The organism is Nitrospinota bacterium, from assembly GCA_016208975.1.
Taxonomy (GTDB): Bacteria; Nitrospinota_A; UBA7883; order UBA7883; family JACRLM01; genus JACQXA01.
Map to the genome: position 1 here is coordinate 57,672 of JACQXA010000001.1, position 115,343 is coordinate 173,014.

Sequence of the window (115,343 nt, forward strand, 5' to 3'; positions counted from 1 at the left end):
TTTCAGTGGATGGCGCCGCAAAAAGGTTAGAGTCTGGAAAGATGGCGCTGGAAGCCGCGCAAGCCGGTTATGAGGCCATCCGGAAACGGCGCGAAGCGGGGCTGGACGATGCCATGGCGGAGATAAACGCCAGCGGTATGATGATTGTCCAGCGGTTAGAGTTGGCCACGGCCCGGCGTGAAAACCTTACAGCCAGGGTTTTGCTGATAAAATCACTGGGCGGAGGATATATGAGTGATGAGTTGCTTGCGGGAAACACCAAATGAACGGCCCCGATACTAAAACAGAAGCGCCCCGGCAGGAAGCAAGCCCGAACCATAAAAGAAAGCGGATTATCTCGATTCTGCTGGCCGGGTTCGCGTTGGCGGGTGTGGCTTTCGGCGCTTATTGGCTGATTATAGGCCGTCATTACGCATATACCGACAATGCTTATGTGGCCGGGAATATCGTGCAGGTGGAGCCTCAGGCGGCGGGCACGGTGGTGGCAATATACGCCGATGAAACCGACATGGTGGAGAAGGGCCAACTGCTGATAAAGATTGGTGACGCCGACGCCTCTGTCGCATTGGACCAGGCCAAGGCCGAGCTGGCCCAGACTGTGCGAAAAACCCGTAAGCTTTTCGAGCAGGTGGAAGAATTAAAATCCGCTTTGGCGCTACGCAAGCTGGAGACAGAACGGCTGGCGGCGGAATACCAGCGCAGAAAAGAGCTGGTGGCGGACAGGGCTGTTTCGGAAGAAGATTACGGCCGGTCGAAGGCGGCTTGGGAAGAGGCAGTAAAAGCCGAAAAGGTGGCGGAAAAACAACTGGCCGGGGCGGTGGCGCTGGCGGGCGCCGGAAAACTGGAAATCCATCCGGATGTGCAGGGGGCCAAAGCCCGGGTTATGGCCGCTTATCTTAATCTTGCACGGTCGGAGATAAGGTCTCCGGTTACGGGGCATGTGGCCAAACGTAACGCCCAGCTGGGGGGCAGGATAGCGCCGGGGAAGCCTGTAATATCGGTGGTTCCGCTGGACCAGTTATGGGTGGACGCCAATTTCAAAGAGACCCAACTGCACGACATCCGTGTTGGACAACAGGTGGAGATAACCTCCGACCTGCACGGGGATGGGGTGAAATACCATGGCAAGGTGATCAGCCTTGGCGCGGGCACGGGTAGCGTGTTTTCGATACTTCCCCCGCAAAACGCCACGGGCAACTGGATAAAAATAGTCCAGCGCGCCCCGGTGAGGATAAGCCTGGAGCCGGAAAGATTGAAGGAACATCCCCTAATATTGGGCCTTTCGTTGCAAGTTACCGTGGACACCCATGATCTGAGCGGAGCCCAGCTTGCGGGCCGCGCCAAGGAAGCGGGGAAATACGCCACCGATATCTATCAGCGCCAGTCCGATGGGGCGGCGGATATGATCAACGGTATAATCAGGGAAAACCTGGCCCCGTAAAAAACGGACACGCCTGAATTCATGGAAAACGATTCGGCCAATCAACCCCTGACGGGCTCAAAGCTGGCCATCAGCACTGTGTCGCTGGCGCTGGCGGTGTTCATGAACGTTTTGGACACCACCATCACAAACGTTTCCATCCCCACCATCGCCGGGAACCTTTCGGTTAGCCCCAGCCAGGGTACGTGGACCATCACCTCTTACTCCGTGGCCATGGCCATCGTGGTGCCTCTTACAGGGTGGCTGGCAAGGTATTTTGGCGAGGTGCGCCTTTTCGTGGCCTGTACGGCGCTATTCAGCATGGCCTCGCTTGCTTGCGGGCTGGCGCCGGATTTTACGAGCCTGATAATATTGCGCTCCATCCAGGGGCTGGTGGCTGGCCCCATGATACCCCTGTCGCAAAGCCTGCTTTTGCGTTGTTACCCGCCGGAGAAGAAAGGCATGGCGCTGGCGTTCTGGGCCATGACCACGGTGGTGGCCCCCATATTGGGCCCCATATTGGGAGGGTATATAACCGATAATATCGGCTGGCCCTGGATCTTCTACATCAACATACCCATTGGGCTCACGTCATCGTTTGTCACCTGGCAGATGCTTAAAAAGCGGGAATCCAAAACCTCGCGCAACCCCATAGACGTTACGGGCCTTATATTGCTCGTGGTGGGGGTGGGGTGTCTTCAGATTTTCCTGGACCGGGGGCATGAACTGGACTGGTTCAACTCCACCGAGGTGACGTTGCTGGCCATAGTCGCCGTGATTAGCTTATCGCTATTTTTAGCCTGGGAGTTGTTCGAGAAACACCCGGTGGTGGACCTGTCGTTGTTCCTGCTCCGAAACTATACGGTGGGAACGCTTGCGGTGGCTCTTGGTTACATGACGTTTTTCTCCGGGGTGGTGATATTCCCCCTGTGGTTGCAAACGCAGATGGGCTACACGGCCACCTGGGCGGGCCTTGCGGCGGCGCCCATCGGGATGCTAACGCTGATGCTTACCCCCATTGTGGGCGCGTCGCTCCACAAGGTGGACGTACGGGTGTTGAGCAGTTTCTCGTTTTTCGTGTTCGCCTTCACCTGTTTCTGGCAGGCCGGGTTCAATACCGACGCCACATTCTACGATGTGGCCCTGCCAAGGCTTGCGCAAGGGATAGCCATGTCCTGCTTTTTCGTGCCGGTAACGTCCATATCGCTTTCCGGCCTTACGCCGGACAGGATAGCGGCGGCGGCTGGGCTTACAAACTTCATGCGTATATTGGGCGGCAGTTTCGGCACTTCCATAAGCGTTACCTTTTGGGACGACCGGGCTATTTATCACCGGAGCGTGCTGGTGGAAAGCATCTCGCAGTCCAACCCATACGCCATGGCCCCGCTTGAAGTGGCGCAATCGAACGGCATGAGTTATGAGGGGGCGCTGGCGGTGTTTGAACGGATAATAGGCAAACAGGCGGCGACCCTGGCCACAAACGACATTTTTCTGCTTTCAGGCGTAATATTCTCGTGCCTCATATTGTTTATATGGCTCTCCCGGGGGCCGTTCATGGTTGCGAGGAATTAGGATTTTACATGCCTGGATGAAATCTTGTTTGGGCGCTGGACGGAATTTGAGTTAAAATCTACTGCCTTTACCGCCCGGATCCGGGCGCAAGAAAACATAGCTGGCTTAAGAGGCTTTATTCTTGAACAAACTGCCTGTTTTTGAGTGGTTCTTCAGCATGGGCGACGTGCTGGTTAGCGTGAACACCGCCTTTGAAGGGGTGGTGGTGCCGCCGCACCTAAAGGGCAAGGAAAACGTGGATTTCATCATGGGTTCCGTTCCCACGCCAAACCTGGCGCCGGACGCCGAGGGTGTGACCGCCTCCATGAGGTTCGGCCCTTCGTTGCATACATGCCGTTTCCCCTGGGGCTCTGTCACACGCATGGCGTCCCCCGAGGCTGTCATCCAGTTCGCCAAGCCCCAACCACTTAAAGAAGTGGAGAGCGGGCCGGAGCCAACAGAAGACACCGCCAAACCGGCCGGGAAAAAAGAGAAGAAGAGTAAAGGGCATTTGAGAGTGGTGAAGTAACCGGCGGATGGAATTAACCAACGGTTCAATTCATCAGTTTTATCGCTTCACCGGGGTGATCCGGTTTCCCGCCATCCTGTATCTGCTTAACTAACCGTTCCACGGCCATTTCCACTTCGCGGGTAATGGGGGCGCCAAGGCCCAAGTTCACCGCTTCCACGGCGTAAACACAAAGTTCCGGCGGCAATTTACCCAAAGTCCTCGCCAATTCAATGGTATCGGCAAGGCCGAAGGCGTGGGTGGAGACGAATGATATTTCGCGCGGCAAAGGCCCGGATTTGGCGTTAATGGAACGCACGGTACCGGCGGGTTTTTCGCTGATGGCGGCGTCGCAAATCAATACGGTGTCATAACCGGCCCAGGTCTCTATCATGGATGAAAGGTCGCCGCTGAAAAACGCCACATCAGTCCCGGCCAAACCCAGCCCGGCTATCCGCTGGGCTATTAGAAGGCCCGCGTAATCATCCCCGTTCATTTGGGAACCCACGCCTATTACCAGTGTCTTCATGAAGTTGGGTTGATTTTACGGCTTTGGTACCGCGGAGCCATTTGTAAGATAACCCTCCAGGCCATATATTTATTGGTAGAAAGGTATCACATTCGCAGGCAATGGGCGCGTTGACAAAGGAAGTGGTTAAAAATCAATCCTCAACAATTCCCCACTTTGCGGCTTTGCCCTTTGGCGGGCGGGTTGATACCAGTTAAAAGGAGATCAATCATGTTGATGGCAGGTGTGACTAAAGCGGTTAGATATGAGCCGAAGACTTTCCCAGGGCTCAATAACCTTATCGGCATCACCCCAGTGGAGATTGAGGAACACCTAAAGCTGTATAACGGCTATGTGGCCAATACCAATCTGCTACGGGAGAAAATCGGCTCCATGGTGGTGTCCGGCTCGGCTGGAACCCCGGAATTCGCGGAACTGGTTAGACGGCTTGGGTTTGAGTACAACGGTATGCGGCTCCACGAGTTGTATTTCGAAAATCTTTCTGGCGGTGGCAAAAGGCCAAGCCAGATGGTGGTAAACGCACTGGAAGACGCGTTCAACGGCTTCGGATCTTGGGAAACCCTTTTCCGCAAGGTAGCGGCCATGCGGGGAGTGGGCTGGGTTATCCTTTACCAGGATCCGCTTAACGAAAACCTGAGCGTCCACTGGATAAACCAGCATGAAGACGGGCACCCTGTGGGGTTCAACCCGATACTGGTTTTGGACTGCTGGGAGCATGCGTGGACGGCGTACCTCCGCCCAACGGAGAGAGCCAAGTACATAGAGGACTTCTTCACCAATATAGACTGGGACGTGGTGGAAAGGCGGTTTAGATAACCGCCAACAGCGCTGGGTGGCGGGAGTATAAGGCGCCGCGCGGCGTGGATGATTGAGAGGGGAATAGTTAAGGTGGCAGGTAAAATTGCGCGCTTAGCCACTTTGAAAGGGGGAGGGGAAGGAGCGCGTTTCACCATTTTCACAGGAACGGCGGGAAATCATGATTAGCGCCCGGCTCCGCTGATCCTGTAAACCTGCATTTCCTCCGCAAGACCCTTTATCGTGGCTTTGCCGGGTTCAACTTTCATGGCCGTGAGCAGTGCCCCCACGCCGGGGTATTCATACACATCCGACGTTATGTAAACCTCATCGCCTCCGGCCAGTTCCTGAACCCTGGAGGCTATGTTCACCGTTTGGCCGAAATAGTCCAGCCGTTCGTTCAGGTTCACCACGATGGAGGCTCCTTTGTGGATACCGATCTTCAGGATGATGTCAGTCTTATTCCCAGACTGGTTCATTTTGGCCACTTCTTCCCGCATCTCCAGCGCCGCTTTCATGGCGTCCACCGGATTCATGAAACTGCCCATCACCGCGTCCCCGATGGTTTTCACGATGGCTCCGTGATTGCCTGCCACCACCTTTCCGAGGATGTCGAAATGCTGGCGAACAAGGGAAAAAGCGTTAAGGTCGCCAATCCTGTCATAAAGGGAGGTGGAGCCCTTCAGGTCGGTGAATACGATGGAGATGTCTTTCACACCCAGGCCTTCAGTGCCTTTCACCACATCGTAATGGAACAGGTCGTGGAACGATTGCGTGGTCAGAAGCCGCTTGCCGGAAAGGTATGGCGTGAAGCTGATGGTGAAATCCTCGGCGTACCGAGTGGGGAAATTTAGCAGGGTTATCAGCCCTTTCCTGCCAGACTGGTTGTAAAAATCGAATTCAGTCTCCCCGGAGCTCAAGGTTCCGGCGCTTAAGGTGATCGCCGAGCCGTTGAGTTTTACGCCAAGAGAGCCGCTTCCGCCCCCTGGCTGGCCGCTCACGGGTATGCCAGCGCCGGTATGGTTCAGGAAATCGCTTATCACAAGGTAGCCTTCCGTAAGCTCCCTGGTTATCTTTTTCTCCTCGCCATTCTGGATGTAAGCGTGGAACTTCATGAAAGGGATTGCGCCATCTATCCATCTTCTTCCGTCCCGTATCACGCCTTCCCTGCTGAAACGATAGAGGGTCAGGTAATCCAGCGGGGACAAGGAATCCGGATGGTGGCAGGTTATCTCCCGGACTTGGGGCGACACGGTGAAGCTTATCATTATGTAGTCGTCCAGGGATGCCTCGGAGTCCACATTGCACACTTCGCAATGGCTGTGGGAGTCTAAAGCCTTTAGGGAGCTGAAGCTTTCCAGCACGCTGGTGCAACCGGGGCACAACACATGCCAGTTCATTTGAAACAGACCCTCCACGGCGCCGTGCAGGAAAAAGTCTATTGATTCGTTTTCCTCGATTCCTTTTTCCTTTGCGAACAGGATGGGATTGATCCGGAAAAGCGCCTCATCGGTGGCGTTGCGGATCATGTTTTCCATTTTGGAGACAACCCGGGGGCTCCATTGCCTGGCCTTTTCAATGGATGCCAGCTTGCCGTCCAGAAGGGGCTCGTTTAACTTAACGCCGGTATCAAACATAGGGTTTAACTCCTGATGTATCGACCCAGTCATCGGCGGTTGTTTGCCAGTAACATCATGGCGGAACGCTTCGCCTTATCAGTTAATATATTGCCGATGGATAAGCCTTGTCCATGTTAATGATGTCCACTGCCTTTCAGGAGCAAAGCCTAATTTATGTTGATGCGTATTTTCTTTCGCGGGATTCTCCAGTTTCAAAACATGGCGGATAAAAAAAATGGAGAGAAATGTTTAGCAGGAAATACATGCACCGGGGTGAAAAGCATTTGACTAAAAATAGTGAAAGTCTTATATATTAAACAAGTATAGACCAAGTCTAATTTCTTCCTGGAAGGAGGATGTTTATGAAACTGGAAGGCTCCAAGACCCATCAAAACCTGAAAGACGCGTTCGCCGGGGAATCGCAGGCGAATCGCCGCTATTTATATTTCGCCGGTAAAGCGGACGTGGAAGGGTTCAACGACATATCGGCGGTTTTCCGTTCCACCGCCGAGGGTGAGACCGGCCATGCCCACGGGCATCTTAATTTTCTTAAAGAAGTGGGCGACCCTGTAACAGGGCTTCCCATAGGGGCCACGGCGGACAATCTAAAATCAGCCATCGCCGGGGAAACATATGAGTACACCGACATGTATCCTGGTATGGCAAAAACCGCCAGGGACGAGGGTTTTAAAGAAGTGTCCGACTGGCTGGAAACCCTGGCCAAGGCCGAGCGGTCGCACGCCAACCGGTTCCAGAAAGCTCTCGACAGCATGGGCAAATAGATACGCGTGATAGGCGTGGATTAGATCCGCCCCGGCAATAGCCTGCAAAAGGGCGGGAAAAGGAGGGATTCGTTTTTTGAAAAAGGCGCATATGAGAAAGATCAACCGGGAGGATCTTTTTAGTCTCGAAAAATACGAGGAGATCCGCCCCTCGTTTCGTGAGAGGGTGATGGAGCATAAAGCCAGCCGCCGGGTGCCTGTGGGGCCCAGCGCCACGCTTTATTTCGAGGACAGGCTCACCATCCACTATCAAATCCAGGAAATGCTTCGGGCCGAACGCATATTCGACCAGGCTGGGATTGAGGGGGAATTGTCGGCCTATAACCCGCTGATACCAGATGGGGCCAACTGGAAAGCCACCTTCATGATTGAGTATGACGACCCGGCCCAGCGCCGCGCGGAGCTTGCCCGGCTGGTGGGGATAGAGCGGAGGGTATGGGTTATGGTGGAGGGGTTTAATAAAGTATTCGCCATCGCCGATGAGGATCTGGAACGCTCCACCCCCGAGAAAACCGCGGCGGTGCATTTCCTGCGGTTCGAGCTTTCCGGGGAAATGGTGGACGCGATAAAACAAGGCGCCAGCGTTACCTGCGGCATAGACCACCCGCTTTACCGTTACGAGGCCCAGGCGCCGGAGCATAGCTGTAAATCGTTGGCGCTGGATTTGGACTGACCGGAAAGGTTTGCGGTATCAATCCGCTGCGGGCAGTGTGAAAATGAATTTGCTCCCTCTGCCTGGCTCCGATTCGGCCCAAATTTCACCACCGTGACGGTCTATTATCTTTTTGCAGATGGCAAGGCCTATGCCGGTGCCATCGTATTTTGTCATCCCATGAAGCCGTTTGAAGGGTGAAAATATCTGGTCGAGATACTTCGGCTCTATTCCCATGCCATTGTCCTCTATCGTTACCTGGTAAGAATCTCCCAAGCGGTCTGCGGTTATGTTGATAACCGGAACCGCCTGGCCGCGGAACTTGATGGCATTTCCGATAAGGTTCGTGACGAGTATCCTTACGCTGTTGGAGTCGGCCATCACGAATGGCAGGCCTTTCCATTCTATTTTTGCCCCCGTTTCCCTCACCAGCCCTTCAAGGTCTCCAACGGCCTCCCTGATGATCTCGTTTAAGTCCACGCGGGTTATCTGCCGCTCCAGCCGTCCGGTTCTCGAAAGCTGGCGAAGGTCTTCGATCTGTTTTTTCATCCGGTCCGACGATAGAAGGATGAAGTTGAGGTCCTCCCTGGCTCTTTTGGATATGTCCTCTCCCAAATCCCCCTTCAGAAGCTGGCAGTAATTGGATACCGTCCGTAACGGTTCCAGCAGGTCGTGGCTTGCGATGTAAGTGAATTCCTCCAGCTCCTTGTTCATCCTCTCCAGCTTGCGCGCGTGGCTTCTAACCGTCTCTTCGGCGCGTTTCCGCTCCGTGATGTCCCTGGCTATGGCGATGATAATCAGCTTCCCGTCATCCTGGGTCAGCGAGCTGAGCCGCAATTCCACGTCGAACCGGCTACCATCCTTTCGATGATGTACAGTTGTTATCTCGCTGGCCGCCCCATGGCCTTCGATAACCTTGTAAAAAATAGACTGCAACTGCTCTTCAGAATACTCGGGCATCACGTCCTGAGGGCCCATTAGCAACAGTTCCTCCGCGTAATAGCCCAGCACATTAACGGCGCTCTTGTTGAAATCCACAAAACGCATGATGGCGGGGTTTATCAGGAAAACACAGTCGGGGGAAGTGTCCATGGCGGCTCTGAACCTTTTCAAGTCCAGAACCGCGTGATTGCGGTCGTCCAGGATCCTGCTTGTGTAGGTTTCATTGACCCTGGCCAGATCCAGCGCCTTGCCGAAGTTGTTGAGTATCGGCTGGAACACCTGGGTTATCGGCAGGTCGGTCACCGGTTTTTCGGGGGAGAACAACAGGAACAGGCTATTCTCCGGCACTGGCAGACGCAGGGCCACTGTGAATCGTTTATGGATTGGTAATTTGATATCCCACAGAGCGTTATCCTCAATAAGCGCCGCCGGGCCGGCAACAAGGGATTGGGGCAGGGTGAACACTTGCCCTTTCAGAACCGCCAGTTCCGGAGAGCAGATTACGGCTTCCAGTAAATATTTCCGGCCGGGATCGGAATTGTTGCTGGCCCTTTCAATCCTTTCAGGTATGGCAGATAAAAACATGCCGCAGGGAAAAGAGGTGTGGTACATAAGCCGCTGGAGTGTTTTCTCAATTAGCGGTTGGGCATGGGTGGCTCCGCCGGTGAGGAGGGCCATTTCATAAAGGATTGTCAGTATATGCTCTCTGTTCATAAATTGTCCCAGGAGGCGCACACTATCGTTCCGTTATGGAAAAGGGGATAACCTCCCTGGATAGAGCTTCCTATTTCACCAAGAGATAACGCTCCGGCGATGCGCGCCGGGGACAGGCGCTCCGACAGAGCCCCTAACTCGTTCTCCGCGGCCGCCCCAAGATGGAGCCGCCGTCCCGCGCAGTAGAAAGTAAGCACGAAATTCCGGTATTTGTTTTTCAGCCGGTCAGTCAAGGCGTCCACAGTGGCCGTTGATCCGCTTTCCGGGGCGGCAAGCAGGGTCAGAATGGCGTTTTCCGGTATCTCTCCCACGCAAAATAAAGACCCATCCTCTTCCAGCGCCACGGGAATGCGAACTAAAACCTCGTCGTCGGCCCGGATGATGCCGAAGGGGAAATGAACACCCATCTGGTAGAAATTCTCTTTCGTCACCTCCACGCCATACCGGGATTGCGCCATCCGGGCGTACACCTCGAAGGCTGGTTTCCAGTCTATATTGATAATGCGGTTGCCGCTGGTGGATGTGGCGGTGATCATCTCTTCCGGCATTATGTATCCGTGCTCCAGGCTGGCCCCTTCGTGGTCCGGCAGGATTAGCGCAAGTAGAGCGTCACCGGTGAATTCTTTCTCCGTAAATACGCAAGGCATGGGCTGGAAAGTTTCGCTCCCGGCGTTAACGCCCATATAGCTGACCATGTCCGCCAGTTTGAAATAAAGTGAATCCAGGATGGTGGCGATGGTGGGTATCATGGCGTCAATGATTAGAAAAAGGGTGTCTTTTCGCCCTTTTTGACCGCTGGCCGTCACGAACCCGGCAAGTTCTTCAATGGAAGAGTCCAGCGCATTACCGTGTTTGGACAACCCTTTCAAGACAATGTGCGCGGGCATCCGTTTGAGGAGCGAAATAAGAATGCCCCGTTTCTTGAATGCGCCGTCCACAACAAGTTCCGGGAATACAGCCCCGGCTAGTGGTATGCCTAGATCGCTAAAGATTTTCTGGAGGCCAGGAACGGCGTCCTTTTCCGCCTCACAAGCCAGCGCCAAAACGCCCATTTGAGGATTGTCACGCCGCCATGAGATGAGAATTTCGTTAAGGTCGGCGTAATCCACGGATTCGAGATAGACGAACTTATCCACTTCCATATGGTGTCCCCCTCACCGAAATTCAGGCCGGAGCTACCCTGCCGCAAAGCCCTATGTTTATGATTCATTTTACCTTTGAATTACTGGCGCTTAACCATAATTTTTCCTGCCTCTTCTAAATAAGCCAGGAATCGTTTAAAATCCCTGATAGGGATGTATTGAAGATAACTTTATTCCGGATTGGCCATGTCATCAGAAAAATGGACGGAAAATGGCGGGGCGCTCTCCCGGATTTTCAAATTTGGCGCATATCTGGATGGGGTGGAGTTCGCCAGAAAAGTGGCGGTGATAGCCGATAAACAGGACCACCATCCCGATATCACGATCGGATACCGGAAAGTCACCGTAACCGCCACCACCCACGATAAAGGCAACACGGTGACGGAAAAAGACTGGAGCCTGGCCCAGGCCATAGATGAAATTGGCGCCGATTGACATTGGTTTTTTCGGTAGTGACTCAGTTTGAAAGTACAGGGGAGATTCTTCACTTACGCTCAGAATGACAATATAAAAGCCGTTGATAACATTGTCATCCTGAGCGAAGCGCAAGCGGAGTGAAGGATCTGTCTATTATTTGAGATTCAAACTGAGACACCACCCGAAATTGGCGCCGATTGACATTGGTTTTTACCTGCCTCTTCTAAATAAGCCCGGAATCATTTAAAATTCCCTATTCAGCTTAATTGGAGATCAATTTGTTCCGGATTGGCCATGGGTTTGACGCGCACAGGCTGGTTGAAGGCCGCAGGCTTGTGATTGGCGGGGTGGAACTGGACTTTCCCCTGGGTCTTCTGGGCCATTCGGACGCCGATGCGCTGGTCCACGCCGTTTGCGACGCTTTGCTTGGCGCCTCGGCGCTGGGGGATATAGGAAAGCTGTTTCCAGACAGTGACGCTAAATACAAAGGGATCTCAAGCATCGCCCTTCTTGAAGAAGTGTCTGGCAGATTGCGCAAAGCCGGATTTTCGATAATGAATGTGGACACCACCATCGCCGCCGAGGCCCCCAAAATGGCGCCTCATTCAGACAAGATGCGCGAAAACCTCGCCAAGGCCATGGGTATCGAGCCGGGCCAGGTGTCCATTAAAGCCACCACCACCGAAAAACTCGGGTTCACCGGCCGGGGTGAAGGCATCGCCGCGTGGGCCGTGGCCCTGATCACTTCGACCAAGTGAACGCGACAAGAGTAAGGTTCGCCCCAAGCCCCACCGGCTCCTTGCACATGGGGAACCTGCGCACGGCGTTGTTCAACTGGCTTTTCGCCAGGAAAACGGGGGGCAAGTTCATCCTTCGAATAGAGGATACAGACGTTTCCCGCTCTTCCGCCGAAGCGGAGGTGGAGTTGATGGAGACGCTGAAAACCCTGGGGCTGGATTGGGACGAGGGCCCGGACATCGGCGGCCCCTTTGCCCCCTACCGGCAAAGTGAAAGGGTTGGGCTGTATCAGAAAGCCGTGGAGCGGTTACTGGCCGTTGGGAAAGCCTATCCATGCTTTTGCCAGGTTGACGAGCTGGAAGCGGAGCGGGCTGGGCAGATTGCCTCTAAAAAACCGCCACGGTATTCGGGAAAATGCGCCAACCTTACCCCGGCCGAACAGACCGCCCTTGCCAAAACCATAAAACCTGTTTACAGGTTCCGGGTGGACAAGGATGTATTGGGGTTTGAAGACGGTGTGCGCGGCAAAATAATGTTCAACACCGCCGATTTCGGCGATTTCATATTGCTCCGCTCCAACGGAACGCCTTCATACCATCTGGCCTCGGCGCTGGACGATGTGGAGATGGGGATTACCGATGTTATCCGGGGGGAGGACCATCTTTCCAACACGGCGAAACATCTTCTTATCATGCGGGCGCTGGGCGCCCAGCCGCCACGGTATTACCACTTGTCCATAATTCTGGATAGCGCGGGCAAAAAGCTTTCCAAACGGGCCGGTGGAACCAACGTGAAATCTCTGCTGGATCAGGGTTATCTGCCATCGGCGATAAACACCTCTGTCGCCATGTTGGGCTGGTCCGGCGTTTCTGGCGCCGAGGCGGAGCCGCTTTTGAAACTGGCGGAGATGTTCGATATTGGCGCCGTATCCCGGGCCCCGGCGCATTTTGATTTAAAACGGCTGGACCATATAAACTCCCGCGCCATGAAAAAACTTTCCCCCGGGGAAAAAGTGGCGGCCCTAAAACCGGCGCTGGCCTGGGCGGGGTTTCCGTTCGATAAGTTTTCAAGTGACGTTTTGGAGAAAATAATAGTGGCCGTGGCCGACACAATAAACGCCCCTGGCGAGGCTCCGGAAATTGCCATGCAGTTCATCAAAAGGCTGGAGCCGGACGATTCGGCCATGCAGGCCCTTCAAATGCCCTCCGCGGGGGATGTGATATCGGCGTTGAGGGAGGCCGTCTCCGCTGTAACCGACCCGCAGGAAATGATAGACTCCGCCATGGGCAAAAGCGGGGCCAAGGGTAAGAATTTTTTCTGGCCCGCACGCGCCGCGCTCACCGGCAGGGTGGCGGGCCCCAACTTGAAAGAGCTGTTGGCGGCCATGGGGCCGGCCGAAATAAAAGACCGTCTGGAAAAGATATCAACACCACGGAGCTGACATGGCCCTGCGCGTTTACAACACATTGACCCGGAAAAAAGAGCTGTTCGAGCCCATCACGGCCCCGAAAGTGGGGATGTACGTTTGCGGCGTAACGGTTTACGACTTGTGCCACATAGGCCACGCCCGCGCCGGAATAGTGTTTGACGTGGTTTACCGCTACCTGAAGTTCCGTGGGTATGACGTTTATTATGTGCGCAACATCACCGACATAGACGACAAGATTATAAACCGGGCCAACGAGCGCGGCTTGAACTGGGCCGACGTGGCGGAAAAATACACCGTGGAGTTCCATGCCGATATGGACGCGCTGGGCCTGCTTCGCCCCAACGAAGAGCCTAAGGCCACGGGCCATCTGGCGGAGATGTTCGAGATTATAGCGACGCTGGTTGAGAAGGGGCATGCCTACCCCTCTGAAGGATCTGTGTATTTCGCCGTCCGCAGTTTTAATGGTTACGGAAAACTTTCTGGAAAAGACCTGGAGGATTTATTAGCGGGCGCCCGGGTGGATGTGGACGAAACCAAACGCGATCCGCTGGACTTCGCCCTGTGGAAAGCCGCCAAACCCGGCGAGCCGTCTTGGGATTCCCCCTGGGGGCCGGGCAGGCCGGGGTGGCATATAGAATGCTCCGCCATGGGCCGCAAATACCTGGGCGACTCTTTCGACATCCATGGCGGCGGCAAAGACCTGGTGTTCCCGCATCACGAGAATGAGATAGCCCAGTCCGAGGCTTCTTCCGGCCAGCAACCGGCGCAATATTGGATACATAACGGGTTCGTCACCGTGAACTCAGAAAAAATGTCCAAATCGCTGGGCAACTTCTTCACCATTAAAGACCTGCTTGGCCTTTATAACCCCGAGGCGGTGCGGCTGTTCCTGCTTTCCAGCCATTACCGGAGCCCCATAGATTTCGCCGACGTGTTCGTGGCCGAGGCGTACAAGAACCTGGCCCGGTTCTACGAGCTGTTGGCCTTCGCCGGGGAACTGGGTGAAGTGGCGGAGCAATCCCCCGCGCCGCAAGGTGTAAGAGAGCAGTTCATTGAAGTGATGGATGACGATTTCAACACCGCCCAGGCGCTGGCCGTTATGAACAACGAGTTAAGAAGGGTCAACCAGCTTCGCGCGGAAATGGGCAAGCTGAAAAAGAAATCCCCGGAGTTTAAAAAAGCCGCCGGTGAGGTTGTGGCCGGGGCCATGGCAATAAAAGAGCTGGGCGGGGCGTTGGGGCTGTTCCAGCAAGAACCGGAAAAGTTCCTGAGCCTTGCTAAAACTGAAAAACTGAAAGAGGCGGGCCTTACCGGAGAGATGGTGACGCAAATGATCAAGTCCCGGACTGACGCGCGTCAAAATAAGGACTATAAAGAGTCCGACAGGATTCGCGACGAGCTGGCCTCTAAAGGTGTGCTGTTGCACGATACACCCGAGGGCACCGGCTGGTCGGTGAAATTCGAATAGCAAAATGAAACGCCATCATCACCGCCCGGGCAGGGATAAGGAGATAATCTTCGGCGTCAACCCTGTTATGGAGGCCCTTCGCGCGGGCAAGCGTAAATTCCACCGGCTGTATGTAAAAGGTGGTTTTAAACCCGGCGGCCCGGCGGACATTTTGATAGAAATGGCCAGGGAGAAGGGAGTCCCCACCGTCACCAACACCGGCGAGGAGCTTAACAGGCTAACCGATTCTGACGGCCATCAGGGAGTGGCGGCGCTGGTGTCCCCCTATGAATATGAAAAGCTGGACGACGCCATCGAACGGTTACGCTCCAAACCATTCCCCACGCTTATAGCGTTGGACAGTGTGCAGGACCCGCGAAATTTCGGCGCCATTATCCGTTCCGCCGAAGCCTTCGGCGTGGATGGGATTATTTTCCCGCAAGACAGGGCCTCCACTTACACACCCACCGCCGCAAAAGCTTCCGCCGGGGCCGGGGAGCGGATGAACCTTATTAAGGTGGTGAACCTGGCGGAGACCATCCGGAAAATTTCGGACGAAGGCTACCATTGCGTGGCGCTGGAGGAAGACGCGGAAGAAAATTTCGATAAAGCCCCGGAAGGGCCGTTTGTAATGGTGTTCGGCGGCGAAGGGGTGGGGGTGCGGCCATTGGTAAAAACCCGGTGCGGGCATGTGGCGAAGATACCCATGAAAGGGGAGATAGGCTCGCTGAACGTATCCGTTGCGGCGGCCATCGCCCTTTACATCGCTTCGTTACGCTAGGGGTAGGCAGTGTCCTGATTTGATTTTAAGGAACGCGCCTTCTATACCCTTTCACCTGATGGGGAGGGGTTTTGGGAGAGTGTTATATTCCTGATTCTTACCCATAGCCACCTACTCACCGCTTCCCCGGGGTTGCCCGACCCCGGTTCCTAATTCTTCACCACTCTTCGATGGAAAGGGTCTGGGGGATTTCCGCATTTGCCAAGTATCCCCTCCAGCGGTTAAAATTAACATTTATGGACACTTCGGCGGTTAAATGAAACAGTCTAATAAACCATCCATACGCCGGTGGCTAATGGCCGGGCTTGCCATAACCCTTATGGGGGCGTTTTTCGCGTTCGGCCCGCAGGCCTGCTCCACATCCTCCACAGCGCAAGAGCCGGGGGACACCACGCCCACGGAGGAGTTTTGCGGCTGGTCCACCGAAGGGTATTGCGAGAGCGATATGGATTGCGTGGTTAGCGGATGTTCTTCCGAGGTGTGCCAGTCCACCAGGGAAAGCGAATATAACACCATTTGCCAATGGCGGGATTGTTACGATCCGGAGCCGTACCAATTGCATTGCGGATGCGTAAACAGCGCCTGCCAATGGGGTAATGGCAGTACGTAAATGGAAACCACGGCGATAGACATAAAGAAATTGCAGGGGGAAATCCGCCGCCTTCTGAATCAGCGAAAAGCCGTTCTGCTGGCCCATAACTACCAGCGGGACGAGATTCAGGAGATAGCCGACCTTGGCGGTGACTCGCTGGAGCTTTCCCGCAAAGCCGCCACCACGGACGCCGAGGTGATAGTTTTCTGCGGGGTGCATTTCATGGCGGAAACCGCCGCCATTTTATCGCCGCGCAAAACCGTGCTTCTGCCGCGTATGGAGGCCGGTTGCCCCATGGCGGACATGATAACCGCCGATAAGCTCAGGAAGAAAAAAGAGGAGCTCGGGCCAAACGTGCCTGTGGTTACCTATGTTAACTCCACCGCCGACGTAAAGGCGGAGTCGGACATTTGCTGTACATCCGCCAACGCCGTGAGGGTGGTGAACTCGTTGCCGCAGGAGCGGGTGTTGATGACGCCGGACATGAACCTGGCCAAATACGTCCAAAGGAACACCACGAAAAAAATAGAGTGGTGGAAGGGCTTCTGCCCAACCCATCACCTGCTGAAACCGGAAACGGTGATAGCGCTAAAAGTGAAATACCCCAACGCCAAAGTGGCGGCCCATCCCGAATGCGCCCCGGAAATACTGGATCTGGCCGATCACGTCTGCTCCACCTCCGGCATGTACGCTTACGCTCAAAAGGAGAGTGCCCGGCAGTTCATAATCTGCACCGAAAGCGGCATCCTGTACCGGCTAAGGAAAGAAAACCCGGAGAAAGAATTTATTCTGGCATCCGAAGACCTAATGTGCCCCAACATGAAAGTCACAACCCTCGAGGACGTTTACGAGGCGCTGGTGGAGATGAAACACGTTATAACCGTGCCGGAAGATATCAGCGCCAAGGCCAAACAGGCGCTGGATAAAATGCTGGCGGTTTAAGGACCTTACGGTGTCATCCCCGGCCAAGCGACAGCGTGAGCCTGGATAAGGGCATATAATGGAAGGCCCGGATGCCGGGTCAAGCCCGGCATGACCATGTCCGGCCTCTTGTCATGGTGAGCCAGTCGAACCGTGACTAATGAACTCCTTGATCCTTCGGCAGACTTGGGGTGACCCGTCACCGGGAAGGTTCGAAGGTTATTTCCGGCCCATTTTGCAAGTGTTGATCCCCAACAACTGGTAAGGAGGGCACCAGCCCAACGCGCCGGTGACAATCGGTATTATCCCAAGCCAGCCCCAGGCGGTTTGAGGGCCCACGAAAACCAGCGAAATAAGCGCAAGACCCACAACAACCCTTACGCCCCGCTCGATAGGGTGAATGTTCGTTAACATGACTAATTCTCCATGACGGTTTGATTAATTCCTGAAATAAGGAAATTACTACCCTCTCTCATTAGATACCGGACCGGGCCGGGAGATTCAACCGGAATTGGTTAACGTTCGGTGGCGATGGTGGCTATTTGCGGGTTTTTGCTGGTCAATGTGGGCATGTACCGGGCCGGATCCACCGGTTTGCGGTCTATCCTCAGCTCGAAATGGCAATGGTAACCCGTGGCCCTGCCGGTGCGGCCAACGCCAGCCACCGTTTCGCCCTGTTTTACCTCTTGCCCTTCGGCCACCATGTTTTCGTCGTTATGGGCGTAAACCGATATGGTGCGCCGGTCATGCTTTAAAATGACGATCTTCCCGTAACCTGCCGGGCCCCATCCGGCGTATATCACTTTACCGTCGGCAATGGCCATTATTGGCTCACCTTTGGGCGCCCGCAGGTCTATCCCGTCATGTTTGGATTCATGCCGGATGCCGAAATGCGAACCTATGGAGACTGACCGCAAGGGCCATATGAATTTCCCTTCCATAACGGGGTAATAAACTTCTTCAACACCCTCGTCTTTCATGGCCAGCGTGGGCCTGTTTTCTACCGCTCGTTTATTGCCGGGGGTTATGACAAGCCTTGCGCCGACATCAAGTGACCGCGCATCGGATATCCCGTTTTGGCCCTTCAACGTCTGCACGGAAATGCCATAACGCTTGGCGATGCTGTAAAGGGTGTCGCCCCGTTTCACCACATGGTATTTGGCGGTTCTATTCGAGGTGAAAAGGCCGCCGGTTTCGCTGTCTCCCCGGTTGTACACATTTTTGGAAATATCCGCCCGTTCGGCGCAAGAGGCCATGAACAGGCCCGATATGACCAGCGCAAGGGTGATAAGGCGTTTAGTCATCACCTCAACGAAGCCCAAGACGGTTAAACACGTTTTCCACAGCCTCCCCAGGGGTTGCGCAGGGCATAACGCCCTTAACGCCGCTCCATGCGCCCAGCGCCGCCACCGGTTTTCCCAGTTTCAGCGCCACGGCTATCTCAGACAAAGTCCCATACTCCCCATCCACTGCCACAAGACCCATGGCGGTGTGGGCGATTATCACGTTTCGCCCGTGCCCCATGTTGGTGATTACGGGAACACGCACATATTGGTTCATCCCCCGCGTATCCGCGCCGGGCAGAACGCCTATCACCAGTCCGCCTGCTTCCGATGCGCCTTTGGAGGCGGCTTCCATCACGCCACCCAGGCCGCCGCAAACCAGCGCGGCGCCCCGTTGCGCCAGCAATTTACCAATCTCGTAAGCTTTTTCCGCTGTATCCGGGCCGCAAAAAGAGGCCCCGATAACACCGATGATAAGCGAAGGCTCCGGCGGGCCGTTCACAGGTCTTTCATAACCTTAAGGCCCAACCTTTTTTTAATCTGGTAGTACCGTTCTTTTAAAACATGCTCATGGGCTTCCTCATCCTGCGCCAGCCGTTGGAACATTTTCTTTGCTTCCTCGTCCACAGCCAGTTCGTATCCGCGAAGATACCGGGCGCGGGAGCTTTTTTCCTCTTCAATGGCTTCTTCGAGGATATCCAGCAATAATTCCTCTACCGGCCTTTTGCTCTTGTCGCCCATGGTTTGTCAGGATATTAACAAATGGCTATATATTAACATTAATTATCCGAGAATTATCATACTTTCGACATGGGGTCGAATAGTTTCTGATATTCCTCCATGGCATGTTTATCGGTCATCCCGGCTATATAGTCGCAGATCAAACGGTTTTTGTCTTCGCTGTCCAGGTGGCGGCTTACCTGGGGAGGCAAAATTTCCGGCCTCCGGTGATATTTCTCGAATAGTCCGGTTACGATGTTGTACGCCTTCTCCTCCATACGGATCACCCGGTAATGGCTGTACATGCGCTCCTTCAGGAACTTTTTCAGCTCCATGTGGGCGCTTCGCATCCCTGGCGTAAAATCCACCGTAATGGCGGGGGCTTTCCGGGTATCATCCGGGGAGGATATTTTCATCCGCTCCACGTTATTTAGCGTGGCGGCAAGAACATCTGTCACCTGCGCGTTGATGATACTTCTTATAACGTAATGCCGGGCCAACCGGGGGGACATGTTCGGCACACGCTGGGCCGCCTCGTGAAACCTGCGCCATAAAGGAACCTCGTCCAGCGACTCCTGGATCAGAAGACCGGAAGCTATACCGTCGTCCAGGTCGTGGCTGTTATAGGCTATGGAATCGGCCAGGTCCACAAGCTGGGCCTCCATAGCGGGGAACTTGAAACCGTTGAACTCCTCAAACTCCGGATTGGCCGGGCGTTTGGAATGTTTGGCGATGGCCTCGCGGCTTTCCCATGTAAGGTTTATCCCGCGAAAATGGGGATACCGGTTCTCGATATGGTCCACTATGCGCAGGGCATGGGCGTTATGCTCAAACCCGCCGTTGTGTTTCATCAGCGTGTCCAGCGCCCGCTCGCCGGAATGGCCGAAGGGCGGGTGCCCCAGATCGTGGGAGAGGGCGATTGCCTCGCAAAGGTCTTCGTTCAGTTTTAGCGCCCGAGCCATGCTCCGGGCTATCTGCGCCACCTCGATGGTGTGGGTCAGGCGGGTGCGGTAATAATCCCCCTCGTGATAAACGAAAACCTGGGTTTTATACTCCAGCCTGCGGAAGGCGGAGCTGTGGATCACCCTGTCGCGGTCGCGCATGTAGCGGGTGCGGAACGGGTGTTCTTCCTCGGCGTGGCGCCGGCCACGGCTTTCCGCGCTTTTAGAGGCGTAAACCGCCAGCCCCGGTTCAACAGACTCTTGCCCGCTCATGCGCTCTGTTTATACCTCAGTTGAAACGGTTATCCGAAAATCTCCGGGGGCAGAATCAGCCTTTCCACCGGCTTGCCCTGGATGAAATGGTTCTCGAAAATCTCGGCCACGTCCGCTTCGGTCACATTGCCGTACCACACGTTTTCAGGGTAAACCACCACCAGCGGGCCGTTTTGGCACGGGCCCATGCAAGAGCGGGCGCCGGTAACCATCACCTTGTCGTACATGTTTTTCTGGTTGAGAAGGTCGGCGAATTTCTGCCACACGCCCATGGCGTTTTTCTGGGCGCAACTTCCCCTGGGGTGCCCCTCGGGCCGCTGGTTTACACAAATGAAAACGTGATACTTCGGTTTCGGCATATCTCTCCAACTCCATACCGTTGATTATTTCTTTAAATGACATACCGCCAAGCCTTCATGGCGGTTTATATAAAGTCCAGAAAGTATAAAACATGGGGGCGTGAAAGTATAGGCATCATAGCAGGGGGTGGTGTCTCAGTTTGGATCTCAAATAATAGACAGATCCTTCACTTCGCTTGCGCTTCGCTCAGGATGACAATGCGATCAACGGCTTTTATATTGTCATTATGAGCGTAAGTGAAGAATCTCCCCCTGTACTTTCAAACTGAGACACTGCCTGGCAGGGGCGCCCCTGTTGTCGCCCTTCTTTTGTTTACCGCTTCACCGTGGTCGCCGACCACGGTTCCTTCATTTTAACCAGTCATTGATGTGATGGTCTGGGGAGGGAGAAGAATTGAAATTATCAACATTGAGCCGTCTACGGGAAAGCGAGCAAATGTCAATTACGAGAATCGTGGCGCTGATTACAAATAACCCCACTTCCTCATGAGGGTTTCCAGCTCCGAGTCCAGCTTGGCTCCCTCGGCTTGATCGGCCCGCCACTTGCGGAACGGTATGTTCACTATGTAAACGCCGTCTTTTTTCATCCGCTCGTCGGCCAGCCGTTCCGGGTCGCCCAGGAAGAAATGCTCTTTCCCGGCGGTCACGGTTACAGGGCCGGCAGGGGCGGGGAGCGCCATGGAACCCAGGTTTACGCTACCTTCCGCCAGCGGATTGCCATCGCCGTCCATGGTTTTTATAGTTACAGGGGCGTTGAACGGCTCCACCTCGAAGAATATACGCACATGGCTACCGATTCCTTTGAGATTTACAACGCGCCTGTTGGTTGCGCTTTCATCCACTGCGGTTTTCAAATTAGGGTTGCCTTCCGCCGGGGCTGTTTCCAGAAACACAAACCTGCCGGTGGTGGATATGTCCAGCCGGATACTCTTTAGCTTGTCCACCCCCCGGGCTGTAATCTTGTGGATGTTTATATGCTCGGGATATTCACTGTCGAACCGCTCACGCAACTTAACGGTCAATTCGGTATTGGTTTGGGATAGGTCTTGGGTTTCAGCGGGATCGGCGTTGATGTCGTAAACTTCCTCACGCACGGAACGGGGTTTTTTTAAAGCCCCATCCAAAGTTCGCGGCATTTCCAGCCCGCGCCGGAGATATTTAAAACCGTCCGGCGTTACCATGCTCCACACTTGCTCACCTTCGGCGGTAAGGATCCGGGTTTTCAAACCCTCCGGGGCGTCGCCGCCTTTCATGATGGGGGCCAGGCTTTGGCCGTCCCACTTTACTTTAGTGTTCAGGCCAGCCAAATCCGCAAGCGTTGGAGCCAAATCAAAAAGCCCGGCCTGGGCGTTGCTGGTCAAACCGCGCTTTGCGTCAGTGGCGCCATTAATGATCAACGGAACCCTGATCTCTTCTTCGTAAAGGGTATGGGTGTGGGTGGCTGTGATAAGTTCATAATCCCCCTTGGGATGCGCCTTGAACGCGCCGTTACGATAAATCACAATGCCATGGTCGGCCGTTACCACAATTATGGAGTTTTTCGACAACCCCAGCTTGTCCAGCGCCGTAAGGAATTTGCCAAGATAATCGTCGGCATAGGCCGCCACGCCCCGGAACATCATGGCCTGGGGATTGAGTAGATATCGGGACTGCGTAGTTAGCCCGCGCAGGAAATATTTCACCGGCGGGCGGAAAGGGCTGTGGGCGGTGTTAAGCGTGAACATCATGAAGAACCGCTCGTCCCGGTGGACTTTAAGCCATCTTATGCCTTCGGTGGTGACAAACTCCGTGTCGAAAGGCTGGCGCTGTATGTCTATGGCCTCATCGAATCCCAAATGAAGCCCTACGGGCCCGCCATCGTAAACGAAGGGGTTGTTCCCAACAGAGATGGTGGTGTAACCGTTTTTCCGGAACTCCTCCGCCAGCGAAGGGATGGAACGCCGGTTATAAACGGCTTTTTCCTCTTTCAGATAACTCCACCGGTCGGCGTATCCGAACTTGGGAACCACCGTTCCGGTGAAAATGGAAGCGAACGACCCGCGTGACCAGTTTCCGTGGGACCGGACGTTGTTAAAATTCACCCCATCCGCCGCCAGCCTGTCCATGTTAGGCGTAAGGCCAGCCACTTCCGGATTGTTGGCGCCTACAAAATCCGCCCGCAAAGTGTCCAATACCACCACAATTACGTTCGGCTTGCCGTTATGCGCTGGAGTGTAAATCCGCGGCAGGCCGATAAAACCGTGGGACAGGGAGTTATCCGCGGATTTGGCTGTGAAAGTGAGGGTAACCTTTTTACCGGCGAAATGGGCCAGGCTAACCTCGTGTTCGTGCCATTTACCGTTCCACCAGCCGGAATCTATCTTGATAAATTTAATAAAAGAGCGGTAAAGCTCATCGTTTTCGCTCCAGGGGAATTTTGGCTCCGGCCCGCGCCGGTCATTGAACAACGTTTGTTTATTTCCCGCCGCATCCTGGGCAGTCAAAGTAAAAGTCACAGGCGCCAGCTCTTTTTCGTTGAGTCTGCTTAGTATTGAGCTTGAGAAACGAAGCGTGGCGCCTTCGGGAATTTCGAGGGTGTATGAAACTTCCGCCGGGGTAGGCATGTATAGGGCGTTCATCTGCCGCAGGAACATGGCGTGTTTGCCCTGGGTCATGCTGACGGCGGTTTTAGCGTTATTCGCAAGTTTGGCGAAGGGGTATTCGGCGAAAAAATCCACTCCGCCCAACGCTCCCAATCCCACGGGAAGGCTGGGAGCCCACACCTTGGCGTTGTCCAGTTCGAAGAGGAGGTCCTTATAAACTGTCAATGGCTGTTTTGGCGAAGTGTCCGCGTCTTTCAAAACCTCCAGCGGATCGTCCACCCTGGCGGGGTTCGGCAAGGCGAATATCATGTAGAAAGCGAACCACCCCGTGAATACCACCAGAAATGTAATCGCCAGCGCCTTGGCCAGGCGGCGGGCGAGGCGGGGAATGGTCACCATGAATAATCCCGCCGGTCGAACAGATAGCCCTGGTATTCCTTGGTGGAATTTTCCGGCCGGGCCACCTCATTCAGCTTGCCCATCATTTTGCGCAGGGCCTCGGGATTCTCTTTGGAAATGTCATGTTGCTCCTCCGGGTCATTCCCCAAGTCATAAAGCTCCGTCACCACCCCGTTTTCGGTGGGCATCACTATCAACTTGTGGGCGCCGTCGGAAACGGCCCGGTGTTTGGCCATCACCACCAGCGGCTGATAACGCTTCTTTAACGCAACTTCGTTCCGCCAGTCCGGATCCACCTCGCAAAGCTGTGTGATGCCGGGATAATGTATCCGCGAATTCTGGAAGAAGAATGGTCCCTCGTCCACATACCACAGGCCGGACTCGGTGTAAGTTAGCCGGTGGCCGGTCTCGGCGCCGCTGATAAAGGGCAGGACCGATTTCCCTTCCGCGTGGAACTTGTCGTACCCGGCAAGCTCGGCCATGGTGGGGGCCAGGTCAATCATCCTGGTCTGGTAATCCACCTTCACTCCTTTGTTTTTTAGCCAGGGGGCGTGGATTACCACCGGCACGGTAATGGCGTGGGGCCCTCGCAAATGGTTGCCGTGGCCTATCTCGGCCCGGTATTCGAAGAAGTTCTCCCCATGGTCGCCGGTGACGATTATAGCGGTGTCTTCGCCGTAACCCATGGCGGCCAATGTTTCTCTCAGTCTGCCTATCTGCTCGTCGGTGGCGCGCAGGCCGCCGTCGAACAGGTCTATCACCTGCTGGACGTCGGCGGGGGTGTCGTTATCGTTTTTCATCAACAGGTTCTTTTTCTGGAACCTGTAATTGCCGCGATATGCCGGGTCGGCATACTGCCGGTAATATGGCCCCGGCGCGGCATATGGCATGTGCGTGGCGGAATAGAATATCGCCAGGAAAAACGGTTTCTCCCCCCGGAACGAGCGCAGGGTTTTAATGGCCTTGTCCGTAAGCGCCGCAGGGTCGCAATTATAAGAAAGTTCCCGGATGGAAGGGAAAAGCGTGTGCCCCAGCGGATTGTTGAAAAATGCCAGCGCCGCCGGATGTATCTCCAGGTTGCGCATTTTCACCACTTCGTCGAAGGTCAGGTCCGGCGTGTCCACCGTTTGGAACCCGAAATCTATCCGGGGGAAAATGTCCCCGGCGAAATCGGATACCACCGCTGTTTGCCACCCGTCCTGGGCCAGGATTTTAGGCAGGGGAGGGTGGACGAGCCTTCTTTGTTCCGCCGTTGGGAACATGTGGCGCACACCATGACTCATGGGGTAAACCCCCGTCATCATGGAGACCCAACTGGGGAACGTGCGGGGCAGGTCCACAATGTTTTTCGTGAACAGGGCCCCTTCCCGCGCCAAATCGTCTATTTCCGGCGTGGTGTCCCTTTTGTATCCATTGCTGGTAAGGTGATCGGCCCGCAAAGAATCCAGAACGATCAATACTACGTTCCGCTTTTGGGAATGAGGCGTCTGGGCCGGGATGGCCCCGGCGATTTCCCATAACAGGAACACCGCCACCGCCGAAACCGTGGCCGCCGCCCGTTTCTTTGAAAACGTCACCCATTGCGTGATGGATACGGCTGGAGCTAGCGCAAGACCTGCGATCAATGTGTATAAAGCCCAATCGGCCCAGGCAGGCTCAATATATGCCGTTGGGGAGAACACAATTTCCCTCAGCCACGGTTTGCCATCCAGGAACGGCCCGTCGTAAAACTGGGGCTGGTGTAGCAGTGTCTTGAACTGCGCCGAGACGAAAATAAGAATGGGCGCGCCGAGGGTTGCTATCCAGCCGCCGCCGAACTTGCGGGCATAAAGGCCCCCAAGCAGGCCGCTAATGCCGCCAATAGCTACGAAAACAGCCAAAATGTATATCTGGTAACCGATGTTGAACCAGAAATAGTTGGACTCCACAAAATCCTGCAGAGTCTTGTCCGTCTCGCCCATAACCTCAAAACCGGAATAGGCGCCGATTTCCAGCAGGAACCACGCGGCGAATATAAGCCCGCCCGCCAGGATGGCGCGTTTGAGGGATGGGCTTTTTCCCGGTTTAAAAGGAATGTTCACGGTTTAATCAGTCGGCGAAAATTTCTTCCAGCGCGGGCATCTTGTGGATGGTTATCTTCTTTCCGTCCACCGAGATCACCCCGTCTTCCCGCAATTTTTTCAGGCTCCGTTCCACCACTTCGAAAGAGGTGCCAATAATCTCGGCCATGTCTTTTCTTGTCATGTTCAGCGTTAAAGCCACTCCGCCGGGAGTGGTTACGCCCATATCGGCTGAAAGTTTGGACAACAACCGGGCCAGGCGTTTTTCCACGGGTTGCACGGCGATGGAGCCCAGGTTGGCGGTAAGCTCCCTAAGTTTTGCGCCAAGCCCCACTATCATCATTACAGGCACTTCCGGCGCTTTCCTGAAAAGCTCCAGGAACGTTTCGGAAGGAATGGCGGCCGCCGTCACCTCATCCATGGCCACGCAGGAGGCTGGGTATGGCTTGCTGTCCACCGCCGCCACTTCCGCCACCATCTGCCCCGGGCCGAATATGCCCATGATTGCGTTTTTTCCGCTGGCGAATTCTTTAACTATCTTTACGCTACCTTTCACTACCAGGTAAACCTTGTGGGCGTCCTCACCCTCATGGAACAGGTAGTCTCCCTTGGTGTAATTCCTGATTGCCATCCGGGACGCCAGCCACGAAGCGGTTTCATCGGAAAGTTTTGAAAACAGCCGTATCTTCTTAAGTTGTTCGTTCATTATTCAAAGGTTCGTTTAGAATAACTTTTAAGTTTATCAGCTTTATGATTTTCATCATAGGGGATGATTACCGGATGATTTATGTTCAAATTGTACTGGTTTATTCGATGTTGAAAGGTTTGGAATGGACAAGAACGCGAAACTGTTTATAAAGGCCTCCATAATTTACCTTGGGCTGGGCGTTTTCATGGGGTTTCATCTGGCGGTTTTCGAACACGCCAGGGCGGAGCTACGGTTCGTCCACGTCCACATGATGTTGCTGGGGTTCTTGTCCATGATGATATACGGCGTGGCCTATCACATCCTTCCCCGGTTCAACGCCAGGCCTGTGCCTTACCCCGCGCTTATCCCCGTCCATTTCTGGCTGGCCAACATCGGGCTTTGGACAATGTCCGCGTTTTACATCATGGGCGGGTACTGGACGGGAGGCATGCCAAGAGCATTGTTCGGCGCGGCCGGGGCGCTGGAGGGTATCGCCATTTTCATATTCATCGTGAACATCTGGGGGGTTCTGAAGGAAGAAGACGCGCCCGCCGAGGCGGAAAAGTTCCCGGTGACCCCCACGCCAAGTCCCACTACCCCGACAGCCCCATCAGGCGGGGAGCCGGTAAAAGTGGGCCCTTCCATGAAAATAGGGGACATTCTGGATAAATGGCCCCATCTGGAAGAGATATTTAACCAGCACGGGCTGGACAGCGTGGCCAATCCATCGGCCCGCGCCACCGTTGGCAAGATGATTACCCTGGAAATGGCCGCAAAGAAGGCTGGCGTGGGATTATTCAATCTCATCGCCGCGTTGGAGGGGAAAAAACTTGTAACAGGTTCAGATGAGGATGCGCAGGCTCCGGCGCATCCGCAGGGTTATCTCAAGCTGGGCGCCCAGATTGAACGGGGAAGCCTGGCCCACGCCAAAACGCAGATAGGCAACCTGCTGGAGGTCTATCCGGAAGTGAAGCCCGTGTTCGAGAGCAATTACGGCTCCGCATGTTTCACCTGCCCAGGCCAGAAGACGGAAACGGTGGAGCAGACAGCCATGATGCACAACATGCCTGTTGAGAAAATCCTTGACGAAATAAATGGCATTATCCAGAATGTAATATAGCGGCTGAAATTATAGCCGGTTCTCATCAAACAAAGGATGGACAACATGAAACGCGGAAATAACGCCGATTGCGCCGCTGTAAATAGCGGGTCAGCGGGTTTTTTGCGTTTTACCCAACCCCAATTCCGCAAAAAGCCCCAACAAGGCGCAAAGGCGCGCGCCCAACAAGCGGCGCGGGCCTAACCGGCGGCTTCGAAAGCCATACCGGTTTTTTCTAACACAATCAGTTAGTTTTAGGTTTGCGCCTGACCATGGAATTGTTAAAATTCACGTTTACGGTTTTTTTGGATATGGATAGTTTTTCACCCTATTGCGCCCCTGCCGGGGGTGAAGAGGCGAAAGAAGGAAGATGAGCGGATATGTAGTTCCCCTCTGGGAAAACAAAACGGCCCCTTGCGGCGGCCTTAACGGTTGCCCGGCCAATACCGATATAGCGGCGGCCCTTCACGCGCTGTCCCGCAACGAGCCCGGAAAGGCCTGGCGCATCATGATGGACAGCCACCCGTTAAGGGGGGTGCTGGGCCGTGTTTGTTACGGTTTTTGCGAAACGCCCTGCAACAGGGGCAAGTTCGACCAGGCGATTTCCATACAGATGCTAGAGTCGGTGATCGGCGACCACGGGTTCGATCCTTCCTACCGCCCGGCAATGGCGGCTCGCAACGGCAAAAAGGTGTTGATAGTGGGCGCTGGCCCCGCCGGTCTTGCGGCTGGCTGGTTCCTCAACCTCGCCGGGTACAAGGTGGATATCCACGAGGCGGATGAAAAGGCCGGTGGCGTATTAAGATACGGCATCCCCCAGTACAGGCTTCCCAGGGAAGCGCTGGACAGGGAGATAGGCCTTATAGAAGCATGTGGCGTGGAAATAAAAACCGGCAAGAAAACAACCCCCGCTGACGTGAAAAAACTCTTGGTCAACGGGTATCATGCGGCCATCGTGGCCACCGGCGCCGGGAATGGCAGGAAAGCCGGAATAACCGGCGAAGACAAAACTTTAAACGGTATCGAGTTCCTTCGCGCCGTCAACACCGGCAAAACCGGCCCAAACCATTTCACCGGGAAGAAAGTGGTGGTAATAGGCGGTGGTAACGTGGCCATGGACGCATGCCGGTGCGCCACCCGGCTTGGGGCCGTATCGGTGAACACACTCTACCGCCGGACAGAAAACGAAATGCCAGCCCACGCAAATGAAGTGAAGCAGGCGCGGGAAGAAGGGGTGGTGTTCGAGTTCCTGGTGGCGCCGGAATCTTACGACGGCAAGGTTTTGAAGAGCCGGAAAATGCGCCTTTCCGGCGACGACGAGTCGGGCCGGGGCAAGCCTGTTCCCACCGGCGAAGTGATAACCACCCCGGCGGACGTGGTGATAATGGCCATCGGCCAGGAGCCGGAGAAATGGGAGATGACCGGCGTCTCCAACGTTTTCTTCGCCGGTGACGTTTTGCCGGACTCCAGGGGGACCGTCATACACTCCATCGCCGCGGGCAAAAAAACGGCTGAGGGCGTTCACAAGCTTCTTTCCGGAGCCTCCATGTTCGCCCCGTCGGGTGAAGAGGTCACCTACGACAAGATGAACGTGAAACGCTATTTCGTTGAATCAGCGCGGATACGCAACCGCACGGCCCCCGCTAAAAAGCGGATTGCCGGTTTTGAAGTGATTGAGCAGGTTGTAACCCTGGAAGAGGGCATTCTGGAATCAAACAGGTGTTTCCGGTGCGGCATGTGCATCGGAGGGTTGAACTCCGATTGCGACTGGTGTTTCCGCGCATGTGGAGATAAAAAGGGAATAGAGAAGGCCATGGTGGAATGGACCCCTGAGGGGAAGCTGTTCAGCCGGGGCGATGATTGCGATTACTGCGGCCGGTGCTGGGAGGATTGCCCCCGTTACGTGGTGCGGCCTGTGGAAGTGGAGGAGGTGGAATGAGCGGCGCGGACCTTTTGACAAAAGACTGGCCAGACTTGTCCGGCCTGCCCGATAACGGCCCCATTACCAGGGCGGATTGCGCTTCCAACGGCGTTTCCCCCGGAGCCTGCGGGCTGTACGCCGCCATTGGAGAGGTGAATCTGCGCGCTTCGCTGGAATCCGCAAAGACCATGCAGGCCCGGGGCACTTACGGCGCGGGCGTATTGCTTCGGGGCATCTATCCCAAACGGGCGGATTTTTACGCCTTCCACGTCCTTTACAGGGACCGGGAAGTGGCTAAGAACCTGGAGCCGCTTATCACCGAACACAAACTGGGTATGCGCCATTACGGCGAAATGGAACCGCTGGTTACGCCGGAAGCTTATCGCAAATATTCCCTGCCGGAAATGCGGCGTTATTTCCTCAGCACCCCCACGGAAGACGAGATGATGCGCAAGACCCACACCAGCGACGAAGACCTGCACGTGCGCCGGGTTGTGGAGAGGTTCAACAATTCCTATATGGGCGAGGCCAGGATTTTCTCCTCTGGCAAGAACCTTGGGGTGTTCATTACCGCCATGGAGCTGAAAGACACCATAGACGCTTTCGAGCTTTACCAGTACGCCGAAAAACCGCTTTCGGCCATTATGATACACATGCGCTGGCCCACAAGCATTGTGTCTTCCGGCATCTGGTGGGGCGCGCATCCCATAAGTTTCCTTAATTCGGCTATTATCCACAATGGCGACTTGTCTTCCGCCCCGTCCAACGCCATCGGCCTTCAGGCCGGCGACGTGAAAAGGTGCGTTGGCACCGACTCGGAGGCCATCCTGCTGGAGGTGGATGACCTGGTGGGCAAGAACCTGGATTACCAGAAAATAGAATGGGTGATGTGCCAGAAGTTCCCCCAGGAGCTTTCCACCCTAACGGCGGATGAGCGGGCGGAATACATGAAACTGGTGTCCGACCCCATCCTGGCCCGATACAAAATGAGCGGCCCCTCTTCTTTTGTGGCCCTCGTTGGCGACAAGGTTATCGCCGGGCGGGACCGGGACGGTTTACGCCAGCTTTGGATGGGCCGTTCATCCGACGGGAAAACGGCCATCTGGGGTTCCGAGGAGAAGGTGATTTATCACAGCGCCTGGATCGCGCAGAAGGATTTCAAATCGGTCAACTGCGAGCCGGGACGGCTGGTGGCATACGAGATAAAGAACGACGGTTCCATTGATGGAGTGTTCGGTGAAACTCTCTGAAAGAAAAATAGTATATGAACGGCCGCTGAAAGTCGGCATCGGCCGGATGGGCGGGCCGTACAAGGTTACGGTGGATCCGGACAAGTGCGTGTGGTGTTACACCTGTATGGGCGAGTGCACCCACAACCTCACAGACAAGAACCGCAAGACAGGTGTGTTCGAAGGGGTAAACGTATATCTTGACGCCAAAGGCAGAAGACTGCCCGAAAGCGCCTCGGCGCAGGCGGCAAGCGTCGTACAGCATTTGCGCGTGCAGGATGAGGACTGTTGCAACTGCAAACGGTGCGTTGCCATGTGTCCCACCGACGCCATAACCGTGGACAACAACCCGAACTTCCAGGTGATAGGCACACCGGCCCACGGAGCGCAGGTCATCTTCCAGAACCTGTACAGGTCTTTCGGCCAGCGTATGACCAGCTCCATGATGGACTACAACCAGCCGCCGGACTACGAGGATTTCCACATAGACGCCTCCATAATCCTCAACCCCCAGCGTGACAACGTAAACGAGTTCGCGGGCCAGCTGTCGCATTGCTATCTGGGAAAGAACCCGGAGCGGCGCCTGCGGGTGAACACGCCCGTTCTGGACTCGCACATGAGCTACGGCTCCAACAGCCACGAGGCCATGTTGTCGCGTATTCTGGCCTCGGTGGAGTTGGGCCGGCCGTTTTTCGCCGGCGAGGGGTATCTTCATCCGGATTTCGCCCCGGCCTTCAAACATTGCATCCTGCAGTTCGGCACCGGCGGGTTTGGCCCCTGGGTGGATTTAAGCCAGTTCCGGGGCATATCCATGAAGTACGGGCAGGACGCCAAAAAAGGCAAAGGCGGAAAACTTCCCGCCCCGAAGAACGACTGGGAGATAGCGTTAATTCGCTGTATAGAGCCATACAAAGATGTGAATTCGCCGAACCCACAGCATCTCCAGTATTCCATCGAGGAGCTTAGGATGCGCATCGCCAGCCTGCGGGCGGCGCTGGGGCCCAACAAGCTGGTTGGCGCTGACATTTACGGCACCATCTGGAACGTGAACCACATCGTGGTGGCCCTTGCCCGGGCCGGATTCGATTATATAACCCTCCGGGGTGGCGGTGGCGGCACTGGCGCGGCGTCTATAACCGATTTGCAGAACCGTGGCATGAACACCCTTTATATCGGCAAGATCGCCCATGACGCGCTGGTGGCCGAAGGGTTGCGCGAGAAAGTCTCCCTCATAGGCGAGGGGGGCATTATGAACCCGAAAATGGCCATGCTGGCGCTGATGGTGGGCTACGATTTCGTGGGCACTGGAACCCGGCATCTTATCCCGCTGGGTTGCACCATGTGCAGACGGTGCCATACGGGCCAGTGCGCCTGGGGCATCACAGCCAGGGCTTACGGGCACAGGATAGACCCGGAAGACGGCGCCCGGCGGATAGTGAACATGATGAGCTCTTGGAAACGGGGCATGGAAGGGCTGGCGGCGGGTCTTGGTTTCACCACCCATGAAGACGTGGTGGGTTCCAGGAAATTCCGGTATCACGGCTCCAACCCCTTGCTGTTTGAGACTTTCGGCAAACAGCCGTTCTGACGGGTTTTACATAGCATCAACTGCTCGAACAGGAGAAGAAGGCCTTGGAGGAACTGGTTTTAAACAACGGCGTGGATGAAAACAGCGTGGCCGCCATGGTGGCCGGGCGGAACGCCGTCATCATAGACTGCGGCGTGATGGACATGAACGGCGAGAAGCTCAACGGCCTGATGAAAGCCGCCAGGGCCGCCGGTGTGACAGACTTCACGCTGAACAACGTTTGCGGCCAGACGCTCATAGGCACTGGAGTGTCCGGCCCGGCCAAAATTTCCGTTTACGGAATAATGGGCAACCATTCCGCGGCGTTCATAGACAAAATCCAGCTGAACACTTACCCAACCAAGTTCCCGAACAATGTCTGGTGTCCGGGGGACGCCCAGGTGGCCATCGGCAACACCTCCAATCCCACGGAGCTTAACATCGGCGGCTCTGTGGACGACCTTTTCGCCTCTTATTGCCCGTCTGGCCTGTTCCGGGTGGCGGGGCAGGGGGGCAACCGGTGCGGTTTGCGAGCCGGGGCCGGCATCCCCCACGTGTGGCGCGAGATTGACTATTCAAGCTACGAGGGGCTTTCCAAGGAGGAAACCAAAGAGACTCTACTGCTAACCTATCAGAGCCGCAAAGCCAGGATCATGGCCCACGGGTGGGAGTCGTTCCAGCAGGAATACAAGCAGATCGTGGAGAACCGCAACCCACCGGTGATAGTCATAGGCAGAAGGGTGCGGGACTATTTCATGGAATACGCGCAGGGTACCATTGGCGTTATCCTGAACGTATATGACATACCAAAACCGGCCGGTTATTACATCTGCTCGGGGATGACGGCGGGACACGCCTATATCCGAGGCGGCATAGAGAAAGAGCAGTTGGGGGCCAGAGTTAAATTCGGAAAGCCTGGCGATCCGGATTACGAGTTTCTAACCGGGCAGATAAACAGTTTCTTCGAAACGTTCAAGGACAGGATGAGTGACACCTATATGGAAAAACTCAATGGGTTTATTGACAGGTTCCGGAAGGATCCTTCAACCATCCTTGGCGAGTTCAAGAAGATAATTCCGGAGACCGGCGCTGGCCATTAAAAATGGCTGAAATCGCCGTCGTCAAAGTGTGGCGCGGCGGCGCCTTCGCTGGCCTGTACGGTACCCTGACCTGGTTTTGAGAAGCTGGTTCCGCCTCCCTTGGCTATCAGCTGTTTAAGGATATGCTCGCCGTATTTCCGGTCGTCTTTCTGGATGTGGTTGTTCAGCCAGTTCCGCACGAAACCTAACAGCTTCAACACCGAAGGATTGCGGCCTTCTATGAAATCCTTATACAGCTTGCTCACGTTGTTGAGCAGTTCAGTATGGATTTTCTTGTGGGCGGGGAAATCCGGGTAACCATATTTTGTCATTAGCTCCTCTTCCTGGGAGAGGTGCGTTTTGGCGTAATCCAGCAGGCCGTCCAAAGTTTTTCCGATAACGTCCCGGTCATGTCCCGCCTGTTCGGAATCGTAAAGGGTGTTAAGGATTACGATCAGCTTTTTATGTTGTTCATCCATCTCCGGCACACCGGTGCCGAACACAGCCGGATCCCACTTTATCCTTTGGCCGTGATAATCGCCATGGTCGGCCGCATGGGCGGCGGCCGGGGTAAATACAGCCGATGACGGCCTGGGCGCTGATTTGCCGGTTTGTTTCAGGATGTATTCGCCGTATTTTTTGTCTTCTTTCTGGATGTGGTTGTTCAGCCAGTTGCGGACGAATCCAAGCAGTTTCAATACCGATGGATTGTGCCCTTCCACGAAATCCGTGTAAAGCTTGGTCACGTTGTGCAGAAGGTCGGTATGGATTTTCTTGTGGTTGGGGAAATCCGGGAAGTTGAATTTCTTCATCAACTCCTCTTCCTCGGAAAGGTGCGTTTGGGCGTATTCCACCAAACCGTCCAGGGTTTTGTTGATCACGCGCTTGTCATGCCCTTCCTGCTCGGCGTCGAACAGCCCGTTGAGGATATTGATGAGCTTCTTGTGTTGCTCGTCCATTTCCGGTATGCCGGTTCCGTAAACCGCCGGATCCCATTTGATCCGCTTTCCGTTATCTCCAGCGGAAAATGAGCGGACTGGCGCCATGGACTGCGCGGTGAACGACGCCGAAGATGGCGGCAAAGCCTTCACTGAGCCGGTGAAATCTTTCAGCTTGAACCGGGACAGCATCTCTCTTAGCCGTTCCGAATTGCCGGACAGGTCTATAGCCGCCGCCGCGGTCTGTTCGGCGATGGCCGCGGTCCGCTGGGTCACTTTGTCTATCTCGGCCAGGCCTTTATTGACCTCGTCTATGCCTACCGCCTGTTTGTTGGACGATTCTGCGATTTCCCTCACCAAGCCTGTAACCTTGGTGACCTCCGCCACGATAGACTCCAGAGCCAGGGCGGTCTTGTCGGCTATCTCGGCTCCGTTCCTGGCTTTTATCACAGAACCTTCTATAAGCTCCGCCGTCTCCCGCGCCGCCTGGGCGCTCCTGGCGGCAAGGTTTCGCACCTCTTCGGCCACCACGGCGAAACCCTTTCCGTGCTTACCGGCCCGGGCCGCCTCCACCGCCGCGTTGAGCGCCAGGAGGTTCGTCTGGAAAGCAATCTCGTCTATGACCTTGATGATCTTGAAGATGTTCTGGCTGGAATCGTTGATCTCCGCCATGGCCCCTACCATCTCTTTCATCTTGGTGTTGCCCTCTTCGGCGGCGTGCCGGGAATGTTCCGATAACCGGTTGGCCTGACCGGCGTTTTCCGCGTTCTGTCTGGTTTGGGCGGCTATATGCTCTATGGAACTCTTAATCTGCACCAGCGCCGAAGCCTGCTGGGTGGAACCATTGGAGAGCGCCTGGCTGGATTCGGACACTTGGCTGGAGCCGGAGGCTAAATGGTTTCCAGCGGAGTTTATTTGGAAAATAAGATAGTTCAGATCTTCCACGGTTTTGCGAAGGGCGCCCATGATGACATCCCGTTCATCCTTGGGGGAGGCTTCCATGGTAAGGTCGCCTTCTGAAAGAAGCTGGAGCGCCCCCACCACCTCATATTGGAGGTTGTCCGCAAAATCGTCCATGGCTCTGGCCATCTGCCCGATTTCGTCGGTGCGTCCCAAATCAAGCCTCTCTTCCAGATGCCCTTTGCCCATCTCCTGGATCATGTGGATCACCCTCTCCATGGGCTTGGTAATGGCCCTGGTGACTATTACCGTGGGGATAATGCCCACCATCAAAGCCATAAGGATGAGGATGGAAGAGGCGGTGTTGGCTTCTAAAAACAGGGTTTCAGCCCGGCCCCGCAGTTGGGAGCTTCCCGCCGCCGTCAGACGCCGTATTTCATCTATGTTGGAGATCATCCGGGCGGATTCTTTTTCCACCTGGGCGGAGTGGGTCACAAGCCTGGCCAGTTCGGCCTTGTAATTATCCAGCTTGCCTCCCAGCGGGCCGCCCGCTTTGCCGGAAACGCCTATGAGGCTTTCCATGCTGTCGGACAGGTTGTTTATGTTTTTCGCCGTGGGACTGAAATGGAACACCGCCTTGCTGTATTCCACTTTGCGGAGCCTTTCGCGCAGTAGCGGGTCTGAAACCATCCGGAACATTTCATCCGCCATGGAGTCTGTCCTGGCGTAGGCGTTCTGGGCGGGTTGATAGGCCGACATCAGGTTGTTGAAGCTTTTTTCGTAGCTTTGGACTGCGCCTCTGATCTTTTCTAACAGCGCCAGGTCTTCTTCTTCCGCGTGGGAGTTCTGGCTGATGGTTTTATAGTCGTCCTCATACTCGGAAATAAGGCTCTTTATGGCGGACGACTGCTTGTCACCGAAAGCCGGGTTGTTCCCGCCGTAAAGCAGGAAATCGCTTTGGGCCACGTTGAGCTTGTTGACCATGGCGTTGAGGTCGAGAAATTGCAGGTCCAGCTGGGAAACGTTGGTTAGCCTGCTTATGTAAGTGTAGCCGGTTATTCCAAGAATAAGGGCCAACAGCACCAGACTGCCGTGGCTGTTATAAAGTTTAAGACTAATGCTGGTGCGCTTGGCCGCCGCGCCGAAAGACACCACCAGCGGCGCCACGATAAGCACCGTTACAGCGATGATGACAACCCAGAACACCGCGGAGAACGACGAGGTGTCCTCGCTAATCTCCTGAGTATCGCCGCCTTTGTGGTTTTCAAGCCAGTTGGTGGAGAGGATTTTGGCGCTTTCCGCGTCAACTATGGACGAGACCCGGGCCTGATCCCCAGCTCTGGACGAAACGGCCTCTTCCGCCGCCAATACCGCCGATGGCGTGTACGCAGTAAAGAAAACGACAAGAAAAAACGAAATGAGCAGTCTTTGCATGAATGCCCCCGGAAACAAAAGACTGATTTTGAACGAAGATTGGATTGACACAATTTACTCTAACGGCAATGGAAAAGCAACGGATAAAGTTTTAGGGTGGTGTCTCAGTTTGAATCTCAAATAATAGGCAGATCCTTCACTTCGCTGGCGCTTCGTTCAGGATGACAATGTTATCAACGGCTTTTATATTGTCATTCTGAGCGTAAGTGAAGAATCTCCCCTGTACTTTCAAACTGACACACTACCAGTTTTAGAAGTCCATCTGGGCACGAAGGGCCACTATTGTAATGTCCCTGTCTTGAGCGGTTGGCAGGTTGGAATGCAACTGAACGTCCGGGGTTATGGCTATCATCGGGTTAAGCCTGGCGTTGTAGTAAATTTCCAATGCGGTCTGGCCATCGGAATTGGCTGAATTATCAATGTTATCGTTTAAGCCAAGCCTGGCGTAGCCTATGCCTATCAAATCATCCCACCGGCCCCACAACCCGCCGGAGAATGTAAGCCCGCCGGAAGCCATGGACGCCACACGGTTCTCTTTTATAGTGTCGTCCGTAGTGGCGTAACGCAGGAAGAAGCCCATATGGTCGGTCACGAACTGGTCGAAACTCAAACCCATCACCCGGTTGGACCTGGTTTCAGCGCCACCCAGGTCATGGTACTCCCGCCCGTCGCTCACATAATAGAACCTGTAATTCCCCTCCAGCCCGCCCATGCTGGGCCTGAACGAAAGCTGGGCCACCAAATATGGGTTCCTTTCCAGATGGTCGAACCCGGAATGGGCATAAATGGCCTGAAACTCCGCCCAAGGCGCTGGGGTTAATATAATCCTCAAAGCCGGGGAAAACAAAGGCTCCAGCGATTTGCCCACTATGCCTGAAGCCCTGTTAAAAGCGCCTGAAACAAAAGCTGTTTTCTCGCTCCCGGCCAATATGTTCTCGTCGAAAAGGGAGCTTACATCCATCTTCCCGGCGCTTATGATGAACCTCTTTTCCAGAAAAAGCCCTTCCAGATAAGCGTGGGAGATAATTATCCCTTCATCTTTATCTCCAGCCAGCCGCTCGGCGCCATAATTCACCGGTATATCGGTGGCCAACGCCGGATCCAACCCTCTACCAGACCATGCTTTGGCCCCGATGATGAGGTAATAAATATCATTCTGGCTATATACTATTTCCATATCCAGAACGGCGCTGGCGTTGGTTTGTCCATCGCCCCGGGCGGTTTTGGAGGAGCCCTGCAATATGCCTGTGAGCCCGCCTGTGAACTCTGGCCCCCGGGAGTATTTTTCCTCGGAAAATACCAGTGGCGTGGTGGTTTCACCTTCCAAAAGTTCCCCTTCGGCGCCAGCGGGAGGTTCAGATTCCGGATTAACCATGGGCTCCGGGGATGTTTCCGCGGTGGGGGATGGCGCTTCACCCTGTATGGTCAATTCTTCAATTAATTTCTCAAGGTTGCGCCGGTGTTCTTTCTCCTGTTCAAGCTCCTCGGTAATCCGTTCAAGCTGTTCTTCTATGGCTTTGATTTTACTGTTGGAATCCGCAACTGAGGGGGACGGGAAAAGGGCCGCGCCGAAGGCCATGAAAAGTATAGGAAAAGCCGATTTTCCCACTACAACCTTATGCTCAAAAAACTTCATGGTTTACCGGACATATCAAAAATCATATCGTGATCGCTAAGTATATCCGAGAATTGATATAAAGTCGCGGAGCTATCCGATAAAAAATGTTTGGTGTCGCCCGCCTGTATGTGAAAACGGCGCTGGTTTTTTTCGGCGCGGGCCTTTTCCTGGGGGGCTGGATTTTGGCCCAACAGGTTTTGGGTTTTGCCGTGGCCTCCGCCGGGACGCTGATGTCGGCCCATACCCATCTTACGCTGGTGGGGTTCATGACCATTCTCATCATGGGTGTGGCTTACTGGATGTTTCCGCGCCCCGCCAGGGAGGACATGCGGTACAGCCCCAAAATGGCGGAGATAAACTATTGGCTCATCACCTTGGGCACGGCCATAAGGGCTATGGGGGAGGTGGGCATGGCTTTCTCGCCCAATACTGGCCTTTGGGCGCCGGTTACGGTGGGCGCGGCAATGCAAATAGTAGCGGGCTTCATTTTTATATGGAACATCTGGAGCAGGATACGCTCCATTGGAAGCGCCCAGCGGGAAGCGAAAGGGGAGAAGTTTTAAATTGAGCGGATGCGGGAATAGAAAAAGGATTGAGACGGACGAGAACGGCGAGGAGGAACGGAAGGGGACTTTTGCGCCTTTCATATCCGCCGGGGTCATACCGGTGGCAGAGCTGAAAACCCTTGTAGCGCAAATGGAAGCCGAAGGGGCGGACAATATAAAGCTCACCGGCGAGATCATCTTCGTATGGGGCGATGGAAAAGTTCCCGAAGATATAGAAGGGCGTTCCGGCCGGAAGGCTAACACCTTTAAGGCTGGCGGCGTGCGGCCTGTAAAAATGTGCTCGGCGGAGACATTCTGCCGCCGGTTCAAAAAACCGGTGTTGGGCCTGGCCATGCGGATAGACGAACTGTACCGTGGAGTTGAACTGCCAATGAAACTGGCCATAGGCGTGGCCGGGTGCCAGCGGTCTTGCAGTGAGCCCGCCACCAAAGACATAGGTGTTATAGCCAATCCCAGGGGGTACGAAATACTGGCGGGAGGCGCCGCCGGGTTTAAACCCGGGATCGCCACGCGGCTGGCGGTGGTTTTAACCGAGGAGGACGTTATAAAAACCGTAGGCCGCATCATAGGATACTTCTCAAAAAACGCCATCAAAGGGCACAGGCTTGGCGCGGTGATAGAGAAAAACGGTTGGGAACCTTTTAAAGCCCATGCGCTGGAAGGGGTGAAGGTTTTGGAAGAGGACAATCCGGGGGAATAAACGCGCAAATCATCGGCGGGGAGCCGATAAGGCTTTTCCCCAGCCCGGCGTTATGGGTGGATACGGGGCCATCGTACCGTTCCAGCCCCATTATCTCCAGCGTCGCCTCCCACAGCTCGAAATGACTCTGGCTGAACACCGGGAAAAGGCCCATCTGCCCGCATCGGGCCACAACCGCTCTTGCCTCCATAGGGGCGAAGGTTTCATAGCAATTGGGCGAACGCTCGCCGGACAAAAACATTTCCAGCTCCCGGTTAAACCATAAGGCCGCGCCGTGAGCCGGTGGGATACCCATTTTCTTTTTCATTTGTGCCGTCCTTTATTCGAAACGCCGCCGTTTGCAAACATCGGTCTCCCGCGGCCTGCAAGCCGCGCCAATGAAGAAGGTAGCCCAGTTAAATTACAAAATCACTATAACCTGATAAAGAAGTTAAACTTGGCAAACCTGAAGGACTTGAAAAACCTGATAAACCTGAAAAACGCCGCTTGTGTTGTGAAACGGCTTTATGCGACGCGCGCCCGTTGCCGGTTTTCGCCGCTTCACCGAGGTCGCTGACCTCGGTTCTTGTTGCTTCGCCGAGGTCGCTGACCTCGGTTCTTAAATAATCCGTGGCCGGGCGGCCACGGGGAAGCTTTACGTTGATTATTTCCCGGGTTGAGGCTACACTTTTAACCATTCTTTCGGGAACTTTTGAATCAGGAGAAGCGCGATGTCCGAGAACGTTGAAACATATACCGATGACAATTTCAGCGAAAAGGTTGTTAAATCCGAAAAACTGACCCTTGTGGATTTTTGGGCCGAATGGTGCGCCCCGTGCCGCATGATCGCCCCCGTGGTGGAAGAGCTTGCCAAGCAGTACCATGGCAAGGTGAACGTGGGCAAGGTGAACGTGGATGAGAACAACAAGATCGCCACTCAATACGGCATCCGCTCCATACCCACCCTGCTGTTCTTCAAGAACGGGCAAATTCTAAAACAGGTGGTCGGCGTGCGGAGCAAAGCGGAGCTGGACGAGATAATCTCGCAGAACGCGTAACCGGTTTTTCAGCGAAACACTAAGCGGGCGCTTTAACCGGCGCCCGTTTTTTTTTGGATTATTCCCGGTTCAGGTACTTTACGCTTATCTCTTCCGGGTCCAGCCCCAGGGCCTTGGCGTATGCCTTTAAAAACCCTTTCATGAAAACCGGGGCCGGGAAACTTTTGCTGTCTTCCCTCTCTATGGCTTCCAGGTAAGATTTCTTTACCTTGGTTTGCGAGGATATCTCATCCAGCGACGCGCCTTTGGCCAGGCGTATGTTCTTAAGATGGGCCCCGGTTACAGGCCCCGTGTTAAGCGCCGGGGGTGGGGTGCCCGGCACATGGACATGGCTCTTATCCTGATTCTGACGCGCCGCCTGTGGCATGGAAGCCCCCGCCCCATGGAAAGATTCCAACAGCCTTTTACGGCGTTGTTCCGCGCCGGTGGAGGGCGCTTTTGTATCGGCGGTAACGGTTTGTTTCAAAGCCGCGTCATATTCAGCGCGAAGGGCCGGGTTAATGAGCGTTTCAAACGCCAGCTGGACCCGTTTTATCATCCATTGGCGTTCCGCTTCGGAGATGGCGCCGTAAGCCGCCCTGGAGTTTTCGCTGTAAACCGACGCCAGATAAAGATAGGCCCGTTCCACCTCCTCCTGGGAGGCGCGGGGCTGAATGTTCAGCAGTTCGTAATAGTCCAGCTCTGCTATCTTTTTGCGTTTCATGAACTGATAAGGTTCAACTGGTTGCTTTTAGCCCGTTCCGGCGCAAGCTTTAACAGTTCTTTCAAAATCAGGCTGAAATGGGCCGCCGTCTCGCTTTTTCCATACTCCACCAGGAATGGCGTGTTCCTGCGGAACGAGTGGGGGACACGCTCGTCGAACGGTATGATGCCCGCATAATCCATATGGATGCCGTAGAACTTGTTTACGATCTCGCAGATGGAGGGGCCCAGGTACCTGTCGTGCCGGTCCCGGGCCTGGTTCACCACCAGTTTAAACTCCATCTCGTAAAGGGCCTTGGCCACTTTTTCGGCCACCTGGCTGTCGGTTTTTTCTATCTTTTCCAGTATGGATTCCAGCCGGGCTATCAGGTTGCCTTCGCCCATGTCGCCGAAACCTTCGTCCAGATATTCCTCGAACAGCGGCCTGTCCACGATGTTTTTAAGCTTTCGATGGATAGAGGCCCGGATAAACCTGTACGCCGTTTCCACCGCCGTGGGTTCGGGGGTTATCAACATCACCTGAATATGACCCTCCAGGAAAAAATCCGCCGCCTGGAAGTTTGTGCCGGGGCCGATGTCCAGAAACAGATGTTCGCAGGGAATGGACCGAAGACGTTTTACCAGTTTGGTTTTGACCGCGGAGTTTGGATTGGCCGCGTTGATGGCGTCCTTTGCGCCGGGGATAAGCCTTAGGTTGTTGAAGGGAGTGGGGACTATAACATCCGAAAGGTCCGCCACGCGGCCTTGCAGGAAATCCGACAGGGTTTTGGATGGATGTTTCATGCCCAGGGCGGTATGGGCGTTGGCGCATCCCAGGTTGCCATCGAACAAGATGACATCTTTCCCATCTCTGGCCAAAAGTATGGCCAGGTTCGTCGCAAGCAGGGTTCTTCCGGAGCCGCCTTTGCCGCCCCCGAAGGACCAAATTACTTTTTCCTGTTCGCTGGAAATATCCACCGCCCCCCCCTTTAAGGAGAAATGGATTAGAGTTGCCATGCTGATGAAGCACGGAGTGGGACTAAGACTCAAAAATAAAATGAAATGATACATCAATATAGCGGATATTCCAAAATATTTTATAAAAATTGCGGGGACCGGGGTCATGCGACTCCGGGGATGCTTGCGGTTTGGGTGGGCGGCTTTGGGGGTGCTAACTGGACAAGGGGGCTGGTGACCCCGGGGATGCTTAACAGGGAATGAGGCTTTAAACTGGCCGGGTAATGCTTGATTTGGGCTTACCCTTTGGAATACCATTACGTGTTTTCGCCAAGCGCGAACCTAGCAGTAACGAAATCTAAAAAGAGAGCAAGGTTTTGAAGATGGTTGACCATATCAAGGGTAAGAGGATCGAACCGGCCAGGATTAAAAAAGGGATGGCCGTTGACGAGCTTATAGACGGTTTCTTTAACGCCTACAACGCCGCCAGGCTGGCGGAGGCCTGCCGCCTGCTGGAAAAGAAGATACTTTCCAATGACACCACGCTGGGCATCTCCCTCACCGGCGCGCTTACCCCGGCGGGGCTGGGCTCTTCCTGCCTTGTTTCATGGATAGAAAACGGCTGGATTGACTATATCTCCACCACAGGGGCCAACCTTTATCACGACCTGCATTTCGGGCTAAACCTGCCGCTCCACAAGTCCACCCCCTTTGTGGACGATACGGAGCTGAGAAAACACGGCATCATCCGGATTTACGACATCGTTTTCGATTTCGAGGTGCTGGCCCGGTCGGATAAATATGTTTTCCATCTTCTGGAGCAGGCGGAGTTCAAACACAGAATGGGCACCGCCGAGCTTCACAACCTGATGGGCAAATATGTGGACGCCACCGAGAAAGAAACCGGCTCCCAAGGCTCCACCGTATTAGGCGCCGCTTACCGGAACGCCGTGCCGGTGTTCTGCCCGTCTCCTGGCGATTCCACCATCGGCCTTAACGCCGCCGCGCTAACGTTGACCGAGCCGGGGCATGAGATAGACCCCATCCGCGATGTCACCGAAAGCACCGCCATAGCGCTCCACGCCAAGCGGAGCGGTAAAAGCGCCGTGCTGATATTGGGCGGTGGAAGCCCGAAAAATTTCCTGTTACAAACCATTCCACAACTGGACGAGATAATGGAGATCCACGTGGAAGGGCACGACTATTTCATCCAGATAACCGACGCCCGGCCAGACACCGGCGGCCTTTCCGGCGCCACCCCGCACGAGGCGGTGAGCTGGGGCAAGGTAAACCCGGTTATGATCCCCGACACCGTGGTGGGATATATGGACACCACCATCGCCCTGCCGCTGATGACTTCGTATCTGCTAAACCGTATTGGGCCAAGAAAGCCCAAGAGGCTGTACGACCGTCGCGACGAGCTGGTGGCCAGGCTCACCGAAGAGTATAAAGCCGCGCAGGCGGGCAAATAATTAACGGCGTGGGTATGACAATGAAAAGCAGTTATTTCCGCAAGAGTATCGCCTTTGGCGCTGTGCTGGCCCTTTCCATGTTTACCGGGGCGTGTCAGGACCATCATTTCGAGCCGTATGAGAAGATAGGCCCACTGCCGGAGCCCAAGCCGGTTCCAGCGGAAGAAAGAAAGGCTCAACCATCAGCCCCGGCGCCCGCCATGCCCCCGCAGACAGCGCCATACTCCATGGGAGGCGCGTCTGCGCAGGCGCCAGCGGGATTCGCCGGTTTGATAGTTTCCGGCCGGGTGGAGCTTTCGCCCGCCACCGCTTCCAGCGCCCCGCAGGGGTGGACGTTGTACGTAATCGTGCGGCCCAAAGAAGGCGGCCCGGCGCTGGCGGCGAAAAGGTTTGATAAACCCGTGTTCCCCATAAAATTCGAACTTACCGAAAAAGACCTGATGATGGGCACGCCCACCGCCGGAATGGAGATTAGCGTGGAAGCGCGATACGATTCCGACGGCGACCCGATGACCAAGAAGCCGGAAGACTGGATAGGGAAGGCGGCCCAACCAGCGCCTATAGGTTTCAAAGGGGCCATTATCACCCTGGCAAGATAGGCGGGGTGAGTTAGCGCATAGCTTCGTGTCACCCCGGCCAAGCGACAGCGCGAGGCGGGGTCTGCGCCTGCCAAGGTCACGGGAAAGAATTTAGGCCCAGATGCCGGATCAAGTCCGGCATGATAACGCTTCGCTTCACCGAAGTCGCTGAGAGTAATGCTTCTCCGAGGTCGCCTGACCTCGGTCTTTAATTACGGCTTGGGAGTCGTGGTCGGGCGACCACGGGGAAGCTGGAGTTTCTTTGTACTTCACCGGGGATTTTGTGCTTCACCGAGGTCGCCTGACCTCGGTCTTTAATTATGGCCTTGGAGTCCGTGGTCGGGCGACCACGGGGAAGCGATAAGGGCCAAGCCTTGAATCATGTCTTTCTTCCACCGTATGCATTTCCCCTAATTCAACTGCAAGCTCTTCGCCACTCTCCGTATCTCCTCCTCGAACCTCTCTCTTGTAAAGTTGGCGTTGTGGGCCATTTCTTCACGGATCTGCTCGAAGTAGCGTTCTTTCTCTTTCTGGAAACTGGTGTCCAGCTCGGCTTTTTTGTTCATGATGTCGGTTATCAATTCCTGACGGCGGCGGTACTCTTCGGTTTTCAGCTCCATCCGTAGCATGTCGAAACGTTTCAACCGCTCTACGTTCAATTCATTTTCCAGCTGGGACAACCTGTCGGCCTCCCTGGCGCGGACTTCTTCCTCCATCCCCTTCAAACGGGTGGCGCGTTCGGCTTCCAGCTGGGTGTCCAGCTGGGCCAGCCGTTCGGCCAGTTTGGATTGCACATCCGTTTCCACATCCCGTTTGGCCCGTTCGCGGAAAATGCCCACTTCGTCCTGAACTTTCCGTTCCAGATGGCGTTTATCCATATCCGCGTCCAGCATGGCCCGTTGCGCCAGTTTTTCCTTTTCGGCGGCTATTTGCGCTTCCAGCGCGTTCCTGCGTTCGGCCCGGGCGATTTCCATTTCTTCGTTCAGCTTCTCCCAAAGCTCTATTTTCAGCCGGTCGGTTTCGTACCGCACCCATTCTTCCTGTTTACGCCACAACCTCTGCTTCCGGTCCTCCAGGCGCTCCACAAGGCTTTTTTCATGGGTGTCGTATTCTTTACGCAACGCTTCCAGGCGGCTGGCTTTCTCTTCGGCGATGGATATGTTTATCTCCCGGGCGCGTTCTATGCGCTCGTTCTCCATTTCCTGCTCCAACGCTTTGCGTCTTTTTGCGCGTTCTTCGGATATCTCCACTGCCAGGGTTTCCACGGCGGCCCGGCGGGCGTTTTTGGATTCCTCCTCCATTGCCAGGGCCAGGCGCTCTTTCTCCGCTGCGGCTTCCTGGCGGCTTTTGGCCACCAGCGAGTTCTTTTTGGACTCCAGCTCCAGCGCCATCAAATCTTCGGCCTGGCGTTGACGTTTTTGGAGAGTGGCTTTTATTTTCCCGGCGGCGGTCCTGTAACGCTCGGCCAGACGGCTGTCCAGGAACCTTCGGCGGAGGGCTTCCTCGTCGGTCATGCGGGAATCCACCAGGGCCAGCCGCCGTTCCTTTTCTTCCCGCTCCCACCTGCTCAACCGCTCCACATGACGCAGGCGCAGGGAGTCCAGCTCGGCCTTCAATGAATCCAACGCCCAGGATTTTTCCACCTCCAACCGTTCTTTCATTTCCAGTTCCATCCGGAACAGCCGGGGCCGCATGTCGGCGGTCATCTGGGCCACGGCCTCTTTATGCTCGGTCTCTATCTGGCGCAACAGCCGCGCCCGGGCCTCCTGTTCCTCATTCACAAGCCGTTCGGCCAACGATTCGCGGGCGGTGGTCTCGTCGGCCCGCAACCTGTCGCCCATTATCCTCATGCGGGCCTCGCGCTCGGCCTCTATCTCTCTTTTCACCAGCTCCAGCTTTCCGGTTTTTTCTTTTTCCACCTCGGCGTTCATCCGCTCGGCCATGCCAAGCCGCATGCTTACCGCCTCGTGGGCCAGGGAGCCTATGGAGTCGTTCCGTAACCGGGATACTTCCGCCTCCAGTTCCCCGATGCGCCGCGAGCGTTCCTCTGTGATGAGCGAATCTATGGCCGCCAGCCGTTCACGTTTGGCTTCTTCCACCGCCGCCTGAATGGACTGCTTACGCTCAGTTTCGAGGGTGACCATGCTCTGGGAAATATCGTCTATCAGCCGCGCCCGGAGGATGGCGGTTTCTTTCTCCACCTCTTTTTGCATGGCGGCGCGGATCTCTGCGGCCTCCTGTTGCGCTTCCAGCATGGCGGCGGCCCGTTTCATTTCCATATCGCGCTTGAACTGCTCCTCCCACTCGGCGAAAGCGCGCAGGGCGTCGTTACGTCTTAACTCCATCTCTTCGGCCAGGCCCGCCTCAGCGTCGGCCCGGGCTTTGTGGCGGATGTCTTCTATCTCGCTGGACAGCTCGCTTTTCAGGCGAAGCCGCTCACGTTCCACCTCGTCCACCATTTCATGGGTCTTGCGCTGACGGAAAGCGTCCACCTCGGTATGCACCTGATGGGTAAGGCGGTTGCGTTCCAGTTCGGATTTGCGCCTTAAGGCGGACATGGCGTGGGAGTTTTGCCGGTCATATTCCGTGTCGAAAAAGGCGGTGAGCCTCATTATTTCCTGGTGGGCCTGGTTTAAAAGCGATTTGGAGAAAAGCTCCGTTTCCGCCTGCGCGTCTTCTTTCAGCCTGGCCTTTAGCTTTGAAATGTCCTCGAAGATAAGCTCCTGCTCGGTGTCGCGGATTTTGCCGGTTTCTTCCTTGATAGAGGCGATTTTCTTTAAACGCTCCTGCTCCAGCTCCTGCCATACCACTTCACGGATATGTTCCACCTCGCGTTTGGAGCGGGTGTATGTCTCTTTCCTTAACCGTTCGTAAAGGTCTTCCAGTTCCGCGTTGGCCTTGTCCTTGCGCGATTTTATATAGCCGTCCAGCCCATCCAGCCCCTTTTTGCGCAGGGCTGTTATCTCGTCTTCCAGCTGGGCCAGCCGCTTCATCCGCTCATATTCGATCTCGCCGCGCAACTCTTCCAGCATCCGCTCCCGCTCACTGCCACGGGAAGCGTTTGGGGCGGGGTTCCAATAAAATTCGCTCATCTGGCCAATACCTTTTGTTTTGGTTTGCGGAACCCGGCGGGTGGAACAAAATGGGATAGCGGGGGGCGAACAGACAAACTACGGCGTGAAAAGTTGCGTTCAGGCGAAGCCATAAAAAGCCCTCAACCGGAAATTTAGACCCACCAAAGATTATGGGATATTACAGGTTTATACCTGTTCTGTCAAGTATTTCCGGGTGTTAGGGCTGTTTTCTTAAAAACATTCCTTGGCTATTTTAAGGCAGGTTTCCGCCCGGTTAAGGGTGTATAAATGCACCCCCGGAGCGCCTTGCTTTAGAAGCTCTTTGGCCTGGGAGATTGCGTGGGCTGTGCCTATTTCCGCCACGGCGTCCTGGCCTTCATTTTCTCCGGCTTTCTCCAACTCCGCCAGTAACGAGGGGGGCAGGGTGGCGCCGCACAGGGAGGCTATCTTTTTTATAGTTCCCAGATTGATGATGGGCAGAACGCCGGGGATGATCGGTTTGGTTATACCGGCGCTTCGGGCCCGTTCCACGAACTTCCAGTACAGATCGTTATCGAAAAACAGCTGGGTGACGGCAAAATCCCCCCCGCAATCCAGCTTGTTCTTAAGCTGATGCAGGTCATCTTCCGCCGACACGGCTTCGGGATGGGTTTCCGGGTATGCGGCAACCCCAACACCGAACCGGGTGAAGCCGTTCCGGATGAAACGCACCAGGTCGTCGGCATGGGTGAAGCTCTGGTTCGTGGGTTTGAACGCGCCATCGCCCCTTGGAGGGTCTCCCCTTAAGGCCAGAACGTTGTCTATCCGCGCGGCGGAGAGTTTGTTCAGGAAATCGGCCAGGAACGCGTCGGACGCGCCCACGCAGGTAAGATGGGCCATGGGCTCCATGCCGTACTGGTTCTTTATTTTGTCCACTATGTCCAGCGTGTTGGACTGGGTGCCGCCGCCAGCGCCATAAGTAACAGAAACGAATAGAGGATTCGTGGATTTTAGCTTCTCCACAACCTTGAAAAAGTCTCCCCATGCTTCCCTTTCCTTGGGCGGGAAGAACTCCAGAGACAGGAACTGGCCTTTTTTTTCGTGTAAAAGTTCGGCTATTCGCAAGAAACAACTCCCCAATAAAACGCGAAATTGCCCTTTAGCGTAACCGTTTGTATTGGAAACGGGGGCTTTAGGGCGTGGGGTTATTATAGACGGTAACAACGGGTTGATGTCAAAAATAAAATGGAAAACAACTTGACTAAACCTTTATAATTTATGACAATTATTCATTTTATGGGCGCGTAGCTCAGGGGGAGAGCGCTTGCTTGACACGCAAGAGGCCGGAGGTTCGAAACCTCCCGCGCCCACCATCGCGCCACAGGTTGTGTTACAGCCGCGGTTCCAGCGCCGGGCTTGGGTTGCTGGCGTGAAATCAGCGGTTTTATTGGAGGTTTAGAGTATTAGCAAGTCTTTAAGGGTTAACAGCCAGATCAGGTCGTACCAGGTGATGGTAGTGGGCGCCGATGGGGCCCAGCTTGGCGTTATGTCGGTGGAAGAAGCGTTAGGCCATGCGGCGGACGCGGAGATGGATCTTGTGGAGGTTTCTCCGAACGCCACACCGCCGGTATGCAAGATAATGGATTTCGGCAAATTCAAATACCGGCAGAACAAGAAATCCCACGACGCTAAGAAAAAGCAGAAAATAATAAAGCTTAAGGAAGTTAAAATAACGCCCGGCACCGAGGAGCACGATTACCAGTTCAAACTTAGCCACGCCAGAAGGTTTCTGGGCGAAGGCGACAAGGTGAAAGTGGCTGTGTTCTTCCGTGGCAGGGAGATAACCCATGCGGAACTGGGCCTCCGGATCCTGCAGAGGTTCGAGGCGGACCTTACGGAAATCGCCGTGGTGGAGCAGGAGGCCAAGCAAGAGGGCAGGAACATGTTAATGATCTTCGCCCCTAAAGCAGGCGGTGAAAGCGCGGCCAGGAAAGCCAAGCCCAAAACCGATGACGATGACCAGATGGAAAACTCCGGTGATGCCGGGGAAACAGAGTGAACGGAAGGAGTTCGAAAAGTGCTGAAAACTAACAAAGGCGCCGCCAAACGGTTGCGGGTGACCGGATCTGGCAAAGTAAAACATAAAAAAGCGTTCTTGCGCCACATACTCACCAACAAAACGGCGAAAAACAAACGCCAGTTGAGGAGCGCCGGCTTGCTGGACAAGGCGGACGTGAAAGAGGCCAAGCGCCTGTTGCCGTACTCTTTTTAAGGCTGGTATAAATCCAGCGGTTTTAGAAAACTCAATCAGGAGTGAACTGTAATGCCTAGAGCGACTAATAATCCGGCTTCCAGGGCCCGGCGGAAAAAAGTGCTGAAAATGGCCAAGGGCTATTTCGGCTCCCGGGGAAGCCAGTTTCAGAAAGCAAAGGAAACCGTAACCCGCGCCCTTAAATACGCCTATCGCGACAGGCGCGCCAGGAAGCGGGATTTCCGCGGCCTTTGGATAGTGCGTATCAACGCGGCGGTAAGGATGGAGGGGTTGAACTACTCCACATTCATCGCGGGTCTCACCAAGGCCGGTGTATCGGTGGATCGCAAGATCATGGCCGACCTGGCTGTTAGAGAGCCGGAGGCTTTCAAGAAGCTTGTTACCTTGGCCAAGGAGAGCCTGGCGGCCACCGCCGCCTGATAGCGGTTTAACCGCTGTTAAAGCTCTTTTCTTCGCTGAAACATAACGGGTTCGCGGATTACTTGAAGTCCGCGAACCTTTTTGTTTTTGGCTTTCCAAGCGCCTTAACCCCGCCTGATAAAAACTCTTGAACTGCGGCCAGATGGCCTATATTATGTATTGGCAAGTGATTCAAATAGATAAGCCGCATTAGCAAATGTTTAACTTCAACGCTTGACCGGGGTCGGCTGAAAGATGGATTTTTCGCGTCTTGATAGTGTTCTAGAGAGCCTGGACGTTCTCCTGGAGCAGATCGAATCCATGAAGGAAGAGAACCGGGAGTTGAAGCGGAAGATCTACGCGCTGGAGCTGAACCTGGCCCAGGCCAAAGCCGCCGCCACAAACGACGCGCTGAAAGCGAAACATTCTAACCTTATCGAAGAGCGCGACCGGCTGGTGATGGACCGGGAACTTATGCGAAAGAAAATCGAGAGCCTGTTGAGCCGTATAGACGCGGCCATCGAGACGGAGGAAGGAGCGCCGCACGTTGAGTGACAACCGAACCGTCCGGATAAAGATCCATGGCCGGGAATACACCATAAAGTCGGCGCAAGACCCGCAGGTCACCAAGGAATACGCCGAGTATATAGACAGGAAGATGCGGGAAATATCGCACAAGAGCGGCTCTTTCGACACCAACACCGTTACGGTGCTAACCCTGCTCCAGATAACCCACGAGCTTTTTTCCATGCGGAAAAACGTGGACCGGCAAGGGCTGGATTACAACGAGCGAATGGCGAAGATTATAGAGAAGCTGGACAAGATGACCGGCAAGGGCGGCGTGCAGACAACGCTGGTGGATTAGTTTACCAGTTGTCCCCCCAAAAAATCAGCCATCACCTGATGCCCTTTTTCAGATAAATGGCAATCGTCGGCGTACAGGAAATAATCTTTCGAAGATCCTCCTGCGTTTAAAAAATAGTCATGGGGGTCTATAAACTTTATGTTCTCCTGTGACAGATAACCGGCCACAAGCTTTCGAGCCTTCAATAACTCTGGCGTATTCTCCCTAAGCTGATATTCGCTTGGCAGAAGGGTTACGATAAATTCCACATTCGCGGTTTTGGCCATACCGGCTATCTCTTTCAACGTTTTCATGGCGGCGATGAAGGATGGGTTAGTTTCGCCATACAAACCGGAGTTGAAAAGTGTGTATTGCCTGCTCCGGTCGAACGCCACGTTCTTTAGCAAAAGAAACAGTTTTGAATTGGCCTGCAACGCCTGCATCAGCGGATGGGTGATACGCTTTACGGTGTTACCCTTATCATCCGGCTGGTTTCCCTTTAGCCCGTTATCCATATCGGCCACGTCGTTTATGCAGAAGAAGAGAACCACCTTTTTTATTCCTGGCGTAGAGCCAAGATATTGCTCCGCCGCTTGTTTGTACTGTACAGGGCCAGAGCCTATAACTGCGGAATTTAACAACCTTACGCCGGGAAGCTTCTTTTGCAGTATGGCAACAAAAGTGCGCTCATCCTCCACGCCAACGCCGAAGGTTACAGAATCGCCAATCACAAGATAGGATCCATCGGCGCCGGTTATGGGGGAGAAGGCGGTTTTCCTCATGCCAAGGCCGTCTATATGGGCCACAGCGCCGAAAGAGACCCCCTCGGAATCGGGAATGTTGCCGAAGATTTTTTCTTCCCTCTGGTTCCGGATAAGCGTTTTGGATGTGCCCTGGAAATTTATCTCCGGGAAAAAGAATCTGGCGCCAGCCTCAAGAACAATAAGAAAAACGCCAGCCACGGCCACGGACAACGCCAGTAGCGCCAGCCTGAAAACAAGCTTCTTCACCTTCACTATCCCCCCGAGTTGGAATCCGTGGTCTGGCGACCACGGGGAAGCGATAAAACATGTCACGCTAAATTATATACAGGAACGGGGTTTAAGGTAGTGGTATGGCTATTAAAATAGTGTTTACCGGTTTTAATCAATATTGCTGTCGCATGAGGTCCCGGCGGCAATCCATCTTCTGATCAGCCTGCCCGCCAGTTGGTCCAGCGGCGCGGGAACCCACGGGATGAACATGCGCGGGTTTGCCAAGGCGCCGCACATGTAGCGTTTTTCGCCATCGCTCCAGATGAGGGCGCCGCATGTCCCGCGAAACTTGAGGAAAAGCGCGATACCCACCGGGCACGGTTCCGCAATACAACATACCCCGCATCCGTTGCATGGCTCGCCTGTGGCTGGTTTTAGGGGCGCTTTGGGATTGATGACAGTATTCATTGTGATATTTTCGCATGATTCAGCGATAAAGAACCGTGGTCGGGCGACCACGGGGAAGCGAATGTTGTCATGCCGGACTTGATCCGGCATCCGGGCTTCACCCGTTTCGACATCAAGGCCCTGATCCCGTATAGGCGCTTTCGCGCCTTCCGGGATGACATGGCGTAAGCGATGAAAAAGGTTAAATCTGGACGGCCACGGGGAAGCGGTGGAAGAGGAACCGTGGTCGGGCGACCAAGGGGAGGCGGTTATATTGAAAACGCGAGTCCGGTTATAATCAGTTAGACTTAATCAAATAATCCTTCATCAGTTTTGCCGCCAGTATTAACAGCGGCGTGGCGTGCATTATCAAATCGAAAATGTCTATGGGTTTGGTCAACACCCCATTCTTGAGCATGATTAACTTTTCCACCAGATGCGGCATGGGCGAGAACGGAGCCAGCGCCAACGCCACAGCCAGCGGTATTAATAGAGAGTAGGGGATAGAATCCAGCAGTTTCACGTTATCTCCTTTTGGGGCCTTCTATACGTCTTTGCGGCCCCAGTTCTTGCCATCCACCATGAAGAACAGTACCGGTATCACGATAAGCGTGAGGGCCGTGGATGCCGTCATGCCGAATATAAGCGCCCAGCTCAAACCGCTCCACACCGGGTCCGCGGCTATCACCGCGGAGCCCAATATGGCCGCCGCGGCGGTGAGGGCTATGGGGCGGAACCTTATGGCTCCAGCCTCTATAATGGCATCCTCCACTGTGGCGCCTTCGTTCTTCTTGTCCAGTATGAATTCCAGAAGCACTATGGAGTTTCGCACAACTATTCCCGAAAGGGCGATGATGCCTATCATCGAGGTGGCCGAAAGGTAAACCCCCACAAGCGCGAAGCCGGGCATGATGCCTATCATGGCCAGCGGGATGGAACCCATGATCACCAGCGGTATCATGAACGACCTGAACCGCCCAACGAGGATGAGGTATATCAGCACCACCGCCACCACCATGGCCATGCCCAGGTCGCGCATGACGTCCCAGGTGAGTTTCCATTCGCCGTCCCACACTATGGTGTAGCCTTCGGGTAACGGGTTTTTCCAGAAATGGATGATCATGTCCAGCACGGCGTAAACCGAGCCCCTGTCGCCCATCTCGCCGAACACATACACTACCGGCTCCAGGTTCTTGTGATACAGCGGCCGCTCTATCTCGCCGGGAATGATGGACACCAGCTCCGACAGGGGCGCGATAACCCCCTGCGGGCTCTTGATATACATCTTGTCCAAGTCGTCCGGGCTGGAGCGGGAGCCTTCCGGGTAGCGCATGAAAATGCCCACCGGGGTTTTCGCGTCGGTCACGTGCAGGGTGCTAACCACCGCGCCATTAACGCCCACGCGAAGCTCACGCACGATGTCTTCGGTGGATACGCCGAGATATGTGGCTTTTTCCTTATCCACCTTCAAGTAATACTTGTGAGTTTTCTCCTTAACGGTGTCGTCTATGTCCGTAACCTCGCTGGTTCCGGCGAAAGCGTTTTTAACGTCCGTCGCCAGCTCGCGGGCCTTGTCGTAATCCGGGCCGTATATTTCCGCCACCAGGGTGGAGCGCACCGGCGGGCCGGGCGGGTCTTCCAAAACCTTGATGTTGGCGTTGAACGGTTTGCCCATCTCGTGAAGCCTGGGCCGGATGGCCAGAACTATTTCTTCCGACGAGCGGGGCCTGTCCGCCTTGTCCGAGAGGTTCACGCGGATGTCGGCGAAATGCTCCTGGTTGCGGAATGAGCTTCCGCGCAGGAGGCCGTTGAAATCAATTACGGAACCCACGCCCACGAAGGTTTCGTAATCCGTCACTTCCGGGACTTTTGCAAGATACGCCCCCACGGCCCGGGCTAGCTCGTCGCTCTTTTCGTGGACAGTGCCGTTGGGCATGTCTATGGTTACAAGGAATGTGTTCTTGTTGGCCTTGGGCAACATGCGGAACTTAACAAGCTGAACCATGGGCATCGCTATGGCCACGAAGAACGCCACCAGTACGATAGTTAAAAACTTCATCCGTTTACGGTAATCGGTGAGCAGGGGGAGCATTATCTCCCGGTACTTTTTATAAAGCTTCTGCCCGGCCAGAGGTTGCGCTGAATGGTCGTCATGCACCTTTATAAGCCTGTAACTCGCCCACGGGGTAACGATGAACGCCACCGCCAGCGACACCAGCATGGCCACCGGCACGTTGAACGGTATGGGCGCCATGTAAGGGCCCATCATGCCCGTGACGAACGCCATGGGGATGAACGCCACGATGACCGTCAACGTGGCCAGCACCGTGGGGGAGCCTATTTCGTTAACAGCTTCTATGGCGGATTTCATCCTGTCCTGCGCGCCCATCTTGTAGTGGCGGTAGATGTTTTCCACCACCACAATTGCGTCGTCCACCAGCAGGCCCAGCGAAAGGATTAACGCGAACAGGGTGATGCGGTTTATGGTTTGGCCGTAAACCATCCCCACGCCGAGGGTTACAAAAAGGGTGAGGGGTATGGCGATGGCCACTATCATGGACTCGCGCCAGCCCAGGGCGAAGTAGAGCAGGGCCACCACCACCAGTATGGATATAACCAGGTGGAAAACCAGTTCGTTCACGGCGTGGTTGGCCTTCTCGCCATCGTTCCGGGTGATGTGGGCCTCCACACCCTGGGGTATCACACCCGATTTTTTCAACTCCTCCACGCGGTCAATTATCTTGTCGGCTATCACCACCGCGTTGAGGCCCCGCTTTTTGGCGATGGCCACGGTTACGGCGGAGCGTTCGGATTTGTCCTGCTCTTTTGCGGCGGGGCCGAAACCGATACGGGTTTTGGCGTTGGTGTCCTCGAAACCATCTTCCACCTGGGCGATGTCTTTCAGCAACACCAGGCTACCGCCATAATTTGCCACCACCACATTGCCCACATCCTCCGCCGTCCGGAGGAAATCTCCGGTCTCCACGAACTGGAGTATGTCGTCTTTCGGGAAATCGCCAACGGGCAAGTTGGAGTTGCTGATGCTGATAGCGGCGGCTATCTGCTGGGCGTTCAGGTTGTACTGGCTCACCTTCTCCGGGTCGAACACCACGTTCACCTGCCGTTTCCTGCCGCCGATAATGTTTGGGTTGGCCGTGCCGGGGATGCGCCGCAGATAGTCCAGCACATCTTCGGCGGTTTTGCGTAGCTCGCCGTCATTTTCAGTTTTCGAAGAGAGGGTAACGGCCACCAGCGGCACGTCGTCCACGTCCACAGGTTTTACTATGGGCTGGCTGGCCATTTCCGGCTTGCGGTCCAGGTTGCTCATTATCTTGTCGTACAGCCTCACCAGCGAGTTTTCCTTGTGCTCGCCCACGTAGAACCGGACGGAGACTATGGATAGCGAGTCCATAGAGACGCTGTAAACATACTCCACCCCCGGCAGTTCCCAGATGAGCGCCTCCATGGGTTTGGAGATATGCTCCTCCACCTCTTTGGCCGAAGCGCCGGGATACTGGACGAACACGTTGGCCGCCGGAACCGTGATTTGCGGATTTTCCTCGCGGGGGGTTATCACAAGGGCCAGCAGGCCGAAAAAAGTCACAAAAACCATCAGCAGGATGGTTAGCTGGGAATTTATAAAATATCGCGCCAGCCGCCCGGCGAAATTCATTGAGTCATTCTTTTCTTCCATGACCGATACACCTTCGATGGAAAATCAGGTTTGAGTTGTGGGTTTACCGCCACCGGGCTTTGCCGTACATGCCGGCGCGCAATCCCTCGGTGAGAGGCAGGTCTATCCTCACAAGGAAACTGTGGCTGGCCCTGTCTCCGGCGGGCACAATCTGCGCCACCGTGCCGCTGATGGTTTTATTTGGCAGAGCGTCCACCGTAACCTCCACCTTGTCGCCCACACCTATCAGGTTGATGTCCGACTCTTTCACGCTGGTCTCGAACCGCAGGTTCTTCGTGTCCGCCACTTTCACCACCGGCTGGCCGGGGGAGGTAAGCTCACCCACTTCCACCGATTTGCTTTCGATAACTCCATTTATGGGGGAAACGATATTGGTATAAGCGAGATAAACCTGGGCTTTGCGAAGTTCCGCCTCGGCCACGGCCACACCGGCTTGGGCCCTTTGCATGGCCGTGTTCGCCTCGTCATATGCGCTCTGGGTGGTGGAACCCTGGCTCAAAAGCCTTTTCTGGCGGTCGAAGCCGAGGGTGGCGTTTTCGTAGGCCGCCTTGGCCGAATCCAGATGCCCGCGGGCCAGCGCCACATTGGCGCCCAGTTCGCCATCGTCCAGTTTCATTATCACCTGGCCCTTTTTAACCGGTGAGCCCAAATCGCCGGATATCCGTACAACCTGGGCCGAAATCTTGGACGACAGGGTTATGGAGGCTTTGGAGGCCACCACTCCTGTGGAAAGGATCAACGGCTGAGGAGCGGGCGCCGGAGCCTGCGCTGGTTGAGGGGCTTTTTGAGGTGCGGGTTGCGCCTGACCATGGGCTAGGGGCGCGGCTAGCGATAGGCCGGTTATGGCCGCGAAGAACGTGTTCATCCACAAAGATTTCATTACCGCTTCTCCTTTATTGAACCGCTATCCAGCCCAAGGGTTAGATCCAGCTTGGCGCGGGACAACAGCATCTCGTGATCGGACGCTATTTTGTTTAACCTTGCCCTTTCCAACTGGGTTTCGGAAGCCAGCAGGTCTGCGGAAGATTTCAGCCCTTCGATGAATTGCTGACTGATTATCCTGTGGCTCTCCTCGGCCAGCGACACCTGGCGAAGGGCTATCACGCTATTCTCAACGGCGGTCTTCAACCCGCTGATGTCCCGCTCAACTTCGGTCCTGATCGAATCTTTCAACAGGCGTTCATGGAATTTATGGGCCTCTTCCACGGCGCGGGCGGCTTTATACCTGGCCGCGTCACGCCCGCCGGAAAAAAGGTTCCATCTGGCTTCCACCGCCACCATGTACGATTCGCCGCCGGTTTTGGCCAGGTCTTCCTGATTCCATTCATAATCAGCGGCCAGCCCCACCGAGGGTAAAAAACCGCCCGCCGCCGATTTAACGTCGTAACCGGCCATGGCTACCCCGGCGGAGGTTTTTTGCAAGTCCGCCCGGTTTTCATAGGCGACCTTCAGCGATTCATCCACATCCACCACACCCGGCTCAAAGGTGTATTCACCGAATTGGGGCGATAGCTCACCGGCGCCCAACAACGTTTTCAACGCGGATTTGGCCAGCTGGATATTGGCGAGGGTGGCGTTTATCTCTTTGCGGACCCGCTCGTAATTTATCTGCATGTCCAGCAGGTCGGAATTCAGCGCCATTCCCGCGTCAACCCGGTTCCGGGCCACTTTCAAACTTTCAAGAGCCAGCGATTTTGAATGTTCCAGCGTTTCGAGGCTCTTATTTAGAAGACTCAGGTTCAGCCAACCTTCAACCACCCTGAACGCCACCTCACGGCGGGTTTGTCCCAAATCCAGCTCCGCAATGCGGGCGGCGCTTTCGGCCTTGCGGTATTCGTTGTGTATCTGGCCCCCCGCGAAAAGGGGCTGACGTAGCGAAACCGCCGTCTTCCAGTTGGCCATCGCCTCGGGATTGTTAAGCGCCGAAGGCTCAAAATCCTGTTGGGCGATACGCTCCTGATTCAACCTGGCGCCGAAAGCATACATGGGGTTGTTGGTCTTGCTGTACGTTTCGCTGACTTCCACCGTGGGCATAAACCCAGCCCTGGCCATGGATAACGATTCGTCCGCGGCGGTTTTTTGGGCGGCGGCGACCCTTACCTCCAGGTTGTTTTCCATGGCTATGGCCAAAGCTTCCGACAGGGTAATGGCCCCGGCGGAAAGTGGGGATAGCGTAGCGGAAAAAGAAAATAGAAGTCCCCAGAACCACATCATTCGCATGGGTTTTTATCTCTTCCTTTACGGTTATCAGCCTACGGCCGCGGCGCTGTCTATAAAATCCACCAGCGCCGGTTTTGGCACGGCGCCCACAATCTGGTTGGCCACTTTGCCGTTCTTGAACAGGATGAGCGTGGGGATGCCCCGGATGCCGTACCGGGCCGGTATCTGGTAGGCCGCCTCGGTGTCGCATTTGGCTATTTTCACCTTGCCCGCGTATTCACCGGCCAGCTCTTCGATAATGGGGGCGATCATCCGGCAGGGGCCGCACCAGGCCGCCCAGAAATCCACCAACACCGGAATATCGCTGTTCAACACTTCCGTCTGGAAATTGTCGTCGTTCACATGCACCACTTTAGACATGGCTAATCTCCCTTTTTATAGATCCTTCGAACGGACATGGGATTTAACACCGGCTTTGACCAAAATAGACTCCATCAGGCACCACCGGGTAAAGCCATGCTGGAAAAGATTCAGCCCGACGAAGGCCGTGAGGAACAGCCAGTAGGGGCTGTATATCTGGGAAAGGGTCAGCGAAACCAATATAAAAGTTCCCGCAATAACATGGATCATCTGTTCAGCGTACATATCAAAACTCCAAAACGGTACTCTTGACCAAGTATATAGCAACGAGCTTGCCATAATGGGGCGCTGGCGTAAGACTAATATAATCGCGTAGGTACAGAGTCAAGCGATGAAAGGCCGCGTGATGGATGTTTCAGCAAGCAACATAAATGATGCAACATATGTTGCATCAGTTGCATAAAGGGGAGGGGAGTTGGCTAATGGATGTTAAGGGTTTTTATCTTCCGCCAGAGGGTGGTGCGGTTTATGCCGAGCATTTTAGCGGCCTTGGATTTTTGACCGGCGGTGATTTCCAGCGCCTCTTTTATGCGGGCGGGTTCATCCCCAGGCAGGTCGGTTAATGGCGTTGCCGGTGGTTTACCGGGGTAGGCGGTGGTCCGCAAAATCTCTTCCGGCAGGTCTTCCGGCTCTATAAGGCCCCCTTCGCAAAGGACGAAAGCCTGGGCGATGGCGTTTTCCAGCTCCCTTATGTTCCCCGGCCAGCGGTACCGGGCCATGGCTTTCATGGCCTCCCGGGAGATCCCTTTTATGGGTTTGCCGGTTTCGTTTCTCTGTTTTTCGATAAAGTGGTCCGCCAGCAGGGTTAAATCGTCTATCCGTTCCCTTAACGATGGCAGGTTTAAGCGCACCACTTTAAGCCTGTAATACAGGTCTTCCCGGAACAGCTTTTTCTCCACAAGTTCTTTCAGGTTTTGGTTGGTGGCGGATATTATCCGCACGTCCACGTTGCGTTGCTGGGTGTCGCCCACTCTTTCTATGAGCTTGTCTTGAAGCACGGTGAGCAGTTTTACCTGGGTGGAGGGTGGGATTTCCCCGATTTCGTCCAGAAATATGGTTCCGCCGTGGGCCAGCTCGAACCGGCCGATGCGGTCGCGATACGCTCCGGTGAAAGCGCCTTTCACATGGCCGAACAGTTCCGACTCCAGCAACGTTTCAGACAGCGCCGCGCAGTTCACCTTGATGAACGGCTCATCCCGCCGGCCCGATTTTTTATGGATGGCCTCGGCGACTAACCCTTTGCCCACGCCGGATTCGCCTTCTATCAAAACCGGCGCTTCGGCCTTGGCCACTTTATCTATAAGGGTGTAAACCTCCTGCATCTTGCGGTTGCGGCCGATGAGCTTGAAATAGGAAGGGTGGGATTCCAGCCTTGTCTGCAGTTTTCTTATCTCGGAAATGTCATGGATGATGAGCATCACGCCGCCTTCTTCCCCCGCGGAGTCTCGCAGGATGGCGGTGGACATGATTACGGTGCGTTCGTCGCCGGTGTGGTCTATGAACTTGAAGGAATAGTTCTTTATAGGTTTCTTCTCTCTCACGGTTTCCTGGAGGATGTCCTTGATGTCCACCAGCATCTCGTCGCAGAAACAGGATTTGCCCAGCGCCTCCTGCTTGGACACGCCGAAAAACCCCAGCGCCGCCTCGTTGATGTTTATCACCTTCATATGGCTGTCCAGCACGATTATGCCGTCGTGGACGGAGTTGAAAACCGCCTCCAGGTTGTCCTTGAGCGCCAGACAGGCTTCGATGCGTTTGGTTTCATCCATGGGGGTATTTTAGCATTGCTGATGGAGCGGTGTTGAGGATGAGTTGGCGGAAAATAAAAAAGACCGCCAAGCCCATCGCTGGAACTGGACGGCCCAAGGTTTACCCCGTGAAGGGGTAAGCCTGCGAAGTAAACTTCTTGTTATGAATTCCGCGCAGGCTCCTATCTGATACAGCCAAAAATATAATATACTCTTATCCAATTCGCAATGATTTTCTTGCAAGGGGGATAGTCATGAAAATACTGGGGCTGGATATTGGCACAAATTCCATCGGTTGGGCGGTCATCGAACGGGATGACGAAAAACTGGACGACGTGGCCGGAACAGGCAAGATATTGGGCGCCGGAGCGCGGGTATTCACCGCGCCGGTGGAGGATAAAACAGAAGCGCCCAAGAATCAGGAGCGCCGGGCAAAACGAGGCGCGCGGAAAATCCTTGCACGAAGAAAAATGAGACGTGAACATCTAACCAACATCTTGGTATCCACCGAAATGTTGCCTTCCGATAAAGATGAGCGGGAAAAACTATTGAACACGATAAATCCGTATAAAGCCAGAGCCGAAGGATTGGATGGCAAAATATCTTTGTACGAGCTGGGCCGCGCCCTGTTCCACATGAACAAACGGCGGGGTTTTAAGAGCAACCGGAATGCGGACAGAAAAGAAAAGGATAAAGATAAAAGCAAAGTCCTCGACGCCATTAAAGATCTTCAGGGAAGGATAGATCACAACGCCCGCACCCTTGGAGAATACCTTTATAAACAAAATAACAGCCTGCTACGTAAACAGTACACCCACCGCAATATGTACGAAACCGAATTTGAGAAGCTATGGGCAACACAAGCGGCTTTTCATCCGGAATTGACGCAAGAGCTTAAGATAAAAATCAACAAGGCCATATTCTTTCAACGTCCCTTAAAGTCGCAAAAAGGCCTTGTGGGCTTTTGCGAGCTGGAGCGGAAAATATGGCGGAAACCGGATGGTGGATTAATAGACAAAGGCCCGCGCCGGGCCGCCAAATCTCATCCGTTGGCCCAAAGGATAAGGATGCTTCAGGATGTTACAAACCTGAAGGTAAATGCCCAATCTCTTAAAAAAGATCAACTGAAAACGATCATCGAGGCTATTGACGGCAAGCAAAAGCTGACGTGGGCGCAGGTAAAAAAATCGGCGGGCATACACAAGGAAACAAAGCTGAACCTGGAGGAAACAGGCAAGAAGCATATTCCAGGCGATTACACTTCTTTTAATATTGCTAAAGCGCTTGGGGCAAAGTGGCAGGCTCTGGACGTTACACAGCGTGAAAGTTTATATACCGACCTTACCACCATAGAAAACGAAGCGGCATTAATAAAACGCCTCACAGAAGGTTGGGGCTTTTCAAAAGATGAATCGGAGGCGCTGGCAAAAGTAGAACTGGAGGATGGCTATGCCGCCCATTCACTGAAAGCTATCAAAAAGCTTCTGCCTCACATGGAAGCCGGTTTAACTTATCCGGAAGCCAAAATAGCCGCTGGGTATGGCGGGGTAAGCGGCGCCAGCGAAGGATTTAATGTATTGCCGGAACCGCCGCAGGTACGCAACCCGGTTGTCCAGAAAGCTCTTTATGAAACCCGCAAGGTGGTAAACGCCATCATCCGCAAGTTCGGCAAGCCGGACATTATTCGCGTCGAGTTGGCTAGAGACGCAAAACAACCGAAAAAAGTTAAAGATGAACGGCACAAACAGATGCGTGACCGGGAAGCGGAAAATGAAACCATAGACGCCGAACTGAAAAATGAATTCGGCGTAGCCAAACCTACAAGAGAAGACAGGGACAAATACCGGTTATGGCTTGAATGCAACCGCACAAGCCCATATTCCGGAAAAGCGATAGGCAAGCAGGAGCTGTTCACCGCCGATGTTCAGGTTGAGCATATCCTCCCTTGGCAAAAATCGCTGGACAATTCCTATATGAACAAGACGCTTTGTTTTCAGAAGGAAAATCTTGAGAAAGGGGACAACACTCCTTTTCAGGCATGGAGCCATGATGAACAAAAATGGGGTGAAATAGAAAAGAGAATAGAATCATTACCGCTGGCCAAACGCCGCCGCTTCTACATGACCGAAATTCCCGATGGTTTTCTTGACAGCCAGTTGACGGACACACGATATATCACAAAGGAGGTATGCGCCTATCTGAAATCAACAGGTGTCCGGGTGGACACAAACAAGGGCCTGTTCACCGCATGGTTGCGCGGCGAATGGGGTCTTTACGATATTTTGCCCAAGCGTAACTACGATTTGAAAGCGGGTAAGGACCGTTCCGATCATCGCCATCATGCCTTGGACGCGATAGTGATAGCCCTCACAGGCCCGTGGCAGGTACACATGTTTAGCAGGGCCACATCGCGCGGCGATGGCAGGTTGCGATATTCAAACTTCCCGGTTCCGTGGAAAGGATTCCGTGACGATGCGCAAGCCGCCATTGACGCAATCATCGTCTCCCATCGCGCCACGCGGAAAATACGGGGGGCGCTACACGAAGAAACTTCGTATGGGGCGACATCGGAAAAAGGCGTTTTCGTCCGGCGAAAGACCATTGAGACCATGACATATGCCGAAGTGAAACGTATCCGTGATGAGCGCATTCGTGATTTGATCCTTAAACGGATTGAGGAGCATGGAGGCGATTGCAAGGCGGCGCTCAAAACTGAGTTTGTAATCGGAAAGCATTCCGTGAAAAAGGCCCGGCTACTTTACTCAATTAATAACGCTTTCCCAATATTGGACAAGAAAGGCAAAGAATACCGCTTTCTAGAATATGGAAAAAACCACCATATTGAAATAATCAAACCCAAATCATCCGGCAAATGGGAGGGATGGGAAGAAGGGGATATCGTGACTATGATGGAGGCGGCGCGGCGAGCAAGGCCCAGAAAAGGTGAGGAAAAACGCCCAATTATCAACACGATTTGCGGCCCGGATAATGAGCTTGTCATGTCACTTTCCATCAACGAAATGCTGAGGATGAACGTGGACGGTGATGTAAGGATATATAGGGTTCAGAAGTTGTCCAAAGGATATTACGTTTTTAGAGAGCATTGCTCTGCTGGCACAGAAGATGAAACAAAGCCGGCAATGTTGCGAATTCAAAGTATGGGCGCATTGATGAGTTACAAACCTGAAAAAGTGACGGTCTCACCTATCGGCGAGGTGTTCCCCGCCCATGATTAAACGCACGGTGGAAATATCATCGGGCGCGGCGCATCTTTCCCTCCGGCTCAAACAGCTTTCAGTTAAACGGGAAGGGGAGGATGAGGTGACCGTCCCGCTGGAAGACCTTGGGATTCTCGTCATCAGCCACCCCAATGTCTCCATCACCAACGCCCTTCTGGCGGAATGCGCCTCGCAGAACATAACCGTGGTGTTTTGTGACATGAAGCATAAACCAAGCGGTGCCATGTTGCCCTTCTCCGGCCATAGCACCCAGGCGGAAACCATGGAGGCGCAGATTGCCGCCAGCCAACCGGTGAAAAAACGGATATGGCAGTACATCATCGAGGCAAAAATCGCGGGACAAGCCAAAGCGCTGGAGGCGTGTAGTGGCAAAGGAAAAGCGCTTTTCGAAATGGCCAAACAGGTGAAATCCGGCGACACGGAAAACATGGAGGCCCGCGCCGCCCAATATTATTGGCCCCGGCTTTTCGGCAAGGATTTCCGGCGGGACAGGGAGGGCGGCCCGCCCAACTCCATCCTTAACTATGGCTATACGGTCATCCGCGCATCGGTGGCGCGCGCTCTTGTGGGCTCCGGGCTTCACCCTTCCTTGGGTGTGCATCACAGGAACCGTTATGACAGCTTCCGCCTGGCGGACGACGCCATGGAACCGTTAAGACCAATAGTGGACATAAAAGCGTTCGAGTTGTGGAAGGCCAACCCCGAAGTTGAAGTGGAAAAAGAAACCAAACGGGCAATGCTGGAAATTCTTGGAATGGATTTGAGGTTTAACGGCGAAAAAGAGCCATTCATGGAAGCGATGGCCCATTACGCCGCCTCTTTGCGGCGCGCCATCGCCGAGGGAGCGCCGCTTACGATACCGGAATGGTAACTATCTCGCGTTCCGCTCCGGTTTCTCCCCCTGCCAGAGGGGGAGTGGCTCCAAAGGAGCCGAGGGGGTGGGAGCTCAAAGCAAATCGCTTACCACTCCGGCGGCTTTGCCGCCACCCCTCCCCATAAAGGAGGGGAAAAGGTAACGGCATGGGGAAGGGTAAATGACAAGCTTTGGGGGATTCCGCTCCATGTGGATTGTGCTTATGTTCGACCTTCCAGTGGTGGAGCCGGAAGAGCGCAAGGATGCCAACAGGTTCCGGAAAGATTTAAAAGGGTGCGGCTTTACCATGATGCAATTGTCGGTATATGTGCGGCACGCCGCAAGCGATGAGAATGCCCAGATTCACCTGAAAAGGGTGAAAGGGCTTTTACCGCCAAAAGGTGAGGTGCGGGCGATATTGATAACCGATAAACAGTTTGAACGTATGCAGGTTTTCTATGGAAAAATGCGCAAACCGGCGGAACGCGCCCCGGCCCAACTGGAGTTTTTATGAATTGAAGGCTCTAATAGGCCCTGCAAAACCAACCGGTTCTGCAAGGCCTATTATATCAGATAGGAGCCTGCGCGGAATCCACAACAGTACATAGATGGATAGATACATGGTGTGTATTATATCAGATAGGAGCCTGCGCGGAATCCACAACCAGCGTTGCTTCTTTGCCCATCCCCGTCATATTATATCAGATAGGAGCCTGCGCGGAATCCACAACCGGTGTCCCCTAACTGCATGGCTTTCTCGGATTATATCAGATAGGAGCCTGCGCGGAATCCACAACAGCTGTAGATGGATAGATACATGGTGTGTCATTATATCAGATAGGAGCCTGCGCGGAATCCACAACTTGTTTGCGGCGGATGTCAATTTTTTTATTATTATATCAGATAGGAGCCTGCGCGGAATCCACAACCTCTACCGAATCACCGGATACTCTGCATAATTATATCAGATAGGAGCCTGCGCGGAATCCACAACGGCTTTATGTTTCCCCGGAACCTAAAGGCCCCGGGAAAACATAAACCGGGGTCAGGGACCCCGGCAGAGCAGGTTACGGAGCTGTTTAGCATTTGAGGGCAGGGGAGGGGGGAAACGGTGGTGTCTCAGTTTGAATCTCAAATAATAGACAGATCCTTCACTTCGCTTGCGCTTCGCTCAAGATGACAATGTTATCAACGGCTTTTATATTGTCATTCTGAGCGTAAGTGAAGAATCTCCCCTGTACTTTCAAACTGAGACACTCCTAGGAAACGGGGAGTTGTCCGCCCAAGGGGTCTCTCATGTTAAAATTAAAAATTTAGCTAAACATGACCCATAAGAAAAAACTGGCGATAATCACCTTGGGGTGCCAGATGAACCGGCACGATTCGGAATGGCTGGCGGGCGCCCTGGCGGATGAGTACGAATATACGGAAAACGAGACTCAGGCCGATTTCCTGGTGGTGAACACCTGCGCCGTAAGGGACAAGGCGGAGGCCAAATTCTTCTCGCTCATGGGGCGGTTGCGTCCATTGAAACACCAAAATAAAAACCTTGTGGTGGGCGTGGCCGGGTGCATCGCCCAGGAGCGTGGCGAGGCGCTGGTGCGGCGCGAACCTATCATAGACCTGGTTTTTGGCACCCGGGCGGTTCACAAAGTCCCCTCCATGCTCAAACAGTTCGAGGAGACAGGCCGCCCCCAGGTGGACACGTCTTCGGAGTCCGCTTTTGACGAGTTTCCCATGCGGCGGGAATCTTCCATCTCCGCCTGGGTGGCCATCATGCGCGGGTGTAACAACGCCTGTTCATACTGCATCGTCCCTCAAACCCGTGGCCCGGAAGAAAGCAGGCCGGTGGAAAGCATTTTGAATGAAGTACGGAACCTTGCGGAGAAAGGCTACAAAGAGATAACCCTGCTGGGGCAGAACGTGAACAGCTACGGAATGAACCTTTCGCCCCGGGCAACTTTTCCGGAACTTCTCCGGCGGATTCACGCTGTCTGTGGTGATATGAGGATCAGGTTCGTCACCAGCCACCCAAAAGACATGAGCGACGAGCTGATATCCGCCATGGCGGAGTTACCGGGGATTTGCCCTTCCATGCATCTGCCTATCCAGTCCGGATCGGACAGGATATTGAGCCTGATGAACCGGAACTACACCGCCGCCCATTATTTCGACAGGGTGGAAAAGCTTAAAGCCAAAGTGCCCGATTTATCCATAACTACCGATATTATTGTGGGTTTCCCCGGTGAAGCTGAAAGCGATTTCGAGCAAACCGTTCAAGCGGTTTTACAAGCCCGGTACGACAACATATATTTATTCAAATATTCGCCAAGACCCGGAACGGAAGCGGAGAAACTAATGGACAGGGTGGATCCGGTAGTGGCGCAAACCCGGTTCGACCGGATTTTGGTCATGCAAAAGCGCATAACCAAAGAACGGTTCAAGGAAATGACAGGCAGGGATTCGGAGCTGTTGGTGGAAGGGCCAAGTAAACGGGATCCGGCGCGGTATTGCGGAAGGAACCCGCAAAACATGATGGTGAATTTCGGCTCGGACAAGGATTTAACCGGCCGATTTGTTCATGTTAAGATAACTGGAAGCGGACAGCATAGCCTGGAAGGCAAGTTGGCCGGCTGATTTAACTCCAATAAAGGCCGCGCATGAGCGAACGCAAAGACATAGTCGAGATGAAGGTGGAAGGGCTGGTATTCGACCCTGTCACCAACACCCCCATAATTATTCTCAAGGATTCGGGCGGGGCAAAATCCCTGCCTATATGGGTTGGCTATCCTGAAGCCACGGCCATAGCGCTGGAGATGGAGTCTGTGGCCACGCCACGGCCCATGACGCACGACCTTATCAAAAACCTTTTGGGTTCGCTGAAAGCCAAGGTGAACCACATCACCGTGTGCGACCTGAAGAACAACACGTTCTACGCCATCATAAACATCACTATTAATGGCAATACTCTGGAGGTGGATTCGCGCCCGTCGGACGCCATAGCGGTAGCCTTGCGGGTGAAAGCGCCCATATACGTTTCCAACAGCGTTCTGGAAAACGCAAAGACCATGGAAAACGCCGCTACGGCGCCGGAACCGGAAGATGAGGAAGCGTTCAAAAAATGGCTACACAACGCCAAACCATCGGACTTCGGAAGTATAGACCAATAATTCCCCGCGAGAGGGTTTAAACCTTCTCCGCGTCCAGGCTTACCACGGCTTCGTTACCCGCCACTTCCGCGCTGTGCAGTTCCATGGCGGGCACAAAAATGGCCTCGCCGGTGGTGAGGATAACGGAGTTCCCGCCCATGGTGAATTTAAAATGGCCCGAAACCACTGCGGCCATTTTGTCGTAATGATGAATGTGGGGCGGGAAAACAAGGCCGGGAGGGTAAACATATTCCACCGGCGCGAATCCCAGGCTGACGAGTTTTGTTTTTAACGAGTCTTTGGAAAAAGGGCCGTCTTCCCTCTCATCCCAGCGGAGGATATTCATCAGCAGGGCAGGGGGGGGGAAGGTTTAGTCCCCCAGCAGTTTGGTCCAGATAAACCAGCCCGCCACCAGGAAAAACGCCACCATAGCCATCAGGAAAGGCCCCGTGGCGGTGATGTTATCGTTTTTCAGGATGATTACCGTGATAAAAAGATAAGCCACAGCTGGAACATAAAGCAGAAGCTGTTGCCCGATATAGGCGGTCTTGTTATAGCTTATCAGACCGATGATTATTATTACCGGAACCAGCACATAAGGATTCACTATCAGGTCATTCACGGTTATGGTGGTAAAAAACACCATAAGAGCTTCAAAATCGAAGGAATCAACGAAAGATCTTAACTGGTCGTACATTATTGAGCCCCGATAGCCGGTTTATTTAAAATTACGATAAATGGTTTCAATGAGTTTTGTCAATAGCGCCCTTCGGGATTAAAGCACAAAACAAACAGCCTATACTTGACAAGTGTTATGCTAGAATGGCTCCAGCGAGCCAGGGAACACCGCTTTATTTTGTAACATTTATTCGCTCCGGAGGCTTTTGTGGCCCAGATCCTAGTAGTTGACGATTCCGCGTTTCAAAGATCCATTTTGAAAAAAGTCATCGAATCCGCCGGGCATTCGGTTATAGAGGCGCCCAACGGCAGGGAAGGTATAGAAAAGGCCACGGCCTTAAAACCAGGCTTGATAACCATGGATCTTTTAATGCCTGATATGTCCGGGCAGGAAACATTGATGGAGATGAATAAGCTGGGGTTGAAAATCCCCACGGTCATCATTTCCGCCGACATACAGGAATCCACCAAAAAAGATTGCATGAACCTTGGCGCGGTAGGGTTTATTAATAAGCCGTTGCAGGGGCCATCCATAGAAGCGCTAATAAACCTTATCCGTTGTTACCTTTGAGAAAGGCTTGATGAACGCTCCTCTTTCCCCCCAACATCTGGACGCCCTGACCGAGATAGTGAACATCGGCGTTGGCAGGGCGGCCAACGTGCTCAACGAGATGGTGGGAAGCCCTATCCAGCTAAAAGTGCCTTCGGTAAAAGTGGTGGATCCCGCCGGGATCCTGGATGAGTTGAGGAGCCACATAGGATTACGGGCCGCATGCGTAAACATGCCGTTCCAGGGGTCGCTCACCGGGCTGGCCTCCATGGTGTTCCCGCCGGAGAGCGCCGTCAAGCTTGTGTCCTTGCTCACAGGGGAGGAGATAACCGGGGTTGAGATGGATTCGTTGATGGTGGAGACGCTCAACGAGATAAGCAACATCGTGATCAACTCCGTGATCGGCCAGATAAGCAACATGATGCGCCAGAAAATATATTACTCTATCCCCACTTTCCACGGGGGGAAGGTGGAAGATATATTGACCCACAGCCTTTACAAGAACGGCAGGATAATCATCGCCAACGCCGAGTTCCAGGTGAAGGCCCACAACATACAAGGCAACATCATGCTGGTGTTCGAGATAGCGTCGTTTGAAAGCCTGATAAGCGCCATAGCCAGCGAGATCCAGTAGCCATCCGCCATGGCCGAGCCAGCCCAGGACATAAGCAAGTCTTTCGAGCTTTTCGATTATATGCCTCTGGGGGTTTTCGCCCTGAACAGCGAGATGGAGGTGGTTTTCTGGAACCTGATGCTGGAGATGTGGACGGGCATTCCCCGCCACGAAATAACCGGCCGGAGCATCCTTTTTTTCTACCCCCATTTAAAACAGCCCAAGTACCTCCAGAGGATTAAAGATGTTTTCTCGGGTTCACCATCCGCCGTGTTCTCATCTTTGCTCCATAAATACATAATCCCGGTAAAGCTGGATGACAGCTCTTTCAGGACTCAACAGGCCAATGTATCCTCCATCACCGGCCGGGACGGAAAAACATACGCGCTGTTCTCGGTTCAGGATGTTACCGAGCTGTCCAACCGGATAGCCGATTACAAAAAAATGCGGGACCAGGCGTTGCATGAAGTGGAAGAGCGCAAAAAGGCGGAGGAGAAACTGAAACTTGCCGCCACCGTGTTCGAGAACACCGCCGAGGCAATAATGATATTGGGCCGGAGCGGGGAGATAGACTCGGTGAACCACGCTTTCTCCGTTATAACCGGATATGAGCCTATGGATGCGTTGGGGCGGGAGTTCCGGGAACTGCTTATATCAGACCGGCACGATTCCACTTTTATGGCAGAGTTCTGGTCGATCCTCATCGAGACGGGCCGGTGGAAAGGGGAGATTTGGGCGCGGCACAAAAACGGCCGGGTGTTTCCCATCGAGGTGTCTTTGAACGTGATCATCGGCGAGTCGGGCCAAATATCACATTTTGCCGCCATATTCGACGACATTACCCAGAGAAAACGGACTGAAGAACTGCTCACCAGCATGTCTTACAACGATGACCTTACAGGAGTGGCCAACCGGCGCCATTTCAACGAGCGGTTGAATGAAGAATGGAGCCGCGCAGGCCGGAAGCATTATGATGTGTCGCTGATACTGCTGGATATCGACTATTTCAAGTTGTACAACGACACTTATGGCCACCAGGCCGGCGACGAATGTTTGAAGATGGTGGCGCACACCCTTTCAGGGCTGGTAAAAAGAGCCGGTGAACTTTTGGCCAGGTATGGCGGCGAGGAGTTCGCCATTATCGCCCCGGACAGCGATCAGGATAGTACGCTGGCCTTGTCTGAAAAACTTCGCTACGCAATAGAATCTTTGGATATTGCTCACAAACGGTCGCCTTATGGCAAAGTTACCATAAGTCTTGGTTTTGCGACCCTGGCCGCAAATACAGGTTTCACCGAAAGCGATTTGATCCGGTTAGCCGACGAGGCCCTATATCGGGCCAAGGGCGGCGGCCGCAACAGGGTTGAGCAATAATTTCTGCGCATGAGCGCTGGCGAAGGATTGGGAATCCGAGGTCAGCGACCTCGTTTGAAAGTACAGGGGAGATTCTTCACTTACGCTCAGAATGACAATATAAGAGCCGTTGATAACATTGTCATCCTGAGCGAAGCGCAAGCGAAGTGAAGGATCTGTCTGTAGTGTCTCAGTTTGAAAGTACAGGGGAGATTCTTCACTTACGCTCAGAATGACAATATAAAAGCCGTTGATAACATTGTCATCCTGAGCGAAGCGCAAGCGAAGTGAAGGATCTGTCCATTATTTGAGATGCAAACTGAAGTTCGACTTCTGAAAAAGGCACACCACCACGGGCCCAATGTTTTCTGGGCACATCGGTGATTATGCAGGTGAAATGCTCGGCGGGAATTTTTAAAACCTCGGCCGCCGCCGTGGTTACTTTCATCAACAGCTCTTTTTTAATTTCGTCGGGCCGGCCTTCGAACATCTCGATACGGATAATCGGCATTATCGAAACTTGCCTCCTTTAAATATCCAGCTCACCACCGGCGTTTACAAATGCGGCGGAATTCTCTTTTATAAAATCATATCTGGCCGAAGCGTCTTTCCCCATCAGCCTGGTAACCGTATCCTCGACGGTCTCGGCGTCTTGAATAGAAACTTTCAATAACTTGCGGCGGTTTGGATCCATTGTGGTTTCTTTTAGTATTTGCATAGGCATCTCGCCAAGACCCTTATACCGGTGAAGCTCCGGCTTTACGTTTTTAGGCGCCATGATCAGGATGGTGGCCTTTTCTTCATCGTCCTGGGCGTACTTAACAGTCTTTCCCAGTTCTATCCGGTACAGAGGTGGTTGAGCGAGATAAACATTACCTTTATCAATAAGTTGCGGCATGTAGCGGTAAAAGAACGTGAGCAGTAGCGCGCTTATGTGAGCCCCGTCCACATCGGCATCGGTCATTATGATTATCTTCTCATAACGCAGTTTGGAGTAATCGAACGAGTCGCCTATGCCCGCGCCTATGGTTGTAGTTAACGCTTTGATTTCATTGTTATTGGCTAATTTTTCCGGGGTGGCGTTCTCCACGTTCAGGATTTTACCCCGCAAGGGTAGCACGGCCTGGATGCGCCGATCCCGCGCCTGTTTGGATGAGCCACCGGCGGAATCCCCTTCCACCAGGAAAAGCTCGCACATGGCCGGGTCTGTGGACGAGCAGTCCGCCAATTTTCCGGGCAAAGTAAGCCTATGACTTATTGGGGTTTTCCGCATAACCGCCTCTTTGGCGGAGCGGGACGCCATCCGCGCCTGGGCGGCCAATATCACCCGGCTTATGATGGATTCCGCCGACGAGGGGTTTTCCAGCAAGTAACGCTCAAACGCTGTCCGCACCATGGCTTCCACAGCGGCTTGTGCCTCGGGATTGTTCAGCTTCTCCTTGGTTTGCCCTTGGAACTGCGGGTTTGAGAGGAATATGGAGATTACAGCTGTTAACCCTTCCCGCACATCATCGGTGGTAATTGCTGGCGCCTTACCTTTGGGGGCAGTCCTTTCGATATGGCTCCGGAGTATCTTCGTAAGGGCATTCCGCAACCCCGCCTCATGGGTTCCACCATCGGATGTGAACACGGAATTGGCGTAGGAATAAACTACGTTCTCCGTGTTCTCAGTCCATTGCAAGGCCACCTCTATCTGCATCCCGTTCTTCTGGTTGTGATAGAAGTAGTTACTGCCAATGGGTTTCCTGCCTTCAAGCAGTTTCTTTAAAAAGTCCCGTATCCCATTCTCATAATGGAACTTTTCGCTGGTGTTGTCCCGTTCATCCACCACTGTAATAGTGAGGCCGGAATTCAGGAAAGCCTTCGTTTCGGCTCTATCTGCTATCAGCTTCTTGCTAAACGTAGTTTTACTAAATATTTGCGGGTCTGGTTTAAAAGTAATTTTTGAACCTTTTTTCCGCGTGTCCCCTACTCTTTTCAGCTTTCCAAGGGGCTTTCCGCGAGAGAATTGCTGGTTCCATTCATACCCATCTTTACAAACAGTTACATCCAGATGCTCAGAAAGCGCATTAACTACCGAAATGCCCACGCCGTGCAAACCGCCGGAAGCGGAGTAGCTCTTGTTTGAAAACTTCGCGCCAGAGTGGAGGGTGGTCATGATTATTTCCAGCGCCGGGCGGTTGAACTTGGGGTGGTTGTCCACCGGGATACCCCGCCCATCGTCCTCCACGGATATGGAGCCATCGGCCTTGACGGTTACGACGATGTGTTGGCAATAACCGTTGATGGCCTCGTCCACGGCGTTGTCCATGGCTTCCCATACCAGGTGGTGCAGACCCGTAAGGTCCGTACCGCCTATATACATACCTGGGCGAACCCGGACAGGCTCCAGCCCTTCGAGTACCTCTATGTGTTTCGCTGAATAATCGTTAGCGGTCATGGATTTAGAATAACTCTAGCCAACTTTCCTGATGCCGATAAGTTTCCGTTTAGGGGAGGCCAGTTTCTTGCCAGCGCTTCCCCTTCCACCTTTTTCCAGGGAGGATATTTTGATCAGGTCATCCTTTCCGGCGATATACACTATGGCTATCTGTTCGGATTTGGATACACTTCTGGCCCCCGCCAGCACCACGCCGGGTTTCATTTTTATCAGCCTAACCCCTGCCCCGGCTCCGGCCAGCACGGGGATTTCATCGGTGTTCATAAGCAACCCATGGCCATCGCCGGACAGGACGAACAACATCGGTTTTCTTTCAACCACCGTGACGCTGAACACCGCATCGTCGTCTTTCAAATTGGCCACTTTCCGGCCGTTCTTGGTGGTTTCCCCCGCGGCCAGCGCGCCACCGAACCTGAATCCCATGCCTGCTTCGGTAACAAGCATCAGTTCGGCGTTTTCGTCCACTATTTCCCCGTAAACCTTGCCCACTTCTGTGGATTTGAGCTGATCGAACAGATCCCGCTGGCCGACTTTGCGGGCTTTATCCCCTTCTTCGGCTTCCGCGCCCTCCTGGGCTTTTATCATGCCGATGACGGATATCAACCGCTCCCCATCGCCGAACTTGAAGAACGACTGCACCGGGTCGCCGAATCCGGCCGTTTGGGTAATCTCCAGCGCGCGCGCCGTATAAACTTTTCCGGCGGAGGTGAAGAAACATACGAAGTCCCGGGTGTTCAGCGGCAACCAGGCCAGAAGGCTGTCCCCCTCCTTGAACCGGAGCGACTCCGGGTTGGCCACGTTTTTAAGCCTGCGTATCCAGCCGCTACGGGAAACTATTACGTTCGTGTCCTCGTGCTGGATGAAGCTCTCCGCGTCGAATTCCTGCTCTTCCATTCCGCCCAAGACGATTTTAGTGCGCCGGGCATCGCCATATTTTTCCTTTATCTCCAGCAGTTCCTTGCGGACCACTTTCCACATTTTGCCGGGGCTGGCCAGGACGGAGTCTATAATTTCCCGTTCCGCCTCTTTTTCCGCCTTCTCTTTTTTGATTTTCGAGATTTCCAGCCCAACCAGGGCCGACAGGCGCAGGTCCAAAATGGCGTTGGCCTGGATTTCGTCCAGCTTGAAATGGCCCATCAAGCCCTGCCGGGCCTCGTCTTTAACCTTGGCTTTGCGTATGATGGCAATGGCCGTGTCCAAGTCGTTATATACCTTGGCGTAGGCTTTTAAGATATGGAGCCGCTCGTCAATCAGCTTAAGCTCGTACCTCAACCGTTTTTCGGTGGTGACAAGCCTGAAATCCAGGAATGACCGGAGCATTTGCCCCAAGGAATGCCGCAACGGGACCGATTCCGCCGTCAGCGCCGTGAGGTTCACCGGGAAGCTGATTTGCAGGTCGGAATGTTTGAACAGGAAGCCCATGGCCATTTCCGGATCCACATCCGGCGATCTGGGCTCCAGCACTATGCGGATGTCTTCCGTGGATTCGTCGCGGATGTCCACGATGGTGGGCAGTTTTTTCTCCACGATAAGCTCGGCTATCTTTTCGATAAGCCTGCTTTTATTCACCGTGTAGGGTATGGAGGTTATCACCAACTGCCATTTACCCTTAGGCAGTTCCTCCTTATTCCACTCTCCCCTAAGCTTTATGGAGCCCCTGCCCGTTTCGTATATTTCCTTTAACTCGGCTTTCGAGGTGATGGATGTGGCGCCGGTGGGGAAATCCGGCCCCTTTATGTATTTAAGGATGTCTTTGGTTTCCAGCCGTGGTTCATCAATCATCGCCACCAGGGCGTTTACCGTCTCTGAAAGATTGTGGGGCGGAATGTTGGTGGCCAAGCCCACGGCGATGCCGGAAGAGCCGTTAACTATGAGATTCGGGAACCGGGCCGGCAGAAGCCGGGGCTCTATGTTGGTTTCGTCATAGGTGGGATTGAACTCAACCGTTTCCTTGTGGAGGTCTTCCAGCAGTTCCCCGGCGATTTTTGTAAGCTTGGCCTCGGTATATCGCATGGCCGCCGCGGCGTCGCCATCTATGTTGCCGAAGTTTCCTTGCCCCTCCACCAACGGGTAACGCAACGAAAAATCCTGGGCAAGGCGCACCATGGTGTCATACACCGCCTGGTCGCCATGGGGATGGTATTTACCTATAACATCGCCTACCACCGCCGCGGATTTCCTGAACCTGGCGTCGGCGGACAACCGCAACTGGCTCATGGCGTACAGAACCCGCCGGTGAACCGGTTTCAACCCGTCCCGCACATCGGGCAAAGCGCGGGACACAATGGTAGATAGGGCGTACGAAAGGAACCGGGACTCCAATTCCTCCTTGAAATGGACCTCCTGAACTATCCCGCCACCACCCTCATCGGCTGGCTCTTTACCCTTTTTAGACTTAGTCCCCATTCCCTACAATGCCATTAAAACGACAACATATATTAAAATATATACTATGCAATTAACATAGCTTTATATAGAGCATGAGGCATCCAAACGTCAACAAACTTTTTAGTTTAATGAATGGAACGTAGTCGCAAACAGGGGTTTGTGGGATAATGTTAAACATTAAGGTATGTAGCATTACTGATTGTTCTATCAGGACTTTGCGGCAATGCTAGCTTTAAATCGTCTCACCTTAAAGCTTTTTCGAACATGGCGGCGTTAAACCTCATTAACTCAATGTAACCACCGGTCTTTCGAGATCCACCCTCTGGATCAACGGCCACAACTTTAACCCCAGCCTCTTCCGCAAGAACCTCCCCCAGCCTGGTGGGAAATTGAGGCTCCACCATCACGGCTTTCACCCCTTTCTGTTTTATCTCTTTAACCAGCCGGGTCATGTGTTTTGCGGAGGGTTCCCTGCCGGGGGCCATTTCTATGACTCCCGCCACTTTCAGCCCATAGCGTCTGGCGAAATAAGGCCAGGCGTTGTGGAAGGATACGAAACCCCGTGTCAGGTTTTTATCCGACAGTTTTTTTTCTATTTCCTTGTCCAGATTCAAAAGCTCATTGGCCACAACTTCCGCCTGGCTGATAAATTCTTTTTTCCGGGATGGCATTTTCTCCGCCAGTTTCACCCCGATATGCCTGGCCACATCGGCCATGATTGAGGGGTCGAGCCAATAGTGGGGGTTCACCGCGCCATGATGATGATCTTCTTCACCTTCGTGATGCCCTTCCTCTTCCGACGATATGGGGTTTTTCACCACTTTGGAGCAATCCACATATAGCGTTTGCCTACCGCTGGTTTTTAGGAGTTTTGATAGCCAGGATTCCAGGCCGAACCCAGCCATCACCACAAGATCGGCCTTGCCGAGGGATTTCAGATCGCCGGGGGTGGGCTCGTAGGTGTGGGGGCTTTGGCCGGGTTTTAGCATGACGGTGACATTTACGGCGTCTCCCCCTACCCTTTTGGCGATATCGCCGAAGGGAAGGATGGTAGCCGTAACGTTCAAGCTGGTGGCTTGCGCCTCGCAAGGGGGGGGCGATATAAGCGCGATTCCCGCCATCAGCGCGGTTATCGCCAATAATGCGCCGAGTCTCCCAAACATGCGCGTGATGTCATGCCGGACTTGATCCGGCATCCGGGCTTCTTTCCTTTCACATCGAGGCCATGATCCCGGATAGGCGCTTTCGCCCCTTCCGGGATGACATTGAGCAAAAAGGGTCCGGCAATTGGCTGTCATATCTTCATTCCTAAAAGCTCATCCGTGGGGTATTATTACAGCTTTTCCACCAAGCATTTCAACACAAAGAAATACCTGCGATGAGTGAAGCAAAACTACTGGCTGTGGTGGTAATGGCGGGGGGCAAAGGTGTTCGGATGAAATCCGAATTGCCCAAGGCGCTGGCCATGTTCAAAGGGCGTCCCATGCTTTCAAGCGTGCTGGACACAGCCAGGGCGCTGACGCCGGATAAAATTGTGGTGATAGTTGGGCACAAACGCGAAGTTGTGATAGAAGCCGTAAAAGCCACGGACGTGGTTTTCGCCGCACAGGAGCCGCAACTGGGCACCGCCCATGCCGTGGCCCAGGCGCGGGAGGCGCTGGCCGGGTTTAAAGGAAGCGTGGCGGTCCTTTCGGCGGATGTTCCGGCCATAACCGTTGATACCCTGCGCAAACTGATTAACCTGCGGGAAACTGAAAACGCCGCCATATCCGTGCTGACCTGTGTTCTGGACAATCCGGCTTCTTACGGCAGGATAATCCGCGAGGGGAGCAGGGTTGTCGCCAATGTCGAGGCTAAAGACGCCACGCCGGAACAGCTGAAGATAAATGAAATAAACAGCGGCGTTTATGTGTTCGACGCAGGTTTCCTGTTCGAATCCATAACAAAGGTTGGGAACGAAAACGCCCAGAAAGAATATTACCTGACCGACCTTATCGCCATGGCGGTGAACGCCGGGCTGAAAGTATCTGCCCTGATAGCGGAAAATCCGGCGGAAACCCTTGGGGTGAACACGCTGGAAGACCTTCAGAAGCTGGAATCGGCCGCTGGAAGGTAGTGTCCCAGTTTGAAAGTACAGGGGAGATTCTTCACTCACGCTCAGAATGACAATATAAAATCCGTTGATAACATAGTCATCCTGGGCGAAGCGCATGCGAAGTGAAGGATCCGTCTGTTACTTGAGATTCAAACTGGGACACCACCCGCTGGAAGCTTCAATTGAAACAGCTTACTCGTTGGATTATACTGAAACGCTATTATCCAGAACGGAACAAACTATAAAGCATGAAAGCTCTTGTATTGGCAGGCGGCAGAGGCGGGAACATGGCTCCCTTCTCCGAGACGCGCCCCAACCCCATGATTCCCGTGGCGGGGCGGTATGTTATCGATCACACTCTGGCGATGTTGAAGAACGCCGGGGTGAGCCATGTTTACATGGTCATCGGCCACAACAAGGAGAAAATAAGGGAACACCTCACAAATAACCCGCCGCCTGGGATGTCCATGAACTTTGTGGACCAGGGCAAGCCCAACGGCATCGGCGGCGCTATATTAAAAGCCAAAGACAAATTCGCCCCCGGCGACCATTTTCTGCTGGTTTACGCGGACACAATAACCACCAGCAACATATTCTCCGTAACCAACCAGACATACGGGTTGCATAACGAGCCTACGGCGGCCATCTGCCTTACGAAGTCATCGGAGAAATACGGCAACGTTTATCTTGGGCCCGACGCGAAGATAACAAGGATAATCGAAAAACCCAGCATCCGCGAGGGCTTGGCCAACTATGTGCTGGCTGGGGTTTTCGTGCTACCGGCCACATTCTTCGACTATCTGCAAGCGGCCAAAGGCGACATGGAAACGGCGCTCAAGGCGCTGATAAAAAAACAATCCCTTCGCGCCTCCATCTGGGAGGACGATTGGCTGGATATGGCCTATCCGTGGGACGCGCTTACCGCCAACCGCGCGATAATGGACACCTGGAAGGACGCGCGGATACACCAAAGCGTTGCCCTTCAGGGCGCAAGCCTGAAAGGGCCTGTTTATGTGTCCGAAGGTGTGGAAATCCGCCCCGGAGCGGTGCTGGAAGGCCCGGCCTACATCGGGCCGAACTGTTTTATCGGCCATAACGCCCTTGTCCGCCCATACACCTGTATCGGCGCCAACAGCGTTATCGGCCATGGAACGGAGCTTAAGAACTGCATTCTTTTCTCCGGGGTGAAAGTGGGCGGCTTGTGTTTCATTGGCGACTCGGTGATAGGCGAGAACGTGGACATCGGCGCGGGAGTGATGACCATAAACCAGCGGATGGAAACCAGGGACATCCGCGTGAAGATAGGAAAGGCCGCCATAAGCGCCGGGCTTGAAAAGCTGGGCGCGTTCGTTGGGGATGGGGCCGTGATAGGCGCCTCTAACACCATAGCCTCCGGCGTGGTGGTTGAGGCCGGAAAAGTAATCAACCACAACTGTTCGGTAAAGTAGCTGACGGCTCTTCGGGTTCATAAATAAAAGATGTGCGGCATAGCGGGCATTGTTGCCCTTCAAAACGTTTCAGACAAACTGGTCAGGTCCATCGGAAGGCTTGAATACCGCGGATATGACTCCTGCGGTATCGCGCTTATAAACGGAACGGGCAAACCCGTCACCCGCAAAGACGTGGGGCCGGTGGACGAGGTCAAGGACAAAGAGAAGTTCTGGGAGTTGCATGGCAACGTGGGCATCGCCCACACGCGCTGGGCCACCCATGGCGGGGTCACCAAGGCAAACGCCCATCCCCACAGCTCCTGCGACGGAGCGTTCACCATCACTCACAACGGCATCATATCCAACTACGCCCAGATCCGCGCAAAGCTGGAGAAGAAAGGGCACAAGTTCGTCTCCCAGACCGACACGGAGGTGATTGTCCATCTGATCGAAGAGGCTTACACCCGCGCAAAATCGGTGGAAAAAGCTTTCGTGACCGCTTTGGGCGAACTGGACGGTACATACGCCGTGGCGCTTATAACCGCCCACGAGCCGGACAGGATATATTGCGCCCGCAAGGAAAGCCCGCTCATCATCGGCCTCGGTTCAGATGAGAACTACATCGGGTCGGACTTCAACGCGTTCATCGAGCATACCAAGTCCGCCGTGATAATGGACGACCATGAGTACGCCATCGTCACCCACGACGCCTATGTCGTGAAAAAGTTTCCCACCGGCGAGCCGGTATCCAAAGAGGTGCAGGAGATATTGTGGGACTCGGAAATGGCCCAGAAAGGCGGTTTCCCCCATTACATGCTCAAGGAGATTTACGAACAGCCGCAGGTGGTGACCAACGCCATGGACATAGACGCGGAGAGCATAAAAAAGCTGGCCCGCGCCATCAGCGAGAAAAAGAATTTCTATCTTACCGGCGTTGGCACCACGTTCTATGTGGCCCAGTTCGCGCAGTATTATTTCAGCGCCTATGCGGGGGTTACGCCCAGCCTGGTATCGTCGGACGAGTTCCGGTTCCTGGCCAACGTGGACAAGGACACCATCGCCATAGCCACCTCCCAGTCCGGTGAGACTTACGACACGCTGGCGGCCCTGCGCCACGCTAAAAACTGCGGCGCCCAAACAGCCGCCGTGGTGAACGTGATGGGCAGTTCGATGGCGAGAATGGTGGACCATCTCATTTTGCAGGGATCCGGCCCGGAGATATGCGTTATAAGCACTAAGGCCGCGCTGGCCCAGATGGTAGTAATGGCGAGGCTGGCGTTGAGCCTGGGTGTCCAGCGGGGGCATATAAAACCGGCGGACCTGGCCAGGCACGAAAAGGAGCTGAGAGACCTGCCCAAGGTGATAGAAAAGATCATCAACGAGAAATCGGGCATAATCCACAACATCGCAAAAGAGCAAAGCCACATAAAGCACTGGCTCTACCTGGGCCGGGGCAGGTATTACCCCATCGCCCGGGAGTCGGCGCTGAAAATGAAAGAAGTGGCCTACGTGCACGCCGAGGGAATGCCCAGCGGCTTCCTGAAACATGGAACCATCGCGCTGATAGACGATGATCTAAACTCGGTGGTCTTTGTGCCGCCCGAGGAAGACGCGGAGCTTTACGAGCTTACCCTTTCTTCCGCCGAGGAGATAAGGGCGCGCAACGGTTATACGCTGGGCATCGCTTTCGAGTCGAAAAAACCCAGGAAGCTCCCATTGAGCGACCAGATAATATTGCCCAAAACCCCCATGTTCACGGCTCCGCTTCTGGAGCTGTTGGTGGCCCAGCTTTTCTCCTACTTCGCGGCCACAACGCTAAAACGGAACGTGGACAGGCCCCGGGCCCTGGCCAAGTCGGTTACTGTCGCATAGATTTTATTGGCAATGAGGCTTCAGGGTACAGACGGCGTAAGAAGGCAGGCCGTACTGTCGTCAAGCCCGCTGGTGGCCGGTCTTTCGCCGCAAAAAGCTTTCCTGGAAAAAGATGTAATCACCGAACAGTTCGTGGAACTCTACGCCTATTGCAGGGCCCGCCAGCTTTTGGAGAATGGCGTGGCGGCGGGAGAGTTTATGGTGGTCGGATGGGATCCGCGCGACCCCTCAGGCGCATTCACGGGCGCGGCGGTATCCGGCGTTTTAAAAGCGGGGTTGAACGTCCACTCCATAGGGGTAATGCCCACTCCGGCCATTGTTATATACATGCGCTCCGTGAACGCGGCGGGGGCGCTGGTGATAACCGCGTCGCACAACCCGGCCTCTTATAACGGGATCAAGATATTCACCCGCCACGGATTTAAACTTCTTCCGGGCGATGACGACATATTGAGCGCGAAAGTGTTGTGCGCCAGGTTTTCCGCTATTGCCGAGTTAGAACCTGCCGGCAAACTGGAAGAACGCCGGGCCGAAGCTGTGGAAGTGTTCACCCGGTTCTCGATAAATCCCGCCAATAGCTGGATAGGGAGTAGCGAAGCTGTCTCCAAAACCATCCTTGTGGTGGATTGCGCCAATGGAGCATTTTCCGGCATCGCCGCGCCTGTCTTTGAGAAGGCCGGTTTTGGAAAAGTGGTGGAGGCCAACGCCAGTCTGGACGGGAATATCAACCTGCGGTCGGGCGTGGCGGACATTGAAGGGTTGCATGAAATAACTCCGGAGATGTTGGAACCGAAAGGAAGGCTGAACGGCTATTCCGCCGTAACCGCCGTTTTAGAACTCGGCAGACAATACGCTGAAGATATAAAGTCCGGCATGAAACATGTGTCCGGCGCTGTTTTCGATGGCGATGGGGACCGCCTGTTCCGGCTGGATTATGACCCCTTCACCGATTCCATTATTGTCCTTTCCGGTGACGAGCTGGCCATACTTCAAGCCCGCCATCGCGCTGAAAAGGACCGTGGCAAACAGTTCGTCAACAGTGTGGAGAGCGATCTTAACGCCGCAGGCGAGGCTGTGCGGCTGGGATTCACCACCGAGCTAACCGCCGTGGGGGACAAATGGATATTGCTTTCAGCCCAGGTTGCGGCACTGCGCCCCACCGCCCCGGCGGAGGCCATGCGGGCCATAGAAGCAAATATCAGCAGGGATGATTTGAGCGCCGACTTCATAGAAAAAACCATGTCGGAAAATGGATTGGAGTTCTGCCAGCCATCCGAATGCGGGTTTGCCGTTGGAGCCGAAGAGAGCGGCCATTCGATAATTCCAGGCGTTGTGGACAGCTCGGGAAAATCAATCACGGTTTTTGCGGGCAACGGGTTGAAAGGGGCGCTCAACGCTTTTGCGGCCACAGCCGGGCTTACCGGGTCAATCACCGCCAAAGAGATTTTCAACCTGTTGCGCTCCCCTTTTCCCGCCGGGTTCAAGAAAACCATGTACGTTTATTATGTGGAGAAAACCCGGTGGAAGCGGGGCGCGGCGCTTTGGGAGGATGTAAAAAAAACCGTGACCGCGCAAATGGCGCCGATCCTGCCGGACATGGGCCTTGAAGAGATGGTCCGCCCCGAAGAGCCAGACATGCTTTATATGAAAATCACACGCGGCGGCGCGCATGTGGCGTCCCTGTTCATCCGCAACTCCGGCACCGAAGATAAGACCGGCGTGAACCTTCGCGGCCCACAGGAACTGGCCCAGGCATTGCTGGAGCTAGGTGAAACCGCCGTAAGGCTGATAATTGAAGGCATGAAAGACGGGGATAAACGGTTTGCGATAGCCGAACGGAAACTTATTCTGGCCGCCGCCGATGGCGGTGTTCCCCAATCGCCTGTCATGGGGCTTGGGGGCGATGAGTACCATCGCCTGCTGAATGAAACGGCCAACAAACAATATATGCTGACGGGAGCTTACGCCGGGGCCGGGCTTACCGAGCGCGGGTTGTGGTATCTTGAACTAATTAAACGGGGGATGTCTTGAGATTCGCCGAATATTTCACGGAAAACAACCAGTTCAGGTTTATAGACCATGTGCGGAGCGGGGAGCATCCGTGGTCGGCCCTGGTGGACATCAAGAAACTTATCACCAGGGAAACCGGTAGCATAGAGGATTCCGGAATTTCCAAACTCAAGGATTCCATCCGGCTAGACAAGGTGACATCACTCCATGGCGAAGTGAAGGAAACGGCGCTTTCCGTAATAAAATCCATCGTGCTCCCCCACCCTATCCACATAAGCTCCGCTGGAATCCTCATTGAAGAGGGTGTTTATCTTGAATACGGCGCCATCATAAAAGCCCCGTGCATCATTATGAAGAACACCGAGATCCGCCAAGGCGCTTATCTTCGCGGCGACGTTATTATCGGCGAGGGGTGCGTTGTTGGCCATGTGTCGGAGGTGAAAAATTCCATATTCATGGATCATTCCCACGCGGGGCATTTCGCTTATGTGGGGGACTCCATTCTTGGAAGCCATGTGAACCTTGGGGCCGGAACCAAGCTGGCCAACCTGCAATTCCGCACCCGTGGTGAGATTGAAACCGACGCGTTGGGAGTAATCGTTATCCGGTCTGGCGATGGCTTAATAAACACGGGTCTTTACAAGCTGGGGGCGGTCATCGGCGATTACACGGAGATTGGATGCAACACTGTAACCTCGCCGGGGGTATGCGCCCAATCGGATTGCTGGATATACCCCAACACCACCGTTCCCAAGGGTTTTTATCAGAGGAAGAGCATTATTCGCGCCCGGGGCGCTGGAGTGGTGGATGTATCCTCGCGGCCAGATATTCCATAAGGAGGCTGTGAAAATTGAGGCTTAATTCAATATTTATCCGGGCTATCCTCATTACCGCGGGGCTTATGGCCATCCCATGCGCCAATTCTTACGCGCAGAGCGTTACTGAAGGCAAGGCGGAATCCGTGGTGTTTCGCGGAAGCGATAAAAAACTGGATATCAAGGTTGTCCGCGATAGCGACGGAGTGGGGATGAAGCTTGTGGTGAACGGCTCTGTTGCCGCCTCCACCGGCGACGGCTCCATGCGCCGGGCGTATTATCCATTCTTAATGGCCAGCAGGGTTGAAAAAACATTGCTTGTCGGAATAGGCTCCGGCGCCCCGGTATTCGCGGCGCTAAACGCCAGCTCCGCCTCGGTGAGCGTGGTGGTAGAGAGCCGTGACCTAATAAAAGCCGCCGAGCAGATGCCTGGTGATAATTTCGGAGTTTTAAAGGATCGGCGCGTCACTTACACAGTGGAGGCCCCTTCAACGTGGATAGCCAAAGCCAAAGGCCCCTATGACGTGATAATGGCGGGCCACGCCAACCGCGCAACTTTGGCGGACCGGGCATTGCTCACCCAAAAATCGTTTCAATCTTACCGGGGCCTTTTGAAGGAAACCGGCGTTTTTGCCCAGTGGCTGAACCTTTCGTCGCTGGACACGGAAGACCTGAAAAAGATCATCGCAACGTTCAGCTCAGTGTTTCCCCATGTGTATATATGGGGCGGCGACATGAACCCGGTGAACTCTTGGATAATGCTGGCCGGTATGAACCAGCCCATGGTGTTAAACCCGGAAATCCTTAGCGCCAGGCTGAAGACGCTGGACCCTAACCGCGATATTACCGAGGCGGATAATGTTTACTCGTTCCTCTCTTTTTACGTTTGCGACGGGGATGAAATAAAACCGCTTTTGGAGTCGGCCCCGGTTATTTCAAAACCCGGGGATATCCCTTTTAAAGGTGGTTTTACAGAAGAAGAGTCCATGAGCCGTTCGGCGGATAATTTCCTGTTGCTGGGGATTTACAGAAATCCCATCATCAGCAAATTGGTGGCGTCCGAGCCTGTGAAAGAAAAAATGTCGGACTATTTCAAGGCGCGGAGCTTTATATTGAACGGGCGGAAAGTAGGCATAGCCGGTAGCGCCCAGGAGGAAATAGGGTTGTATGACAAGGCCATGACCCTGGCGCCGGAAGACCCGCACCTGGCCCTTTCATATCTTGCCATAGGCTTGGCGTATTACCGCTCCGGCATCCTGGACAGGGCGGCGGATCTGCTGGAAAAGGCGAAAAAGATAACGCCGGACCGGCCCCAAATACGGTTCTATCTGGGCAAGACTTACGAAAAAATGGGATGGAGCGCCAAGGCCAATATGGAGTTTAACGCCCTGCGGGAACTGACCCCGGATTACATGGAGCGGGTAAACATTCCCACTGGCCGGGCTCCCTCGGCGCCAGTAAATTAATACCGCCCCGGCATCCGCCATGAAAATACTGCATCTAAGGGATTCGTAAACATCATAGGGAGAATCTTGAAAACATGAGAAAGCCTTTTGCGGCCATTACCGCCATATTGATGACCGCTTCTTTGGCCATGGCAGAGGTATCCAAAGAAGAAGCGGTGGAAAAATCCAAAGAAATGGTTAAAGAACTTGGTGGCTCCCTTAAGGGCAAGTTGCAGGAGACCGTGAAAGAATCAGGCTTCACCGCGGCAATAAACGTGTGCAAAGAGATAGGGCTTACCAGGGCAAAGCAAGTTGGGGCCAAATACAACGCTTCCATCCGCCGGGTATCGGTAAAAAACAGGAACGCCGCAAATGTTCCTGATGATTATGAAGCCGCCGTATTGAATAAAATGGAAAAAGACAAGGCGGAAGGAAAGCTTCAGGAAGCGTATGTGGAAGTTGTATCCACAGGCGGCAAGAAGAACCTGAGGTTTATGAAACCGATAATCACCGAGGCCCTATGCCTTAACTGCCATGGCACGGCGGACAAGTTGAATCCTGAAGCGGCCCAGGCCATAAAAGCGAACTACCCGGACGATAAGGCCACCGGATATGGCGCGGATCAACTGCGCGGGGCCTTCTCGGTAGTGTATCCGCTTTACTGAAAAAGTGGTAGTGTCCCAGTTTGAAAGTACAGGGGAGATTCTTCACTTACGCTCAGAATGACAATATAAAAGCCGTTGATAACATTGTCATCCTGGGCGAAGCGCAAGCGAAGTGAAGGATCTGTCTATTATTTGAGATTCAAACTGGGAAGATTGCGAATGAAAAGCTGGAGTGTTCTTGTTTTTGTGGTGGTGCTGATGATGGCCGGATTGGTAGCCAACCCCGCCGGAGCGGAAATTGTGGCCGGCAAACAGGCGCCGAACTTTAACCTGCAAACCCAGAATGGCGCCGCCATATCATTGGATTCGCTCAAAGGTAAAATTACGGTGCTCAATTTCTGGGCCACCTGGTGCCCGCCCTGCACGGCGGAGATGCCCGCGCTGGAACGCTCTTTCAATAAGCACAAGGACAATGGTGTGGCCTTTGTCGGCGTGAATTACCAGCAAGACAGGCAGACCGTGGCCAAGTTTGCCCAAAACGCCAAAATTACCTTCCCGCTGGCGCTGGACGAGGATGGCAAAGTGGCCGACGCTTATGGATTGGCTGGCATACCGGTAACGTTCTTCATAGATAAGAACGGGAAGGTTGTGGCCTATCACACCGGGCCAATAACCGAAGAACAGCTGGACGGCTGGGTAACGCGGCTGAAAGGGAACTAGGAATTTAGAAGGACCGTGGGCTGGCGACAACGTGGGGAAATATCCATCTGCTACCCATAGCTTGCCTGGGGGCGCAACTAACGGTAATGGTTCGTGGCTCGGCAAGCTCGCCATGACAATGGCAGGGAAGGATTCCAAGGGATAACACGTAGGATGGCGGGAAGTTGTCATGCCGGGCTTGATCCGGCATCGGGGCTTCTTCCATTCCCCGTTGAGGCCCTGATCCCGGCTCTCGTTATCACTTGGCCGGGATGACAAATGGCGCTCCGCTAGATGTTTTCCACCTCGGACAGCGGGAATTTCATGGTTCGACGGGCTTGCCATGACAGGCGACAGGAATCCACCTACCTAGAACTTCCTCAACAAGCCCACCACCACGCCCTGCACGGCCACGCGCCCCGAGGATATTACAATTGGCTCCAACGCTGAATTGGCCGGTTGCAGACGGACGTTTTCGTTTTCCCGGTAATATTTTTTCAGCGTAACGTTTTCGTTATCCACCAGAGCAACCACGGTTTCACCGTTATCGGCGTGGGTGCGCTCGTCCACAATCACAAAATCGCCATCTTTTATTTGCTCTTCAATCATGGAATCCCCCCGAACCTTCAAAACATAAGTCCGGTTGCGGCCAAGCATGTCTTCCGGTATGGCCATGGACTCCGCCATGGGATATGTTTCGATAGGGGAACCTGCGGCTATTAAACCCAACAGGGGCACTTCCACAGAGCGATGAATATCCATCTCCCTGGAGGCAGGCTCGATAGCCCTGCTCATGTTCTTCTGCCGCTTTATAAGCCCTTTGGCCTCAAGATTGGTAAGGTGTTTATGGATAGTGGCGGGGGATGAAAGGCCGAAATGCTGGCCAATCTCCACAATGCTGGGGGCATACCCGTTTTTCTCTATGAAAAACAAGACGTAATCGTAAATCAGCTTCTGTTTTTTAGTGAGATGCATTCTCGCCTCCCTTATTTATTAAAGGGTAAGCGAATACATGGCGAAAGTCAACAATATTTCGCAAAATGTTCGCAACCTATTCGGGAATAAAAAAACTCCCGGAATCTTGAATCGAATCCGGGAGTCGCTCAACTACTTTTAGCGGCTTGAGGTTACTTGCTTTTCTCGCGTTTGGTAACTGTGGCTAATCCAGCCTCCACAAGCGGCGCGAACCGGACAGTTTGCCCCGCCATAACGTAATGCACGCTGGAAATTATCAGACCAGTGGATGTATCGCTCTCCACCGATAAAATGCGGATCAACGCGTTTACCTTGGGCGCGGACACCCGTTTATTATCATCCGCTTCCGGCTCGCTAACATCCACCTGGGTTATCGCTTCGAAGATATCACCAACAGTCACACCGGTTTTGCTACCCGCGTCCAGATAGATCACGTCCCCTTTGGAGTAATTCACCTTGCTGTCTTTGCCATCCAGTATCAACGCTGTCAGCTTTTTATCCTGAACAGGCCGGTCTGGATCCACAGTTGGGGTTTTAACATCCTCTAAAGGTTTTATTTTGTACCCGGCCTGCATGAAATCGTAGGAGCTGATGACCTTGGCCTTGGAAACCTTGTCTTCAACTTCCACAACTTCTATGACACCATCCACAGCCACTTTATTTCCCAAGGAAACCTCTGTGACAGGATGGGTAACCTCTCCTGCAGGGTGAAAAACCAGATATTTAGAGCCGGGTTTTACGCCATCCGCCTCACTTCTGTTGATATACACGATGTCAGAATAGGAAAAAGAGACCTGTTCCTCCCTCTCCCCGGCTAGTATCATTCCATAAGAATCGAACCTGGCGCCTATGAAACCGGCTGTTTCATAAACCCGTTTGGAAGCAATCGGCGCCTGATTCCCGGCGGTTTCAAAGAAGTCCGCCGGAACGCCAGCTGAAGTGGCGGAATCACCCTCGCCCTGGGACACAACAGCCTCCATATCGGCCTGTCCGCTCATTTCGGAGGATGTCTGGGCCATTGCCTGCGCGGCCCCGGTCACCAATATCAGGGCTAACAGCCTTAACGCCTTCATATTGTCCATACCGTAGTCCTTATTTTTGGGTTGCCCCAGTTTTATTCTCTTCGGCGGGCGGTTGCGCCCCCTGCGCTTCTTCCAGTATTTTATTAGCGGTGGCCGCCGCGGCGCTGTCTGGATATTTTACCGCTACTTCCTTTAAAATTTCCTCCCCTTCGGAATTTAAATCCATCGCCAACTTGCTCATGCCTATTTTCAACATGGCGTCGGGAATTTTAGGATTGCCGGGAAACCTTGTAATACCCTTACGGTACTCCTCAATGGCTTTGGCGAAACGTTTTTGGGAGTAATAAGACTCCCCAATCCAGAACTGGGCCAACGGCGCCAGGCTGGATTCCGGAGCGCGTTTAATGAGATAGTTAAAACCCGCCACAGCGCCGGAATAATCACCTTTATTAAAAATGATGAGGGATTGTTTGTACATCTCCTCGGCGGAAAGATCCTTAAACCACGTTTCAGGCGGAGCCTCCCCGCTGGTCACCACAGCCTGGGCCATCAGTTCGCCATCGCCGGCCGCGCCTTGCGCGGATTCTTTGGGAGAGCCGTTTCGAGGGCGAAGGCTATCCCTGCCACTCCCTTTTTGCGGATGATCCCCCTCCATATTGCTCACACGCTCGGATAGCTGGGCAACGTCTTCGCTGGTGTAGGAAATTTTAAGCCCCAGTTCGGCGGTCTGTTTTTGAAGGTTCCAAACCTGGGTTTTAAGCGATTCTATGTCATCGGTGATTTTGGTGGATTCATTGGAGGCGCACCCAGCCCCGCAGGTGAGAATTATAAATCCCGGAACCAGGAACAAATAATTCCGCCATAGTTTCAGCATGGCGTTAATGTTCATTAAACTTGCCTGTAATTTCAACAAATTATAATGAATTGTCCGGTCTCACGTCAAGGTTTTAAGATAGTCGGTGGTGTCTCAGTTTGAATCTCAAATAATAGACAGATCCTTCACTTCGCTGGCGCTTCGCTCAGGATGACAATGTTATCAACGGCTTTTATATTGTCATTCTGAGCGTAAGTGAAGAATCTCCCCTGTACTTTCAAACTGGGACATTACCCGATAGCCCGGAAAATCCCGGTTTTCCATTAGAATCAGGCTCCACCCCGCAGGATTAAATTACATCTCTCCCTTAAGGAATTTCCTGCATATCTCCACATCGTCCTTGCTACCTATGAATAGCGGAACCCTTTGGTGTAGCGTGGTGGGCTGGATGCCCATTATGTCTTCATGGTCGGCGATGGCCGCGCCACCGGCCTGTTCGCAAATAAAAGCCAGGGGCGCCGCTTCATATAACAAGCGCAATTTTCCCTGGGGGCTTTTCTTGTCAGGCGGGTACATGAAAATGCCGCCCTTCAGGAGGTTTCTGTGGAAATCCGCCACCAGGGAGCCTATGTACCTTCCGGAATAGGGGCGTCCGGTTTCTTTGTCCGGAGTCTTAAAATAGTTAACCATCTTAATTGTGCGCTCGTCCCAAAGATGGGTATTGCCTTCGTTGGCGGAGTAAATGGTCCCTCGCCTGGGGATTGTCATGTTGGGATGGCTTAACAAGAACTCACCCACTGAAGGGTCCAAAGTGAAACCGTGCACACCGGCGCCCACGGTGTAAACCAGCATTGTTGAGGGGCCGTAGATTATGTATCCCGCCCCTATCTGGGTGGAGCCTTTTTGCAGGAAATCGCCCACTTCGCCCTTGGGTCCGTTGGTGATTTTCCGATGAATGGAAAAGATCGTTCCTATCGAGACGTTCACGTCTATGTTGGAAGATCCGTCCAGCGGATCAAACGAAAGCGTATATTTACCCCCCTGCGGGTGCCGTTCCGGAATCTGGAAAATATCGTCCAGCTCCTCGGACGCCATGGCGCAAAGATAGCCGGTGTGGTCCATCTTGTGGATGATGGTGATATTGGCGAACTCGTCGAGTTTCTGAACCTCCTCACCCTGGACGTTTGTGTCCCCTGTCTTGCCCAGGATGTCCACCAGCCCGGCTTTGTTCACGGCCCGGTAGATAACTTTGGCGGCCACCACAAGCTCGTTCATCAGCCCTGAAAAATCGCCGCTGGCATGGGGAAAGCGGCGTTGTTGTTCGCTTATGTGTTTTGTGATGGTGGTGCCCAAACGTTCCGGCATCGGTACAAACCCTTCCAGTATTATAAATAGGTGAAAAAATTGACGGTTCAAACGCGGACGATTCGCCGTAATTTACCACAAACTTGAGTCGCCAACAATTTTTCATGAAAGTCATTTTGCGTCACAAGCTGGCCGCAAACTCTCTGGGAGTGAGAATTGGATATTCATCTTTCAAATAAAGAAGGTGGGCATCCCCGGTAACGATGACATCCGCATGCCCGGCCAGCATAGTGGCCAAGACATGGTTATCTTGCGGATCCCTTGGTACACGGGCGTTTATCCCTGAAATGTCAGCGAGTTGGGCATGGAGCCTCAACAGCTCCAGGAACAGAGAAATCTTGCCGCCATCCCATTTGAGGCGGTTACTTATTTTCGGGTATCGCAACGCCCGGCCTATCTCTTCCAATAACGGCTCGGACAATACAAGATCGAACTTCGATTTGCGCCACGCATTTATTATCTGGCCGGGAATGCTTTGTGGAAGGATAAGGCCGGAAAGCAGAACATTTGTGTCTAAAACTACTTTCACCGTTTCCTCGCCGCTTTAACGGCTTTGGCAATATCCTCCATAACGGCTTGCTCATCGGCATCTTGAAAAGCGGACGACAACCCGGAAACCATGCGGTCAAAAGCGGCGCGCATTACGCTTATCTTTTCGAACAGCTCGATATCTATAAGCGCGGCCACTGGTTTCCCCCCCTTGGTGACAAGAACACTGTCCCCCCTATACCGCACCTCGTTGAGAAGCTCGCCAAGATTCTGGCGGACGATCATAGCCGTAGCTTTACGAATCATATCAATTACCATAATTATATTAATTACTATGGTTAGTTTATCAGGCCCCGGGGTTTGGCGCAAACATCATGTGGTTTTTGAAGCTTCAACAATTTTTCATCCATAACTTTTGCGTGTTAGAATACGCGTAACGAGGCCTCGCAAAGCTTCTCGAATATCCAAATCTTTTGGGGAGAACACCTAAACAATGAAGTTTCCCGAATATCGCGCCCGCAGAATGCGCTCTTCCGCCAATATCCGTAGAATGGTTCGCGAGTGCAGGCTGTCGGTGGACATGCTCATATACCCCATGTTCGTTATCTGGGGATCGGGAGTAAAGGAAGAGATAAGCTCCATGCCCGGCAACTACCGTCTATCGGTGGACATGCTGGCAAAAGAGGTAAAAGAGGTTGAAGCGCTGGGCGTCCCCTCGATAATCCTTTTCGGCATACCGGAGAAGAAAGACGAAGCCGGGACCGAGGCTTATAACCCCGATGGCATAGTTCAACGCGCCGTGCGCGAAATAAAAAACGCCTGTCCGGACATGGTGGTCATCACCGACGTGTGCATAGACGAATACACCACCCACGGCCATTGCGGGCTGGTGCGGGGCGAGAAAATATTGAACGACCCAACCCTTGAACTGCTAGGGGCCATGGCGCTGACCCACGCCCAGGCTGGCGGCGATATCGTGGCGCCGTCGGACATGATGGACGGCCGCGTGGGCGCCATCCGCAGGGCGCTGGACGACAACGGCTACCAGGATATCGCAATCATGTCCTACGCGGCCAAATACGCCTCCGGGTTTTACGGTCCGTTTCGGGAAGCTTGCGACTCCGCCCCCCAATTCGGCGACAGAGGCTCGTATCAGATGGATCCGGCCAATTCCATGGAGGCCATCCGCGAAGTGGCGCTGGACATAGTGGAGAACGCCGACATAATCATGGTCAAACCCGCCCTGCCCTATCTGGACATCATCCGGCGGATAAAATCGCAGTTCAACCTGCCGCTGGCGGCCTATAACGTGTCGGGCGAGTATTCCATGATAGAAGCGGCGGCCCGCATGGGCTGGCTTGACCGGGACAGGGTGATGATGGAGTCGCTCCTTTCCATCCACAGGGCCGGGGCGGACATGATCCTAACCTACTTCGCAAAAGACGCGGCGAAAATATTAAACCGCTAAATTTTATGGCTGGCGAAAAACCCGGGCTTCTGCTCCACCTGTGTTGCGCCCCGTGCGTGCCTTATGTGGTGGAGACGTTGCGGGAAGAATATGAAGTAACGCTTTATTTCTACAATCCCAACATCCACCCGGAAACGGAATATATGGCGCGTCTTACCGAGGTGCGACACCTGGCCAGGCTGTACAGACTGCCGCTAGTCGAGGATGAATATGTTTCCGCCAAGTGGTTCAACGCGGTAAAAGGCCTGGAAAACGAGCCGGAACGGGGCGCGCGTTGCTCTGTATGTTTCGAAAAAAGGCTGGAGAAAGCCGCCGAGACCGCCGCCAGGATGAAGCTGGAATGCTTCGGGACGGTATTAAGCGTTTCGCCCCATAAAGACGCGGCGGTAATAAACAGGATAGGCGCTAAAACCGGCGAAACGCACGATGTTAGCTTTCTGGAAGCGGACTGGAAGAAAAAAGAGGGATTCAAGAAAACCGTGGAGATCGGGAAAAACCTGGGCCTTCATCGCCAGGACTATTGCGGCTGTATCTTCAGCCTTAAATCCGCGATAGAGCGAAAGCAGAATTCCTCCAGCCACCAAAATAACGGGTAGTGTCTCAGTTTGAAAGTACAGGGGAGATTCTTCACTTACGCTCAGAATGACAATATAAAAGCCGTTGATAACATTGTCATCCTGAGCGAAGCGCAAGCGAAGTGAAGGATCTGTCTATTATTTGAGATTCAAACTGAGACACCATCAAAACAGCGTCTCACAGGACTCTGATCCGGAGCCAGCGCTGTACACTGGAAAAAGCCCAACCGGTTAAAGCTCCCCGACTTCTTTCATTTTGCTTCTTATGGACTCCACATATCCCGCAAACTCGTCGTGCCGGCCGTCGGTAGTCCAGTTCAAATCCCTGCCCGCCACATCGGACTGGAGTACCAGGAGGAAATTGACGCCGTCCTTCTCGTAAGTGAGCACCTTGGTAACTTGATCCGCCAGAACGGCCTTGGCCGCCCCTCCGGTAACTGTTTTAACCCCGTTTTTCAAGGCCCGCCGGATCACTTTTTCCGTGGCCGATATGCCTTCTTTCAACTTTTCGCCGCTCCATATATAATTAATACATTCAAAACATTATCCATGAACCGCCCAGGATATAGTTGTATTTTTTGATGCGTTGACATTCGTAAAGGTTCCATGGAGCGATGTTTCAAACTTCCGTAAATAGAACGATATCTGACATGCCAACAGTTTCCTTGAGCAAAAAGGAATATCAGCTTTTCGCCGAGCTGGTGGAGAAAGAGTGCGGCGTGAAGCTTAATGAAGAGCTTGCGCCTCTATTGGAAACGCGCATCATGAACCTCATGGCCCACCTGCATTGCCATGATTATGACGTCTTGTACCAGATGTTGAGGGGCGATACTGAGCCAGAGCTGAAAACCAGGATCATCGAGGCGGTCATAAACCATGAGACCACATGGTTCCGGGACGAGGGGCTGTTCGACCTGTTAAGCGAAAAACTGTTCCCCCGGTTGATTGAGGAGATTGCAACTGGCAGGCGCTCATTCATAAGAGTATGGTCCGCCGCTTGCGCCTCCGGCCAGGAGCCGTATTCGGTGGCCATCACCTTTATGGACTGCGTGAAGAAAAGCGGCCATCCGGTCCGCTCCGGGGCGCTTTCCATACTTGCCACGGACATTTCGCAAACGGCGCTGGAGGAGGCGTCGGGGGGAGAATATTCCACCCAGCAGATGTCTCGCGGGATGAGGTCTTATTACAGAAAAGGATTTTTCAAGAGCTCCTCCAGCGGGAAATACCAGATCGTAGATGAAGTAAGGCGGCTTGTGGAATTCCTTAAGCTCAACCTTTTGAAAAACGACATCGCCGCCCTGGGCAAGTTCGACATTGTGCTTTGCCGTAATGTGGGCATTTACTTCACAAGCGACGCGCGGGAACAGTTATACCAAAGGTTGGCCACGTCATTGAACCGGGATGGGGCGCTTATCCTTGGGGCCTCGGAATTCATGGCGGACAAACCTGGAACTTACCGGCTGGAGAGCTACAAGGGAACCTATTACTACACCCTGACGTAAATCGTTTCAGAGCTTCTTTTCGAGCAACTCCACAATTTTCGCGCTGAGTTCTTTGGTTGAATCCATCCCGAAAGCGCTTTTAAAGGCCGGAAGGGATATGACGGCCTTGGCCATGGTTGGGTGCCCCCCGGCGTTTCCCCATTTGCCGAACACCCTTTTTGCCAGCTTGCCAGCGTCCAGTTCCGGATCCTGGCTTCTTATGGAGATGATGATTTCCCTGCCAAACACTCCTGCGGTGGCGGTGAATGAAGTTTCGCCGATTTGCAGTGAGAAATCCGCCAGCCTGGGGATGATATCGGCCTTGCGGATGACCCCGAGCCAAAGAAACAGGAACTCCCCCATCAGTTTCCGGTTCCTGATGGCGCGGACGAAATAGGAAAGCTCTTCGGAGTTCAACCGGGGCTTCCCCATACTGGAGAGCATATCCTTGTCGGCCATTGGCCAAAGGGCGGTGAACGCGTCGAAGTCGCGCCTTTGGGCTCCCCGTTCCAGCCTCATGGTGTCGGTCATGATTCCGTAAAGCAGGGCTGTGGCCAGCCTTTTGTTTATTTTCGAGCCATAAGCGGTGAGATATTCGAACATCAAGGTGGATGTGGCGCCGTAGGCCGTGTTTATTTCTTTAAACCCTGTCTCGAATTCCTGCCTGTAAGGATGATGGTCTATCACAGCGTCCACCTCTTTATTCAGCATGGGGCCGAAATAAGGGGGCTGGACATCCACCAGCACCACCCGGTCGAATTCCGCAAGAGTTTCCGGAGTAATGGTACGAACCACGGTTTTCAGCAGTTTAATCATGGTTATGTTCTCGTTCCGGGTAACGCTTCCGAAGGTAACGATGGGGGCGGTAATCCGGTTCCTGCCCAACATGGCTTGCAGAGCCAGCCCGCAGGCTATGGCGTCCGGGTCCGGGTCGTTCTGGGTGAGTATGGCTATTTTCCCGGCGCCATCGAGCATGTCGTGAAGCTCCCGGGCGCGCCGGGCTATGTCTATCTTCCGCCACTCCCTGTTTATGCGGAACCGGGCCATTTCCTGAATGTCCAGATAAGACACGTTTGGCCTTTCGGGAACGGGAGGGACGCTTTCACCGTCTTCTTCCGCTATTACCACAATGGATGGAGCGGGTTTTTGCCCGCAAAGAAATTCCAGGACGCGGTTTAGCAATTGTTTTTCCGTCAGGGAGACGAGAATCCTGTCCCCTTCATCCAGGCCGTGCCGCTCTATCTCGGCGGCGCTGAACCGCTCCAGGTGGAGATAATGGGTTCGTACCAGGGATTTGGGTGGAATGAAAGGCTGGCCCAGGTTGAACACATAAAGCTCTTCGGCCCCTTTTGTGATGGTTTCGATGAGCTTTATCCACTCGGGCCCGTCTATAAAAGCGATATACCGCATCTCTTAAGCCAGCAATCCAACCTGTATTTATAATATGCCCTTGAGGATACTATGGCTAACGCGGCATTTCATCTTCAATGGAACAAAGGCGTATCATAATGTTGTTTAATATAAGTATACAGAGATAGTGGAATTTCGGGCCCATGATGGAAAAAATTGAACTGGGCGTCGCGGGGATGACCTGCGCGGCCTGTGTGCGGCGGGTGGAGAACACCATTAAAAAAGGCCCCGGCGTGGGCGAGGTGAGCGTAAATCTGGCTACCGAGTCGGCCACCATCGAATTTGACGGCTCCTCCATAGGCCTGGACGGGTTGAAAAACCTGGTGAAAACCGCCGGTTACGAGCCTTACGACATAGTGGATGAAGACACCGGAGCCGACAGGCTCCGCAAAAGCGAGGAATATTCGCGGGCTTTACGCAATTTTGTTTCATCGGCCCTTCTCACGGCTCCGGTGATGCTACTGTCCATGCGGCACATGACCCCCTGGGGGCACGGCATTCCGGATTCTTCCGCCGACATTATCATGTTCATCTTCACCACACAGGTAATGTTCTGGGCCGGGTCGCAATTTATCACCGGCGCGGTGAAGGCGGCCAAACGGTTTACGTCGGACATGAACACCCTTATCTTCGTGGGCACGCAATCCGCCTACGCGTATTCCACGGTCGCCTCTTTCGCTCCGGATGCTATCTCGGTGGCGGGCGAAACACCGCCGGTCTATTTTGAAACCGCCGCAATGATTATCACCCTGATCCTTATGGGCAAATATCTGGAGGCCCGGGCCAAAGGCAGAGCCTCGGAAGCCATTAGAAAGCTTATGGATTTGCGCCCAAAAACCGCCCGGATAATCCGTGACGGCGTGGAACTTGAAATCCCCGTGGCCCAGGCGCGGGTGGGCGACATGGTCATTATCCGGCCAGGTGAATCGGCCCCGGTGGACGGCGTGGTCACCGAAGGCTCCACGGCAGTGGATGAGTCCATGATCACCGGCGAATCCATCCCTGCGGAAAAAACCGCGGGGGACAAAATAATCGGTGGTTCCATCAATAAAACCGGATCGGTGATTTTCAAGGCCACGTCCATCGGGTCGCGCACGGTCCTGTCGCAGATAATCCGGCTGGTGCGCGAGGCCCAGGGCACGAAAGCCCCGGCGCAAAAAATGGCGGATACCATATCCTCCTATTTCGTGCCCATCGTGATGATAGTGGCGGCGGCCACGTTCTTCGCCTGGTACTGGTTTGGGCCTGAACCAGCGTTCACCCGGGCGCTGGTGAGTTTTGTTTCTGTATTGATAATCGCTTGCCCATGCGCCCTGGGACTGGCCACGCCCACGGCCATAATGGTTGGGACCGGCAAAGGCGCCGAGTTGGGAGTATTGATAAGGAACGGCGAGGCGCTGGAGAAATCGGCCCGGATAAAGGTAATAGCGTTGGATAAAACCGGCACCATAACCAAAGGCGAGCCGTCGGTTACAGCTTTGGCTACGGCTGATGGCGTTGAAGAACGTGAACTGGTGGCTTTGGCGGCGGCGGTGGAGAAACGTTCCGAGCATCCATTGGGGATGGCCATCGTGAAACGGGCCGGGGAGATGAAACTTGCGGTGGATGATGTGAAAGATTTCCGCTCTTTCACCGGCGCGGGAGTATCGGGTACGGTGAACGGAAATAAATTGCTGGTGGGCTCCATGAAGATAATGGAAGAATCCGGGGTGGATGTCTCCCCTCTTTCCAAGGCTTCTTCCGAAATGTCCAGCCGGGGCGCGTCGCCCCTGTTCGTGGCGAAAAACGGCGAGGCGCTGGGTGTTATTGCGGTTGAGGACACGATAAAACCTGAATCGGTTACCGCCATCCGGGATTTCCATAACCGTGGCATGACCGTGGTGATGATAACCGGAGACAACGAAAAAACCGCCGGAACCATAGGCGCCCAGGTTGGTATAGACCGGGTGCTGGCCAACGTAACCCCCGATAGAAAGGTGGAGGCGGTTGATAGCCTTAAATCGGACGGGTTCGGAGTGGCCATGGCCGGGGATGGAATAAACGATGCGCCAGCCCTGGCCCGCGCCGATGTGGGATTCGCCATGGGTGGCGGAACGGATATAGCCATGGAGGCTGGTGATATCGTGCTGATGTCTGGCAACCTTCACGGCGTGATAACGGCGCTGGAGCTGGGCCGGGCCACTTTAAGGGTTATAAGGCAAAACCTGTTCTGGGCCTTCGCCTATAATGTTATTCTCATCCCCGTTGCCGCCGGAGCCCTATATCCGCTATGGGGCTTCACGTTGAATCCCATGCTGGCCGCCGCGGCCATGGCTTTCTCATCGGTAAGCGTTGTAAGCAACTCCCTGCGGCTTAAAACATTCCGCCTGCCTTCGTAACGCAATATTCCTGCCCGGCTTCTGAAAAAGTTCTAAAATCAGGCCGATAGGCTATAATGCTTCGAATATTTAACAGCACGCCAAAGGGGGCGCCGAATGCGAATAGGAGTGCTTACCGGTGGGGGCGATTGCCCCGGTTTAAACGCCGTTATCCGGGCGGTGGTCAAGACCGCCGAGCATGAGTATCACGATGAAGTTTACGGGATCCGCGATGGGTTCTCGGGATTGATAAACAACCGGATCCACCCGCTGGACCTGGCCAGGGTTTCAGGTCTTATCTCCCGGGGTGGCACCATCCTGGGTTCGTCCAACCGCGACAATCCCTTCAAATACGCCGAATATAACGGCGGATCGTACAAAGAGGTGGACGTTTCCGACCGGGTTATAGAAAACATAAAGAAGAGCAATCTGGACTGTTTGATAGTTATCGGCGGCGACGGAACCCAGGCCATTGCCCACCAGTTTTTCCAGCGGGGTATAAACGTAATCGGCATACCCAAGACCATAGACAACGACTTGGGCTCCACCGAAATAACATTCGGTCACGACACCGCAGTGAATACCGTGATGGACGCGCTGGACAAGATTCAGACCACCGCCGAGTCGCACCACCGGATAATGGTTGTGGAGGTGATGGGGCGGGACGCAGGATGGATAGCCATGGCCGCGGGCATGGCGGGCGGGGCGCACATAATACTTATCCCCGAAATAGCTTTCGATATCGAGAAAATCGCCCAGAAGATTTATGAACGCAAAGGGCGCGGCAAACATTTCACCGTGATAGTGGTGGCCGAGGGGGCCAAAATGGCCGGCCAGGACAGGGTTGTAAAAAGAATAGTGGAAGGCTCCGCCGAAAAAGTCCGTTTGGGGGGTATTGGCGAATTCGTGGCCAACGAGCTGGAACGGCTTACCCATGTGGAAACCCGTTGCACGGTGCTGGGGCACATCCAGCGGGGCGGGAGCCCATCGGCTTTCGACAGGATACTGGCCACCCGTTACGGCTCGGCGGCGGTGGTTTTCGCCCACGAGGGCAAGTTCGGCCACATGGCGGCGTTGCGTACCCCGGAGATCGTGGCGGTGCCGTTATCCGAAGCCCTGCACAAAATGAAGAACGTTGAGCCGGGGGGAAACCATATTTTGACCGCCCGCCAGGTGGGCATAAGTTTCGGCGACTAATGCCGTCAAGGCCTTCCACCGTCACCGTTATATGCAGGTAATACGAGGAATCCGCAACCTGACCGGGGCGCCGGTAAACCCGGTGGTGACGCTTGGCAATTTCGACGGCGTCCACGCCGGGCACCAGAAAATATTCGAAGAGGTAAAAAGCCACGCCCGTAAAATCGGCGGCTCGGCGGTGGTTTACACGTTCGACCCACATCCGTTGAAAATCCTGGCGCCGGAGCAGAACATCACCCTGCTCACCACTTTCAAGAAGAAGATGGAGCTCATAGCCGCTTACGGCATGGAAATGACCATCTGCGCCGATTTCACCCGCGCATTCGCCCGCATGCACCCGCGCGATTTCGCCTTAAAGTTGAAAAACGGATTGAACATGGAGTCGGTCTTCGTGGGGCACGACTATTCTTTCGGCCAGGCCAAGGCGGGCGGCATAGACTATCTGAAAAAGATGGGGGACGAACTGGGATTCAAGGTTTATGTGGTGGACGAGGTGATGGTGGATGGGGAGCGGGTGTCTTCCACTGTCATAAGAAACCTGCTGAACAATGGGGATATCCTTGGAGCCAACCGCAGGCTGAACCGGTGCTACTCCATAGCCGGAAAAGTGGTTTCCGGCTATCAGCGGGGCCGGGCCATAGGGTTTCCCACCGCAAACCTGGAAACGCCATATGAAGTTATCCCGGCGGTGGGTGTTTACGCCGTGTTCATCCGTATAGGCGCGGGCCAATGGTTCGAGGGGGTGGTGAACATAGGTTACAACCCCACATTTAACCGGGACGATTTTATAGTGGAAGCCCATCTGCTGGATCATAGCGACGATATTTACGGCAAAGAGATTGAGGTATATTTTGCGGACCGCTTGAGGGACGAGACACGGTTCACAAACGTTGATGAATTAAAGCGGCAGATAGCCGAGGACATAGAGAACGCCAGAAAAGCGCTGGAGAGGCAAAAGTTATCCGGAGGTATCATAGACCCCAGGGAAAGCCCGCTTACAAGACAACTCCCAGGCTAGGGCAACAAGGTTAAAATCCATGGCGGACATGCGCAAGGGCAGAGAATTGGGGCCGGCGTCAATCATCCCGGTAAAAACTTACGAGAAACGGCGGCTAATCCTCCTGCTTTGCGTTCTTCTGGCGGGAGGGTTCGTGGCCACAAGCCTGGCCAGTTATTTCGTTTCAAAGTCATTAATGCGGGAGGCCTTGGTCTCCCGCGAACTGCCGCTTACTTCGGACAACATCTATTCCGAGATCCAGCGGGACCTTTTACGCCCCATTTTCATCTCATCGCTGATGGCGCAGGACACATTCCTGCGGGACTGGGCGCTGGCCGGAGAAAAAGGCGATGATGCCGTAACCCATTATCTGGATGAGATAATGAAGAAATATGGGATGTTCACCACCTTTTTCATATCGGAAAAGACGAGGGTTTATTATCACGCCAGCGGCATTTTGAAAAAAGTGCGGGAGGATGAGCCCAGGGACTTGTGGTATTGGCGGGTTCGTAAAATGTCCCAGGACTACGAACTGAACGTGGATCCGGACATGGCCCACCGGGACACCATGACCATTTTCATCAACTACCGTGTGCTTGATTACCAGGGGAATTTTATAGGGATAACCGGCGTTGGGCTGGCGGTGGACTCGGTGCGGGGTATTATCGAAAACTATCAACAGCGCTACCAGCGGAACGTTTTTTTCATCAACAAAGATGGTGATGTGGTGATTAAGGCCGCCGGGGTATATGACAATTTCAAGAAGCTGGAGCAAATACCCGGCTACGGCCCGCTGACCCGGGAAATCCTCTCTGCTGACCATGGTTCGTTCCACTATCGCAGGGACGGCGATACGGTGCAGGTGAACTCCCGGTATATCCCGGAGTTAAATTGGCGCCTTATCGTGGAGCAGTCGGAAGACCCATCCCTTGCAACCCTGCGCCAAACGTTGTGGCTTAACCTGGGGGTGTGTCTTGTGGTTTCGATAGTGATATTGGTAGCCGCAAGCCTGACGGTGAACTATTACCAGGGGCGGCTTGAGATACTGGCAACCACAGACAAACTAAGCGGCTTGTATAACCGGCGCGCTTTCGAAGTTTTATTCGAACAGTCCTTGAAAGAAAACGAACGTCTGCCCATGACGCTTTCGGTAATCCTGTTCGACGTTGATTATTTCAAGAGCATAAACGACACATACGGCCACGCCACCGGGGACCGCGCCATCGCTGAATTGGCGAAGATACTGCTCGCGAATATACGCGCTTCAGACATAGCCTGCAGATGGGGCGGGGAGGAGTTTCTGGCGCTGGCGCGGGATTGCGACACGAAACGGGCTTTTGAACTGGCGGAGAAACTGCGTCATGTTGTGGAAACTTCACCCATGGACATAAACGGTGAAACGATCCGGATGACTGTAAGCCTTGGTGTGGCCGAACACGCCCATGGCGAATCCATGGATCAATTGCTCCACAGGGCCGACCAGGCCATGTACGCGGCGAAGGAAGCCGGAAGAAACAGGACGATAATCGGGTGATGGTATGGAAACTCCCCCGGGGAACCCTATGGCTCCCCGGCGGGTGATATTACATCTGTAGCAGTTTCTCGGCTATCTGAACGGCGTTCAGCGCCGCGCCTTTGCGGATGTTGTCGGACACAATCCACATGTTAAGCCCGTGGGGCACGGTGTCGTCTATCCTGATCCGGCCAACGTAAACCGGATCTTTCCCCGCCGCTTCCACAGCCAGAGGGTAGATGAGCCTCGAGGGGTCGTCCTTAAGCTCCACACCGGGGGCGTTGGAAAGAAGCTCCCGCGCCTTCTCCGGGGAGATGGGGCGTTCAAACTCCAGGTTCACGCTTTCGGAATGGCTGTAAAACACCGGAACGCGCACGGCGGTGGCCGAGACTTTTATGGAGTCGTCCTCCATTATCTTCTTCGTCTCGTTCACCATCTTGATTTCTTCCTTGGTGTAGCCGCTTTCCAGGAAAGTGTCTATCTGCGGCAGACAGTTGAAGGCTATCTGGTGCGGATACACATGGGCCTCCACATCGCGCATGTTGAATATGTCGCGAGTCTGCTGGTCCAGCTCCTCAATGGCTTTTTTACCCGTGCCGGACACCGACTGGTAGGTGCTTACCACTATCCTTTTTATCCGGGCATAGTCGTGCAAGGGTTTCAGCGCCACCACCATCTGGATGGTGGAACAGTTGGGATTGGCGATTATCCCCTTGTGCCGCGCTATGGCCGACGGATTCACCTCCGGAACCACCAGCGGCGTTTCCGGATCCATCCTGAACGCGCTGGAATTGTCCACCACCACCGCGCCTGCCTTCACCGCGTGGGGGGCGAACTCCAGGCTACGGGACGCGCCCGCCGAAAACAGGGCGATGTCCACATTCTCAAAAGAGCCCGCCGTGAGTTCCTCCACATCGTACTCGTCTTCGCCAAAAGTCACTTTTTTGCCGACAGACCTGGAGGAAGCCAACGGAATGAAATCCGCCACGGGGAACTTCCTTTGTTCCAGAACCTTCATCATCTCTTCGCCCACGGCGCCGGTGGCCCCGACAACCGCGACGTTATATAACCCCTTCTTTCTCATCATCGCCTCTTTTGAGCGTATGCGCCCATTTTAACCTATGGCCTGTTCGATAAGGCCGCCCATTTCCCTGGTATTCACCTTCTTCATACCATCGGAGTAGATGTCCGGCGTGCGGTATCCGCTGTCAAGCACCTTAGCCACCGCCGTCCCGATATCCTTCGCGGCCCCTGCGGCGTCGAAGGTATATTCGAGCATCATGGCCGCCGAGAGTATCATGGCGATGGGGTTGGCCTTCCCCTGCCCCGCTATGTCCGGCGCGGAGCCGTGGATGGGCTCGTACATCCCCTTCTTCCCGCATAACGACGCCGAGGGCAACATGCCTATGCTACCGGTGAGCATGGAAGCCTCGTCTGACAGGATGTCGCCAAAAATGTTGTTGGTGACTATCACGTCGAACTGTTTGGGCCAGCGGATCAACTGCATGGCGCAGTTGTCCACGTACATGTGCGAAAGCTCCACGTCCGGATAATCTTTGTGGATGCGGATCACCGTCTTGCGCCAAAGGCCGGAGCTTTCCAGCACGTTGGCCTTGTCCACCGAACACAGCTTTTTACCACGCTTCCGGGCCGCTTCAAAGGCGGCGCGGGCGATTCTTTCTATCTCCGGCGTGGTGTAAACCTCGGTGTTGAAACCGCGCTCGGTTCCATCCGCCAGGGTTTCAACGCCTTTGGGCTTGCCAAAGTAGATGCCGCCCACAAGCTCTCGCACCACCATGATGTCCACCCCATCCACCACCTCCCGTTTCAGCGCGGAGGCGTCCACCAGGGCGGGATATACCTTAGCAGGGCGCAGGTTGGCGTATAAATCCAGTTCGCCGCGAAGGCCTAATAGCGCCCGTTCGGGACGGAGGCTATAATCGAGAGTATCCCATTTGGGGCCGCCCACGGCGCCCAGCAGTACCGCATCGGCCTCTTTCGCCACTTTAAGTGAATCATCCGGCAAAGGAGTTCCATATTGGTCATAAGCGCAACCGCCCACCAACCGTTTTTCAAGCTGGAGGTCTAATGAATACTTCTTGGCGACTTTATTTAAAACCTTTTCGGCTTCAACCATTACTTCAGGGCCGATACCGTCACCGGGCAAAACAGCAATTTTCATGGCCACTCGCAAACCTTTCTAAAATTCTTCGAGGACGCTCAAATTGAACGAAAGTGTGCATTTTAGCAAAATAGAGGGCCAGGCCGAGAAAATAAATAAAACCAGGGTTAAATTAACGTTATGGCCTGAATTATCAGCATGATACAGGCATATGCCCCACCATGTTGTTAACCCGGCAAACAATACCCATGTGAGGTTGATAACTTTTTGATATAATTGACGCTAAATTGGTTGGAATTTTGATAAAGTGCCACCCAAAATGTTCTTTAATTAGCTTGACATTATTCCCGGATTTGCTAACCATATATCTAGATACCAGACAAAAGTCTAGAAGTGGAAACTCTGTAAAATGCATGGAAGCCTAACCGAGCAATTTGTGACTGTGAATATCGAACCGAAGATGAAAACGCCTAACAAGGTGAAAGAGTTCAGGGACAATCTTATGATGTCCAAGGCGGAGCTTGCCAGAAAAGCTGGAATCTCCGTTCAAACTCTCAACCGTATAGAGCGTGGCGAGCCTTGCCGGGTGGATACCCAGCGAAAGATCCTGGAGGCCTTAAACCTTACAGTGGAAGAGAAGGATAAAGTATTCACTCCCGGATCCGGCATCGGTTAGCCTGTAACCGCGGTACCCGCAAAATTCCCCAACGGCCACATTAAGTGGCCTTTTTTTATGCCATCCTTCATCTTTACCCTTGCTGGGGTGGTGTCCCAGTTTGAACATCAAATAATAGACAGATCCTTCACTTCGCTTGCGCTTCGCCCAGGATGACACTGTTATCAACGGCTTTTATATTGTCATTCTGAGCGTAAGTGAAGAATCTCCCCTGTACTTTCAAACTAGACATTACCCTTGAGGCATATTATGATATATTTATAATTGATTTATACTATAGTCACCGGGGGAAACCATTTTGTGCGGGTTGTAAGCGAATCCAGCTTGAATATAAAAAGCCATGCCGGCCGGGCGGGAATACTTTCCATGCTTGAACCCATAAAAAAATATGTGGATTCCATGACCTCCCCCACCTTCATATTCGGCCCTGATAGCGCCGTAGTGCATTCCAACAGCTCCATGAGGGACCTTATAAGCCACCACCAGCAAAGTAATTTGAACTGCTTTTTTGCGCGCAACGGAATAGGCGCATCTTGCCGCGAGCTATGCCCCAAGCATAGAGTAACCAGCGGAAAATGCTTTTTACCCAACGAACTGCCCACGGCCCATCTGGTTATGATGGTGCGGCTGGCTCATGTAAACCACATATCAGTGGGTTTCTATTCGACGGATACGAACCTGCATCCGGAGATCCACCGCGCCGCCAGCCGTTTATTGGAGATATCCGGTTCGCGCTCCCTATATGCCGAATCAACAATAGAAATTGGCGTTGGCTCCCAAAACGATTGTGAAGGGATGTTTCATGCCCGGGATGTAGTGGTTGCCGCCGCCAGGCAGGCCGGATTTGATATTGGAACCATGGAGAACTCCGCTTCACCTGTGTGGGGTATGGACGTAGAGTCCGCCCTGGCGGCCAAGCGGGTGATCGCGACGGTTTTTTCGGAACTGGGGCTTTTATATCGTAATTCCCGTGTATCGGTAACGGAATACACCGGGCCTGTGGCGAACGGCGCCGGAGCCAGGCATCTATCCATCCAGCTTGAATGCGGAAAAGCCTCACCAAAATCCCTGGAAGCCAGGATAGCCACTGTCCAAATGCGCGCCGGGTCATTTTGCCATTTGTTGGGGGAGGTTTTGGGGCTATCAATCCATCCGCCAGTGATATTCAGCAACAACTCCAGAATTGAAGCCCGGATAGAATTGCCATATAAATACCCCTTGCTGGAAAATGCCCATTCCCTCCCGCAAAACGCAATGCTGACCAGCCGGGAGGGGCAGATAGTGGAAATGCTTTTAGCCGGATGGGGCAACTCCCAAATAGCCGCCAGCCTTAAAATCACCCAAGCCACTGTAAAACAGCATTTGAAATCCATATATAGGAAATCCGGCGTGAAAAGCCGGGTGGGCCTTATTTTCAAGTTGCGGAAGTAGCCATCCCCGCCCTCTCCCCTCCGCGCCGAAGCGGTTTCGTAATATAATCTACCGATGATCCAACTTACCAATATTGAAAAATCTTTCGGCGCCAGAAGCCTTTTTACCGGAATCACCTGGAGAATAAAGCCGGGTGACCGGGTGGGCCTGATTGGCCCCAACGGAGCCGGAAAAACCACGTTGATGAAGATCGTGGCGGGCCTTGCGGCGCCGGACAGCGGCGAAGTTTCCCGGCTTATCAAAACCTTAAGGGCCGGGTTTTTGACCCAGGAAACCGACGAGTCTGCGCTGGACGAGCCTCTTCTGGAAGAGGTTTTAAAAGGGCGGCAAGACATTCTGGCGCTGGAAAAAGAGCTGGAGGACATCACAGACCAGTTAAAACATGCCACAGGTGAGACAGCCATAAACCTGACCTCCCGGCTGGACGCCGTCCATGAGCGGTTCAAAGCCGCTGGCGGGTTTGAATATGTGGCGCGGGCAAAATCCATCCTGCGGGGCGTAGGGTTTTTAGAAAGCGATTTTCATAAACCCATGCGCTCTTTTTCCGGCGGATGGCGCACCCGGGCCAGGCTGGCTCAAATCCTGTCCGCCGCGCCGGAAATCCTTCTGCTGGACGAGCCCACGAACCATCTGGACCTGGAGTCCACCGAGTGGCTGGAAAAATTTCTGTCCACTTATCAGGGCGCGGTGGTGTTGATAAGCCATGACAGGTATTTTTTAAACCGGGCCATAACATCCATCGCGGAGCTTGAGGATGGCCAGCTTATGGTTTATCCCTTTGCCTATGACCGTTTCGTGCGGGAAAAAGAGGCCCACCGGGAGCTTTTGGAAAAACAGGCCTCCCTGCAAAAGAGGGAAATTGAAAAGCAGGAAAAATTCATAGAGCGGTTCAAAGCCAAGGCCAGCAAAGCAACCCAGGCCCAAAGCCGGGTTAAAGCGCTGGAAAAAATCGAGCGCATAGAGATCAGGCAAAGCCCAAAACCCGTGGCGTTCAAGTTTCAGGAGACCGGAAGGATAGGCCATACCGCCGTTGAGCTGGCTTCAATCTCCGTATCCTACGGGGACAAGCCGGTTTTGCGTGAGCTTGATTTCGCGTTGCGCCGCGGGGAACGGATCGCGCTGGTGGGCCCCAATGGGGCGGGAAAATCCACCCTGTTGAAAACCATCGCTGGCGTGATTCCATCCATCGGCGGGAAAATATCTTTCGGCGCCAACGTGGCCCCAAGCTATTTCGCCCAGCATCAGGCGGAAACGCTGGATGTGAACAAAACAATTCTGGATGAGGTTACAACTTCCATCCCATTCGAGTTTATTCCCATGGCCCGGACATGCCTGGGGGCGTTCCTGTTCCACGGGGATGACGTTCACAAGAAAATATCCTCCCTCTCCGGCGGCGAGAAGGCCCGGGTGGCCATGGCCAAGCTGGCCCTTACGCCCACGAACCTGCTTCTTTTGGACGAGCCCACGAACCACTTGGACCTGCAAAGCAGGCTGGCCCTTGAAAAAGCCTTGGCGCAATACGGCGGGTGCATTTTGATGATTTCCCACGACCGGGCGTTTATCGACGCCATAGCCAACAAGGTTGTGCGGATAGACCGGGGCAGGCTTACGGAATACCACGGCGGTTACGCCTATTACGAGTCCCGCAGGGTTTCGGAAATTTCCGGGATGCGTGATGAAGAGACCGATGGAATCGTATCTAAAGCATCCAGGAAAGAGATACGTAGGGAGTCTGCCCAACAGAGGCAGGAGCTTAACCGGAAGGTGGGGCCGTTAAAACAGCGTCTCTCCAAAACCGAGGAAGAGATAAACCGGGTGGAAAACCGCATCGCCGAGCTTGAGGGATCGCTGGCGAATCCGGAAATTTATCAGAACCCTGAAGAAGCCCGGAGCCTAGCCAAGGAACTTTCCGACACCAAGAAAAGGAACGATACGCTGTTGGCCGAATGGGAAGCCATGGCCGAAGAAATGGAATCCATTACGGCGGGTCATCTGGCATGAGCGACGCAAAGCTTCGTCTTCTCCCCTCCATAGACAGGTTGTCGCAATGCCATGACGCCGTGGAGCTTATCGGCCAGTTCGGGCGGGAATCCGTATTGAACGCTTTAAGGGAAACCCTGAACGAAGCCCGGAAAAATATCCTGTCAGGCTCCGATGGGTATTCCATGCCGGAAAACGATCCATCATGGCTTCGGCGCGTAAAAGAAATTCTGGAGGGTATGACGGCCCCCAGGCTCAAGCGGGTAATCAATTGCACCGGCGTGGTTATCCACACAAACCTGGGCAGGGCTTTATTGGCCGAATCCGCCGCGCAGGCGGCCCGGTTAGCCGGAGAATCCAACGTAAACCTGGAGTTCGACCTGGATAAAGGCGCACGGGGAGATAGAGACACTCTGGTGGAAGAACTGATCATCGCCCATACCGGCGCCCAGGCGGCCACAGCGGTGAACAATAATGCCGCGGCGGTTCTGCTGGCGTTGAACACTTTTGCGCCGGGTAAAGAGGTTATCGTTTCCCGGGGGGAACTTATCGAGATTGGCGGCTCGTTCCGTCTGCCGGAGATAATGGCCCGGAGCGGATGCGTCCTTCGGGAAGTGGGAACCACCAACCGCACACACCTGAAAGATTATGAAGAGGCGGTGAACGATAACACCGGAATGATACTTCGCGCCCACACCAGCAATTACAGAATAATCGGGTTCACCACCCAGCCTTCCACCAAGGAGCTGGCGGAGCTTGCCAACCGGAAAGGAATTCCGTTCATGGTGGATTTAGGCTCCGGCGCCATACTGGATATGGCCGTTTACGGACTTCCTCACGAACCCACGGTGAAAGAAACGCTGGAGGAGGGGGCGGGAATCGTCACCATATCCGGCGACAAACTTTTAGGCGGGCCCCAGGCTGGAATATTAGCCGGGGATAAAAACCTGATAACTGCCATCAACAAGAACCATCTTAAACGGGCCCTGCGGCTGGACAAGATGATACTAGCCGCGCTGGAAGCCACCTTGCGGCTATACCTCAACCCTGAAGAAGCGTTGCGCCAAATCCCCACCCTGCGTTATCTCACAAGAAATCTGGAGGAAGTAAGAAAAACCGCCGGTGAAGCCGCCGCCGTGTTAAAAACCCGGTTGGGCGATGATGCGGATGTGTTTGTGATGGAAGACGTGTGCCAGGCGGGAAGCGGTTCCCTGCCGGAGATGGACATACCCTCATATTCTGTGGCGATAAAAAGCAAAACCATGGGACCCAACGAACTGGCGTTATGGTTCCGCTCCCAAAACCCGCCTGTGATAGGGCGGGTGGACAAAGACCTTTTCAGGCTGGATATGCGTTGTGTGGACGATGCGGAATGGTTTAAGTGAACACGGGAAAGGCGGTCAGAAAGATTCCCAAAGCAGGTTCATGAATTTCTTTTCCTCCTCCTGGGTAGCGATGTTCGCCGCTTTCACTTCCCGCAGAAGATCAAAGCCCAACTCCTTGTGTATGGCCAGAAACTCGCCGTAAGCCTCGTTGGAAATGGAGATTATCTTCGGATAGTCCACGAAATGTATCCCCTGCTCCATGGTGGTCATCACCGCGGACAGGAAACTATCCTTGAAATTCACGGAGTTTAGCGGGACAAGCTGTTGGGTCTGGTACAGGTCTTCCACCAGCGTGCGGAAAACAATGTAGAACCTGTGCGCCTTGGACAGGCTGAACTTTTTGAAATCCACCGAAACTATTTTCAGCTCCGGCTGGTTGGCGAACAGATAAAGGTCTTGGAGGGTGTTGTTCAGCTCCCGGATGAAAAGCATTATGTCCCGCACAAGCCTTGTCCACATCTCCACATCGCTGGACTTTTTGGTAAGCGCGGCGCTCATGGTATTAAGCATATGGTAATAGCTGAGCTTGCTTATGCTGGCGTCTTTAAGGATAAGCTGGAGCGTACCCATGTATAGCACCAGCGTGCGCTCGGCCCTTTGCAGGTTTTCTGAGGCCATATGCTTCAAGAACCCGACCACGGTTGATTTGTCCAGACTTATGAGGCGCATGAAGTCCTCACGGTTCAGTACTATCCCCGGCGTCCTCTCGCGGGCGTATATGGCGGCGGACCGGGCCAGGCCGGTGAAGAAAGAGTTCTCGCCGAAAATGGAGGGGCCCATGATCTCCGCCATTTGTTCGTAAGAGACCGCGCTGTCTTTCTCCACCTTTTTCTGGACATATACCTTGCCAGCCAGCAGGATGAACATTTGATCCTGATTGTTCAACCCCTCGCGGATGATAAACTCGTCCGGCCCCCAATAGACCACTTTCTGACGGGCTATCCTGATAAGCTGGGTTTTGGAAAATCCTTTGAATTCCCTGATCCTGCCAAGGATGGAAACCAGCGCTTGCCGGTTCAAAACAGTGGATGGCTCAAGTTCGTCGAGGGCTTCGGCTGTTTGACCGGATGATAGAGTCGCCATTCGGAAAAAACCGTGACTAGTTGATTTTCAAGCTAAAATCCCCACCAAAGCTAATTATGCCACGAAATTAGCACCGTGTGTAACATAATTATCGCTTTTCAACAGTTGTCGCTGAACAAGGATGGTTATCCTCCCGCAGGCCAGTACGAACAATGAACGATAACATGTATAAAATATGCCTAAACCCATGAAAAATCCCCGCTTTTGCTGAATCTTTATTGATTGGCCGCAATCTTAATATCAAACATTTCTTCCAATAATTCTTCTTTAAATATCCGGAGGGGATTCCAAAATGGCACAGGGAGAGGCTGTAAAGCCCAAGGATAGTGAGTTAAAAAAGCTCACGGATAGCACTCTGTTAATGGTGCTGGTTTTCGGTTTATCTTCTTACGCGGCGGTGATGATGGTGGTGCTGGTGCTGGGGATGACATTCGCCCGCTAGTGACAGGTTAGCAAAAAGCCTAAAGCCGGCGCTGACTGGAAAAACCGCGCCGGCCACGCGAAATGGTTATTTCCTGGGTTGCCCGCCAGGCGTGGCTCCCACGGCGTTCATTACTTTCTCGAAATACTCCAGTTCCCTGGCGCCGGTGATCTTGACGCCGTTCACGAAATAGGCGGGAGTCCCGTTCACATTCAGTTTTTTGGCCAATTGCATATCCGCGTCTATGCGTTTCTGGAATTCGGGTTTGGCCATGTCTTTTTCAAACCGGTTTACATCCATGGCCATTTCCCTGGCGTATTTGAGAAATAGCGCCCTGGCGTTTGGGGCCGGGCCCCATTCAGCCTGGGTGGCCATCAGTTTTTCCCGGTACTCCCAGAACTTACCCTGTGCGTTGGCCGCCAGCGAAGCTTTCGCCGCGTCTTGAGCCTTGGCGTGCATCGGCAGAGGCAGTTGCTTGAACACAAGCCGTATCTTGCCCCGGTGCTTGCTGACGAGATCATGGATAATGCCCACGGCCCTGGCGCAGAAGGGGCACTGGAAATCGGAGAACTCCACTATCGTAAACTGGGCCTTGTCCGGCCCCAGCGACGGCGAACCTTCCAGCGGAACCGAAACCCTGTCTCTCAACGCTTGTTGGAAAGCGGCTTCTTCCTGCCGGGCGCGCTGGGACTCCATGTGTTTCTGCAGGGCCTCGGCGATCTCCTCCGGATGTTTCTTTATGTAATCGCGGATGATTGCCTCCACCTCGGCGCGGTCTGCGGCCTGGGCCATGGAGGCAACGCTGAAAAAGGCCAGCGCCAAAATGGTCAGAATCCTGGAGGGTGTCAAGGGCATCTGGGTTCACTCCATCGAATTGGGGATTTTAAGGGTCACGGAAGAAGGTTAAACGACCCGGCTAAAAAACGGGGCGTATTTTTTATCTGTCTTGGCTATATGGAGCTTTAGCCAGTCGGAAAGGAAGTCCATCACGTTTTCGGAAAGCACCATATTGCCGGAGTAATAGTTATTGTAGAACTCCCGCACCTGAAGCCTCAGCTTGTCATGTTCGGCCTTATGGGTTTCATAATCCGGATAGCCCTGGGAGAGCATGTCTATCTCCTCCGCCAGAAAGTGTTTGCTGGTGTATTCCTGAAGCTCGTCCAGAATATCGCCCAAAACGGCGCGGCCCTTCCCTTCCTTGACGCTGTTGTTCAGTTGGTCGCAAAGGCTGAAAAGTTTCTTGTGCTGGTCGTCAAATTTCCGGACGCCGACACTGTAGCTCTCATCCCAATTGAATTCCATTGGCCAACTCCTATCCATGGAAAACAGCTCCCTCGCCAAGAGCTTTTTCGCTCTAAAGATTTATATTATCGGAAGCCGTTAACCGATGCAATCGCATACAATCGCAGGTAGTGTCTCAATTTGAATCTCAAATAATGGACAGATCCTTCACTTCGCTTGCGCTTCGCTCAGGATGGCAATGTTATCAACGGCTTTTATATTGTCATTCTGAACATAAGTGAAGAATTTCCCCGTACATTCAAACTGGGACACCACCCAATTACGCGCCGGTACTTTTAACATCCACCCCTGGGCGCCGCGCCGCTTTCTCGCGATAAATAAACAGGTTGCATGGCATCCCATCCGCTAAATCATAATATGGACCGGGGATAAACCTGGGCATGGCCCGGGGCCGTTATTATTCAAAAATTAACTTAATACCACCACTTTTTCATATAAATATGTTAATATTAAAAATTTCGCCGAGAAGAACATGGTAACCGGCGCAAACAATCGACGGACGGAAGCGATGGAAGTGACAAGACGGGAAGACATAAGGAACATATGCGTGATCGCCCACGTGGATCACGGTAAGACCACGCTGGTGGACACGCTTTTCAAACAGGCGGGCCTTTTCCGCGAGAACGAGAAGGTGGGCGAACGCATTATGGACGCCAACGACCTGGAGCGGGAGCGTGGCATAACCATTTTCGCCAAGAACGCCTCGGTGCGCTGGAAAGGCGTGAAAGTGAACATCGTGGACACCCCGGGCCACTCCGATTTCGGCGGCGAGGTGGAGCGCATCCTGAAAATGGTGGATGGCGCCCTTCTGCTGGTGGACGCGGTGGACGGCCCCATGCCCCAGACGAAATATGTGCTTCGCAAATCGCTGGAGACCGGCCTTGCCCCGCTGGTTGTTATAAACAAGATAGACCGGGCCGACGCCCGCCCCGCATGGGTGCTGGACCAGGTTTTCGATCTTTTCGCCTCTTTGGGCGCCAACGACAAACAGCTGGATTTCCCCGTGGTGTACACCTCGGCGAAAAAGGGCATAGCCTCGCTGGATTTTGAGGTTCCCGGCGAGACAATGGCGCCTCTGCTGGACGCTATCGTGGAGAAGGTGGACGCCCCACTGGTGAACGCCGATAAGCCTTTCCAGATGCTGGTCACCTCCGTGGAGTACAGCGAGTTTCTTGGCAGGATGGCCGTAGGCAAGGTTACCCGGGGCAAGGTTTCCGTGGGCGATAACATCGCCAGGATAAACAGGAACGGGGACATTAGCCAGTCGAAAGTCACAAAGATATTCTCCATCGAGGGTCTTTCAAAAGCTGAAACCCAATCCGCCACCGCCGGAGACATTTTGGTGATGGCCGCGGGATTTAAGGACCTGGACATTGGCGAGACACTGGCGGACAAGGAGTTCCCGGAGGCTTTGCCGGTTATCGAGATAGACGAGCCCACCATATCCATGACCTTTTCCGTGAACACCTCGCCATTCGCCGGGAGATCCAGCGACAAGGTGACCGGAAGGCATCTTCGCGACAGGCTGGAGCAGGAGCAGAGGACAAACCTGGCTTTAAAAGTTGAACGGGCCGAGGAGAACGACTCTTTCAAGGTTTCGGGCCGGGGCGAACTGCATCTTGCCATACTCATAGAGACCATGCGCCGGGAGGGTTACGAGTTTTCCGTGTCCCGTCCCGAGGTTATTATCCGCGAGATCGACGGCGAAAAGATGGAGCCGGAAGAGTTCGTGATTGTGGACGTGGAAGAAGGTTACGCCGGTAAGGTAATCGAAAAGTTCGGCGTTAAAAAGGGTGAGCTTAAAAACATGGCCCCCATGAACGCCGGATGGACCAGGCTGGAGTTCACCATTCCCGCCCGGGGCCTTATCGGCATGCACGGCGAGCTTCTCACCGAAACCCGCGGTTCGGCCATCATGAACCATAACTTCCACCGGTACATCCCGTGGGCCGGGCCCATCCTGGGCCGCCGGAACGGCGTGCTTATCAGCCAGGAGTCCGGTTCGAGTACGGCCTATTCACTGGACAAACTTACCGACCGTGGCGAATTCTTTTTAGAGCCCGGCACGGAGGTTTACGAGGGAATGATAGTGGGCGAGTGTAACAAGAACACGGATCTGGTGGTGAACATAGTAAGGGGCAAGAAGCTTACCAACACCAGGGCTTCCGGTTCCGACGACAACATTAAGCTCACCCCGCCCAGGAAGCTTTCGCTGGAGCAAACGCTGGAGTATCTGAACGCCGACGAGCTGGCGGAGATAACCCCAGACGCCATCCGCTTGCGCAAGAGATACCTGAACGAGGAAGACCGGAAGAAATACGCCAGGAAAATGGCCGTGATGTAACCGGCCTCTGGCTGGCTACGACAATTCAAAACGCCGGGTCTTAATAAAGCCCGGCGTTTTTTATTTCTTCGGAACGGTTGCGCCGTCTTAATTCGGCGGCAGGCGCACAATCTCCAGCCAGAATGTCTCTATGGATTTTATTATCTTTATGAACTGGTCGAAATCCACCGGTTTGGTGATGTAACAGTTGGCGTGCAGATTGTATGTACGGACAATGTCCTCCTCCGCCTGGGAGGTGGTGAGGATCACCACGGGGATGCGCATGAGGTCTGGTGTTTTCTTGATGTCCTCCAGCACTTCACGTCCGTCTTTTTTGGGCAGGTTCAGATCCAGCAAAATAATGTCCGGCCTGGGGGCGGCGGCCCATTTGCCCCTTCTGTAAAGGAAATCCAGCGCCTCAACCCCGTCTTCCACCACGTTGAGGTTGTTTATTATTTTCCCCTCCTTTAGCGCCTCCATGGTAAGGCGCACGTCGCCGGGGTTGTCCTCCACAAGCAGTATCTCTATCTTTCTGCCGAATATCACGGTCATTTCTTTCCCCTGTCTTTTTAAACGCCACCCTTGTCATGTTCGGAAGCGGTTACTGTCTCAGCGGTCTTATCCTCCACAGAGGGTAACGTGAAGTAGAACA

Annotated in this window: 109 protein-coding genes, 1 tRNA gene and 1 CRISPR repeat array (2 of these 111 cut by a window edge); of the genes, 59 read left to right on the plus strand and 51 right to left on the minus strand. The window is 54.0% G+C overall.

The window, feature by feature from the left end:
- The 4 genes from HY751_00240 to HY751_00255 all read left to right on the plus strand — a co-directional run.
- On the plus strand, window positions 1–266 hold the final stretch of the coding sequence (locus HY751_00240; protein MBI4664814.1) for an efflux transporter outer membrane subunit. It extends 1,150 nt beyond the left edge of the window; 266 of the gene's 1,416 nt are visible here — the last part of the coding sequence; the start codon falls outside the window, past its left edge; the stop codon is at window positions 264–266.
- A complete protein-coding gene (locus HY751_00245) occupies window positions 263–1,441 on the plus strand; it encodes an efflux RND transporter periplasmic adaptor subunit (protein ID MBI4664815.1) in 1,179 nt (392 codons plus the stop codon). Before HY751_00240 ends, HY751_00245 begins: the two co-directional genes overlap by 4 nt.
- Window positions 1,442–1,462: 21 nt before the next feature.
- The gene (locus HY751_00250) at window positions 1,463–2,992 is read left to right on the plus strand and encodes a DHA2 family efflux MFS transporter permease subunit (protein ID MBI4664816.1); all 1,530 of its coding nucleotides are present in this window, start codon (window positions 1,463–1,465) and stop codon (window positions 2,990–2,992) included.
- A gap of 121 nt (window positions 2,993–3,113) precedes the next feature.
- Window positions 3,114–3,500, plus strand: a complete 387-nt coding sequence (locus tag HY751_00255; GenBank protein ID MBI4664817.1) for a hypothetical protein — start codon at window positions 3,114–3,116, stop codon at window positions 3,498–3,500.
- A 25-nt stretch (window positions 3,501–3,525) separates the two neighbouring features.
- Here the strand turns inward: HY751_00255 and HY751_00260 are convergent, their stop codons facing one another.
- The gene (locus tag HY751_00260; protein ID MBI4664818.1) at window positions 3,526–3,975 is read right to left on the minus strand and encodes a hydrogenase maturation protease; all 450 of its coding nucleotides are present in this window, start codon (window positions 3,973–3,975) and stop codon (window positions 3,526–3,528) included.
- Window positions 3,976–4,218: 243 nt separating this feature from the next.
- Between HY751_00260 and HY751_00265 the strand changes: the two genes are divergently transcribed.
- Entirely contained in the window at window positions 4,219–4,824 is a 606-nt protein-coding gene (locus HY751_00265) for a superoxide dismutase (GenBank protein MBI4664819.1), read from the plus strand.
- 164 nt (window positions 4,825–4,988) lie between these two features.
- On the opposite strand, the gene HY751_00270 is transcribed toward HY751_00265, so the two are convergent.
- Window positions 4,989–6,440, minus strand: coding sequence for an adenylate/guanylate cyclase domain-containing protein (locus HY751_00270; GenBank protein MBI4664820.1), 1,452 nt, complete (start codon window positions 6,438–6,440; stop codon window positions 4,989–4,991).
- 344 nt (window positions 6,441–6,784) lie between these two features.
- Here HY751_00270 and HY751_00275 point away from each other — a divergent pair, with 344 nt between their 5' ends.
- A complete protein-coding gene (locus HY751_00275; GenBank protein MBI4664821.1) occupies window positions 6,785–7,204 on the plus strand; it encodes a rubrerythrin in 420 nt (139 codons plus the stop codon).
- A 91-nt stretch (window positions 7,205–7,295) separates the two neighbouring features.
- A complete protein-coding gene (locus HY751_00280) occupies window positions 7,296–7,877 on the plus strand; it encodes a DUF3501 family protein (protein MBI4664822.1) in 582 nt (193 codons plus the stop codon).
- An 18-nt stretch (window positions 7,878–7,895) separates the two neighbouring features.
- Here the strand turns inward: HY751_00280 and HY751_00285 are convergent, their stop codons facing one another.
- Both HY751_00285 and HY751_00290 read right to left on the minus strand, forming a co-directional pair.
- Window positions 7,896–9,512 (minus strand): PAS domain S-box protein, encoded by a 1,617-nt coding sequence (locus tag HY751_00285; protein ID MBI4664823.1) that lies wholly within the window; start codon window positions 9,510–9,512, stop codon window positions 7,896–7,898.
- Window positions 9,509–10,654 (minus strand): FIST C-terminal domain-containing protein, encoded by a 1,146-nt coding sequence (locus HY751_00290; protein MBI4664824.1) that lies wholly within the window; start codon window positions 10,652–10,654, stop codon window positions 9,509–9,511. Before HY751_00290 ends, HY751_00285 begins: the two co-directional genes overlap by 4 nt.
- A 186-nt stretch (window positions 10,655–10,840) precedes the next feature.
- Between HY751_00290 and HY751_00295 the strand changes: the two genes are divergently transcribed.
- The 7 genes from HY751_00295 (at window position 10,841) to nadA (ending at window position 17,000) form a co-directional block, all read left to right on the plus strand.
- On the plus strand, window positions 10,841–11,089 hold the full coding sequence (locus tag HY751_00295; protein MBI4664825.1) for a 4a-hydroxytetrahydrobiopterin dehydratase: 249 nt from the start codon (window positions 10,841–10,843) through the stop codon (window positions 11,087–11,089).
- 260 nt (window positions 11,090–11,349) lie between these two features.
- A complete protein-coding gene (locus HY751_00300) occupies window positions 11,350–11,829 on the plus strand; it encodes a 2-C-methyl-D-erythritol 2,4-cyclodiphosphate synthase (protein ID MBI4664826.1) in 480 nt (159 codons plus the stop codon).
- Entirely contained in the window at window positions 11,826–13,250 is a 1,425-nt protein-coding gene (locus tag HY751_00305) for a glutamate--tRNA ligase (GenBank protein MBI4664827.1), read from the plus strand. Before HY751_00300 ends, HY751_00305 begins: the two co-directional genes overlap by 4 nt.
- Window position 13,251: 1 nt before the next feature.
- The gene (locus tag HY751_00310; protein ID MBI4664828.1) at window positions 13,252–14,706 is read left to right on the plus strand and encodes a cysteine--tRNA ligase; all 1,455 of its coding nucleotides are present in this window, start codon (window positions 13,252–13,254) and stop codon (window positions 14,704–14,706) included.
- A gap of 4 nt (window positions 14,707–14,710) precedes the next feature.
- Window positions 14,711–15,466, plus strand: a complete 756-nt coding sequence (rlmB, locus tag HY751_00315) for a 23S rRNA (guanosine(2251)-2'-O)-methyltransferase RlmB (protein ID MBI4664829.1) — start codon at window positions 14,711–14,713, stop codon at window positions 15,464–15,466.
- A 256-nt stretch (window positions 15,467–15,722) separates the two neighbouring features.
- Window positions 15,723–16,076, plus strand: a complete 354-nt coding sequence (locus tag HY751_00320) for an eight-cysteine-cluster domain-containing protein (GenBank protein ID MBI4664830.1) — start codon at window positions 15,723–15,725, stop codon at window positions 16,074–16,076.
- Complete coding sequence (nadA, locus tag HY751_00325; protein ID MBI4664831.1) at window positions 16,077–17,000, plus strand: quinolinate synthase NadA; 924 nt, start codon at window positions 16,077–16,079, stop codon at window positions 16,998–17,000.
- Between the two features lie 198 nt (window positions 17,001–17,198).
- Here nadA and HY751_00330 read toward each other — a convergent pair whose 3' ends face one another.
- The 9 genes from HY751_00330 to HY751_00370 all read right to left on the minus strand — a co-directional run bounded on the left by HY751_00330 (window position 17,199) and on the right by HY751_00370 (window position 26,302).
- On the minus strand, window positions 17,199–17,393 hold the full coding sequence (locus HY751_00330; protein MBI4664832.1) for a DUF2892 domain-containing protein: 195 nt from the start codon (window positions 17,391–17,393) through the stop codon (window positions 17,199–17,201).
- Window positions 17,394–17,494: 101 nt separating this feature from the next.
- Complete coding sequence (locus tag HY751_00335) at window positions 17,495–18,283, minus strand: M23 family metallopeptidase (protein MBI4664833.1); 789 nt, start codon at window positions 18,281–18,283, stop codon at window positions 17,495–17,497.
- Between the two features lie 4 nt (window positions 18,284–18,287).
- On the minus strand, window positions 18,288–18,737 hold the full coding sequence (locus HY751_00340) for a TIGR00725 family protein (protein MBI4664834.1): 450 nt from the start codon (window positions 18,735–18,737) through the stop codon (window positions 18,288–18,290).
- 23 nt (window positions 18,738–18,760) lie between these two features.
- Window positions 18,761–19,003, minus strand: coding sequence for a rubrerythrin (locus HY751_00345; GenBank protein MBI4664835.1), 243 nt, complete (start codon window positions 19,001–19,003; stop codon window positions 18,761–18,763).
- A gap of 56 nt (window positions 19,004–19,059) precedes the next feature.
- Window positions 19,060–20,196, minus strand: a complete 1,137-nt coding sequence (locus HY751_00350; protein MBI4664836.1) for a deoxyguanosinetriphosphate triphosphohydrolase — start codon at window positions 20,194–20,196, stop codon at window positions 19,060–19,062.
- Between the two features lie 29 nt (window positions 20,197–20,225).
- Entirely contained in the window at window positions 20,226–20,555 is a 330-nt protein-coding gene (locus HY751_00355; protein MBI4664837.1) for a (2Fe-2S) ferredoxin domain-containing protein, read from the minus strand.
- A gap of 464 nt (window positions 20,556–21,019) precedes the next feature.
- Window positions 21,020–23,536, minus strand: a complete 2,517-nt coding sequence (locus tag HY751_00360; protein ID MBI4664838.1) for a sulfatase — start codon at window positions 23,534–23,536, stop codon at window positions 21,020–21,022.
- Window positions 23,530–25,617 (minus strand): sulfatase, encoded by a 2,088-nt coding sequence (locus tag HY751_00365; protein ID MBI4664839.1) that lies wholly within the window; start codon window positions 25,615–25,617, stop codon window positions 23,530–23,532. The genes HY751_00360 and HY751_00365 overlap by 7 nt, the downstream gene beginning before the upstream one ends.
- Window positions 25,618–25,624: 7 nt before the next feature.
- Window positions 25,625–26,302: a Crp/Fnr family transcriptional regulator gene (locus HY751_00370; GenBank protein ID MBI4664840.1), complete on the minus strand. Its 678-nt coding sequence runs from the start codon at window positions 26,300–26,302 to the stop codon at window positions 25,625–25,627.
- A gap of 124 nt (window positions 26,303–26,426) precedes the next feature.
- Between HY751_00370 and HY751_00375 the strand changes: the two genes are divergently transcribed.
- The 5 genes from HY751_00375 (at window position 26,427) to HY751_00395 (ending at window position 33,200) form a co-directional block, all read left to right on the plus strand.
- Entirely contained in the window at window positions 26,427–27,404 is a 978-nt protein-coding gene (locus HY751_00375; protein MBI4664841.1) for a DUF1858 domain-containing protein, read from the plus strand.
- A gap of 349 nt (window positions 27,405–27,753) precedes the next feature.
- Window positions 27,754–29,322: an FAD-dependent oxidoreductase gene (locus HY751_00380; GenBank protein MBI4664842.1), complete on the plus strand. Its 1,569-nt coding sequence runs from the start codon at window positions 27,754–27,756 to the stop codon at window positions 29,320–29,322.
- Window positions 29,319–30,554 (plus strand): hypothetical protein, encoded by a 1,236-nt coding sequence (locus HY751_00385; protein ID MBI4664843.1) that lies wholly within the window; start codon window positions 29,319–29,321, stop codon window positions 30,552–30,554. The genes HY751_00380 and HY751_00385 overlap by 4 nt, the downstream gene beginning before the upstream one ends.
- On the plus strand, window positions 30,541–32,121 hold the full coding sequence (locus HY751_00390) for a 4Fe-4S binding protein (protein ID MBI4664844.1): 1,581 nt from the start codon (window positions 30,541–30,543) through the stop codon (window positions 32,119–32,121). Before HY751_00385 ends, HY751_00390 begins: the two co-directional genes overlap by 14 nt.
- Before the next feature lie 44 nt (window positions 32,122–32,165).
- A complete protein-coding gene (locus tag HY751_00395; GenBank protein ID MBI4664845.1) occupies window positions 32,166–33,200 on the plus strand; it encodes a hypothetical protein in 1,035 nt (344 codons plus the stop codon).
- On the opposite strand, the gene HY751_00400 is transcribed toward HY751_00395, so the two are convergent.
- Window positions 33,197–36,451: a bacteriohemerythrin gene (locus HY751_00400; GenBank protein ID MBI4664846.1), complete on the minus strand. Its 3,255-nt coding sequence runs from the start codon at window positions 36,449–36,451 to the stop codon at window positions 33,197–33,199. The genes HY751_00395 and HY751_00400 overlap by 4 nt on opposite strands.
- A gap of 250 nt (window positions 36,452–36,701) precedes the next feature.
- Window positions 36,702–38,087 (minus strand): carbohydrate porin, encoded by a 1,386-nt coding sequence (locus tag HY751_00405; GenBank protein MBI4664847.1) that lies wholly within the window; start codon window positions 38,085–38,087, stop codon window positions 36,702–36,704.
- Between the two features lie 86 nt (window positions 38,088–38,173).
- Between HY751_00405 and HY751_00410 the strand changes: the two genes are divergently transcribed.
- Together HY751_00410 and HY751_00415 are read left to right on the plus strand one after the other, a co-directional pair.
- Window positions 38,174–38,632: a cbb3-type cytochrome c oxidase subunit I gene (locus HY751_00410; protein ID MBI4664848.1), complete on the plus strand. Its 459-nt coding sequence runs from the start codon at window positions 38,174–38,176 to the stop codon at window positions 38,630–38,632.
- Window position 38,633: 1 nt separating this feature from the next.
- Entirely contained in the window at window positions 38,634–39,335 is a 702-nt protein-coding gene (locus tag HY751_00415; GenBank protein ID MBI4664849.1) for an NAD(P)/FAD-dependent oxidoreductase, read from the plus strand.
- Here the strand turns inward: HY751_00415 and HY751_00420 are convergent.
- Both HY751_00420 and HY751_00425 read right to left on the minus strand, forming a co-directional pair.
- Window positions 39,277–39,642 (minus strand): hypothetical protein, encoded by a 366-nt coding sequence (locus tag HY751_00420; GenBank protein MBI4664850.1) that lies wholly within the window; start codon window positions 39,640–39,642, stop codon window positions 39,277–39,279. The genes HY751_00415 and HY751_00420 overlap by 59 nt on opposite strands.
- Before the next feature lie 88 nt (window positions 39,643–39,730).
- Window positions 39,731–40,012 carry a hypothetical protein gene (locus HY751_00425; GenBank protein MBI4664851.1) on the minus strand — a complete coding sequence of 94 codons (282 nt, stop codon included), beginning with the start codon at window positions 40,010–40,012 and terminating at the stop codon, window positions 39,731–39,733.
- Window positions 40,013–40,045: 33 nt separating this feature from the next.
- Between HY751_00425 and trxA (HY751_00430) the strand changes: the two genes are divergently transcribed.
- Entirely contained in the window at window positions 40,046–40,372 is a 327-nt protein-coding gene (trxA, locus tag HY751_00430) for a thioredoxin (GenBank protein ID MBI4664852.1), read from the plus strand.
- Window positions 40,373–40,430: 58 nt separating this feature from the next.
- On the opposite strand, the gene HY751_00435 is transcribed toward trxA (HY751_00430), so the two are convergent.
- Window positions 40,431–41,075 carry a helix-turn-helix domain-containing protein gene (locus tag HY751_00435; GenBank protein MBI4664853.1) on the minus strand — a complete coding sequence of 215 codons (645 nt, stop codon included), beginning with the start codon at window positions 41,073–41,075 and terminating at the stop codon, window positions 40,431–40,433.
- Window positions 41,072–42,070, minus strand: coding sequence for an AAA family ATPase (locus HY751_00440; GenBank protein MBI4664854.1), 999 nt, complete (start codon window positions 42,068–42,070; stop codon window positions 41,072–41,074). The genes HY751_00435 and HY751_00440 overlap by 4 nt, the downstream gene beginning before the upstream one ends.
- A gap of 323 nt (window positions 42,071–42,393) precedes the next feature.
- Here HY751_00440 and HY751_00445 point away from each other — a divergent pair, with 323 nt between their 5' ends.
- Together HY751_00445 and HY751_00450 are read left to right on the plus strand one after the other, a co-directional pair.
- Entirely contained in the window at window positions 42,394–43,482 is a 1,089-nt protein-coding gene (locus tag HY751_00445) for a deoxyhypusine synthase (protein MBI4664855.1), read from the plus strand.
- 20 nt (window positions 43,483–43,502) lie between these two features.
- A complete protein-coding gene (locus tag HY751_00450; protein ID MBI4664856.1) occupies window positions 43,503–44,081 on the plus strand; it encodes a hypothetical protein in 579 nt (192 codons plus the stop codon).
- Window positions 44,082–44,470: 389 nt separating this feature from the next.
- Here HY751_00450 and HY751_00455 read toward each other — a convergent pair whose 3' ends face one another.
- The gene (locus HY751_00455; protein MBI4664857.1) at window positions 44,471–47,152 is read right to left on the minus strand and encodes a hypothetical protein; all 2,682 of its coding nucleotides are present in this window, start codon (window positions 47,150–47,152) and stop codon (window positions 44,471–44,473) included.
- 213 nt (window positions 47,153–47,365) lie between these two features.
- Entirely contained in the window at window positions 47,366–48,238 is an 873-nt protein-coding gene (metF, locus tag HY751_00460; GenBank protein MBI4664858.1) for a methylenetetrahydrofolate reductase [NAD(P)H], read from the minus strand.
- A 173-nt stretch (window positions 48,239–48,411) separates the two neighbouring features.
- Here metF and HY751_00465 point away from each other — a divergent pair.
- The 6 genes from HY751_00465 (at window position 48,412) to HY751_00490 (ending at window position 50,649) form a co-directional block, all read left to right on the plus strand.
- Window positions 48,412–48,486 (plus strand) — tRNA-Val (locus HY751_00465).
- 89 nt (window positions 48,487–48,575) lie between these two features.
- The gene (gene infC, locus HY751_00470) at window positions 48,576–49,172 is read left to right on the plus strand and encodes a translation initiation factor IF-3 (GenBank protein ID MBI4664859.1); all 597 of its coding nucleotides are present in this window, start codon (window positions 48,576–48,578) and stop codon (window positions 49,170–49,172) included.
- Window positions 49,173–49,190: 18 nt separating this feature from the next.
- Window positions 49,191–49,385, plus strand: a complete 195-nt coding sequence (rpmI, locus tag HY751_00475; protein MBI4664860.1) for a 50S ribosomal protein L35 — start codon at window positions 49,191–49,193, stop codon at window positions 49,383–49,385.
- A 51-nt stretch (window positions 49,386–49,436) separates the two neighbouring features.
- Window positions 49,437–49,805 (plus strand): 50S ribosomal protein L20, encoded by a 369-nt coding sequence (gene rplT / locus HY751_00480; protein MBI4664861.1) that lies wholly within the window; start codon window positions 49,437–49,439, stop codon window positions 49,803–49,805.
- Window positions 49,806–50,039: 234 nt separating this feature from the next.
- Window positions 50,040–50,339, plus strand: coding sequence for a hypothetical protein (locus HY751_00485; protein MBI4664862.1), 300 nt, complete (start codon window positions 50,040–50,042; stop codon window positions 50,337–50,339).
- Complete coding sequence (locus HY751_00490; protein ID MBI4664863.1) at window positions 50,332–50,649, plus strand: cell division protein ZapA; 318 nt, start codon at window positions 50,332–50,334, stop codon at window positions 50,647–50,649. The genes HY751_00485 and HY751_00490 overlap by 8 nt, the downstream gene beginning before the upstream one ends.
- Here HY751_00490 and HY751_00495 read toward each other — a convergent pair.
- The 9 genes from HY751_00495 to HY751_00535 all read right to left on the minus strand — a co-directional run bounded on the left by HY751_00495 (window position 50,646) and on the right by HY751_00535 (window position 60,092).
- On the minus strand, window positions 50,646–51,638 hold the full coding sequence (locus HY751_00495; protein ID MBI4664864.1) for an SGNH/GDSL hydrolase family protein: 993 nt from the start codon (window positions 51,636–51,638) through the stop codon (window positions 50,646–50,648). The genes HY751_00490 and HY751_00495 overlap by 4 nt on opposite strands.
- Before the next feature lie 132 nt (window positions 51,639–51,770).
- Window positions 51,771–52,070 (minus strand): hypothetical protein, encoded by a 300-nt coding sequence (locus tag HY751_00500; GenBank protein ID MBI4664865.1) that lies wholly within the window; start codon window positions 52,068–52,070, stop codon window positions 51,771–51,773.
- Window positions 52,071–52,347: 277 nt separating this feature from the next.
- The gene (locus tag HY751_00505) at window positions 52,348–52,566 is read right to left on the minus strand and encodes a hypothetical protein (protein MBI4664866.1); all 219 of its coding nucleotides are present in this window, start codon (window positions 52,564–52,566) and stop codon (window positions 52,348–52,350) included.
- 27 nt (window positions 52,567–52,593) lie between these two features.
- Window positions 52,594–55,743, minus strand: a complete 3,150-nt coding sequence (locus tag HY751_00510; protein MBI4664867.1) for an efflux RND transporter permease subunit — start codon at window positions 55,741–55,743, stop codon at window positions 52,594–52,596.
- A gap of 43 nt (window positions 55,744–55,786) precedes the next feature.
- Window positions 55,787–56,623 (minus strand): efflux RND transporter periplasmic adaptor subunit, encoded by an 837-nt coding sequence (locus HY751_00515; GenBank protein ID MBI4664868.1) that lies wholly within the window; start codon window positions 56,621–56,623, stop codon window positions 55,787–55,789.
- A complete protein-coding gene (locus HY751_00520; GenBank protein ID MBI4664869.1) occupies window positions 56,623–57,957 on the minus strand; it encodes a TolC family protein in 1,335 nt (444 codons plus the stop codon). Before HY751_00520 ends, HY751_00515 begins: the two co-directional genes overlap by 1 nt.
- 33 nt (window positions 57,958–57,990) lie before the next feature.
- Window positions 57,991–58,323, minus strand: a complete 333-nt coding sequence (trxA, locus tag HY751_00525; protein MBI4664870.1) for a thioredoxin — start codon at window positions 58,321–58,323, stop codon at window positions 57,991–57,993.
- A 15-nt stretch (window positions 58,324–58,338) separates the two neighbouring features.
- The gene (locus tag HY751_00530; protein MBI4664871.1) at window positions 58,339–58,548 is read right to left on the minus strand and encodes a DUF2892 domain-containing protein; all 210 of its coding nucleotides are present in this window, start codon (window positions 58,546–58,548) and stop codon (window positions 58,339–58,341) included.
- 194 nt (window positions 58,549–58,742) lie between these two features.
- Window positions 58,743–60,092, minus strand: a complete 1,350-nt coding sequence (locus HY751_00535; protein ID MBI4664872.1) for a sigma 54-interacting transcriptional regulator — start codon at window positions 60,090–60,092, stop codon at window positions 58,743–58,745.
- 233 nt (window positions 60,093–60,325) lie between these two features.
- Here HY751_00535 and cas9 point away from each other — a divergent pair, with 233 nt between their 5' ends.
- The 5 genes from cas9 to HY751_00560 all read left to right on the plus strand — a co-directional run bounded on the left by cas9 (window position 60,326) and on the right by HY751_00560 (window position 67,333).
- Window positions 60,326–63,307 (plus strand): type II CRISPR RNA-guided endonuclease Cas9, encoded by a 2,982-nt coding sequence (gene cas9, locus HY751_00540; protein ID MBI4664873.1) that lies wholly within the window; start codon window positions 60,326–60,328, stop codon window positions 63,305–63,307.
- The gene (gene cas1, locus HY751_00545; protein MBI4664874.1) at window positions 63,300–64,181 is read left to right on the plus strand and encodes a type II CRISPR-associated endonuclease Cas1; all 882 of its coding nucleotides are present in this window, start codon (window positions 63,300–63,302) and stop codon (window positions 64,179–64,181) included. The genes cas9 and cas1 overlap by 8 nt, the downstream gene beginning before the upstream one ends.
- Window positions 64,182–64,371: 190 nt before the next feature.
- Window positions 64,372–64,677 (plus strand): CRISPR-associated endonuclease Cas2, encoded by a 306-nt coding sequence (gene cas2 / locus HY751_00550; protein ID MBI4664875.1) that lies wholly within the window; start codon window positions 64,372–64,374, stop codon window positions 64,675–64,677.
- A 48-nt stretch (window positions 64,678–64,725) separates the two neighbouring features.
- Window positions 64,726–65,157: direct repeats of the CRISPR family, unit length 36 nt; unit sequence ATTATATCAGATAGGAGCCTGCGCGGAATCCACAAC.
- 329 nt (window positions 65,158–65,486) lie between these two features.
- Window positions 65,487–66,800, plus strand: a complete 1,314-nt coding sequence (gene miaB / locus HY751_00555) for a tRNA (N6-isopentenyl adenosine(37)-C2)-methylthiotransferase MiaB (protein ID MBI4664876.1) — start codon at window positions 65,487–65,489, stop codon at window positions 66,798–66,800.
- 41 nt (window positions 66,801–66,841) lie between these two features.
- Window positions 66,842–67,333: a bifunctional nuclease family protein gene (locus HY751_00560; GenBank protein MBI4664877.1), complete on the plus strand. Its 492-nt coding sequence runs from the start codon at window positions 66,842–66,844 to the stop codon at window positions 67,331–67,333.
- A 16-nt stretch (window positions 67,334–67,349) separates the two neighbouring features.
- Here HY751_00560 and HY751_00565 read toward each other — a convergent pair whose 3' ends face one another.
- Complete coding sequence (locus HY751_00565) at window positions 67,350–67,658, minus strand: cupin domain-containing protein (GenBank protein MBI4664878.1); 309 nt, start codon at window positions 67,656–67,658, stop codon at window positions 67,350–67,352.
- Window positions 67,659–67,682: 24 nt separating this feature from the next.
- Entirely contained in the window at window positions 67,683–68,009 is a 327-nt protein-coding gene (locus HY751_00570) for a hypothetical protein (protein MBI4664879.1), read from the minus strand.
- 189 nt (window positions 68,010–68,198) lie between these two features.
- On the opposite strand from HY751_00570, the gene HY751_00575 reads away from it, so the two are divergent.
- Genes HY751_00575 through HY751_00585 form a run of 3 tightly spaced genes read left to right on the plus strand, consistent with a single transcriptional unit; the run spans window position 68,199 to window position 70,527 of the window.
- Complete coding sequence (locus tag HY751_00575) at window positions 68,199–68,561, plus strand: response regulator (protein MBI4664880.1); 363 nt, start codon at window positions 68,199–68,201, stop codon at window positions 68,559–68,561.
- Window positions 68,562–68,571: 10 nt separating this feature from the next.
- Window positions 68,572–69,174, plus strand: coding sequence for a chemotaxis protein CheX (locus HY751_00580; GenBank protein ID MBI4664881.1), 603 nt, complete (start codon window positions 68,572–68,574; stop codon window positions 69,172–69,174).
- A 9-nt stretch (window positions 69,175–69,183) separates the two neighbouring features.
- On the plus strand, window positions 69,184–70,527 hold the full coding sequence (locus tag HY751_00585) for a diguanylate cyclase (GenBank protein MBI4664882.1): 1,344 nt from the start codon (window positions 69,184–69,186) through the stop codon (window positions 70,525–70,527).
- A gap of 241 nt (window positions 70,528–70,768) precedes the next feature.
- On the opposite strand, the gene HY751_00590 is transcribed toward HY751_00585, so the two are convergent.
- From HY751_00590 to HY751_00605, 4 genes are all read right to left on the minus strand, one after another.
- Window positions 70,769–71,017: a tautomerase family protein gene (locus HY751_00590; GenBank protein ID MBI4664883.1), complete on the minus strand. Its 249-nt coding sequence runs from the start codon at window positions 71,015–71,017 to the stop codon at window positions 70,769–70,771.
- An 18-nt stretch (window positions 71,018–71,035) separates the two neighbouring features.
- Complete coding sequence (locus tag HY751_00595; GenBank protein MBI4664884.1) at window positions 71,036–72,946, minus strand: DNA gyrase subunit B; 1,911 nt, start codon at window positions 72,944–72,946, stop codon at window positions 71,036–71,038.
- A 15-nt stretch (window positions 72,947–72,961) separates the two neighbouring features.
- A complete protein-coding gene (parC, locus tag HY751_00600) occupies window positions 72,962–75,352 on the minus strand; it encodes a DNA topoisomerase IV subunit A (protein ID MBI4664885.1) in 2,391 nt (796 codons plus the stop codon).
- A 224-nt stretch (window positions 75,353–75,576) separates the two neighbouring features.
- Complete coding sequence (locus HY751_00605) at window positions 75,577–76,455, minus strand: zinc ABC transporter substrate-binding protein (GenBank protein ID MBI4664886.1); 879 nt, start codon at window positions 76,453–76,455, stop codon at window positions 75,577–75,579.
- Between the two features lie 257 nt (window positions 76,456–76,712).
- On the opposite strand from HY751_00605, the gene HY751_00610 reads away from it, so the two are divergent.
- The 8 genes from HY751_00610 (at window position 76,713) to HY751_00645 (ending at window position 86,326) form a co-directional block, all read left to right on the plus strand.
- Window positions 76,713–77,450 carry an NTP transferase domain-containing protein gene (locus HY751_00610; GenBank protein MBI4664887.1) on the plus strand — a complete coding sequence of 246 codons (738 nt, stop codon included), beginning with the start codon at window positions 76,713–76,715 and terminating at the stop codon, window positions 77,448–77,450.
- Window positions 77,451–77,677: 227 nt separating this feature from the next.
- Window positions 77,678–78,877 carry an NTP transferase domain-containing protein gene (locus HY751_00615; GenBank protein MBI4664888.1) on the plus strand — a complete coding sequence of 400 codons (1,200 nt, stop codon included), beginning with the start codon at window positions 77,678–77,680 and terminating at the stop codon, window positions 78,875–78,877.
- Window positions 78,878–78,907: 30 nt separating this feature from the next.
- Window positions 78,908–80,731 carry a glutamine--fructose-6-phosphate transaminase (isomerizing) gene (gene glmS, locus HY751_00620; protein MBI4664889.1) on the plus strand — a complete coding sequence of 608 codons (1,824 nt, stop codon included), beginning with the start codon at window positions 78,908–78,910 and terminating at the stop codon, window positions 80,729–80,731.
- Window positions 80,732–80,743: 12 nt separating this feature from the next.
- Window positions 80,744–82,762: a hypothetical protein gene (locus HY751_00625; protein MBI4664890.1), complete on the plus strand. Its 2,019-nt coding sequence runs from the start codon at window positions 80,744–80,746 to the stop codon at window positions 82,760–82,762.
- Complete coding sequence (locus tag HY751_00630) at window positions 82,759–83,577, plus strand: hypothetical protein (GenBank protein ID MBI4664891.1); 819 nt, start codon at window positions 82,759–82,761, stop codon at window positions 83,575–83,577. Before HY751_00625 ends, HY751_00630 begins: the two co-directional genes overlap by 4 nt.
- 14 nt (window positions 83,578–83,591) lie before the next feature.
- A complete protein-coding gene (locus tag HY751_00635) occupies window positions 83,592–85,022 on the plus strand; it encodes a tetratricopeptide repeat protein (GenBank protein ID MBI4664892.1) in 1,431 nt (476 codons plus the stop codon).
- A 74-nt stretch (window positions 85,023–85,096) separates the two neighbouring features.
- A complete protein-coding gene (locus tag HY751_00640) occupies window positions 85,097–85,666 on the plus strand; it encodes a DUF3365 domain-containing protein (protein MBI4664893.1) in 570 nt (189 codons plus the stop codon).
- Between the two features lie 159 nt (window positions 85,667–85,825).
- Entirely contained in the window at window positions 85,826–86,326 is a 501-nt protein-coding gene (locus tag HY751_00645) for a TlpA family protein disulfide reductase (protein MBI4664894.1), read from the plus strand.
- A gap of 348 nt (window positions 86,327–86,674) precedes the next feature.
- Here HY751_00645 and lexA read toward each other — a convergent pair whose 3' ends face one another.
- The 6 genes from lexA to HY751_00675 all read right to left on the minus strand — a co-directional run bounded on the left by lexA (window position 86,675) and on the right by HY751_00675 (window position 91,276).
- A complete protein-coding gene (gene lexA, locus HY751_00650) occupies window positions 86,675–87,280 on the minus strand; it encodes a transcriptional repressor LexA (GenBank protein ID MBI4664895.1) in 606 nt (201 codons plus the stop codon).
- A gap of 152 nt (window positions 87,281–87,432) precedes the next feature.
- The gene (locus tag HY751_00655) at window positions 87,433–88,362 is read right to left on the minus strand and encodes a hypothetical protein (protein ID MBI4664896.1); all 930 of its coding nucleotides are present in this window, start codon (window positions 88,360–88,362) and stop codon (window positions 87,433–87,435) included.
- A gap of 10 nt (window positions 88,363–88,372) precedes the next feature.
- On the minus strand, window positions 88,373–89,191 hold the full coding sequence (gene ybgF, locus HY751_00660; GenBank protein MBI4664897.1) for a tol-pal system protein YbgF: 819 nt from the start codon (window positions 89,189–89,191) through the stop codon (window positions 88,373–88,375).
- A 279-nt stretch (window positions 89,192–89,470) separates the two neighbouring features.
- Window positions 89,471–90,481: a class 1 fructose-bisphosphatase gene (gene fbp, locus HY751_00665; GenBank protein ID MBI4664898.1), complete on the minus strand. Its 1,011-nt coding sequence runs from the start codon at window positions 90,479–90,481 to the stop codon at window positions 89,471–89,473.
- Window positions 90,482–90,602: 121 nt separating this feature from the next.
- Window positions 90,603–91,010, minus strand: coding sequence for a putative toxin-antitoxin system toxin component, PIN family (locus HY751_00670; protein MBI4664899.1), 408 nt, complete (start codon window positions 91,008–91,010; stop codon window positions 90,603–90,605).
- Window positions 91,007–91,276: a type II toxin-antitoxin system prevent-host-death family antitoxin gene (locus HY751_00675; GenBank protein MBI4664900.1), complete on the minus strand. Its 270-nt coding sequence runs from the start codon at window positions 91,274–91,276 to the stop codon at window positions 91,007–91,009. The genes HY751_00670 and HY751_00675 overlap by 4 nt, the downstream gene beginning before the upstream one ends.
- A gap of 187 nt (window positions 91,277–91,463) precedes the next feature.
- Between HY751_00675 and hemB the strand changes: the two genes are divergently transcribed.
- Window positions 91,464–92,438 carry a porphobilinogen synthase gene (hemB, locus tag HY751_00680; GenBank protein MBI4664901.1) on the plus strand — a complete coding sequence of 325 codons (975 nt, stop codon included), beginning with the start codon at window positions 91,464–91,466 and terminating at the stop codon, window positions 92,436–92,438.
- 5 nt (window positions 92,439–92,443) lie between these two features.
- Window positions 92,444–93,034 (plus strand): epoxyqueuosine reductase QueH, encoded by a 591-nt coding sequence (locus HY751_00685; protein MBI4664902.1) that lies wholly within the window; start codon window positions 92,444–92,446, stop codon window positions 93,032–93,034.
- A gap of 210 nt (window positions 93,035–93,244) precedes the next feature.
- Here the strand turns inward: HY751_00685 and HY751_00690 are convergent, their stop codons facing one another.
- Window positions 93,245–93,517 carry a hypothetical protein gene (locus HY751_00690; GenBank protein MBI4664903.1) on the minus strand — a complete coding sequence of 91 codons (273 nt, stop codon included), beginning with the start codon at window positions 93,515–93,517 and terminating at the stop codon, window positions 93,245–93,247.
- 161 nt (window positions 93,518–93,678) lie between these two features.
- Here HY751_00690 and HY751_00695 point away from each other — a divergent pair, with 161 nt between their 5' ends.
- The gene (locus tag HY751_00695) at window positions 93,679–94,515 is read left to right on the plus strand and encodes a protein-glutamate O-methyltransferase CheR (protein ID MBI4664904.1); all 837 of its coding nucleotides are present in this window, start codon (window positions 93,679–93,681) and stop codon (window positions 94,513–94,515) included.
- 6 nt (window positions 94,516–94,521) lie between these two features.
- Here HY751_00695 and HY751_00700 read toward each other — a convergent pair whose 3' ends face one another.
- Entirely contained in the window at window positions 94,522–95,904 is a 1,383-nt protein-coding gene (locus HY751_00700; protein ID MBI4664905.1) for a DHH family phosphoesterase, read from the minus strand.
- Window positions 95,905–96,047: 143 nt separating this feature from the next.
- Here HY751_00700 and cadA point away from each other — a divergent pair, with 143 nt between their 5' ends.
- The 4 genes from cadA to HY751_00720 all read left to right on the plus strand — a co-directional run bounded on the left by cadA (window position 96,048) and on the right by HY751_00720 (window position 101,989).
- The gene (gene cadA, locus HY751_00705; GenBank protein MBI4664906.1) at window positions 96,048–98,282 is read left to right on the plus strand and encodes a cadmium-translocating P-type ATPase; all 2,235 of its coding nucleotides are present in this window, start codon (window positions 96,048–96,050) and stop codon (window positions 98,280–98,282) included.
- A 96-nt stretch (window positions 98,283–98,378) separates the two neighbouring features.
- Window positions 98,379–99,458, plus strand: coding sequence for an ATP-dependent 6-phosphofructokinase (locus tag HY751_00710; GenBank protein MBI4664907.1), 1,080 nt, complete (start codon window positions 98,379–98,381; stop codon window positions 99,456–99,458).
- A 31-nt stretch (window positions 99,459–99,489) separates the two neighbouring features.
- Window positions 99,490–100,476, plus strand: a complete 987-nt coding sequence (locus HY751_00715) for a bifunctional riboflavin kinase/FAD synthetase (GenBank protein ID MBI4664908.1) — start codon at window positions 99,490–99,492, stop codon at window positions 100,474–100,476.
- Window positions 100,477–100,504: 28 nt separating this feature from the next.
- On the plus strand, window positions 100,505–101,989 hold the full coding sequence (locus HY751_00720) for a GGDEF domain-containing protein (protein ID MBI4664909.1): 1,485 nt from the start codon (window positions 100,505–100,507) through the stop codon (window positions 101,987–101,989).
- Window positions 101,990–102,038: 49 nt separating this feature from the next.
- On the opposite strand, the gene HY751_00725 is transcribed toward HY751_00720, so the two are convergent.
- Both HY751_00725 and leuB read right to left on the minus strand, forming a co-directional pair.
- The gene (locus tag HY751_00725) at window positions 102,039–103,052 is read right to left on the minus strand and encodes an aspartate-semialdehyde dehydrogenase (protein ID MBI4664910.1); all 1,014 of its coding nucleotides are present in this window, start codon (window positions 103,050–103,052) and stop codon (window positions 102,039–102,041) included.
- 30 nt (window positions 103,053–103,082) lie between these two features.
- Window positions 103,083–104,156 carry a 3-isopropylmalate dehydrogenase gene (leuB, locus tag HY751_00730; GenBank protein ID MBI4664911.1) on the minus strand — a complete coding sequence of 358 codons (1,074 nt, stop codon included), beginning with the start codon at window positions 104,154–104,156 and terminating at the stop codon, window positions 103,083–103,085.
- 394 nt (window positions 104,157–104,550) lie between these two features.
- Here leuB and HY751_00735 point away from each other — a divergent pair, with 394 nt between their 5' ends.
- The 4 genes from HY751_00735 to selA all read left to right on the plus strand — a co-directional run bounded on the left by HY751_00735 (window position 104,551) and on the right by selA (window position 109,562).
- A complete protein-coding gene (locus HY751_00735) occupies window positions 104,551–104,766 on the plus strand; it encodes a helix-turn-helix transcriptional regulator (GenBank protein ID MBI4664912.1) in 216 nt (71 codons plus the stop codon).
- 366 nt (window positions 104,767–105,132) lie between these two features.
- Window positions 105,133–106,197 (plus strand): helix-turn-helix transcriptional regulator, encoded by a 1,065-nt coding sequence (locus tag HY751_00740; GenBank protein ID MBI4664913.1) that lies wholly within the window; start codon window positions 105,133–105,135, stop codon window positions 106,195–106,197.
- Window positions 106,198–106,251: 54 nt separating this feature from the next.
- Window positions 106,252–108,198, plus strand: coding sequence for an ABC-F family ATP-binding cassette domain-containing protein (locus tag HY751_00745; protein MBI4664914.1), 1,947 nt, complete (start codon window positions 106,252–106,254; stop codon window positions 108,196–108,198).
- Window positions 108,195–109,562: an L-seryl-tRNA(Sec) selenium transferase gene (selA, locus tag HY751_00750; protein ID MBI4664915.1), complete on the plus strand. Its 1,368-nt coding sequence runs from the start codon at window positions 108,195–108,197 to the stop codon at window positions 109,560–109,562. Before HY751_00745 ends, selA begins: the two co-directional genes overlap by 4 nt.
- A 15-nt stretch (window positions 109,563–109,577) precedes the next feature.
- Here the strand turns inward: selA and HY751_00755 are convergent, their stop codons facing one another.
- A complete protein-coding gene (locus tag HY751_00755; protein ID MBI4664916.1) occupies window positions 109,578–110,645 on the minus strand; it encodes a cyclic nucleotide-binding domain-containing protein in 1,068 nt (355 codons plus the stop codon).
- A 292-nt stretch (window positions 110,646–110,937) separates the two neighbouring features.
- On the opposite strand from HY751_00755, the gene HY751_00760 reads away from it, so the two are divergent.
- Window positions 110,938–111,087 carry a hypothetical protein gene (locus HY751_00760; GenBank protein MBI4664917.1) on the plus strand — a complete coding sequence of 50 codons (150 nt, stop codon included), beginning with the start codon at window positions 110,938–110,940 and terminating at the stop codon, window positions 111,085–111,087.
- Between the two features lie 66 nt (window positions 111,088–111,153).
- Here HY751_00760 and HY751_00765 read toward each other — a convergent pair whose 3' ends face one another.
- Both HY751_00765 and HY751_00770 read right to left on the minus strand, forming a co-directional pair.
- A complete protein-coding gene (locus HY751_00765; protein ID MBI4664918.1) occupies window positions 111,154–111,921 on the minus strand; it encodes a thioredoxin domain-containing protein in 768 nt (255 codons plus the stop codon).
- A 48-nt stretch (window positions 111,922–111,969) separates the two neighbouring features.
- Window positions 111,970–112,368: a hemerythrin family protein gene (locus HY751_00770; protein MBI4664919.1), complete on the minus strand. Its 399-nt coding sequence runs from the start codon at window positions 112,366–112,368 to the stop codon at window positions 111,970–111,972.
- A gap of 508 nt (window positions 112,369–112,876) precedes the next feature.
- Between HY751_00770 and typA the strand changes: the two genes are divergently transcribed.
- Window positions 112,877–114,712 carry a translational GTPase TypA gene (gene typA / locus HY751_00775; protein ID MBI4664920.1) on the plus strand — a complete coding sequence of 612 codons (1,836 nt, stop codon included), beginning with the start codon at window positions 112,877–112,879 and terminating at the stop codon, window positions 114,710–114,712.
- Between the two features lie 87 nt (window positions 114,713–114,799).
- Here the strand turns inward: typA and HY751_00780 are convergent, their stop codons facing one another.
- Together HY751_00780 and HY751_00785 are read right to left on the minus strand one after the other, a co-directional pair.
- Window positions 114,800–115,243 carry a response regulator gene (locus tag HY751_00780; GenBank protein MBI4664921.1) on the minus strand — a complete coding sequence of 148 codons (444 nt, stop codon included), beginning with the start codon at window positions 115,241–115,243 and terminating at the stop codon, window positions 114,800–114,802.
- A gap of 17 nt (window positions 115,244–115,260) precedes the next feature.
- Window positions 115,261–115,343: the final stretch of a PAS domain S-box protein gene (locus HY751_00785; protein MBI4664922.1), read on the minus strand. It continues 2,095 nt past the right edge of the window; only the last 83 of its 2,178 coding nucleotides appear in the window; its start codon lies off the right edge, out of view; its stop codon occupies window positions 115,261–115,263.

Excerpts from the sequence above, each read along its gene's own strand:
- HY751_00310 (MBI4664828.1), top strand. The coding sequence starts at position 13,252 with ATGGCCCTGCGCGTTTACAACACATTGACCCGGAAAAAAGAGCTGTTC.
- HY751_00640 (MBI4664893.1), top strand. The coding sequence starts at position 85,097 with ATGAGAAAGCCTTTTGCGGCCATTACCGCCATATTGATGACCGCTTCT.
- parC (MBI4664885.1), bottom strand. The coding sequence starts at position 75,352 with ATGGGGACTAAGTCTAAAAAGGGTAAAGAGCCAGCCGATGAGGGTGGT.
- HY751_00590 (MBI4664883.1), bottom strand. The coding sequence starts at position 71,017 with ATGCCGATTATCCGTATCGAGATGTTCGAAGGCCGGCCCGACGAAATT.
- HY751_00485 (MBI4664862.1), top strand. The coding sequence starts at position 50,040 with ATGGATTTTTCGCGTCTTGATAGTGTTCTAGAGAGCCTGGACGTTCTC.
- HY751_00595 (MBI4664884.1), bottom strand. The coding sequence starts at position 72,946 with ATGACCGCTAACGATTATTCAGCGAAACACATAGAGGTACTCGAAGGG.
- HY751_00765 (MBI4664918.1), bottom strand. The coding sequence starts at position 111,921 with ATGCCCTTGACACCCTCCAGGATTCTGACCATTTTGGCGCTGGCCTTT.
- HY751_00350 (MBI4664836.1), bottom strand. The coding sequence starts at position 20,196 with ATGAGCGGGCAAGAGTCTGTTGAACCGGGGCTGGCGGTTTACGCCTCT.
- HY751_00400 (MBI4664846.1), bottom strand. The coding sequence starts at position 36,451 with ATGCAAAGACTGCTCATTTCGTTTTTTCTTGTCGTTTTCTTTACTGCG.
- HY751_00535 (MBI4664872.1), bottom strand. The coding sequence starts at position 60,092 with ATGGATGAAACCAAACGCATCGAAGCCTGTCTGGCGCTCAAGGACAAC.
- HY751_00520 (MBI4664869.1), bottom strand. The coding sequence starts at position 57,957 with ATGATGTGGTTCTGGGGACTTCTATTTTCTTTTTCCGCTACGCTATCC.
- HY751_00510 (MBI4664867.1), bottom strand. The coding sequence starts at position 55,743 with ATGGAAGAAAAGAATGACTCAATGAATTTCGCCGGGCGGCTGGCGCGA.
- HY751_00330 (MBI4664832.1), bottom strand. The coding sequence starts at position 17,393 with ATGTTAACGAACATTCACCCTATCGAGCGGGGCGTAAGGGTTGTTGTG.
- HY751_00410 (MBI4664848.1), top strand. The coding sequence starts at position 38,174 with ATGTTTGGTGTCGCCCGCCTGTATGTGAAAACGGCGCTGGTTTTTTTC.
- cas2 (MBI4664875.1), top strand. The coding sequence starts at position 64,372 with ATGTGGATTGTGCTTATGTTCGACCTTCCAGTGGTGGAGCCGGAAGAG.
- HY751_00610 (MBI4664887.1), top strand. The coding sequence starts at position 76,713 with ATGAGTGAAGCAAAACTACTGGCTGTGGTGGTAATGGCGGGGGGCAAA.
- HY751_00345 (MBI4664835.1), bottom strand. The coding sequence starts at position 19,003 with ATGGGCGACAAGAGCAAAAGGCCGGTAGAGGAATTATTGCTGGATATC.
- HY751_00245 (MBI4664815.1), top strand. The coding sequence starts at position 263 with ATGAACGGCCCCGATACTAAAACAGAAGCGCCCCGGCAGGAAGCAAGC.
- HY751_00645 (MBI4664894.1), top strand. The coding sequence starts at position 85,826 with ATGAAAAGCTGGAGTGTTCTTGTTTTTGTGGTGGTGCTGATGATGGCC.
- HY751_00280 (MBI4664822.1), top strand. The coding sequence starts at position 7,296 with ATGAGAAAGATCAACCGGGAGGATCTTTTTAGTCTCGAAAAATACGAG.
- HY751_00770 (MBI4664919.1), bottom strand. The coding sequence starts at position 112,368 with ATGGAATTCAATTGGGATGAGAGCTACAGTGTCGGCGTCCGGAAATTT.
- trxA (MBI4664852.1), top strand. The coding sequence starts at position 40,046 with ATGTCCGAGAACGTTGAAACATATACCGATGACAATTTCAGCGAAAAG.
- HY751_00275 (MBI4664821.1), top strand. The coding sequence starts at position 6,785 with ATGAAACTGGAAGGCTCCAAGACCCATCAAAACCTGAAAGACGCGTTC.
- rlmB (MBI4664829.1), top strand. The coding sequence starts at position 14,711 with ATGAAACGCCATCATCACCGCCCGGGCAGGGATAAGGAGATAATCTTC.
- HY751_00380 (MBI4664842.1), top strand. The coding sequence starts at position 27,754 with ATGAGCGGATATGTAGTTCCCCTCTGGGAAAACAAAACGGCCCCTTGC.
- HY751_00530 (MBI4664871.1), bottom strand. The coding sequence starts at position 58,548 with ATGTACGCTGAACAGATGATCCATGTTATTGCGGGAACTTTTATATTG.
- HY751_00515 (MBI4664868.1), bottom strand. The coding sequence starts at position 56,623 with ATGAAATCTTTGTGGATGAACACGTTCTTCGCGGCCATAACCGGCCTA.
- HY751_00375 (MBI4664841.1), top strand. The coding sequence starts at position 26,427 with ATGGACAAGAACGCGAAACTGTTTATAAAGGCCTCCATAATTTACCTT.
- HY751_00440 (MBI4664854.1), bottom strand. The coding sequence starts at position 42,070 with ATGGCAACTCTAATCCATTTCTCCTTAAAGGGGGGGGCGGTGGATATT.
- HY751_00445 (MBI4664855.1), top strand. The coding sequence starts at position 42,394 with ATGGTTGACCATATCAAGGGTAAGAGGATCGAACCGGCCAGGATTAAA.
- HY751_00335 (MBI4664833.1), bottom strand. The coding sequence starts at position 18,283 with ATGACTAAACGCCTTATCACCCTTGCGCTGGTCATATCGGGCCTGTTC.
- lexA (MBI4664895.1), bottom strand. The coding sequence starts at position 87,280 with ATGCATCTCACTAAAAAACAGAAGCTGATTTACGATTACGTCTTGTTT.
- HY751_00700 (MBI4664905.1), bottom strand. The coding sequence starts at position 95,904 with ATGCGGTATATCGCTTTTATAGACGGGCCCGAGTGGATAAAGCTCATC.
- ybgF (MBI4664897.1), bottom strand. The coding sequence starts at position 89,191 with ATGAACATTAACGCCATGCTGAAACTATGGCGGAATTATTTGTTCCTG.
- HY751_00580 (MBI4664881.1), top strand. The coding sequence starts at position 68,572 with ATGAACGCTCCTCTTTCCCCCCAACATCTGGACGCCCTGACCGAGATA.
- typA (MBI4664920.1), top strand. The coding sequence starts at position 112,877 with ATGGAAGTGACAAGACGGGAAGACATAAGGAACATATGCGTGATCGCC.
- HY751_00405 (MBI4664847.1), bottom strand. The coding sequence starts at position 38,087 with ATGAAGTTTTTTGAGCATAAGGTTGTAGTGGGAAAATCGGCTTTTCCT.
- HY751_00455 (MBI4664857.1), bottom strand. The coding sequence starts at position 47,152 with ATGAGCGAATTTTATTGGAACCCCGCCCCAAACGCTTCCCGTGGCAGT.
- HY751_00655 (MBI4664896.1), bottom strand. The coding sequence starts at position 88,362 with ATGGACAATATGAAGGCGTTAAGGCTGTTAGCCCTGATATTGGTGACC.
- HY751_00270 (MBI4664820.1), bottom strand. The coding sequence starts at position 6,440 with ATGTTTGATACCGGCGTTAAGTTAAACGAGCCCCTTCTGGACGGCAAG.
- HY751_00260 (MBI4664818.1), bottom strand. The coding sequence starts at position 3,975 with ATGAACGGGGATGATTACGCGGGCCTTCTAATAGCCCAGCGGATAGCC.
- nadA (MBI4664831.1), top strand. The coding sequence starts at position 16,077 with ATGGAAACCACGGCGATAGACATAAAGAAATTGCAGGGGGAAATCCGC.
- trxA (MBI4664870.1), bottom strand. The coding sequence starts at position 58,323 with ATGTCTAAAGTGGTGCATGTGAACGACGACAATTTCCAGACGGAAGTG.
- HY751_00355 (MBI4664837.1), bottom strand. The coding sequence starts at position 20,555 with ATGCCGAAACCGAAGTATCACGTTTTCATTTGTGTAAACCAGCGGCCC.
- HY751_00735 (MBI4664912.1), top strand. The coding sequence starts at position 104,551 with ATGAAAACGCCTAACAAGGTGAAAGAGTTCAGGGACAATCTTATGATG.
- glmS (MBI4664889.1), top strand. The coding sequence starts at position 78,908 with ATGTGCGGCATAGCGGGCATTGTTGCCCTTCAAAACGTTTCAGACAAA.
- HY751_00715 (MBI4664908.1), top strand. The coding sequence starts at position 99,490 with ATGCAGGTAATACGAGGAATCCGCAACCTGACCGGGGCGCCGGTAAAC.
- hemB (MBI4664901.1), top strand. The coding sequence starts at position 91,464 with ATGAAGTTTCCCGAATATCGCGCCCGCAGAATGCGCTCTTCCGCCAAT.
- HY751_00605 (MBI4664886.1), bottom strand. The coding sequence starts at position 76,455 with ATGGCGGGAATCGCGCTTATATCGCCCCCCCCTTGCGAGGCGCAAGCC.
- HY751_00585 (MBI4664882.1), top strand. The coding sequence starts at position 69,184 with ATGGCCGAGCCAGCCCAGGACATAAGCAAGTCTTTCGAGCTTTTCGAT.
- HY751_00250 (MBI4664816.1), top strand. The coding sequence starts at position 1,463 with ATGGAAAACGATTCGGCCAATCAACCCCTGACGGGCTCAAAGCTGGCC.
- HY751_00615 (MBI4664888.1), top strand. The coding sequence starts at position 77,678 with ATGAAAGCTCTTGTATTGGCAGGCGGCAGAGGCGGGAACATGGCTCCC.
- HY751_00565 (MBI4664878.1), bottom strand. The coding sequence starts at position 67,658 with ATGAATATCCTCCGCTGGGATGAGAGGGAAGACGGCCCTTTTTCCAAA.
- HY751_00720 (MBI4664909.1), top strand. The coding sequence starts at position 100,505 with ATGCGCAAGGGCAGAGAATTGGGGCCGGCGTCAATCATCCCGGTAAAA.
- HY751_00570 (MBI4664879.1), bottom strand. The coding sequence starts at position 68,009 with ATGTACGACCAGTTAAGATCTTTCGTTGATTCCTTCGATTTTGAAGCT.
- HY751_00500 (MBI4664865.1), bottom strand. The coding sequence starts at position 52,070 with ATGAATACTGTCATCAATCCCAAAGCGCCCCTAAAACCAGCCACAGGC.
- miaB (MBI4664876.1), top strand. The coding sequence starts at position 65,487 with ATGACCCATAAGAAAAAACTGGCGATAATCACCTTGGGGTGCCAGATG.
- HY751_00675 (MBI4664900.1), bottom strand. The coding sequence starts at position 91,276 with ATGATTCGTAAAGCTACGGCTATGATCGTCCGCCAGAATCTTGGCGAG.
- HY751_00780 (MBI4664921.1), bottom strand. The coding sequence starts at position 115,243 with ATGACCGTGATATTCGGCAGAAAGATAGAGATACTGCTTGTGGAGGAC.
- cas1 (MBI4664874.1), top strand. The coding sequence starts at position 63,300 with ATGATTAAACGCACGGTGGAAATATCATCGGGCGCGGCGCATCTTTCC.
- cadA (MBI4664906.1), top strand. The coding sequence starts at position 96,048 with ATGATGGAAAAAATTGAACTGGGCGTCGCGGGGATGACCTGCGCGGCC.
- HY751_00420 (MBI4664850.1), bottom strand. The coding sequence starts at position 39,642 with ATGAAAAAGAAAATGGGTATCCCACCGGCTCACGGCGCGGCCTTATGG.
- HY751_00725 (MBI4664910.1), bottom strand. The coding sequence starts at position 103,052 with ATGAGAAAGAAGGGGTTATATAACGTCGCGGTTGTCGGGGCCACCGGC.
- rplT (MBI4664861.1), top strand. The coding sequence starts at position 49,437 with ATGCCTAGAGCGACTAATAATCCGGCTTCCAGGGCCCGGCGGAAAAAA.
- selA (MBI4664915.1), top strand. The coding sequence starts at position 108,195 with ATGAGCGACGCAAAGCTTCGTCTTCTCCCCTCCATAGACAGGTTGTCG.
- HY751_00425 (MBI4664851.1), bottom strand. The coding sequence starts at position 40,012 with ATGGTTAAAAGTGTAGCCTCAACCCGGGAAATAATCAACGTAAAGCTT.
- HY751_00710 (MBI4664907.1), top strand. The coding sequence starts at position 98,379 with ATGCGAATAGGAGTGCTTACCGGTGGGGGCGATTGCCCCGGTTTAAAC.
- HY751_00685 (MBI4664902.1), top strand. The coding sequence starts at position 92,444 with ATGGCTGGCGAAAAACCCGGGCTTCTGCTCCACCTGTGTTGCGCCCCG.
- HY751_00385 (MBI4664843.1), top strand. The coding sequence starts at position 29,319 with ATGAGCGGCGCGGACCTTTTGACAAAAGACTGGCCAGACTTGTCCGGC.
- HY751_00435 (MBI4664853.1), bottom strand. The coding sequence starts at position 41,075 with ATGAAACGCAAAAAGATAGCAGAGCTGGACTATTACGAACTGCTGAAC.
- HY751_00745 (MBI4664914.1), top strand. The coding sequence starts at position 106,252 with ATGATCCAACTTACCAATATTGAAAAATCTTTCGGCGCCAGAAGCCTT.
- HY751_00360 (MBI4664838.1), bottom strand. The coding sequence starts at position 23,536 with ATGGTGACCATTCCCCGCCTCGCCCGCCGCCTGGCCAAGGCGCTGGCG.
- HY751_00320 (MBI4664830.1), top strand. The coding sequence starts at position 15,723 with ATGAAACAGTCTAATAAACCATCCATACGCCGGTGGCTAATGGCCGGG.
- HY751_00285 (MBI4664823.1), bottom strand. The coding sequence starts at position 9,512 with ATGAACAGAGAGCATATACTGACAATCCTTTATGAAATGGCCCTCCTC.
- HY751_00370 (MBI4664840.1), bottom strand. The coding sequence starts at position 26,302 with ATGAACGAACAACTTAAGAAGATACGGCTGTTTTCAAAACTTTCCGAT.
- cas9 (MBI4664873.1), top strand. The coding sequence starts at position 60,326 with ATGAAAATACTGGGGCTGGATATTGGCACAAATTCCATCGGTTGGGCG.
- HY751_00740 (MBI4664913.1), top strand. The coding sequence starts at position 105,133 with ATGCTTGAACCCATAAAAAAATATGTGGATTCCATGACCTCCCCCACC.
- HY751_00295 (MBI4664825.1), top strand. The coding sequence starts at position 10,841 with ATGTCATCAGAAAAATGGACGGAAAATGGCGGGGCGCTCTCCCGGATT.
- HY751_00290 (MBI4664824.1), bottom strand. The coding sequence starts at position 10,654 with ATGGAAGTGGATAAGTTCGTCTATCTCGAATCCGTGGATTACGCCGAC.
- HY751_00625 (MBI4664890.1), top strand. The coding sequence starts at position 80,744 with ATGAGGCTTCAGGGTACAGACGGCGTAAGAAGGCAGGCCGTACTGTCG.
- HY751_00450 (MBI4664856.1), top strand. The coding sequence starts at position 43,503 with ATGAAAAGCAGTTATTTCCGCAAGAGTATCGCCTTTGGCGCTGTGCTG.
- HY751_00265 (MBI4664819.1), top strand. The coding sequence starts at position 4,219 with ATGTTGATGGCAGGTGTGACTAAAGCGGTTAGATATGAGCCGAAGACT.
- HY751_00755 (MBI4664916.1), bottom strand. The coding sequence starts at position 110,645 with ATGGCGACTCTATCATCCGGTCAAACAGCCGAAGCCCTCGACGAACTT.
- HY751_00760 (MBI4664917.1), top strand. The coding sequence starts at position 110,938 with ATGGCACAGGGAGAGGCTGTAAAGCCCAAGGATAGTGAGTTAAAAAAG.
- fbp (MBI4664898.1), bottom strand. The coding sequence starts at position 90,481 with ATGCCGGAACGTTTGGGCACCACCATCACAAAACACATAAGCGAACAA.